Source organism: Corynebacterium callunae DSM 20147 (assembly GCF_000344785.1).
GTDB lineage: Bacteria > Actinomycetota > Actinomycetes > Mycobacteriales > Mycobacteriaceae > Corynebacterium > Corynebacterium callunae.
Map to the genome: position 1 here is coordinate 1,209,753 of NC_020506.1, position 115,343 is coordinate 1,325,095.

The window sequence follows — 115,343 nt, forward strand, 5'->3', positions numbered from 1 at the left end:
CCGCGCTTAAAATGGATAATTACTAAGGCAAACACAAGAAAGCTCAGGGGACAGCAATGGTGATGAAGGGTGTCGGTGGCAGAAAACTAGCCGCAACCGTGATGCTGGTCCGCAACGGGATCATTGACGGACAACCAGACTTAGAGGTTTACGTCCAAGAGCGGGTATCGTCCATGCCCCATTTCCCACGCGCAACAGTATTTCCCGGAGGCGGAGTAGATCCGCGAGACTTTCCTGATTACCATCACATGAGAATCTGGAAAGGCCCCAGCGCCGAAGAATGGGCAAAGCGGCTTAATACCAGCGCTGAAATCGCCCATGCCCTCATTTTCGCCGCCATCCGCGAACTTTTCGAAGAAGCCGGAACCCTGTTGGCGGAACACTGTGAAACGGGAGAATTAGTCAAAAACGCCAGCCAGTATCATGACTACCGACCCCTGTTGGAAAGCCATGAGATGTCACTTACTGAAATGCTCATCAGGGAAAACCTGGTGGTGCGCAGTGACCTTATTGTGCCTTTTGCCAGATGGGCCAGCCCCGAAGGTACCGCCGCGCGCTTTGATACCTTCACCTTTGTTGCTGTAGAGCCAGAAGGCCAAACTCCTGATGGTAAAACCATGGAAGCTTCCTCCACCGGATACTTCCCACCGAGTTTGCTGCTGGACGGCTGGCGCGCCGGGCTCCTGAGATTGGTTATCTCCACCTGGGCTTCGCTATATGAATTAACCCAGTATCATTCCACCGCGGAATTATTACAAGCAATTGTTGATTGTGACATGAGCCCAGTGGTTGATGATGCCGTAGATAATCCGCGGTATAGAGAGTTTTATGAAGCGGATCGAATCGAACGTTTCTAAACCTAGCTGTTAATTTGCGAACCTGATTTTTGATGAGTTTGGAGTGCCCATTTGAGTTTTGATGCCGCCGAGGTGCACTTTCTCGTCGAAAATGCCCAAAAAATAACCGCAGCCACCGCCGACCTGGCCCTGAACAAAAAAACGATGATTGCAGATATCGCTGCTTTGCGCGACACCTTTGGCGAGCAGGGCAGAGCGGTGGCGGAGCTTGCGGGAGCACGTCGCAGTGTGGCTGGCAAACTGCCACAGGAGTGGATGATGTGCCATGATTCTGCACAACAAACCACTCCTCTGGCAGTATCTGCAGAACGCGCTCGACGCCTTAAAGTTGCCTTGGGTAACGACGCCTTAGCTCATGATGTGACCTGTTCAATCGGTACCGAAGGCCATGCAGTTCTAGATGCGGGCCTGGATTACCTTGGTTCCGATATTGATCTGCCACGCCTGCTTATGGCTCACTATAATTTGAGCCTGCATCCTGGCCTTGACGGAGCATCGGAGTTGCCAAAGTTGGTACAGGCAGATGCTTTGATTCCAGCAACTACCGGCGCTGATGTCATTATTGCTGATCCCGCGCGCCGTAAAAATGGTCGTCGAATCAGTGATCCTGGCCAACTTTTGCCTCCATTGCCAAGCCTCTTAGACACCTGGGCTGGGCTCCCCATGGCTGTTAAATGTGCTCCTGGCGTGGATTTTTCTGGATGGCAAGGCCTAGTAAGTTTGGTCAGCGTTGATGGTGGCGTCAAAGAAGCTTGTTTATATAGCCCTCAGCTTGCTGATGGTGAAACCCGCGAGGCGGTGGTGATTCGAGGGGATCATCTAGACCGCCTAAATGACCAACTTGATGATGGCGGCGCGGAATCCTTGGCGCGGGAGCCAGGAGAATTCATTATTGATCCAGATGGCGCGATTGTGCGCGCCGGGTTGGTGCGTCATTACGCCATCCGAGAAGATTTGTGGATGCTTGATGATCGTATTGCTTATCTCACAGGCAATTGGATTCCGGCTGGCACCAGCGGATTTAGGTTCTTGGAAGAAGTGCCTTTAAAGAAGCTCAAATCAGCATTGGCAGCACACAAAGCTGGTTCGGTGGAAATCTTGGTGCGCGGGGTGGATGTAGATCCTGATCAATTGCGTAAGAAGTTGCAATTGAAGGGTTCTTTGCCTTTTGCTGTGGTTATTACGCGTATTGGCAGTAGGGGAGTTGCCTTGCTTTGTGGTCCTCGTGAATTTAGTAGCCCCGACGCATTGTTAAACTCGAACTGAATTAACTAGTCTGTACTAAATAGACCATGCAGTCTGTATTAGGCTGTACTAAATACAGGTACTCCGCGGGCGTATCATGGCTACAAAATTAAAATCTTTGAAAAAAGACTTATTTGGAAGGTGAGTGTGGATGTCCACAATCGTGGTTCTGGTGAAAAACGTTCCAGATACCTGGTCCAAGCGGACCCTCGAAGCTGATTTCACCCTGGATCGTGCAAACGTGGATCGGGTGCTCGATGAGATCAATGAGTTCGCAATGGAACAGGCTCTGCGCCTTAAAGAAGCCTCACCAGAGGCCGGTTACCGCGTGGTAGCTCTTAGCGCTGGCGCTGCCGGTGCTGATGAAGCACTGCGCAAGGCTTTATCCATGGGTGCCGATGAAGCCATTCAGCTTGCTGATGATGCTTTGGCAGGCTCTGACCTTTTGGGTACTGCTTGGGCACTAAACAACGCCATCAATACCATCCCCGATGTTTCCCTCATTGTCACCGGTTCCGCATCTTCTGATGGAGCAATGGGCGCACTTCCTGGAGTTTTGGCAGAATACCGCCAGGTTCCAGCACTAACCAACCTTTCTGCAGTATCCCTTGCAGACGGAACTGTCACTGCTACCCGCATCGACAACCACGGTGTTTATGAGTTGCAGGCAGCACTACCTGCCATTGTGTCTATTTCTGATAAAGCCGATAAGCCACGCTTCCCTAACTTCAAGGGAATTATGGCCGCTAAGAAGGCTGAAATTAAGCAGCTTAGCTTGGCTGAAATTGGCGTAGCGCCTGAGCAGGTTGGCCTGGCACACGCTGCCACCGCAGTTACTGCAGCAGCCGATCGCCCAGAGCGCACCCAAGGCGATGTCATTGGCGCATCCGGCGCTGCTGCCAAGATCGCTGATTACCTCGCCGCTGAAAACCTCATCTAGCACGTCTTCAAAGGAGAACCACTACATGTCTACTTCTTATGTTCTGGTCGAGCAGCTAGATGGCCGCGTCGAACCAGCAACCCTGGAACTTATTACCGCAGCTCGCGTTTTTGGCGAGGTCACCGCAGTTGTTGTGGGCGAGCCAGGCAGCGTTGATGCCCTCGCTCCTGAACTCGCTGCAATGGGTGCCGCAACTGTTGTTGCCGCTACCGTTGCCGGTGCCAAGGATCGCTTGATCCTGCCAGCAGTTGATGCACTGCATATTTTGGCTGCTAATAACCCAGCTCCCATCGTTATTGCCGCAAATGCTCGTGGCAATGAAATCGCAGGCCGTTTGGCTGCACGTTTGGCCTCTGGCGTGCTCTGCGATGTGGTCGGTATTAACGCTGATCGCACCGCTCAGCAGTCCATCTTTGGCGATACCATTCAGGTTTCCGCTGCAGTTGGTGGCGCTGCACCGCTATATACCCTGCGTGCAGGTGCCGTCGATGGCGTAGCTCAGGCAGCAGCTGGCACCGTACAGCAACTGGCACTTCCAGAGGCCAGTGCCAAGGATGTCACCATCACTTCCTTTAAGGTTGCAGCGCAGAGCGCACGTCCTGAACTTCCACAGGCCAAGGTTGTTATTGCCGGCGGCCGTGGCGTGGGCAGTGAAGAAAACTTCCGCACCATCGTGGAACCACTTGCAGATATCCTGGGCGGTGCCGTGGGCGCTACCCGTGACGCCGTTGACCTGGGCTATTACCCTGGCGAATATCAGGTAGGACAAACCGGTGTTACGGTATCTCCAGACCTGTACATCGGTTTGGGTATTTCTGGAGCAATCCAGCACATCTCCGGTATGCAGACCGCTAAGAAGGTCATTGTTATCAATAATGATGAGGATGCACCAATCTTCCAGATCGCCGACCTCGGCGTTGTGGGTGACCTCTTCGAGATTGCGCCACAATTGGTCGAGGAGATCAACAAGCGCAAGTAGGAGCTTTGAACACTTTTTATATGGACCATGCAGCCACCACACCTATGCGTGAGGTGGCTGCTGCCACGTGGATGGAATATGCACAATCGCTCAACCCGGCCAGCCAATATGGCTCAGGTCGGCGAGCGCGCAGCGTGGCAGATTCCGCCCGCGAGGAAATCGCGCAGCTACTTGGCTGCGAGCCAATCGAGGTAATTTTTACTGCCTCCGGCACTGAAGCAGACAATATTGCTGTGCAGGGCCTCTTCCAGTCCTCAAAGCTCAATCGGGTGGTTTCTACCGCGATTGAGCACCCAGCGGTGCTGGAAACGGTTAAATCACTCGGTGCCAATGGTGCGGACGTTGATTTATTGCCGATCGGTGCTGATGGTCGCGTTTCATCCTTTGACCTATTGGAACAGCCGGCCGCTGTAGCTGCGATGATGTGGGCAAATAATGAGACCGGTGCGATTCAGCCGGTGCCAGAGTTTATAGCTGCAGCGCAAGCGTCCGGCACGCCTACCCACATTGATGCGGTGCAGGTTGTTGGTCACTTGCCGGTCAACTTCAGCGAGCTGGGAGTGACTACCTTGGCGGCGTCGGCGCATAAATTTGGCGGGCCCCGCGGAGTGGGCTTGTTATTGGCCAAGCGTTCACCAGCGCCTTCGGCCGTGTTGCACGGTGGCGGACAGGAGCGCGGCATCCGCCCCGGCACCTTAGACGTTGCCGGTGCGGCTGCCACCGCAGCCGCCCTCCGCGAGGCAGTGGGCGAGATGGACGCGGAAGCTCAGCGTTTGCGTGCGCTTAAAGCGGAGCTTCTCGACGGAATCCTGGCGCAGGTCGACAACGTCATGGTTCATACCACCGAACCAAGCCTGCCTGGGCATTTACACTTGTCTTTCCCTGGAGCGGAAGGCGATAGCCTAATCATGTTGCTGGATTCCATGCGTATTGAAGCTTCCACTGGTTCCGCTTGCTCCAATGGTGTTAATCGTGCCAGCCATGTGCTGTTAGCCATGGGCATTGCTGAGGCAGATGCGCGTGGTGCAATTCGATTCACCTTGGGAAGAAACACCACTGAAGAGTCAATTAAGGCTGTGCTTGGAGTAATTGCAGATGTGGTTTCTCGAGCACGCACCGCCGGAATGGCCTTCTAAAGAAAGAATGGAGCACTGAAAATCAGTGCTCCATTTTCTTCTTTGTTGATACGCTCGGGGAGTATGAGCACATTTCATAGAGGTCACCGCAGCTGCATTTGCTGATATCGCGCATTCAGATGGAACAGAACCAGAACTCGTCGACAAGCTCCGCGCGGAGAAGGCGCTGAGCCTGTCGCTCATCGCTGAGGAGCTGGGTGAGGTTGTGCCCGGACTGACTTATCCCGAGGTGCAGGCCGAGTATTTTATGGCTGTGTGGCTTAATGCTCAGATGTTTCCGCAGGGGATTGTGGAGTATCACTCAGCATTTGGAGGTTAGGGACCTCATCGTGGTTTGGATGCGCACCGGAGGCAAATTTCCGCACCCAGTCCTCATCCTTGTACTGAGCCGGAACACCGCCACCTAGGAGTTCGCGCGTAATCGCGGAAGCTTCGGTGCTGGTGGAGCCAAAAAATTCAGTATCAGAGCCCAGCAAAATGATATTGCCGTAGCGACGGCCTTTAAGCATGGGGGGATCGGCAATTACCGCGACATGTTGGAAAACCTCCATCATGCCTGCCAATTCCGCTTTGGCGCCACGTAAATCGGAATGGTCACCGCAGTTGGCAACATAAAGCCCACCTGCTGCAAGGCCACGGTGGCAATGCTCAAAAAACTCCACTGTGGTGAAATTTTGCGGGGTGACAGCGCCAGCAAAAACATCGCGAATAATCAAATCACGGCTTGCAGGTGTAAAAGTTTCAGCAACTTTACGGGCATCATCGACTCGAATTTTCACCCGTGGTGCGCGCGGAATGTCGAACCATTCGCGCGCCAGGCGGGCTAATTCACCGTCCAACTCCACCACAGTATTGCGTGACTGTGGGTAAACATCTGCAAAATAACGCGCCATGGTGCAGGCACCGCCCCCGAGGTGAGTGATGCGCAATTTGGAAGCATCCAGGTGGGCATCAATAAAAGCTCGTGCACCCGTGGCAATCCACCGCATATATTCAAATTCCAAGGCTTGTGGTTGGCCCAGCACAATATGGGAACTTGGCACGCCATTAATGCTGATCAGCCAGCCGTCGGTGGTATAGGAATCGGCTTCTAAATCAATCGTGGAGAACTCGCCTTTATAGGTGCCGGCCACTGGAGTATTGGCAGCTTGGGCATGAGTCTTAGCGTGATCGGGAGTGTTTTTCTTGCGGGCCACGGAGAGCTTTCTTTAATTAGTTTTAGGGGTTTTAGATCATGGGGCGGTGCTGGGGACTATTTAGCAGATGTTCGCGCATATACGGCAGTGTGAAATTTAAGTATCCATATTTGGGAACTTGTATAAGTCCGCGGCTAAGCAGTTGTTTGCGCTGCATTGATAAGGCGTTGGGCTTAACCTTCATGAGGTTTGCGATATCTCCAGTAGACACCATGCCGTCATTTTCTGATAATTGGGCAATGGCATAAAGGATGGTGAGCTCGCCATCTGGAACGTGATGCAAGCTGGGTTCATGAACCTGCATGCCCATGCGTCGAATAACTTCATCGCGTACCGCAGCAACCTGCTGGGTGGAGATTTTCGCGGAATTATCCAAGGTGCTCTGGGCCCACGCTAAAGAACCTGTGAGCTGCATGGAATAGGGATAGCCCTTGCTGATTTCGGCGGCTAGGGTAGCAGCTTCTTCAGGCATCTGCTTGCCACCTTCTGCAGTGGTATCGATAAACATGCCTATGGAATCTGGGGTGCTAACCGGCGAGAGTAAAATGCGCTCAGCCCGGCGAATGAAGGTGGTGCCCTCATGTTGTAGCAGCTGATTAATTCCCTCGGGCAAACCTGCTGCCACCAGTGCAATATCAAAGTCATCGCGGAGGAGATCCTGTACGGCGGTAGCCAGCACATGTAATTGATCCACATTGGCACTTTGCAGCTCATCGAGGGTGATGAGGATTCCCGAGCCGTGCTTTTGTAAGTGGGTGGCAAGCTCGCGAAGGCGCGAAATAAGAGTGGGAGTGGGATCTTTCTTATATGGATCAGCAATCGCGGTAACAGTAGCAATGCCCGGGATGGAAACACTACTAAGCATTCTTTTGGATTGAGGTCCTGCAAGTTGTTGCAGTGCTTCGGGAATGGCTGAATTAACCAGGTTATCCACCATGGAATCATCAGGGTAGGCGCGCAGGGTAATCCAGCCTTGAGAAGCTGCGGCATCTTCAAACTCATTAAGCAAGACAGTTTTGCCCATGCCACGTGAGCCAGAAATTAATAGTGCACGGAAAGGGCTGCCCGGCCCCTCGGCAAGGCCAAGCTTAAAAGATTGGAGGAGGGAGTCACGGCCTGCAAGGATGGTGGGGGAAACGCCGAAGGTGGGCCGAAAAGGATTACGAGCTGACATAGGGGACACCTTGTTTGAGTTGGTTTTAGATCTTTTAGAACTCTCAGTACAGTTTAGATCTTTTAGAACTTTCATGTGGGATTAGATCTTTTAGAACTTTTCCACCACGTTTTTGCGTCGTAAAGCAGCTTTAACCCTGTGCGCACTCAGGTGCGCACAAGTGGGCACGCATATTAGCAAAAAAATATTTAAGAAATTCGGGTTTTTGGGAACACGGGGTTAGGCTACGTTGTTGATACTTAAATAAGGTGCCGGACTGGGCCTAAAATTTTACTTATTTTTTGAGGGGAGATCATGCGGGTTCTTGCAGCAATGAGTGGAGGCGTCGATTCCGCCGTGGCAGCATCGCGTGCGGTGGCAGCTGGTCATGAGGTGATCGGCGTGCATCTCGCGCTATCGCAGGATCCGCAGACAGTTCGCGAATCCTCTAGGGGATGTTGCTCCTTGGAGGATTCCGCGGATGCGCGTCGCGTATGCGATAAGCTCGGCATTCCTTTTTATGTCTGGGATTTCTCGGACCGTTTTAAAGAAGATGTCATTGATAATTTCATCGAGTCTTATGCCATCGGCGAAACCCCTAACCCCTGTTTGCGCTGTAATGAGAAGATCAAGTTTGCCGCCTTGCTTGAGCGAGGAATTGCGCTTGGTTTTGATGCCGTAGTTACCGGCCACTATGCACGTCTTACCCAGCCTGCCGATGGTGGCGATGGTTACCTGCGTCGCGGCGTTGATCCCAACAAGGATCAGTCCTATGTTTTGGGCGTGTTGGGAGCTCATGAAATTGAGCACTGCATGTTCCCAGTTGGCGATACAGTAAAGCCAGAGATCCGTGAAGAGGCGGCAGCTGCAGGATTCTCCGTTGCTAAAAAGCCTGATTCCTATGACATCTGCTTTATTCCAGATGGCAATACCCAGGCATTCTTGGGCAAGCATATCGGTATGCGCCCCGGCATGATTGTGGACCAAGAAGGCACCACGCTACGCGAACACGCTGGCGTCCATGAATTCACCATTGGCCAGCGTAAAGGTCTTGATATCAAGGCTCCGGCTGCAGATGGCCGTCCCCGCTATGTCACTGATATCAATGCTGCCACCGGTACTGTCACCGTTGGTTCCCGCGAGAACCTAAAGGTATCTACCATTCATGCCGATCGCCTAAAGTTCCTACATCCTGCAATGGACGGTGAAATCACCTGTGAGGTGCAAGTTCGTGCGCATGGTGGCGTAGTTGCCTGCGAAGCAAGCATTGACCGCGCTGGTGATTTTATGGTTCTTAAGCTGAAGGAGCCACTATCTGGTGTGGCTCGCGGCCAGGCTGCAGTGCTTTACCTGCCAGATCCTGAAGGCGATATTGTCCTGGGCTCCGGCACCATTTGCGCCACGGAGTCTTAAAAAATGTCTGCCTATGGTCTAGGTGAGCTGCCCGGAACATCTGTTTTTGAAGCTGCCAACATCATTCAGGGGGAAACCGGCCAATTGCTCCACCTGCCACAATTGCCGGCACGTGGACTTGGCGCGGACCACATCGGCCGCAGCATTGGCCTATTGGAAGCGCTCAACGTAGCCCGTGGCCCGCGTTCCTGGATGATGAGCACTAGACCATCTCGGCTAAGTCACCGCACCCTGGACTTTATAAACAGCGATCTAGATAGCTGCGAAGAAGTCTGGGGAACCTCCCTGGAGACCATAAAAATCCAGGTTGTAGGGCCGTGGACACTTGGCGCGCGCATTGAACTAAACAACGGACACCGCGTACTCACCGACCGCGGCGCCATGCGTGACCTCACCGAAGCCCTCATTGAGGGCATCAACCGCCATAAAAGCGAGGTAGCACGCCGCTTCCGCGCCGAAGTCAAGGTACAAATTGATGAACCTGACCTTGCTACGCTTATCGACGGAAAGCTGGAGGGAACCTCCACCTTTGACACCATTGCTCCGGTACGAGTTCCCGACATTAATGAACGTCTGCACCGAGTTTTTAGCGAAATTGAAGGCAGCAACTACCTCAATATCACTGGCCAGCTTCCCAACTGGGAGGTAGCACGTGGTGCAGGTGCAGGTGCAGGTACTGTGCAGGTCTCAATGAACCAGGTGAGCGGAAATGAGCACCTTGATGGTTTTGGAGAAACCCTCACTTCCGGGATTCGCCTTGGACTGGGGATTACTGATTCCCAGGATGTGGTGGATGAGTTCCATGAAAACCCTCGAGCCAAGGCTGTGGCCATTGCCCGATTTTTTGATGAGATTGGCCTTGACCGTTCGCTTTTAGTGGATCAAGTGGATATTCACCCGCGCGGTTCTCTATTGGAGGGCACTACTGCAGATGCAGCGCCGGCATATCGAATGGCCCGCGTGGTGTCTGAAATGTTGGAAAAAGACGCCGGCGATCTTTAATTAAGCCTTAGGTTGTGCTGGCTTTTTTGGCTTTGCTCCGGAATTACTGGAGCTCGCGCTTTCTGCCAAGAGGGAAGCGATAACGCCAATAACCAGCACACCCACAGCTAGCAAAATTGCTTGACCAAAGGCTGCGCCGGTTTCGCCAGCTGCCAACCGGGTTTGCAAAAGCGCACCAATGGCAGCTGCTCCAATCACACAGCCCAGCTGGCGGGTGGTGTTAAAAACACCAGAGCCTGCACCCATCATGCGAGGGGGAAGATCACGCATTGTGGAGGTTGAGTTTGGCGCCCACACAAAGGCATTGCCAACACCTAAGAAGAACAGTGCTACCAGTGCCCAGACGATGTGCAGGTTGAAAATCATGATGAGAGCCAAGCCCAAAATGGAAAGTGCTACGGTGCCAAAACCATAAGCTGCCAAAATATTGGGATTGGAGCGATCAACTAATTTTCCGACAAAGGGCGAGAGGATTGCTGCAGTTGCGGCCTGCGGGATGATCATCATGCCGGCATGCATTGGATCCATTCCGTGGACCTGTTGGAAATACATCATCATTGGCAGGGGTGTGCCAGCGACAGTAAAGCCCATGGCAGCAATGCAGATATTACCCAAACTAAAATTGCGGATCTTAAAAATTTGCAGGGGAATAAGCGGGTCATTTCCGGACTTGTCCGCCTTGCTTTGCTGCCTAATAAACCAGATAAACAGCAGGATCGAGGCGAGCAGCATCATCCAAATCCATGGCGCCCAATTCGCATTTTCGCCCTCTTGGAATGCGAAGACCAGGAGGAACACTGCACCTATGGAGAGCACAATAGATAGCGGATCAAGCGGGCGGGTAAGTGGTGGAAAAGCTGGAACATATTTGAGGACAGCCCAAATGGAGACAACTCCAATGGGCACGTTAATAAAGAAAACCCACTGCCAGCCCCAGTTTTCTGTAATCACTCCGCCCAGCAGTGGTCCGGCTAATGACGCGAGACCGGCGGTAGTGCCCCAAATGCCTAGTGCAGCACCGCGCCTTTCCTTGGCAAAAATGCGATTGATTGTTGCCATGGTTTGAGGGGTAAGCAAAGCTGCGCCGAAGCCTTGGAAACCGCGGGCAATAATGAGCGTGAACATATCTGGGGCGAGCCCACAGGCAAGGGAACTAAGGGTAAAAAGTGCCATGCCTACCGCATAGACATTTTTGGGCCCGTATTTATCACCTAAACGGCCTGTCACCAGCAGCGGAACAGCGAAAGTCAAAAGGTAGATCGAAGTAACCCAAATAACTTGGTTATAAGAGGCACCCATATCTGCTTGGAGCGCTGGGGTAGAGACCGCAACAATGGTTTGATCCAATAGGATCATAAAAAATCCCACGCACAAGGCGATAAGTGCTGGCCAGGCCTGCTTTTCCGGCAAAGGCATGGCGGGGTAGCTTTTGCCGCCTTGGATAATGGGTGGTTCTAGCTGATCTTTAGCCACAATGTGCCAATCTTTCCATTCCGCGTAGGAGAGTCATTAAACCCAATTTTGTACACCCCACAATGTATTACACCAAAGGATAATAATAAAGCTTGGGTGAGGGAGTGGCTTAACCTTGCTGAGTTTGCACTGGCCAGGAGGTGTTAACAGTAGAGTCATCACGGCCCTTACCTTCGAAATACTTGCGTAGACCAATCTGGGACTCGTAATAACCAATAGCCTGGAACTCCATGAGCTCTTCACCGCTCATGGTGGCAAGCTCTGGCCAAATGCGCACCTGCTTCCACGCAATGCGGGCTGCTGCGAGGGCATCTGCAGTAGCCTCATGGGCATTGCCGATTTGCACCTCATAATGGGCGCAAAGATCGGTGAGTGTGCGGCCACCTTTACGGTAGGGGTCTTTGATTTTATCGATGGTGAATGGATCATAAACCAGCCCATCAACGGTAAATCCTGACTCATGGCTGCGCAGGACAGTGAGGTCATAAGGGGCGTTGTAAATGACTACAGCTTGACCTTGCTCCCACCCGCCACGGATGGACTTAATGGTTTCCGCTAGTACCTCATCATGGGGGCGGCCATGTTCGCGCGCATATTCAGTGGTGATGCCGTGGATTGCGGTAGCGCCTGCAGGGATTTCAACGCCGGGATCTGCCAGCATTTCAATGGGCTGCGCACCAGCCTTAGTGATGCTCACCAGTGCGGAGGTAACAATGCGAGCTTCAAAAGGTTGTGCCGAGGTGGTCTCCAAGTCAAAGGAGAGCATATTGGAAGGATCAAAGGAGGGGAGAGTGGATGGGGTTCCTTGTGGTGCGTTCATAGTCTCCAACCCTAATCAACACACCGGACACTGGGTGCCCCCGGGGTTTCTAGCGCTCCACATTCGCCTCAAAAATATTTCACATTAGCCCCGCCATCATCCGCACAGCCCAAGGCACTAGAATCGGGAGCCGTGACTGAAGATAATGCTCAACTGCGCAGAACCTGGAACGATCTTGCTGAAAAGGTGCGCTACCACCGCGACCTTTATTACAACCAACAGCCTGAAATCACCGACGCGGACTTCGATGTCCTTTTTAAGCAACTTCAAAAGTTGGAAGAGGATTATCCAGAACTCGCAGTTCCCGATAGCCCCACCAAAGAGGTGGGAGCGCCCATCGCAGAGCAATCCAGTTTTGACAATGTCACCCACCTGGAAAGAATGCTCAGCCTCGACAATGTCTTTGATGAGCAAGAACTTCGGGAATGGTTGGCCAGAACTCCTGCTAAGCAATATCTCACTGAACTAAAAATTGATGGTCTCTCCATCGATCTGGTCTACCGTAATGGTGTGCTGGAGCGTGCTGCCACCCGCGGTGATGGCCGCATTGGTGAAGACATCACTGCTAATGCCCGGGTAATTGAGGATATTCCGCATGAGCTTAAAGCGACTGTAGATTATCCTTTACCCACTGTCCTGGAGATCCGTGGCGAGGTTTTCATCCCGGTTGAGGATTTCTCAGAGGTAAATGCTCAGCGTATCGCCGAAGGTGGCAAACCTTTTGCTAATCCGCGTAACGCTGCTGCAGGTTCCTTGCGTCAGAAAAATACCGAGGATGTCAAAAAGCGCCGTCTGCGGATGATTAGCCACGGCATCGGTTTTACTGAGGGCTTTAGCCCATCCTCTCAACATGATGCCTACCTGGCACTTTCTGCCTGGGGGCTGCCTACCTCGCCTTATACCGAGGCCGTCACCGATCCTGAAACTGTGGTGGAAAAGGTGAACTATTGGGCTGATCATCGCCATGCTGCCTTGCATGAAATGGATGGTTTGGTGATTAAGGTCGATGACATTGCCTCGCAGCGTGAGCTGGGTGCTACTAGTCGCGCCCCACGCTGGGCAATTGCCTATAAATATCCGCCAGAGGAAGTCACCACCAAGCTGCTTGATATTCAAGTTGGAGTGGGTCGCACGGGGCGCGTAACCCCATTTGCTGTGATGGAGCCAGTTTTTGTGGCCGGCTCCACGGTGTCCATGGCAACCTTGCACAACCAAAGCGAGGTCAAGCGCAAGGGCGTGCTCATTGGCGATACGGTGGTGATTCGCAAAGCTGGTGAGGTTATTCCAGAGGTTTTGGGTCCCGTTGTAGAGCTACGAGATGGCACAGAAAGGGAGTTTGTCTTCCCCAGCCAATGTCCCGAATGTGGCACAACGTTGGCGCCTGCAAAAGCCGATGATGTGGATTGGCGATGCCCCAATAGTCAAAGCTGCCCTGGTCAGCTCAGTGCGCGCCTGACTTACCTGGCTGGACGTGGAGCTTTTGATATTGAAGCTTTGGGGGAGAAGGGTGCACAAGACCTTATTCGCAGTGAAATCTTGGTAGATGAATCCGGCATTTTTGATCTCACCGAAGAAGATCTTCTAAAGTCACAGGTTTACACCACTAAAGCCGGCAAGGTTAATGCCTCGGGCAAGAAACTGCTGCGCAACCTGCAGGAAAGTAAAAAAACTGATTTGTGGCGCGTGCTGGTATCGCTTTCAATTAGGCATGTGGGCCCCACCGCCGCGCGCGCCCTTGCAGGCCGCTACCGCTCATTAAAGGCGCTTGTCGATGCACCCTTGGAGGAGTTGGCAGAAACCGAGGGGGTGGGCAGTATCATCGCACAGTCTTTCAAAGAGTGGTTCGAGGTTGATTGGCATCGCAATATTGTTGAGACCTGGGCTGCCGCGGGAGTGACCATGGAAGAGGAGATTACTGAACAAGCAGAGCAGACCTTGGCTGGACTTACCATCGTGGTCACTGGAGGTTTGGAAGGCTTTACCCGCGATTCTGTCAAAGAAGCCATTATTTCCCGCGGTGGTAAGGCAGCTAGCTCAGTGTCCAAAAAGACTGACTTTGTCGTGGTTGGTGAAAATGCCGGATCCAAGGCAACTAAAGCTGAGGAACTGGGCTTGAAGATCTTGGATGAGGAAGGTTTCGTGGAACTTTTGAAAAAGGGAGCTCCGGAATTACCCTGAGTCTGTATTGGAGGGGGTAGGGAAGCTCCCGATAAATTCCACATGAAGTGACAGTCCTGCCATAAATCCATACGCTTAGTACTTAATCAATGATTTAAGGAGCTTGGCGGCATGAAAAAGGCGAGAAGGTGGCTGCTCGGGCTTGTGGCAGCGGTGATCGTGGCAGGTCTGGGCGTGGTCTGGATCTTTGGTCCCACCTACGGAACGGCCTTGGTGGGAAGGCCGGTATTCCTGCTGAAACCATCACCTCAGCGTTATGCAACCACCGTTTTTGATATTGCCGAAAGGCACGATTTTTATGCAGATTCTGCAGAATTTGCCCGTGCCAGGCAACTTGCGGAAGAGGATTTAGCAGAAGCCGACAGCATTGCAGATACGTATCCTCTTATTGATTCTGTCCTTAAAGCTGCTGGTGGCAAGCATTCCACACTCGTTGTTCCGGGCAGAATCTCCCCGGAACGTGAATCGGCGCCGCTACCTACCGTCGAAACGCAAAAGGGGATAGTTAAGGTGACCTTGCCCCCGACTGACCAACAGTGGGATGGTCAGGAATATGCCGATGCCGCAGCTAAACCTCTGGTAGCTGCGCTGGAGGGCGGTGCTTGTGGAGTTATTGTTGATCTGCGCGGAAATACCGGTGGAGATATGGGGCCGATGCTCGCTGGCGTGTCATCAATTTTGCCTGATGGAGACGTGCTGTGGTTTAGCACCGGAAATTATGATTCCCCGGTCACCATCAAAGGCAGCTCGGTAAGTGGGGGTGGCACACCCACCACCGCCAGCGCGGAGGGCAAGTTTAAGGTGCCCACTGCCTTGCTTATCGACGAAAAAACCGGCAGCTCAGGTGAAGCAACCTTATTGGCCTTCCACGGCTTAGAAAATACTCGCACCTTTGGACTGCCAACTGCAGGCTATGCCACTGCCAATATTTCCTTTGAAATGCCTGATGGCGCCTGGATTCTCTTAACAACCTCGCAAAATAAAACCCGCACCGGCGAGATCTTCGGGGAAGATCCCATCATTCCAGATCAGCTTTCATCTTTTCCAGAACGCACGGCGAGGGAATGGTTACACACCCAAGGGTGTGAGGTGCACAATTAGCTCAAAATGGCGCCAATAATATCGCCGATATTGCCCAGGTGCTTAACTTCGCTAGCCAGGAAATCAGGGCCACCGGGGCGACCCACAATCAATGCCAAACCATGTTTGCCAATTGGTGCGATAGCCAGGGAAGAATCTAGAAGTGTCCAGTTTTCCGGTACCCAAGGCTCATTGGTGTTGGAGAGGAGACGGGCTTCGCTCAGCACGATGTTCTCGGGAACAGTGCCATCATCTTGTGGTGCTGCCTGAGAAGCTGCGATGCGGGTGATTGGACCTTTAAGGTCAATGACAATTGCCCAACCTGAGGTCATGGTACGAGGGATGACATTAACCAAGTCCTCGAGTGCCTTTTTGAAGTCATTGCGATTTGCCGCAACAGAGGCCAGCATTTGAATCTGACCACGGCGATCCACAGTTCCGGAGAAGGGACGAATGGAATCAACTTCCACACCATCTACTTCTTCAGCTGCGGTGATGATGGTATCCGCCATGACATTGCGAGGGATGGTGATAACTAGATCATCCATGACAGTGCCATTGGGGAAGTGCTCCACCACATCCACGGACTGTATGTTTGCCTCAACCACCCCAAGGGCTTCAGCAAGGACTGCCAAGCTGCCTGGAGTATCGGACAACAGTACGCGGATAAGGAAAGACAATGGGATCGCTTCCTTCTAAAATCGGAGGGCTAGCTTTGGTCAGATAAGTGAGAAACTAAAGGGCATTGTTCCTACCTTTAGCATTCGACAGTACCACCGTAATTGTGCACTAGGTTGCAAGTCGAGCCTTTTGTTCAGTCGGCAAGTCTTGCTCATTCGACCCACACCAGTCTGTGTCCACCTTGTGCAGTAAGATAAACCAACAGTTGCGCCCACCTTATTTAGTGAGGGCGTAAGAATAAAGATTTTATCCATTGTGACTAGCGAAGAGGATCAGAAACCAAGTGCCTGAGATTTCGCGCGACCAGGTCGCTCACCTTGCCAAACTGTCCCGTCTGGCGCTCAGTGAAGAAGAACTGCAGCAATTCGCCGGACAGATCGATGACATTGTCGGTTATGTTTCCGCCGTACAAAACGTCGATGCCGCTGGTGTTGAGCCGATGAGCCACCCCCACAGCATCACCACCACCATGCGTGAAGATGTAGTTAAAAAGACTCTTAATGCTGAGCAAGCCCTTGACCAGGCTCCAGCAGTAGAAGATGGACGTTTTATGGTTCCGCAGATTTTGGGCGAGGGTGACTAAAAAATAATGAGCAATAAATACCTAGTTGCAGGCTCTGAAAATGAGCTGACCACCAAGACTGCAGCAGAGCTTGCTGGTTTGATCCATTCCCGCGAAGTGACTTCCCGGGAGGTCACCCAAGCGCACCTCGACCGCATCGCAGCGGTTGATACCGATATTCACGCCTTCCTGCACGTCGGTGCAGAGGCTGCGCTCGCGGCGGCGGACGACGTCGATAAGCGTCTGGATGCTGGTGAGGCACCTGCCTCAGCTCTGGCCGGCGTGCCTTTGGCCCTGAAGGATGTTTTCACTACCACCGATGCACCAACCACGGCTGCATCAAAGATGCTTGAGGGCTACATGAGCCCTTATGATGCCACTGTAACGGGCAAGATCCGTGCAGCTGGTATTCCAATTTTGGGCAAGACCAATATGGATGAGTTTGCAATGGGTTCTTCTACTGAGAACTCTGCGTACGGCCCAACCCACAACCCATGGGATCTGGAGCGCACTGCCGGCGGTTCCGGTGGTGGCTCTTCTGCAGCTTTGGCTGCTGGTGAAGCACCATTGGCAATTGGTACCGATACTGGTGGATCCATCCGTCAGCCTGCTGCTTTGACCAACACAGTTGGTGTGAAGCCAACCTACGGCACTGTTTCTCGCTATGGCTTGATTGCTTGTGCATCCTCCCTGGATCAGGGTGGTCCAACCGCGCGTAACGTGCTTGACACCGCACTATTGCACGAGGTTATTGCTGGTTATGACGCTTTTGATGCAACCAGCGTCAACCGCCCAGTAGCTCCAGTTGTTGCTGCTGCCCGCGAAGGCGCCAACGGTGACCTCAAGGGAGTCAAGGTTGGTGTGGTCAAGCAATTTGACCGCGAAGGTTTCCAGCCTGGTGTGCTTGAGGCTTTCCATGCTTCTGTGGAGCAAATGCGTTCCCAGGGTGCGGAAATCATTGAAGTTGATTGTCCTCACTTTGATGATGCAATGGGTGCTTATTACCTGATTTTGCCTTGTGAGGTTTCTTCCAACCTGGCACGTTTTGATGGCATGCGTTATGGCCTGCGTGTTGGTGATGATGGAACTCACTCCGCCGATGAAGTTATGGCTATGACCCGTGCACAGGGCTTTGGTCCTGAGGTTAAGCGCCGTATCATTCTTGGTACTTATGCATTGTCTGTTGGTTATTACGATGCTTATTACCTGCAGGCGCAGCGTGTGCGTTCTTTGATCGCACAGGACTTTGCCAAGGCATATGAGAAGGTTGATATCCTCGTTTCCCCAGCAACTCCAACCACCGCCTTTAAGCTGGGCGAGAAGGTTACCGATCCGCTGGCGATGTACAACTTCGACCTCTTCACCTTGCCATTGAACCTGGCCGGTTTGGCAGGTATGTCCCTACCTGCAGGTTTGGCTTCCGATTCCGGATTGCCAGTTGGTCTGCAGCTCATGGCTCCAGCCTTCCACGATGATCGTCTTTACCGTGTTGGCGCAGCTTTTGAGGCTGGCCAGAAGTAAGACTTTGGTGGCTTAAAAGCTACCTTAAAAGCTACAAAGCCCAGTTTCCTTCCTTTTTAGGTAGGAGAGCTGGGCTTTTGGTGATTTTTGGAGGAGCGGGAAAATTTTAGGTGCACTGTTTAAGAAGTTTTGTTAGGCTTGCCTTCAATCCAATAAAGATATATCGGAAACAAGGATGATATGAACCAATCAGAAACTCCCACAACTTCAGGTGACTCGGCTGCAGTGGTTAAGCAAGGTGGCCGAAAAGGTATGAAAGCAAAAGCAGCTACTGTCATTGGAAAGCAGCAAATTTCACCAGATCTTATTCGTTTGCGTTTTTCCAGCCCTGAGATGATCGGCACCGAGCTGCCATTTAGCGATCACTACATCAAATTATTTTTTATTCCCGCCGGTGCTGATTACAGCTGGCCTTTTGATTTAGCTCAGATCCGTGAGACCGCACCCCGCGAGTTCCATCCAGTCACCCGCACCTACACACTGCGCACCTTTGATAGCAACACCGGCGAATTTGATGTGGATTTTGTGGCCCACGGCGATACCGGCCTGGCTGGACCATGGGCGCAGCGCGCGGAAATTGGGGATCAATTAGGTTTTGCAGGCCCTGGAGGCGGTTGGAAACCCGAGGCATCCTATGAGCATTTTGTGCTCGCCGGCGATGAAGCCGCAGCTCCTGCAATCTTTGCCGCGCTCGAGCAGCTGCCTGCGGGTACTACCGCCACAGCTTTTGTAGAAATAGCTAATAACCAGGCACTTTTCGACGCCCCCTCGAGCTCAGCAATTAACCTGGTCTGGGTGCCACGCGATGGTGCCACACATGGCACCAAACTTATTGAGGCAGTGCGTGAGGCTGGATATCCCACAAAAAAGACCTCATGGTTTATCCATGGGGTCGCGGAAATGGTGAAAGAAACCCGCCGTTTCCTTTTTGTTGACGGCGGGGTAAATAAGGAAGACGCCTCAATTTCTGGGTATTGGCGCTTGGGTATGACCGAAGATCAATGGCAAGCATCCAAAAGCGAATTTAACGAAGAAAATGAGGCGGCAGAGCGCGCAGCTTTAGAAAAGTAGGGAACTAGTGCGCGTCGGCGACAACGTATGCACTCGCAGCAGCGCCTGCAGTGGCAATGATTACTGCAGGCCAGGCACCGACCTTCTTAGCCAAAGGGTGGGAGAGTCCAAAGGCGCCAACATAAGTGGCTAGGAGTCCAGCGGTAACAGATGGTCCCTTTTTTGCGTTCCAGGTGCGCCCGGCCAAAGCTCCAGCAGCGACGAGTGGGATAGTACCCAAGGGGCGGATGCCAGATTCACGAGCAGTAAGCCAGCCACCAATAAGCCCAGCTGCCACCACGGTTGAAGTACTTACCTTGTGTGCGTCTTTAAGTTTTAGTTCCATGACATGCCAGTTTAGAACTTTCCCACTGTACTGCGCCAAGGAATGCCCGAATAAAAAAGTGTGCTTGAAGCCTCATGTCTGATCGGGCACATTTTTAATGGCCTAAAACCGCAGATTAAAGCCTTAAATCCAGTGCTAAGACCCTAAATATGGATTTTTGCACTGTTCTGGTGACACCTTTTTATTTGATTGTTCCGGCGGGCTTCTTGCGATGGGTTTAATATGGAAAGCATGCGAATTGCCACTCTCACGTCAGGCGGCGACTGCCCCGGACTTAATGCAGTAATCCGAGGAATTGTCCGCACTGCAAGCAATGAATATGGCTCCACCGTAGTGGGCTATCAAGATGGTTGGGAAGGCCTCCTAGCCGATCGCCGCGTCCAGCTTTATGACGATGAAGATATTGACCGTATCCTCCTCCGCGGTGGCACTATTTTGGGAACGGGCCGTCTTCACCCAGATAAGTTCAAAGCCGGAATTGAGCAGGTTAAAGCTAACCTCGCGGATGCAGGCATTGATGCCCTCATTCCGATCGGCGGCGAAGGTACCCTCAAGGGTGCAAAATGGCTTTCTGATAATGGAATCCCGGTAGTGGGCGTTCCAAAAACTATCGATAATGACGTAAACGGCACCGATTTCACCTTCGGCTTTGATACTGCAGTAGCCGTTGCCACCGATGCTGTTGACCGCCTGCACACCACCGCAGAATCCCACAATCGCGTGATGATCGTGGAAGTTATGGGTCGCCACGTTGGCTGGATTGCTCTCCATGCAGGCATGGCAGGCGGTGCACACTACACCGTCATCCCTGAAGTTCCTTTTGATATTGCAGAGATCTGCAAGGCCATGGAACGACGCTTCCAAATGGGTGAAAAATACGGCATTATCGTCGTCGCTGAAGGTGCGCTTCCTAAGGAGGGCACCATGGAGCTGCGCGAAGGCCACGTTGACCAATTTGGTCACAAGACTTTCACCGGAATTGGTCAGCAGATTGCAGATGAGATTCACGGCCGTTTGGGTCACGATGTTCGTACCACGGTGCTGGGCCACATTCAGCGCGGCGGTACCCCAACTGCCTTTGACCGTGTCCTTGCCACTCGTTATGGTGTGCGCGCAGCTCGCGCCTGCCACGAAGGAAACTTTGACAAAGTTGTAGCCCTCAAGGGTGAGAAGATCGAGATGATCTCCTTTGAAGATGCAGTTGGCACCCTAAAGGCAGTTCCAATGGAGCGTTGGGTTACTGCTCAAGCTATGTTCGGCTAATCCTTTAGCTGCAGCTCAAGAAATATTTCCGGCTTTTCCACTTTGGGTGGGAAGGCCGGTTTTTTTTGTGCCTGCAGATAAATCGATGATCAATTGTGACCTGGGTGACTTGACTTGCAATATGTGAAAGGGTTAAGTTCATTAAAACACAGTGCAATCGATTGCATTTAAGAGCTTTTAACCCAAACGGGGTAAATAACAGAAAGGTGGTGAAGAGATGGTTTCTGAAATCCCCACATCGCGTTCTTTACCGGCTGGGAAAAAGCGGGCCACGACGCTCAAAGATATTGCGCAGGTCACCCAGCTTTCAGTAAGCACAGTTTCGCGAGCTCTAGCCAATAACTCAAGCATTCCGGAATCCACCCGACAGCGAGTTGTTGAAGTTGCAGAAAAGCTAAATTATCGCCCTAATGCGCAGGCCCGGGCGCTGCGAAAATCACGGACAGACACTATTGGACTCATCATCCCCAATATTGAAAATCCTTATTTCTCGGCCCTTGCTGCCGCAATTCAATCTGTTGCACGGCAAGCAGGCGTATCGACGATTCTGTCCAACTCTGAGGAGAATCCCGAGATTCTCAGCCAGACCTTGGACATTATGGATGATCAACGCCTTGATGGAATTATCGTGGTTCCTCATATGCAATCCAAGGACAAGGTTGTCGAACTCGCCGCCAGGGGAGTGCCGATTGTCCTAGCAGATCGCTGTTTTGAAGATACGTCGATTCCCTCAGTGACTTCAGACCCAACTCCTGGCATGACTGAAGCCTTTGATCTCTTATGTGCCGCAGATGTGCATTTGGGTTATTTGGCTGGCCCACAAGATACCTCCACCGGACGCCAACGTTTAGAAGCTTTTGAAAAACTCTGCGTAGATCGAGAAATCACCGGTGCCAGCGTCTTCTACGGCGGTTATCGCCAGGTGTCTGGCTATGACGGAATCAAAGTGCTAATCGAACAAGGTGCCAACGCCATCATCGCCGGAGATTCGATGATGACCATCGGTGCGCTACATGCCATACATGAGATGGATTTAAAGATCGGAAAAGATCTGCAGATTATTGGATTCGACAATAATCCAACATTCCGCTTGCAAAATCCACCCTTAACCATCATTGACCAGCATGTCCAAGAAATGGGTAAAGCGGCATTTGGGATCTTGCAAAAACTCATTGATGGAGAAACAGACCAAAAGTCGGTGCTTTTGCCAACAAGCTTGGAAATCCACGGCTCGACGGCAGTTTCACTCAAAGCATTTGAGAAAAGTCGCAAAGCCAACAAGAAAAAGAAAGACAAGGAGGCGAGTAAATAATGGCAAATAACCTACAGCCTTTTGAGGATGGTCGAATTGCAGAGTTTATCCATGCTGTGGATCCAGATCCCATCCTGAGTTTAGATCGAGTTTCTAAGTCTTTTGGTCCGGTCAATGTGATCAATGAAGTCAGCATTGATGTGCGACCTGGCAAAGTTTTGGCTCTACTTGGTGAAAATGGCGCAGGTAAATCCACTCTCATCAAGATGATGTCTGGTGTATATCAACCAGACGGTGGACAAATCTTGGTGGACGGCAAGCCTGTCACTTTGGCGGATACTAGGGCAGCAGAAGCTTTGGGAATTGCCACAATTCACCAAGAACTCAACCTTGTTCCAACTATGACGGTCGCTGAAAACGTCATGTTGGGTCGTACTCCGCGCAAATTTGGCTTGGTCAACTTTAAACATTTGCGTCGTGAAGCCCAAGCAGCTTTGGACCTCATCGGGGTGGATGTAGACCTTAATGCTCAGGTTGGAAGCCTTGGAATTGCTCGCCAGCAGATGGTAGAGATCGCCAAAGCGCTGTCCATGAATGCTCGTATTCTGATTCTTGATGAGCCGACTGCTGCACTCACCGGCCGCGAGATCGATCAACTTTTTAGAGTGGTTGATGATCTCAAAGCCAAGGGCGTTGCAATGGTATTTATCTCCCATCACCTCGATGAGATTGCACGAATTGGAGATACCGTTTCCGTTTTGCGTGATGGTCGCTTTATTGCAGAGCTGCCAGCAACGACAGATGAAGATGAACTTGTCCGTCTGATGGTGGGACGAAGCATCGAAAATCAGTACCCGCGTAAACAACCAGAACTTGGAGAAACTCTCCTAGAGCTGCGAAACCTCAATGCTGCTGGCAGATTTAGCGATATTTCACTCAAGGTTCATGCCGGTGAAGTTGTGGGGCTTGCAGGCCTGGTGGGAGCCGGACGAACAGAAGTTGTGCGCTCCATCGCCGGCGTAGATTCCATCGATTCGGGTGAAGTTTTGGTAGCTGGCAAGAAATTGCGGGCTGGAGATATCTCTGATGCCATCAAACATGGTGTGGGGCATATCCCAGAAGATCGCAAAGCCCAAGGTCTGGTCTTAGGTTCTTCGGTGGCTGAGAACTTAGGACTCGCCACGATGTCCAGTACTTCAAAACTGGGGTTGGTAGATCGTAAAGGCCAGCTGGAACGTGCATCAGAAGTGGCCGAAAAGCTACGGATCCGAATGGCTGATATCAAGCAGCCAATCAGAGATCTATCAGGCGGAAATCAACAGAAGGCAGTGTTCGGCCGCTGGGTACTAGCCGGTTCCAAGGTGTTGTTGCTTGATGAACCAACCAGAGGTGTTGATGTAGGCGCCAAAGTAGAGATTTACAACATCATCAATGAGGTAACTGCCAAGGGCGGTGCAGTGCTGATGGTTTCTTCAGAACTTCCCGAAGTACTTGGTATGGCAGATCGAATTCTGGTGATGTCAGGCGGTCGAATCGCAGGTGAATTACCAGCTGAAGGCACTACTCAAGACGATGTTATGGCCCTTGCAGTTTCCCAAATTGAAGATTCCATCACTGCCGAAGCCGCAGCGAGAATAGACGCACAAAAGGAGGAAAAGTGAGCACCACTGAGACAAATACCCACTCTGCGCAGCCCGCAACAGTTGCATCGGGACGCGCTGTAAAACCTAAAGGCTCTGCCAGCTCAAGTATTGGGCAGTGGATGCTCAATAACGGAGCATTAGTAGGACTTATTGTGTTGTGTGTTGGCCTATTTATTGCCACGCCACACTTTCTTACGATTCCCAACCTGATCAATATCGGTATTCAATCAGCAACCGTGGCCATCTTGGCGTTCGGCATGACTTTCGTTATTGTCACCGCAGGTATTGATCTCTCGGTGGGATCAGTGGCTGCTTTGGGCGCCATGACTTCTGCCTACTTTTTCTCTGAGGTTGGTCTACCTGGTTGGATCACACTGCTTATTGGCCTCTTTATTGGTCTTTTGGCAGGTGCAATCTCAGGCATTTCAATTGCTTATGGCAAGCTCCCGGCATTTATTGCCACCTTGGCCATGATGTCCATTGCCCGCGGTATCACCTTGGTGATTTCTCAAGGTTCACCAATCCCCAGCGCACCCGCCGTTAATGCATTGGGCCGTACCTATCTCGGAATTCCGATGCCAATTTTGATGATGGCCCTTGCCGGAATTGTGTGCTGGTTTATTTTGAGCCGCACGGTACTCGGACGATCCATGTACGCCATCGGCGGAAACATGGAAGCAGCCCGACTTTCTGGACTCCCAGTCAAGCGCATCTTGGTCATGGTTTATGCCTTGGCAGGTGTATATGCAGCCCTCGCTGGTTTGGTGATGACAGGACGTTTGTCCTCTGCGCAGCCACAGGCTGGTGTGGGTTATGAACTTGATGCTATTGCAGCAGTTGTTATCGGTGGCGCTTCTTTGGCAGGCGGCTCTGGTAAAGCAACTGGAACACTAATCGGCGCAATTTTGCTGGCGGTTATCCGCAATGGCTTGAACATTCTTAATGTGTCGTCATTTTGGCAGCAAATTGTCATTGGCTGTGTGATTGCTATCGCCGTCGGTTTCGACGTTATTCGTAATAAGACCTCCAAATAGTATTTTCTACTCGTCTTTGAAAGGACACCTATCTCATGAACGCTCGTAAGATCCTTGCCCTGACCACCTCTGTTGCACTGGCATTCAGCGTTGCTGCCTGCAACCGCGAATCTGCCGATACTTCCGCAGAGGGCGGTGCAACCGAAGGCTCCATCACCTTGGCACTTTCAACTCAAACCAATCCTTTCTTCGTGCAGCTGCGTGATGGCGCGCAGGAGAAAGCTGATGAGCTTGGTGTGACCCTCAACGTCCAAGATGCCTCCGATGATGCAGCAACTCAGGCTAATCAGCTCAACAATGCGGTAACCACTGGTGCCGGAGTTGTCATTGTTAACCCAACTGATTCAGATGCAGTTGTTCCTTCCGTGGAGGCGCTCAATCAGGCTGAGATTCCAGTGGTAGCGGTGGACCGCTCCTCCAACGGAGGTGAAATTTCTTCCTTCGTAGCTTCCGACAACGTGGCCGGCGGCGCTCAGGCAGCTGCTGCCATGGCAGAAGCTATTGGTGGCGAAGGTGAGATCATCATCTTGCAGGGAATCGCCGGTTCATCTGCATCTCGTGACCGTGGCAAGGGCTTTGAAGAGGAGATCGCAAAGCACTCCGGAATCACTGTTGCCGCCAAGCAGACCGCGAACTTCGATCGCGCTGAAGGCCTTGACGTTACGACCAACCTGCTACAAGCTCACCCAAACGTAAAGGCAATCTTCGCGGAGAACGATGAGATGGCTCTGGGTGCAATTGAGGCACTGGGCGATCGTGCGGGCAAGGACGTTATGGTTGTTGGCTTCGACGGAACCTCCGATGGCCTTACCGCAGTAGAGGACGGCCGCATGCTTGCCACCATTGCCCAGCAGCCAGAGGAACTTGGTGCAAAGGCTGTAGAAGAGGCTGCGAAGCTGCTGCGTGGTGAAGAAGCACAGGCTGACGTCCCTGTTGAGGTTGTCACTGTCAAGCTCGACAACGTTGTAGATTTCAAGTAGGTCTCAATGAAAAAGTCCGGGATCCTTAACCCTGATCTCAGCTATGCACTAGCTCGTCTAGGACATACTGATATGTGGGCGATTGCCGATTGTGGCCTCCCAATTCCTGATCATGTTGAGGTCATTGACCTTGCCTTGGTTTTCGGAATTCCTACTTTTGCTCAGGTATCCGCCGCCATCCTTGATGAGGTAGTGGTGGAGGGCGTGATCCTTGCAGAGCAGTCGCCTGCTGAGATTCGTGAGCTTCTACCTTCTGAAGTAGAGGAAATATCTCACGAGGAGCTTAAAAAGCTCATCGATGACTGTGCTTTTGTGGTGCGCACCGGTGATACCACCGCTTATGCCAATGCCATTTTTAAGGCAGGAGTGGCGTTTTAAACGCTTTTCGACGCGCCCCCGCGCCGCGCTACGGACATTGTGTTCGCGGCGCGGCGTTTTTGCGTCGAAAAGCTTTAAAAAGCAGTGAATTTAATAGGTTTGAAATGGTCTTATGATTAGAATAGGACAAATGGTCAAACTATGACTATATTCATCTCATGCAATTCGCTGAAAACCCGCGTCTGGCGAACGACGCGGTGATCCTGGAGCCATTGTCACATCAGTGGACTTCAGATCTCCAAGAAGCTGTCGCCTCACAAGAATTGTGGCGTCATTGGTTCGTCGCTCTACCTACCCCAGAGGGCATGGCAGAGGAAATTGATCGTCGTCTGGCTGAGCATGAAGATGGTTTGTGTGCTCCATGGGCGATCATTTCAACTGCTACCGGCCGTGCTGTTGGTATGACCTCCTTCCATACACTTGACCATGCGAATAGACGCCTGGAAATTGGTCGTACCTGGATGTCTGCGCATGTCCATGGTGCTGGCATTAATCCAGCCGTGAAATTCCTGCAGCTGGAACGTGCTTTTGAAGTTCTGGGCGTTAATGCTGTGGAATTCCGTACTAACTGGCACAATCACCGTTCCCGCGCTGCTATCGAGCGTTTGGGTGCAAAGCAGGACGGTGTGCTGCGTAAGCACAAGATTCATCCAGACGGAACGGTGCGGGATACCGTTATCTATTCCATTACCAATGATGAATGGCCAGCAGTCAAGCTCACCCTTTTGGAACGTATGCATCGCCGTTTGCAAGTGCCAACAATGCCTAATGAGAAAGCATTTTTTGACGCTAGTTAAAGCAGCTTAGAAATTCTCCTGTTGATCTCAACCGGTTTCTCCCCTTTGAATTCCCAGCGTGTATGTGGGATGAAAAGTTAGGGGAGGAGCCGGTTCTTTTGTGTCTGATGGAGCTTCCGCGGTCTGAAAGGGGGCACCCGGGGGCTCAAAGTGTTTGGAAAAACGAGATTCACATCATATTCTAAGTATTAATTGGGACAGTTTTTAAAAAATATCTCAAATAGTGGGAATTTCATCAAATTTTCTAAGCTTTTGCGGGTGCGAATTTACCCGTGGACCAAATCTTGATCGGATAAGAACTTGAGTACAACAACACAAGTAAGCCAGGCAAAATCCGAAGACAGGGCAGCGTATATTGCCGCTTTGGGTTTTCCAGTACTGGTTATCATTGGTGGCATTATTGGATTCAGTGCCTCTGATGCGGTGCTAAATATTTCTTCCTGGGTTAACCCACTTTTGGGCATTGTTATGTTTGCCATGGGATTAACTCTGCAACCGGTTGATTTCGCGCTGGTGGCCAAGCGTCCATTGCCGGTTTTGATCGGTGTTTTTGCGCAGTATGTCATCATGCCGCTGCTAGCCGTTTTTGTGGTGTGGATTTTGCAACTACCGGCAGAAATTGCAGCTGGTGTGATCTTGGTTGGTTGTGCTCCAGGTGGCACGTCCTCCAATGTGGTGTCTTATCTTTCCCGTGGAGACGTGGCGTTGTCTGTAACCATGACCTCTATCTCCACGTTATTGGCTCCTATTCTTACCCCGCTTCTGACTCTGTGGCTGGCTGGACAATATATGCCGCTTAATGCTGGTGCAATGGCAATTTCCATCGTGCAGATGGTGTTAGTTCCTGTAATTGGCGGCATTGTGGTTCGCATGATCTTCCCCAAGGCTGTAACTAAGGTGCTTGGACTTTTGCCTTGGATCTCAGTTATCGCAATTTCCATGATTGTGGCCATTGTGGTTGCGGGATCTCGGGAAAAGATCATTGAGGCAGGCCTATTGGTACTGCTAGCAGTGATGATTCACAACGGCCTGGGATATACCTTGGGATATCTGGCTGGCAAGTTCACCGGCCAACCAGTGGCATCACGCCGCACCATTGCTATCGAAGTTGGTATGCAAAACTCTGGCTTGGCTGCTGGCCTTGCAGCTCAATATATGTCTCCAATGTCGGCTCTGCCCGGCGCGATTTTCTCCGTGTGGCATAACCTTTCTGGAGCTATTTTGGCCGCGTTGTGCCGTACTGCGGATAAACGTGCTGCACAAAAGGCAGCGCTTGCTGAGGCCTAATTAAAGGCCTAATTAAAGGCTAAAGTCGGTGCACTACATTAAATAGTGCCGGCGCAATGGTGGCTTAGAAAATTAGCACTCCACTCTTTTTAAGAGGGGGAGTGCTATTTTTATGCCTTTTCCCAAACGGTTTCTTAAATGCTTTGGGATTCTGTCCACCCCATGTCTACATTGCTGGATAAAGGGGACTAGAATAATGACCCATGACTGCAGCCTTTTATGATCTGATGGACTTCGATGAAGTTCTAGAGAAGTATGACCCCGTAATGGGCCTTGAGGTCCACGTCGAGTTGGGCACCGAGACCAAGATGTTCTCGGCATCTTCTGCCAACTTTGGCGCTGAACCCAATAGCAACGTAGATCCTGTTTCCCTAGGCTTGCCTGGCGCGTTGCCAGTCGTTAATGCCAAGGGTGTGGAATGGGCAATCAAGATTGGTTTGGCGCTGAACTGCAGCATCGCTGAATCTTCTCGCTTTGCGCGTAAGAATTACTTCTATCCTGACCAGCCAAAAAACTACCAGATCTCACAGTACGATGAGCCAATTGCTTATGATGGCTACCTCGATGTGCAGCTGGAAGACGGCACCGAGTGGCGTGTTGAGATTGAGCGCGCACACATGGAAGAAGACACTGGAAAGCTCACCCACCTGGGCGGCACTTCCGGACGTATTCACGGCGCTACTGCTTCTTTGGTGGACTGCAACCGTGCTGGTATTCCGCTAATTGAGATCGTGACCAAGCCAATTGAAGGCGCGGGTGCCCGCGCCCCTGAGATTGCTAAGGCATATGTTTCTGCGCTTCGTGACCTAGTTAAGGCCCTTGGAGTATCTGACGGTCGCTTGGATCAAGGTTCTATGCGTGTCGACGCAAACCTCTCACTGCGTCCAGTTGGCCAGCAGGAGTTTGGTACTCGTACCGAAACCAAGAACATCAACTCTCTGAAGTCTGTTGAGCAGGCAATTACCTTTGAAATGCAGCGCCAGGCTCAGGTGCTGGACAATGGCGGAGTTATTGATCAGGAAACTCGCCACTACCAGGAAACTGATGGTTCTACCTCTAAGGGTCGCCCAAAGGAGACTGCTGAGGATTACCGTTATTTCAACGATCCTGATCTGCCTCCAGTGATTGCTCCTCGCGAGTGGGTGGAAGAAATCCGCGCTACCTTGCCTGAGCTGCCTTGGGTGCGTCGTGCTCGTATCCAGGAAGAGTGGAAGCTTTCCGACGCCGAAATGCGTGACCTTATCAACGCCAATGCGCTTGATTTGATCATCGAGACCGTTGAAGCTGGAACAACTCCTGATGAAGCTCGTGCGTGGTGGGTTTCCTACATTTCCCAAAAGGCTAATGAAGCTGGTGTGGAATTGGATGCTCTTGGCATTAGCCCAAGCCATGTTGCGCGTGTGGTTGCCTTGGTTTCTGAAGGCAAGCTCACCAATAAGCTGGCCCGTCAAGCAATCGACGGTGTTATTGCCGGCGAGGGCGATGTCGACGCAGTGGTAGCTGCTCGTGGTCTTGAAGTTGTGCGCGATGATGGAGCCATTGAAAAGGCCGTTGATGATGCCTTGGCTGCAAACCCTGACATCGTTGAGAAGTACCGTGCTGGTAACACCAAGGTCACTGGTGCCATTGTTGGCGCTGTAATGAAAGCGACTCGCGGTAAGGCTGATCCGGCACAGGTTAATAAGCTCATTGCAGCAAAACTTTCATAAATTTTCACGCACTGAGCTGGGATGATTAAAACGCCCACTGCCCAAAAGCTCCCCCCTGGTTACACTGAGAAATCAGAAACTAACCAGTGGGGAGCTTTTTCCTTTTTTGAGCCGTTTTTAGGTGACAGCAGGGTTTAATCAGGCTTTTTCCTCAGACCGCATTTGATTCGAATTTGACGTCAGTAAATCTGATTGAATCTTACCCAAAGCTTTTAGTTGACATGGAAAGTATTTAGGCTTACACTCATGAGCATGATCAAAGAGCTGCTGAACAAACTGTTCGGGAACAAGCAAGTTTCCCCAGCAATGACCCCATCTGAAACACAAACCCATAAGGAGACCAAAATCATGACCAACTACACCATTTTCGGTAACGGCAACATGGCAACCGCTATTGCAGGCGTTTTGACCAAGGGCGGCGCAACTGTAGAGCACATCGGCTCTGAAGAGTCCGCAACCGCAACCATCAATGGTGACGTTGTTATCTTGGCTGTTCCTTACCCTGCAGTTGAGGGCATTATCGCTAACCACAAGGCTGCCTTCGCAGGCAAGAACATTATCGATATCACCAACCCACTCGACTTCAACACCTTCGATTCCCTCGTTGTACCAGTTGGTTCCTCTGCAACTGCAGAGATCCAGGCTCAGCTTCCTGAGTCCCGCGTACTGAAGGCTTTCAACACCACCTTCGCTGCTACCTTGGCTACCGGCAAGGTCGGCGACCTTAGCACCACCGTTCTTGTTGCAGGTGACGATGAGGCAGCTAAGACCGCCCTAATCACCGACGTTAACGCTGGCGGCCTGGACGCAATCGATGCAGGTTCCCTCAAGCGCGCTCACGAGCTCGAGGCTGTTGGATTCCTGCAGCTCACCCTCGCAGCTTCCGAGAAGATCTCTTGGACCGGCGGCTTCGGCGTTATCAAGTAAGACTGATTGGCTAAATTTTAGCCAACACACAGGTCAAATAATGGCCTGAAAAATCATTAAAGTGCCACCGCAAAATCCCCATCGGGGTGTGCGGTGGCACTTTTCTGGCATTGCCAGCTATTTCTGAGCACAATGGGGCGCATGGCTTATCAACCTGCGGACAACCGCTATGACTCAATGCTTTATCGAAAGGTCGGAGAATCCGGCCTCAAGCTACCCGCCATCTCTCTTGGTCTGTGGCATAACTTCGGTGATGATAAACCCCTGGAAACCCAGCGCGCGATTATTCACCGTGCTTTTGACAGGGGAGTAACCCACTTTGACCTGGCTAATAACTATGGCCCACCAGCAGGTTCTGCAGAAATCAACTTTGGACGCATCCTCCAAGAAGATCTCAAGAACCACCGCGATGAGCTCATCATTTCTTCCAAAGCTGGCTGGGACATGTGGCCCGGCCCCTATGGTTTTGGTGGCTCCCGCAAATACTTGGTCAGCTCCCTAGACCAGTCTTTGCAGCGTTTGGGTGTGGATTATGTAGACATTTTCTACCATCACCGTCCAGACCCTGAGACTCCTTTGCAAGAAACGCTCTACGCACTGCGCGATATTGTCGCTTCAGGCAAGGCACTCTATGTCGGAATTTCTTCCTATGGCCCAGAGCTTACTGCGGAGGCTGCAGAGTTCATGGCAGAAGAGGGCTGTCCACTGCTTATTCATCAGCCCAGCTACTCGCTAGTTAATCGCTGGGTTGAAGAACCGGGCGATGATGGTGAATCCCTGTTGCAAACTGCTGCCTTTAATGGCATGGGCGTTATTGCTTTTTCACCATTGGCGCAGGGCTTGCTCACTGATAAATACCTCAATGGAATTCCCGAAGGCTCACGCGCAGCCCAAGGTAAGTCTTTGTCAGAGGGCATGTTGAGCGTGGAAAACATCGATATGGTGCGTCGTCTTAACGATATTGCACAGGAGCGTGGACAATCGCTGGCACAGATGGCTTTGGCCTGGGTGTTGCGTGAGCAGGGCGAATACGGTGCAAATACGGTAACCAGCGCGCTGATCGGCGCTTCTTCGGTAGCGCAATTGGATAATAGCCTGGATTCCTTAGGCAATCTCACCTTCAGTGATGCCGAGCTTGAGGCTATTGATGAGATCGCGCACGATGCTGGTATTAACCTTTGGGCCCGCGCTACCAAATCTAAAACCCGCGAAAATTAACCCATCAGGATGAGCTTTAGGGCGAGTCCGGACAGCACAATCGCCACGCCCACATTAATCCAGCGCCACACCTTGGGGCTGGATAGTGGGCGTGATAGCGCTGCTGCACCATAACCCACCACGGGGAACCAAATTAGGCTGGCAGCAAAAGCGCCGGCCGCAAAAATCCAGCGCCCCGTCTCACCATATTGCGCGCCCACACCGCCAATAAAAACAAAAGAATCCAAATAAGCATTTGGGTTCAGCCACGTTAAAACGATGGCCATTAGCATGGGTTTCACCCAAACCGGGCGCTTTTCGACGAATCCTTGCCTGGGGTTAGTCTTTAAAACTTGACGGGTATCAGTAGCCAACGCCGAAGTTCCCCCACCTGTGGTGGGCGAATTTTGGGGGAGTGTTGGCTCAGTTTCTTCAATAATCGAAGTGCCTTCTTTGGGTGGCTGCATTGCGTCTTTGGCAGCCATAACAGCAAACCATAAAAGATATGCAATGCCACACCAGCGCAAAATATCCAACACGATTGGCGCGGTGTTGGAAAGCAGTCCAACTCCTAAAGTGCCCGCGCTAAAAAGCACGATGTCAGATAAGAGACACACCACAATGACAGCTGTGATGCCCTCACGTTTAATTCCTTGTTTAATCACCAGTACATTCTGCGGGCCGATTGCCAGCAACAGACTGGCTCCTAAAAGCAGACCTGTCATGAAGATTTCCATGTAGATATACTCACTCAGATTTTGAGTTAAGTAAAATGATTGGTTCTTAACATGGTTTAGAATTGCTTCATGAACCCTTCGCACCTGGAAACCCTGCTCGCCATTGTTGATGAAGGCAGTTTTGAAGGAGCCTCTTTAGCTTTATCAATATCGCCCTCCGCAGTAAGCCAACGTATTAAAGCTCTAGAGCATTCGGTTGGTCGAGTACTGGTTTCTCGCACCCAACCTGCAAAGGCTACCGATGCTGGCGAAGTACTGGTCCAAGCAGCTCGCAAAATGGCGCTTTTGCAGGCTGAAACTCAGGCGCAATTATCGGGCCGTCTGGCTGAAATTCCATTGACTATCGCCATTAATGCCGATTCACTTTCCACCTGGTTTCCGCCAGTTTTTGCGGAGGTTGCAAGTTGGGGTGGGGCGACGCTCTCGCTGCGAATCGAAGATGAATCCCACACGTTATCGCTACTTAGACGAGGAGATGTATTGGGGGCTGTCACTACAGAAGAAAACCCAGTCGCCGGATGTGAATCCGTGCGACTGGGTGTTATGAGGCATCTTCCGGTGGCAACCCCAAAATTCCGCGATACCTACACCACAAGCAAGGGCTTAGATTGGGAATCGATGCCGGTGCTGAGATTCGGACCCAAAGATGTTCTCCAGGATGGAGACTTGATTGGGCGAGTATCTGGCCGCATTGGGCGACGGCGCGTATCGATCGTCCCCTCAGCTGAAGGTTTTGGTGAAGCCGTGCGTTTAGGGCTGGGCTGGGGGCTGTTGCCTGAGACTCAAGCTGCCCCCATGTTGGAATCGGGAGATGTAATTTTATTGGATAACAACTTTGTTGATACACCTATGTTTTGGCAGCGTTGGCGCCTAGAGTCAAGGTCATTGACTAGACTGACGGAAGCAGTCATCAACGCTGCCACGGTGGGTTTAAGGCCTTAGAGCTGGAAAGGCTCAGGGTTTTTTACTTCTTCACCTGCAGGAATTGGTCCCGGCAGGGTAACACCTGGAGCAAATGGAGATCCACCCAGCTTCTCACGGCCGTGAGGAGTGTTGAAGCCACTGAGATCAGGTCCCACTGGAACGATCTGAGTGGGGTTAATTTCTGCGTGGGTGATGTAGTAGTGCTGCTTGATCTCGGTGAAGTCGGTGGTGTCACCAAAGCCTGGGGTCTGGAAGAGGTCGCGCAAGTATCCCCAAAGATTTGGCATCTCGGTGATCTTATTTCGGCCGCACTTAAAGTGGCCGTGATAGACGGCGTCGAAACGCACCAAGGTGGGGTACAAGCGGATATCAGCCTCGGTGATATGGTCGCCCATCAGGTAACGCTGCGTCGACAAGCGTTCTTCTAGCCAATCCAGGGCTACCCACAAACGCTCAAAAGCTTCATTGTGTGCCTCTTGGCTGCCAGCGAAGCCAGTGCGGTAGACGCCATTGTTGACCTCGGTGAAGATGCGCTTCATTACAGGAGCCATTTCTTCGCGCAGCTCTGCAGGGTACAAATCAGGAGCGCCTTCGCGGTGGAACTTCTTCCACTCCAAATTGAAGTCGATGGTGATGGAAGGGTAGTCATTGGTGACAACCTTCTTGGAAGATTCTTCCACCAAGGCAGGCACTGTAATGCCGCGAGGGTAATCGGGGAAGCGATTGAAATAGGCTTCCTGCAAGCGAGGGATCTGCAGTACGGGATCAACTTCGCCGGGATCAAGATCGAAGGTCCAAGAGCGAATGTCGTGGGTTGGTCCAGCCAGGCCGAGGGAAATAACGTCCTCGAGGCCGAGGAGTCGGCGGGTAATTACGGTGCGGTGAGCCCATGGGCAAGCGCGTGCTGCAACTAGACGGTAACGTCCAGCTTCAACGGGCCAGTGGAAGATGCCGTCGGACTGGGCGACTGGTGCCGAGCCCTCGGGGACATCTGCCACGATGCGGTCGGTGATGTAATTGGTGTCGCGGACAAATTCACCATCCGGTGAGGCGTTTTGAGGGGCGCCGGTCCAATCTGAAGATTCCTTGGTCATGAAAATATCCTCCTGCAAGATTTATGTGATGTATCAACAATCTTAGGGGATTGGCGGGGACTTAGCAAGGGAACTAGTTTTCGACTCCCGAATCAAATGCTGTCCCAGGCGATTGCTAAAGTATCCCCTCATCATGGCAAAAGGTATTTCTAGTTTTGAAGATCTAAATAAACCGCGCTCCTCCAATAAATGGAAGCCCATTCTTTCGGGAGTAATCACCCTTCTTGTGGTGTGCGTAGCGCTAGTGGCATATTTCCGCGATGGAGCAGAGGAGCCAGTTTCAGAAACAACTGCTACCTCGAGTTCTGCCACAAAAACCACGGTAACAACAACTGCCACAAAAACCACGACTGTGGCGCCGTCTGTGGTGTCTACGGAGCCAACATCTACTGCCATTCCAGCACCATCAACCTCACCTGCTGGTGATTTTTATGCGCAGTTAGCTTCCCTAGAGGTAAAAGGACGAGCACCCTCAACCGGCTATGATCGTGACAACTTCGGTTCCGCGTGGACTGATGACGTCGACGTGGAATTTGGACACAATGGCTGCGATACCCGCAATGACATTTTGCGTCGAGACTTGATAAATACTCAGATTCGCCCTGGCACGAACGACTGCATTGTGGAATCAGGCACCCTCAATGATCCCTATTCTGGAACCACCATGGATTTTGTGCGCGGACCGCGCTCTGGTGAGGTGCAAATTGATCACGTTGTTGCACTCGCTGATGCCTGGGCTAAAGGCGCACAGCAATGGGATGAACAAACCCGCTGGAACTTTGCCAACGACCCAGATAATTTACGGGCCGTTAATGGCAACCTCAATCAGCAAAAAGGCGCTGGGGACGCAGCAACCTGGTTGCCACCGAACAAAGCTGAGCGTTGTGACTATGCAAAGGCCATCATCACAGTGAAGGCTCGTTATGGATTGTGGGTAACTGCTGCAGAAGAAACTGCATTAGAGACCCAATTAAATACCTGCAGCGCTTAAACCAGAAGTTTTTGCGCGCTGCATTTCGGCACGCCGAGGTAATTTCCACCCCATTACCTTAAATTCGCATATTCTGGGCACCATGACTGACAACTCGCGAAATTCCGACCCTAAGTTTGATTCGGCAGATCTCAGTGACCTAGATGATGATTCGGCGATCCCAACCTATCGTGGGGGATCACCATCGGCGAATTCCACCAACGCCTCAGATAAACTTTATGACCGCACAGGTCGTGCAGCGCCACAAAATATTGCGCCTCCAGGGGCCAAGGATAATACCGAGACCTCAGCTTTTGAACGCCCCGAGGTGCAGTCAACCCCAACGGCGCCTGCCACAACTAACTACCCGGCTGCCGGGGGCGCGTCGACAAGCGCTCAGTTGGCCTCTGATGCACCGACTACGGTGACCCCACAGCAGACGCCTCCGACACAGGTGACTCAGCAGATCTCACGCGAGGAGGCCTATGTGGCTCCGCAGGAATCCTATGCGGATACTGATTTTGCGCCGGTTAGCCCAGCGCCAGTGCAAGAGCAGCCACTCATTGAGCAGCCCACCATTATTGAAGATGCCCGCCGTGGCACCTTGGATTTTGGTCTACTCATTATCCGCGCAGTGGTTGGTCTTTACCTGATTGTGCGAGGTGTGTTTACCTTCTTCACCCTTGGTGGTTCCGGAGGTTTGGCAGGGCTGGAAGCTGAGTTTGCGAGCTACCAGTGGCCAGAAATTCTGGCTATCTTGCTGCCATCCATCGAGCTTGCCTCTGGCGTATTCCTGCTGCTGGGTCTGATGACTCCGGTGGCTGCGGCAATTGCAACGGTGGCTACCTCATTTACCACTTTGCACCAGGTCAATATCCATGAAGGTGGTTGGGGTGAGCTAGGCGAGCCCATTATGCTTGCGCTGATTCTCACCCTGGTTGTTGTTGGTCTGCAATTTACCGGACCAGGCAAAATCTCCCTGGACTCGGGCCGTGGCTGGGCTCGTCGCCCGCTAGTGAGCTCCTGGATCTTTGTCATCATCGGTATCGCGCTGGCTGTTTTGCTGTGGTGGTTCGGAGCGGGAATTAACCCAATTAACTCCGGTTCCTTGATGTAAACTGCTTGCTCACGTCTTATGCAATATGTAGGGGCATAAAAAAATCCGCTGTGATCTTAAACTGATCACAGCGGATTTTTTTATGTTCGAGGTATCGCCTCAGAAATTCTTACTTCATGAAGGTGGGGCACCGATCGATAAAGGTGATCGCTGAGCATCACCGTATTAACGGGGGAGTCGCAAGGTAGCTCGATTTCTGCAAAAAGCTGATGCCCACTCCAACGAGCACGAATGGAATTAACCTCAACCTCTTGGGCGAAGGTGTGAAGTGCGTGCTCAAAGTTCTCAACAACGGAATCTTCTACACCGTCCATCAGACGGCGCAACACAGTCCGCATGGAACCATAAAGCACGCCGGTGATGGCAAAAGCGATAAATAGGCCGATCAGGGGATCAATCCAGGACAGTCCCAGCATTGCTCCAATGACGCCCAAAATAACTGCCAAGGAAGCTAATGCGTCTGCACGCGCGTGGTAGCCCTCAGCAACAAGTGCTGCAGAACCAATGCGGCGACCAGCGCGGATGCGATACATTGCCACTGCCTCATTGCCCAAAGCGCCAACGATGGCAGCGGCAATAACCCAGCCACCGTGGCTAAGATCGCGCGGATTGCTCAGTGCCGCAATAGATTCCCACAGGATAATGGCAACCGATACTGCGATGGCAGCACCAATAATTAGGCCCACCAAATCTTCAGCACGGCCATAACCATAGGTGAATTTGCGGGTGGCAGGGCGCCTACTGATGTGGAAAGCGATGATCAACGGGATAGTGGTGGCGAGGTGTCCCAAAGTATGAATGGTGTCTGCGAGCAGTGCTACGGAACCACTTAAATAAACAATAATCAGCTGCAAAACGGCGGTAATTCCCATGCCGGCAAGACTGATCCATGCTGCTCGGATGCCGATTCGGCTGGCTTCTTCGGAACTGGCAGCAAGATCGGTTTGGTCGAGGTGATCGTGGCTGTGAGGTTTTATAGCGTGCAGTAATTTGGCGCCGAGGGAGCTGCCGTGTTCATGATCGTGGTCGTGTGAATGGCCGTGGGAGTGGTCGTGATTTTCATGATGTGGGTGGTCATGGTGGCCATGAGCGTGATCATCGTTTTCATGGTCATGATGGCCGGACTGATGTAGATCGGCTGCGGAGTTCATTCTTATAACCATACCTGCGCAACTATGCAGATAGAAGAATAGGGCTAAGATTGATCCCATGCATGAGAAACTGGTTAACCCAATTCCAGATGAGGAACACTCACAGATCGCAGCTGAGACGTTTAGAATGCTCGCTGATGCCACCCGAGTTCGAATTCTTTGGGCCCTTTTTCATGATGAACTTAGTGTTAATGCACTTGCTGAACATGTGGGTGCCGTGCCAACAGCGGTGAGCCAGCATCTTGCAAAATTGCGCCTTGCGGGCCTGGTAAGCAGCCGTAGGGAAGGGACCTTTGTCTACTACTCCGCCAGCGATGCCCACGTGAAGGCACTTGTTGCCCAGGCATTGTATTACGCCGAGCATGTCAGCGGAACGGCCTAAGTCATTAAAAAATCGTCTCCCCGCACCATTTAGGTGCGTGGAGACGATTTTTAGCTAAAGGAATCAATCCGCCACTGGGGAATTAATCGGAATTAATCCACCTGGCGCACAGCACCCTTATCTGCAGAGGTAGCCATCTTCGCATAAGCACGCAGTGCCTTAGAAACAACGCGGTTACGGTTAACTGGCTGCCAAGGCTTTTCAGAAGCATTCATAGCATCGCGACGGCGCTGCAATTCTTCCTCGGAAACCTCAACCTCAAGCTGGCGGTTGTGAACGTCGATGGTGACAATATCGCCATTTTCGATAAGTCCAATGACACCGCCATGGGCTGCCTCAGGGGAGATGTGACCAATGGACAGTCCGGAAGAACCGCCGGAGAAACGACCATCGGTGATCAAGGCACACTTCTTGCCCAGGCCAGAGCCCTTAAGGAAGGCGGTTGGGTGCAGCATTTCCTGCATACCTGGTCCACCTGCAGGACCTTCGTAGCGGACCACAAGGACCTCGCCAGCCTGGATGGTCTTATTCAAGATGACAGAGACAGCTTCTTCCTGGCTTTCAACAACGCGTGCAGGGCCAGAGAAGTGCCACAGTTCCTCATCGATACCAGCAGCCTTAATAACTGCGCCATCAGGAGCAACATTGCCGCGCAGGATAACTAGACCACCATCGGCGGTGTAGGCGTGCTCAACGTCGCGGATGCAACCCTTGGCAGCATCGGTATCCAGCTCATCCCAACGGTTTTCGGTGGAGAAAGCCTCGGTGGTACGGATGCCACCTGGAGCAGCGTGGAAGAGTTCAATTGCTTCCTCAGATGCCTTGCCGGAGCGAATATCCCACTCTTCAAGCCAGCTATCCAGATCGTTGGAGTGAACGGAGTGAACATCCTTGTTTAGCAGGCCGCCACGGTTGAGTTCACCAAGCAGAGCGGGGATGCCGCCAGCGCGGTGGACGTCTTCCATATGGTAATCGGAGTTTGGAGCAACCTTGGACAGGCAAGGAACACGCTTGGAAAGAGCGTCGATGTCCTTGAGGTCAAAGTCAACTTCACCTTCCTGAGCGGCAGCCAGGATGTGCAAGATGGTGTTGGTGGAGCCACCCATTGCCATATCCAGAGCCATAGCGTTTTCGAAGGCCTTCTTGGTGGCAATGCCACGTGGCAAGACGGACTCATCTTCTTCGCCGTAGTAACGCTTGCACAGCTCAACAACGGTCTCGCCAGCCTTCTCAAAGAGTGCGCGGCGGGCTGCGTGGGTAGCAAGGGTGGAACCGTTGCCTGGCAGGGAAAGACCAAGAGCCTCGGTCAGGCAGTTCATGGAGTTAGCGGTGAACATGCCGGAGCAAGAACCACAGGTAGGGCAGGCGGACTGCTCAACTGCAGCAAGTCCAGCATCATTCACCGCGTCATTTGCAGAGGCAGAAATAGCAGTGATCAAGTCAGTTGGTGCGTGTGCAACACCATCAACAACAACTGCCTTGCCGGCTTCCATTGGGCCACCGGAAACAAACACAACTGGGATGTTCAAGCGCATTGCGGCATTAAGCATGCCGGGGGTGATCTTGTCACAGTTGGAGATACAGACCATTGCGTCCGCGGTGTGTGCATTGACCATGTATTCCACAGAGTCAGCGATGATTTCGCGGGATGGCAAGGAGTACAGCATGCCGCCGTGGCCCATGGCGATGCCGTCGTCAACAGCGATGGTATTAAATTCCTTTGGAACGCCACCTGCCTTGCGCACGGCGTCAGCGACAATGTCTCCCACGTTTTTAAGGTGTACGTGACCTGGAACAAACTGGGTGTAGGAGTTCACAATGGCAACAATTGGTTTGCCAAATTCATTTTCCTTGGTGCCGGTGGCGCGCCATAGGGCACGAGCTCCAGCAGCATTGCGACCGACAGTGGTGACTTTTGAACGAAGAGGAATCATGATGCGCTTTTCATATCAGCTCGAAAGAGCGGCGGGTGGGGTATATCAGAGCTCAAGGTAGTTTCTGAGAGCTCTGGGGTGGTTGGATTTTGTTCCTGCCCTTTGGTTCGGGCGAGACATTCAACACTAGAGGCTATTAATCTGCAGCTGACGCGGGGGTATTCACGGCGTATTTGCAAGATTGTGTAGCTGGGTTCGGGATCTCCTCAGCTTCCTCAACGGCGGAAGGTTTAAAAGTATTCCCATTATCCCTGTTTAGGTTCATCATCAAAGTTGATTTGCACCTCTTTACCAAGGGCTGCCTGGCGTTCCAGGTACTCCTCCTTGGTCAAAAGGACGGAATAGCCATCTTCATGAACAACCACAACTTTGCCATCTTGAGCTTCCAAACCGGCGGTCAAAGCATCAGGAATGCGTCCATAGGATGCCTTTTGCAGACGAGGTAGGGAATTAAAGGTCACACCAGGCAGGGTGATTTCTTTGTCATCGGTGGTGCGGGCAAAAGTGCGCGCGCCTTTAAATCCAATGCCAGCGAAGTTCTCCCAGGCCACGGACTTGTTTCCCTTAAATGCATACTGTGCTGTGATGCCAGATTCGTCCACGATGGTGGCAGATTTCAGAACCCAAAAAACAAAAATAATTGGAAAGGCCAGGAGCCAAAAGAGGTACTGCGGGGCGGCTCCAATAACCAACAGTGAGATCAGTCCGAGGACGACTGCGCCGAGGATATGGGTGCGTTCGGGGTGGAATTTTTCTGAAAGCTCCACCGCGGTTGCTGGGTTTTTAGCCTCGGTGCTCTTTCCTGCGTCTGAACTCATGTTTTCCAATTCTAGTCAAAAATGGGACGTTCCAATAATCAACGTCCTACTGGGTGGACGTAACTGTTGCCTGTGGCTGTGCCGTTGAGGTCGGCGTGCTCTCCTGTGTAGTCGGCGCAGATGTGGTCTGTTGCTGTTGCTGCTGGCTGGTTGTGGAAGCTGCAGAGCTTTGCTCCGCGGGCGCCGGTTCCTCGTCGAAGGTGCTAAAAGTGCTGGTCTCAGGAATAGAGGTAGAAGAGCGCGTTTCGACGCTGGAACGCTGCGGTGGAGTAGTTGTAGTGGACTCTGATGTGGTGGGAGCAACCATGGAGCTTTGAGTAGTTGTGGTTTCAGTATCTGGAGCTAACCAACCATTTGAGCCCTGCCATTCCGGGCTAGTTTGTACCGTTAAACCTTTGAGTAACAGTAAAAAGCCCAGGATAAGCAACAGGATGGAGGTGGTCATACGGACTCGACCACCAATGGACAACACTTTTTGCCAGCGCTTTGGATAATAATCGGTGCGGAAAAAGCCACCGATAAAATGATCCTTATCGGCTCTTTCTTCCGCCGGTTTCTCGGATTCTAGTTCAGCATGTGGCACCTCCAAGTCAAGGGATTTCTCTGGATTCCCTGGACTTAGTACCTCAGTGGCGGGATCTGGATCATCTTTGGAACTTGCTGCCATCGATACGATGCTGGCGTCTTCTGCAGCTTTTGGTTGGGTGCCAGTTCGCTCCAGTTTTTCGTCGACAAGCGGGGTTTTTACACCCCTATAATAGGGGTCCTCATGCTCGAGGTTAAGTGAATCAATCAGGGTGCCTGACGTGGTGGTGGCAGAGCCGTACTCAGCCCAGAACTCGTCAATAATTTGGGTGCGGATGGCGCGTTCAACCAACCACTGATTACCAGCGGTGACCTGCACCAAGAAACGCATGGTTACCATCCATGGCATACCAACAACGGTGGGGGGAGTGACATCAATTGCCGGGTGTACATCAAGCTCACCAAGTACCTCCGCAGCGATATCTTCTTGGGCCAATGCGCGGCGAGTTGCCTGCTCCGAGCGGGTAATAACCTCAGAAATATTCTCGGAACCCAGCATTGGGATCGGGATGACAACCACCGCGCGCGACCAGTTATTGGAGTTGTTAATGCAGACCTTGGCCGTGGAATTCGGGATTATTACCGTCTCTTGGCTAATGGTTCGAATGCGCGTGGCACGCATCGTGATTTCAATAACGGTGCCTTCCACCACGATGCCATTGCCTTCAAAGCGCACCCAGTCACCCACGCCGAATTGTTTTTCCGTGAGGATAAAAAATCCGGCGAGGAAATCGGCGATGATGGATTGCGCGCCAAGACCAATGGCCGCAGAGGCAACTGTCGCGGGAATCGCCGCGCCGGCTAGTGAAAACCCGAGCTGTTGCAGGGCCGAAACAATAAGAATAAAAAAGGCGATTATTTGCGCGATATAAACTCCAACGCCGGCAAAGGCTAGTTGGTTTTTGGTGGTATCGGCATCTGCATTGTTTTCAATACGGTGCTTAATAACCCGCATAGAAAAACGACCAATGCGGGGAATAAGAAATGCCAATACCAAAATCAGCGCAAGATCTAGTCCGGTTTCAACAACCCAGGACCAAAACTGTGAAAGTAAATAAAGCACGGGAATGGGCATGCGCACCAGGATAGCTACGCAGGGTAGGGGGAAGCTGATGGAACTTTGAGAGCTGCCTGAATTCGCAGTGCGGAGGGGGGGAATGAAGGGGGCGCATAAAATTGTGCGCAAACTGGCACCAACAGGATGGTGTGTGTAGCATTACACGACATGACCATTATTCGACTTGTACTAGTAACCCCACGGCGCCTGCCGTAGCGGCCTACCAAGTCGTCTCGTCAAGCGCCCTCGACAACACTCACCACAGTGTTGGAACGAGGGCTTTCTTGTTGGACATGACCCATATGTTCAACATCGCAACAGACATCTGTCGCACTGCGTGCACACGCATCCGCGTCGGAACAATTTAAGAAGGCTGATTCCTTTCCCTTTGGTGGAAAGGCAGCCCTGAAAATCCTTCTATGAAAAGGAGCCAACTAGTCGTGAACGTGGCAGCTTCTCAACAGCCCACTCCCGCTACGGTTGCAAACCGTGGTCGTTCCGGAGCACCGGAACGGATGACAGGCGCACAGGCAATTGTTCGATCGCTCGAGGAGCTCAATGCCGATATTGTATTCGGCATTCCAGGTGGCGCAGTGCTACCTCTCTATGACCCCCTTTACTCCTCCACAAAGGTGCGCCACGTTTTGGTACGCCATGAGCAGGGTGCAGGTCACGCGGCTACCGGTTATGCCCAAGCAACTGGACGAGTGGGAGTGTGCATTGCCACCTCTGGTCCTGGTGCCACCAACTTGGTTACTCCAATTGCTGACGCGAATCTTGATTCCGTTCCATTGGTTGCTATCACCGGCCAGGTAGGCAGCAAGCTGCTCGGCACTGATGCTTTCCAGGAAGCAGACATCCGTGGCATCACCATGCCAGTAACCAAGCACAACTTTATGGTTACCAACCCCAATGACATCCCACAGGCTTTGGCTGAGGCTTTCCACCTGGCAAGCACCGGCCGCCCGGGACCAGTTTTGGTTGATATTCCTAAGGATGTCCAAAACGCAGAGCTTGACTTTGTTTGGCCTCCAGTAATTGACCTGCCAGGTTACCGACCAGTGACCACCCCTCATGCTCGTCAAATTGAGCAGGCAGTCAAGCTAATCGGTGAATCCAAGCAGCCAGTTCTTTATGTTGGCGGCGGCGTTATCAAGGCTAATGCCCACGCAGAATTGCTGGCTTTTGCGGAATACACCGGTATTCCAGTTGTCACCACTTTGATGGCTTTGGGTTCTTTCCCTGATTCCCATGAGCTGCATATGGGTATGCCAGGTATGCACGGCACCGTTTCTGCAGTTGGAGCTCTTCAGAGCAGTGACCTGCTTATTGCAATTGGCTCCCGCTTTGATGACCGCGTTACCGGCGATGTTGATTCCTTTGCCCCAGATGCAAAGATCATCCACGCTGACATTGATCCTGCTGAAATTGGCAAGATCAAGCAGGTTGAGGTTCCAATCGTGGGCGATGCCCGCGAGGTCCTGGTTAAGTTGCTGGAAACCTACAAGGCAAAGACCACTCCAAATGAGGATATCTCTGAGTGGGTTAACTACCTCAAGGATCTCCGCGAGCGTTTCCCCCGCGGTTATGATGAGCAGCCTGACGGCATGCTGTCCCCGCAGTTTGTTATTGAAACCTTGTCCAAGGAAGCCGGACCGGATGCAATTTATTGCGCCGGTGTGGGCCAGCACCAGATGTGGGCTGCGCAGTTCTTGGACTTTGAAAAGCCACGCACTTGGTTGAACTCCGGCGGCTTGGGCACCATGGGTTATGCAGTTCCTGCAGCTCTGGGTGCTAAGGCTGGTGCTCCTGAAAAGGAAGTTTGGGCCATCGATGGTGATGGTTGTTTCCAGATGACCAACCAGGAATTGACCACCTCTGCGGTGGAAGGATTCCCCATCAAGGTTGCTTTGATTAACAACGGTAACCTGGGCATGGTGCGTCAATGGCAGACCCTATTTTATGAGGGACGCTATTCAAATACTAAGCTACGTAATCAAGGTGAATACATGCCCGATTTTGTGACCCTATCCGAGGGTCTGGGCTGTGTTGCCATCCGCGTCACCAAAGCGGAAGATGTTTTGCCTGCTATTCAAAAAGCCCGAGAGATCAACGACCGACCAGTTGTTATTGATTTCATCGTGGGAGAAGACGCACAAGTATGGCCCATGGTCTCAGCAGGCGCCTCCAACTCTGATATCCAATATGCGCGAGGACTGCGCCCATTCTTTGATGGCGATGAGTCCGCTGCAGAAGATCCTGCAGATATCCACGAAGCCGTCGACGGTATCGACGCAGCAGTTAAGTCGACCGGAGAATAAGGAGAGCTAAAGATGGCTAGTACCGACATCACTCGCCACATCCTGTCCGTTTTGGTTCAGGATGTCGACGGCATTATTTCCCGCGTTTCGGGTATGTTTACCCGCCGCGCATTCAACCTAGTTTCCTTGGTTTCGGCCAAGACTGAAACCGATGGCATCAACCGCATCACCGTGGTTGTTGACGCCGACGAGCTCAACATTGAGCAGATCACCAAGCAGCTCAACAAGCTGATTCCAGTGCTCAAAGTCGTTCGTCTTGATGATGAGACCACCATTGCCCGCGCCATCATGCTGGTAAAGGTCTCCGCGGATAGCACCAACCGTCCGCAAATTGTCGACGCAGCGAGCATTTTCCGTGCCCGCGTCGTAGACGTTGCACCAGATTCCGTAGTTATCGAAGCTACCGGCACCCCCGGCAAGCTCCGCGCTCTGCTGGATGTTATGGAGCCTTTTGGTATCCGCGAATTGATCCAATCCGGACAGATTGCCCTTAACCGTGGTCCAAAGACCATGGCGCCGGCCAAGATCTAACAAGATCATCTAACAAGATCTAAGCCGGAAAGCTTTAAAACCGTAATTTATACCGTTATTACTGCATAAATGTGACTGCCAAAACACATTTCAGTCGCATGTGTGTGGTAGAACAATAATGTAGTTGTCTGAATTTCATACTTAAATCTCTGGCTTAATTGCTTGAGTGAAGTAGAACAGATTACTTTTCACCATTTTTAACGAAAGGCGAGATTTTCTCCCATGGCTATTGAACTGCTTTATGACGCTGACGCTGACCTCTCCTTGATCCAGGGCCGCAAGGTTGCCATCATTGGCTACGGCTCCCAGGGCCACGCACACTCCCAGAACCTGCGCGATTCCGGCGTTGAGGTCGTTATCGGTCTGCGTGAGGGTTCCAAGTCCGCGGAGAAGGCAAAGGAAGCTGGCTTCGAGGTCAAGACCTCCGCTGAGGCTGCTGCTTGGGCAGATGTCATCATGCTGCTGGCTCCGGATACCTCACAGGCAGAAATCTTCACCAACGACATTGAGCCAAACCTCAATGCAGGTGACGCACTCTTCTTCGGCCACGGTCTGAACATCCACTTCGACCTGATCAAGCCTGCTGATGACATCATCGTTGGCATGGTTGCACCAAAGGGCCCAGGCCACTTGGTTCGTCGTCAGTTCGTCGACGGCAAGGGCGTTCCTTGCTTGATCGCTGTTGATCAGGACCCAACCGGCGAGGCACAGGCTTTGGCTCTGTCCTACGCATCCGCAATCGGTGGCGCACGCGCTGGCGTTATCCCAACCACCTTCGAGGCTGAGACTGTTACCGACCTCTTCGGTGAGCAGGCTGTTCTCTGTGGCGGCACCGAGGAACTCGTTAAGACCGGTTTTGAGGTTCTTACCGAAGCTGGCTACGAGCCAGAGATGGCATACTTCGAGGTTCTGCACGAGCTCAAGCTCATCGTTGACCTCATGTTCGAGGGTGGCATTGGCAACATGAACTACTCTGTTTCCGATACCGCTGAGTTCGGTGGCTACCTCTCCGGCCCACGTGTTATCGATGCAGACACCAAGTCCCGCATGAAGGACATCCTCACCGATATCCAGGACGGCACCTTCACCAAGCGTCTTATTGCTAACGTTGAAGGTGGCAACAAGGAGCTCGAGGATCTGCGTGCTTCCTACAACAACCACCCAATCGAGGAGACCGGCGCTAAGCTCCGCGACCTCATGAGCTGGGTCAAGGTTGACGCTCGCGCAGAGACCGCATAATTACTGCTTTAAATAAAGCCTTTAGGGCTTTAATTTAAGGTGCAAACTAGGTGCCAACTGACAATCGTCAGTTGGCACCTTTTTGCTTTGATTAAGGTTTCTTAAATGAAAAAACCCTGCTTAAACCTCAAAAAACATTTTCAATAGGGTTTCAATAAGGCGCCCAGTGTGCTTAGGTAGAGATATGAGCACGCAGCAGCACACCCACGATTACTCGCACGACCACCACAACGAACACGATCACAGCCACAACCACAATGAATTAGGCCATAGCCACGCGCCTAATTCTTTAAAAGCTTTGCTTGGGGTCCTAGTTCTTACCACCGTAATTTTTGTGGCAGAGCTCAGCGCTGGCTTGATCTCTGGTTCTCTCGCATTGCTGGCAGATGCCATGCATATGCTTTCTGATTCCACTGGCCTTATTATTGCTGCCGTAGCCATGCTCATTGGCCGTAAAGCTCCCACTGATCGCGCCACCTATGGTTTTAAAAGGGTAGAAGTGCTCGCTGCCATGACTAATGCTGTGGTGGTCGCAGCGCTATCGGTGTGGATCGTAGTTGAGGCGCTGATGCGTTTGGGTGGCGATGTTGAAATTCACACCAACCTTATGCTCATTGTGGCGGTTATCGGCTTTCTGACCAACGCCATTTCTGCGCTGATTTTGATGCGTCACCAAGACGGCAATATTAATATGCGTGGCGCTTTCCTCCATGTGCTTAGTGACATGTTGGGTTCGGTGGCAGTAATAATTGCTGGCCTAGTTATCCGCTACACCGGCTGGATGCCTGCCGATACGATCGCCTCAATTGTTATCGCAGCAATTATCATTCCGCGTGCCTTCGGATTGCTTAAAGAGGCTATTAATATTCTTCTAGAGCGTGTGCCCACCAATGCCGATCCAGAAAAAGCTACTGCAGCGCTAAAAGATGTTGAAGGTGTTGCAGATGTCCATGATCTTCATATTTGGACCATTGATGGCAAAGAAGTGCTCGCTACCTGCCATTTAGTGGTGGAATCCACTGAGAAAAACGTTTATGGCTGCGGTGTGTTGGATCGGGCAGAAGCGGAATTATCCAAACTTGGGATCAACCATTCCACAATTCAGCTCGAGAGTGCCGAACATAGCGATCACGAGAGTGTGTGCTGATATAGAGTGTGACCTATGGGGTTTTCCACACCAAGCTATGCGCTTAATGATCTTTTCGCCCGCATCGACCGTGGCGATATTCAACTTCCCGATTTCCAGCGGGATTATGCCTGGGATGTTGACCGCATCCGCAGCCTAATTATCACTGTTCTCCGCGGTTTTCCGGTCGGCGTGCTCATGGCGCTCGACACCCGCGGCGAAGAGATGCGTTTCCGGCCCCGCGCCCTTGTAGGCGCGCCTGATACTGGTCTGGATCCAGGTCTTTTGCTTCTCGACGGACAACAGCGCCTTACCACCCTTTACCATTGCTTCAGTGGCGCAGGCTATGTAAATACCGTTGACTTCCGCTCCAAGAAGGTCATTCGTAAATTCTATGTAGATGTTGCCAAGGCAATTGAATCTCCGGTTATGCCCGATGAGGCAGTTTTCTCGGTCGATGAAAACGGTCAAATCATGTCCCACTTTGGACCAACCGTTGAAGGTGGCATCACTGATCTTGACTCAGCACTGCGCAATGGTTGCCTGCCAGTGTCCATGCTACTGGGTGATAAGGGCACCGACATCCTCTTTGATTTAGCTGATCTGGCTGGCGAAGGCGCTCGCGATCATGCCAAGAAGTTCCAATCTCAAATCGTCAAAACATTGGTGAGCTATGACATCCCCATGATCCGTTTGGATCGTGAAACTGCCAAAGGGGGAGTGGGCTCGATTTTCGCCCAGGCCAATACCTCTGGTCTTCAGATGGATGTTTTTGATCTGCTCACTGCGGTGTTCGCCGCCGATGAATCCCGCGAAGAAGAATTCTCCTTGCGTGATGATTGGGCTCGCACCGAAAACCGCTTGCGACAGCACTCAGCACTCGATGGCATTGGGCGTACCGAGTTCCTCATGGCAGTGTCCCTCCTGGTGAATTCTCGCAAGGGCAGTGCATCAGGTTATCGCGAAGATATTTTGAACCTCACCTTGGATGAATACATTCCAGCGGCAGAAGAAATCCGCACTGGGTTTGATGAGGCTGCAGAATTCTTGCGTCAGCGCTGTATCCTCAGCGTGGACCAGGTTCCTTACACCGCTCAGATCGTGCCACTAGCTGTCATTTTGACTCTGTTGAGTTCTGATGAGATGGCCAATGCACGCTCCTGGGATCGTCTTAACCAATGGTTCTGGTGTGGTGTCCTGGGCGAGCTTTATGGTTCACCTGCCGTTATTGCTCGTTCTGGTCGTGATACTGATCAGGTCACTGCTTGGATCCGTCAAGGTGCCGCAGAAGACATTGTTGAGCCAAAGACCATTAGAGATTGCCAATTCCATGAATCTCGATTCCTCAGCGCCACCCCAGATACCGGTGTGTGGAAGGGAATCTTTGCCCTCTTAATGGGACGAGGTGCCCGAGATTGGCGCACTGGCCAGCAATTCGATCGCTGGACCTTCGAGGAGCTGGGTTGTAGCTTCCACCAGATTTTCCCCACCAAATGGTGCATTGAGCGTGGCATCGATCCAGTTCTGGCAGAATCTGTGCTGAACCGTACCCCCATGGGACGCCGCACCGAGGTTGTTATTGGCGATACCCCTCCATCCCGCTACCTTTCCCGCGTGCAGTCCAAGTCCTTGATGGGCGATGAGGAATTTGATCAGATGCTTAATACCCATCTGCTAAAGGCCGAAGACCTGCACAATTCCGATACCACCAGCTTCTTTGCTGATCGACGCAAAAACTTTATTGCCATGGTGGAAGATGCTATTGGAAAGCCTGTAGTCAGGGATGTTGACGACACCGATTTAGCGGGTGGACATGACGGTCCAGACGCATTTGAGGATACGGTGGAAGAGTAGACCTAAGCCATCGGTTACCATAGCCACCATGACGAAGGGCAAGCACTTGGCATTCAATGAGACTCCTGTACGCCACCTAATCTCTATTGCCGCGTCAGCGGCACTGGTTTTAGGCCTGGCTTCTTGTTCCTCCGCCGAACAAGAGCAACCAGAAGAGACCCAGGCGGCGTCGACAAGCACGGAATCAGATAATTCTCCTTATCGCGAGGCGAAAACCGAGAATTTGGCCCGTGTGGTCTCGGAGGATTTTCCGCAGACTCCGACGGTGATTAGTGATCCGGGATATTCAGGAATTGAAAGCAGCAAGATGTTTTTTGATTCCTCCGAAACCGTCGTGGTGGCCGGTGCAGGAATTTCCCAGGAATTGCGTGCCGCCTCAATTGGTGTGGTTGCGCATTCGCCAGTTCTGCATGCGCCCGGAATTAATGATGCCGCCGTAATTGCGGAAATTGAGCGCCTGGGTGCAAGCACCGTTTTGCTGGTTGGAGATGCACTGCCAGGATTTGATGAAAATAGCCTGGAAAAGGTGAACACGGTTATTCATGATCCGGGCACCGAAGAAGCTTTGGCAGAATTGACCTCCCTGCAATTTGAGGACAAGACTGTCGAAGATATTTCAGATGTCACGCGAATGACTGCGCAATTGGTGCCTGAAGAGCAAACTTTATTGGTGCCAAGCTGGGAAAAGATGCCGGAAAAGGCTGGTGCTGAGAAGGTTGAGGCTTTCCCAGTGCAAACCAAGCGTGATGGCGATATGGCTCCAGTTGTAATCGCCAGCCCGGAAAGTGGAATCTCCGCTGTAGCTACTGCACGCGCTTATGGTGCAGAAATTCGCTTTATGGACTATCCAGATCCGCGACTTAATTCGGAAACCATGGAAATGGTGGCCGGATTGGCGGATAAACCACTTCTGGCTTTGGGCGATCAATTTGGCACCGGAGAATTGCTCTCTGCCAAAATTGAACGCGGTGAAACCATTACTACTGAGCTGCCTGGCGGTGGCGGATTAGTATTCCCAGGCCGTCGCATGGTGGCCCTATATGGTCATCCTTCAGGTCCAGCTTTGGGTGCGATGGGGGAGCAGCCACCTGCTGAGGCAGTGGCGCGTGTCAAAGAAATGGCTGCGGAATACCAGCAATTTGAAGAGCAACCTGTTATCCCTGCATTTGAGGTTATTGCCACGGTTGCCTCAGAATTCCCTGGTGATGATGGCAACTTCTCCAATGAGTTTGCACCGGAAGAACTTACAGGTTATATCGATGCGATCACCGAGGCTGGTGGCTATGCCGTTATTGACCTGCAGCCCGGACGCGCCAGCTTCTTGGAACAAGCGAAGCTTTATGAGGATCTGCTGAAGCGACCAAATGTCGGCCTAGCCCTTGATCCGGAGTGGAAAATTGGGCCAGATGAGCAGCCTATGACCCGCGTGGGATCTGCAGAAGCCAGCGAAATTGATGAGGTGGCGCAGTGGTTGGCTCAGCTCATTGATGAAAATAAGCTGCCACAAAAGGCATTTGTATTGCACCAGTTCCAAACTCAAATGCTGCGTGATCGCGAAAGCATCAAAACTGATTACCCGGAGCTAGCTTTTGTTTTGCATGCTGATGGGCACGGTGTGGCGGAGGAAAAAATTGCCACCTGGAACACCATGCGTGAAGGTTTGAGCCCTAACTACTTCATGGCGTGGAAGAACTTCTATGACGAGGATTTCCCCACCTTTAGTCCGCAGCAAACCTATGAAGAGGTCAATCCACGTCCGTGGTTTGTGTCCTATCAGTAAGGTGCTTTGCTAAAGCTCCTGCCGGGTTAAGGCTCATACCGGGCCTAGACTCCCGCCGGGTTAACGGCGGGGACTTGTTAGGGGCGCTCGGAGGAGCAATATTAGGGTCACTCCAAGAGTCATTCAGCGGGGTCTGCAGCGGGGCATTCAAAGGGGTCTTGAAATAAATTCAAGGCCCCTTTTTGCTGTCTAAGGGCGGGTTGAGATGACCTAGAATCTGGCAACTAACAGCAGAAATCTGCCTGGTGGGACACAAATGGGGGTGTATCTCACCCCATGAAAATGGTGGGAAGGTGCCTTAAGTCCAGGGGGAGGGTTTAGAATGTTTCATAGTCGCACGCCAAAAACCGGCGTGGACACGTCTGCAGCCGACGCGGTCGTGCCTGTTGCAGGCGGACATTCCTAGTTCTTCCAGGAGTAACTTGTGAGCCAGAATGGCCGTCCGGTAGTCCTTATCGCCGACAAGCTAGCGCAGTCAACTGTTGACGCGCTTGGAGATGCAGTAGAAGTCCGTTGGGTTGACGGACCTAACCGCCCAGCACTACTTGAAGCAGTTAAGGAAGCTGACGCACTGCTCGTGCGCTCTGCTACCACGGTTGATGCAGATGTCATCGCCGCTGCCCCAAACTTGAAGATTGTCGGCCGTGCAGGCGTGGGCCTGGATAATGTTGACATCCCTGCAGCAACCGCTGCCGGTGTCATGGTTGCAAATGCACCAACCTCCAACATCCACTCCGCATGTGAGCACGCAATCTCTTTGCTGCTTTCCACCGCACGCCAGATTCCAGCTGCTGACGCCACCCTGCGTCAGGGCGAATGGAAGCGCTCCTCCTTCAACGGTGTTGAGATCTTCGGCAAGACCATCGGTATCGTTGGCTTTGGCCACATCGGTCAGCTTTTCGCTCAGCGTCTCGCAGCATTTGAGACCGAGATTATCGCTTATGACCCATACGCAAACCCAGCTCGCGCAGCGCAGCTTGGTGTAGAGCTCGTCGAACTTGAAGAGCTTATGGGCCGCGCTGACTTTGTCACCATTCACCTTCCAAAGACCAAGGAAACTGCTGGCATGTTCAATGCTGAGCTGTTGGCTAAGTCCAAGAAGGGCCAGATCATCATCAACGCCGCACGTGGTGGCCTTGTTGATGAGCAGGCATTGGCTGATGCAATCGAGTCAGGCCACATCCGTGGCGCTGGCTTCGACGTTTACTCCACCGAGCCTTGCACCGACTCCCCATTGTTCAAGCTGCCACAGGTTGTAGTTACCCCTCACTTGGGTGCTTCCACCGAGGAAGCTCAGGACCGTGCCGGCACCGACGTTGCTGACTCCGTACTCAAGGCACTTGCCGGCGAGTTCGTTGCAGATGCAGTTAACGTTTCCGGTGGCCGTGTTGGCGAAGAAGTTGCTGTATGGCTTGACCTGGCTCGCAAGCTTGGTCTGCTGGCTGGCAAGCTCGTTGACACCGCTCCTGTGGCTATCGAGGTTGAAGCTCGTGGTGAGCTTTCCACCGAGCAGGTTGACGCACTTGGACTGTCCGCTGTACGTGGCCTCTTCTCCGGAATCATTGAAGAATCAGTTACCTTCGTTAACGCCCCTCGCATCGCTGAAGAGCGTGGCCTCGAAGTTACCGTTAAGACCAACTCCGAGTCCGTAACCCACCGCTCCGTGCTGCAGGTTAAGGTCATCACCGGCGAAGGCACCTCCGCAACTGTCGTTGGCGCACTCACCGGCCTGGATCGTGTTGAGAAGATCACCCGCATCAACGGCCGTGGACTTGATCTACGCGCTGAGGGCTTGAACCTCTTCCTGCAGTACACCGACGCCCCAGGTGCTTTGGGTACCGTTGGCACCAAGTTGGGTGCAGCTGGCATCAACATCGCTGCTGCAGCTTTGACCCAGGCTGAAAAGGGCGACGGCGCAGTTCTTATCCTGCGTGTTGAGTCCGAGGTTCCAGAAGCTCTCGTTGCTGAAATCGACGCAGAGCTGGGCGCTACCTCCTTCCTCATTAGCCTGGATTAATTTCTAGCACTTTAATCACCGCTTTCCTGGTTGCTTCTTTTATGAACAGCCCGGAAGGCGGTTTTTTATTGCCTAATGCTGTCGGCTGCCCGCAAAAGTGGGTGGATGGGCTGATAATTTCACCTTGTACAGCTCTTATTTCGGCAGCTCAGACATAATTTTTAGGGCGAAGTGTGCGGCATATGGGGGAGTGTGGCGCGGGATTTAGGTGAGACCTTGGGGTAATCAGCTACACTAATTAAGTTCATATAGTGAGAAAGGAATCCCGCAAAATGAAACTTGCTGTTATTGGTGGCGATGGAATCGGCCCCGAGGTTACCGCTGAAGCCCTTAAGGTTCTCAACGTTGTCCGCGACGACATTGAGACCACCGACTACGATCTCGGCGCCCGCCGCTACCTCAAAAACGGTGAGTTGCTTACCGACGAAGACCTCGCATCATTGCGCGAACATGATGCCATTTTGCTGGGCGCCATTGGCGCACCTGATTCCGTCCCACCGGGAGTACTTGAGCGTGGCCTGCTGCTGAAGATGCGCTTTGCCCTCGACCACCACGTTAACCTGCGCCCTTCAAAGCTTTTCGACGGAGTGGAGTCTCCACTGCGCAACCCTGGAAAGATCGACTTTGTGGTTGTTCGTGAAGGAACCGAAGGCGCATACACCGGCAATGGTGGCGCAATCCGCGTTGGCACCCCACACGAAATTGCCAACGAGACCTCTGTAAACACCCGTTATGGTGCAGAGCGCGTTATCCGCTACGCCTTTGAACTGGCTCAGTCCCGTTCCAAGAAGCTCACTTTGGTCCACAAGACCAACGTGCTAGTTCACGGCGGTGGACTGTGGCAGCGCACTGTTAATGAAGTTGCCAAGGAATACCCAGAGGTAGCAGTGGATTATAACCACATCGACGCTGCCACTATTTACCTGGTTACCGACCCTTCCCGCTTTGACGTTATTGTCACCGATAATCTCTTCGGCGATATCCTCACCGATGAGGCAGGCGCAATTTCCGGCGGCATTGGACTTGCAGCCTCTGGCAATATTGACGCCACCGGCACCAACCCATCTATGTTCGAGCCGGTTCACGGCTCTGCACCAGATATTGCTGGTCAGGGCATTGCGGATCCAACCGCAGCTATCCTTTCTGCTGCGATGTTGCTGCGTCACGTCGGCGATGAGGACAATGCAGTCCGCATTGAAAAGGCTGTGGCAGCAGATGTGGCAAACCGCGACAACACTCAGCCAATTTCCACCACTGCAGTTGGCGATCGTATTGCTGCAGCTCTGCAGGCCTAAATTTCTTAGGCCTGTGCCATCCCGTTCCTTTCCTTTAGCAACCAGCGTGGGGGAGGGCGGGATTTTTTTCACTAAAACCCACCCGCGCAGGTGCTTGATCTCTTATGGTTAAGACATGTCGGTTGAACTCGAGGAGATCCGGGACTTTCTAGCTGGTTTTGATCCTTTTGCGCAGCTGCCCAAAGAAGAATTGGAGCAGCTGCCAGCACGAATGACCATGCAATATTTCCGTCGCGGGGAAGAAATTATAGCCTTCAACAAACCCAATGACCGCATGGGAGTTATCCGCTCTGGTGCGGTAGATGTTTTGGAAGAAGAAGGCGTCCTGCTTGATCGCCGCGATGCCGGGCGCTGCTTTGGCTATTCCACCATGGGCCATGATCCTATCGCTCGTTATAGCATGGTGGCCGTTGAAGATAGCCTCATTCTCTTTTTAGATCGTGCGGAATTTAGCGGGCTGGCCGAAAGAAATCCTGAGCTTAAGCGTTATTTTTCCAGTTGGTCCAAAAGAATCCGCGCGGCAGCTGACCAACTGCGTCAAGAATCCAGCACTAAAGTCCTGCGCAATAAATTAGGCGATTTTAAGATCGCCAATCCAGTGAGCTGCCAACCAGATACCAGCATTCGCGATGCCGCCATAAAGATGGATCAATTCGGCGTGTCTTCATTGATTGTGCAAATCGACGGAGAACTCCACGGCATTGTCACCGACCGAGATATGCGCAGTAGAGTAGTGGCCCACAACTTAAATGTGGAACTGCCGGTGCAAGAAATTATGACAGCCAATCCCCGCTGCGCCACTTCAGAGGATTTAGCATTTGAGGCGATGCTTTTGATGGCAGAGCTGCGCATTCATCACCTGCCCGTTGTGGATGCAGGCAAAATCTCCGGGATTGTTACGGCCGCCGACATTATGCGCCTGATGCGGCATGACCCGATTTATCTCACAGCAGATCTATCGCGCAAAAACACTGTGGAAGAACTTGCCGATACCTTCAAAACTGCAGCCGAGGTGGCGTCGCGTTTTGTGGATCGTGGCGCATCTGCTCAAGAAATCAGCAGCCTCATTACCGTTGCAGCTGATTCCTTGACCAGACGTTTACTGCAACTTGGCGAGGAAAAATTTGGTGCCCCACCTATTCCTTATTGTTTTGTGGCGGTTGGGTCCCAAGGTCGCAAAGAAATGGGACTGGCTTCCGATCAAGATAATGCGCTAGTGCTGGATGATTCTTTTGAGGAAGCTCTGCATGGACCTTATTTTGCACAGCTTGCCAAATTTGTATGCAGTGGACTCGACCAAGCGGGACAAGTTTTTTGCCCCGGCGACATGATGGCAAGCAATCCTCAGTGGCGTAAAACACACGCCGAGTGGATTGATACCTTCCATCAGTGGATTACAGCTCCCGAACCAGATGCCCTTTTACATGCCCAAACCTTCTTTGATTTCCGCGGAATCTTTGGAGAAATCTCCATGGCAACAGATGTTCATCAAGCTGCAGTGGATATGGCACAAGGTGCGCGTAGGCTACATGCTCACTTAGCAACCTTGGCAGCTAGACGTGATCCACCGCTGGGATTTTTCCGCGGTTTAGTAGTGGAACGCTCCGGTGAATACGGCGCCACACTAAATGTGAAAAAGGGCGGAACCGCTGGGATTGTGCAGATGGCCAGGCTCTATTCATTGGCTACCGGCAACACAGCTATTGGAACCAGAGATCGTTTAATGGCAGCAGCTGGACACGGTCAGGTATCTACTCAAGGTGCTCAAGACCTACTTGATGCCTTTGATTTCCTCAATTCCATTGCTTTCCAGCATCAGTCACGGCTGATTAAGGCAGGTGAAAGCCCGAACTATCATATTGATCCCAAGACGTTGAGCAAGATGGATCGGGAACATTTGCGCGATGCCTTTAGCATTATAAAGTCCATGCAATCGGCGCTGGCCACCAAATATCCGGTGCGGACAATCTAATGTTCGGCGCTCCCAAATCTAAAAGGAAAATTAGGCGCGCCACCGGCGCCTTGCAGGAGTTTTATCAACAACCCTGCCCGGCGGCGTCGACAAGCTTAAAAGAGTTACCCCTGCTGGCGGTGGATGTGGAGACCACGGGGTTGAAACCCAGTGAACATCAGATTGTGTCGATTGGGTGGGTGCCGATTAATGGTTTTGAAATTGACCTTGGCGGTGCCGGGTATGTGGTGATTCGTGGCAGTGAGGGATTTTCTGTGGGTTCCTCGGCCACGATTCATCAGCTCACCGATGATGAAATCGCTGCTGGAATTGACCTTGAGAAAGCCCTGGAAAAATTTTTGCAAGCTTTGCAAGGGAGGGCGCTTTTGGCGCATTTTGCAGTGATCGAAAAGGATTTCATTTCCCGGGCCTGTGAGCAAATTTTTCAAGCGCCTTTGGAAGTACCCATCGTGGATACCTTTGCCATGGAACGTACCCACATGGAGAAGATGTCCACTTATCCCCGGGGCGAGGATCTGCGATTGGCCCGCGTGCGAACCCGTTATGGATTGCCCAATTATTCCAATCACCATGCCCTTACTGATGCGCTGGCCTGCGCAGAGTTGTATTTGGCGCAAACTAGGCAGGGTAGGGCACAGACACTTAAAGATCTGCGTTCCTAGTGCTTATCAGCTAAATTTTGGGCTGCTTTAAGGTGAGCCGGGGCACCTGAGGTGCGAGCTACTAAGGCTACCGCGTAACATTGCCGTCATGCGTTTTGGAAGAATTGCCACCCCAGATGGAATGTGTTTTTGCACGATTGAGGGCGAAGGAGATGATGTAGCAAATCTCACCGCTCGTGAGATCGAGGGAACTCCCTTCACCGAACCTAAGTACACCGGCAAGGAATGGCCACTAAAGGAGGTGCGCCTGCTTGCGCCAATGTTGCCAAGCAAGGTTGTTGCGATTGGTCGCAACTATGCCGATCACGTGGCTGAGGTCTTTAAGAAGTCCGCTGAATCATTGCCACCAACTTTGTTCCTCAAGCCTCCAACATCTGTGACCGGCCCTGAGTCACCTATCCGTATCCCTTCCTTTGCCACCAAGGTGGAATTTGAGGGCGAACTCGCCGTTGTCATTGGCAAGCCATGCAAGAATGTCAAGGCAGCTGACTGGAAGTCCGTCGTTCTAGGCTTCACCATCATTAACGATGTCTCCTCGCGTGACCTGCAGTTCGCCGATGGACAGTGGGCTCGCGCCAAGGGTATTGATACCTTCGGCCCCATCGGACCATGGATCCAGACTGACCTCAACTCCATCGATCTAGATGATCTTCCTATCAAAGCCCGCCTCACCCACGAGGGCGTTACCGAGCTTAAACAGGACTCCAACTCCTCCCAGATGATCATGAAGATGGGCGAGATTATCGAATTCATCACCGCCTCCATGACCCTTTTGCCAGGCGACGTCATCGCAACCGGCTCCCCAGCCGGCACCGAAGCAATGGTTCATGGCGACTACATCGAGATCGAAATCCCAGGCATCGGCAAGCTGGGTAACCCGATTGTGAACGCATAAATGCATTCCCATCAGGGCAGTCCTTATGATGACGTCTCCCCGGAGATGATGGAGGACCGCTACAACTCCGCCGATCAGGTCTGGAGCGGCAACCCCAACCAGGTCCTACTGCGCCATTTCAGCGACGTTAAAGCAACCGGCACCGCGCTCGATATCGGGTGCGGCGAGGGCGCCGACGTAGTCTGGCTGGCAAAACAGGGCTTTCAGGTAACAGGCATTGATTTTGCCCCCACCGCCGTAGCACGCACCAAAGAGCTTGTCGACGCAAACTCGCTTTCGGCGGAAGTCCTCGACGTTTCTTTTACGGAATTTGCCATTGAGTCCGGCCGCCAATTTGACCTGGTGACCTGCTCTTATGGACAAATCCCAGCCAATGAAACCTCCCTTGCGCAGCTAGAAAGCTTAGTTGCACCAGGCGGCTCACTTTTTGTCACCCATCATGACTTCGAATCCGAGACCATGATGACCACCCGCTGGCTTGGATCGCACCTCAGTAGCGATTTCACCGTCGAGGTTTTAGATGCCTTTGATCGTGATCTTAAAACTGGTGCCGGCGCCCATCATCATGTTGATATTGTTTTGCTCGCTGTGAAGGCTAAATAACGCTTTCAAGCTTTTACCTTAACGACGCTCCCATATCGCCTTAAACGGCCTTCTGGAGCGTCGTTTTTTTGGGCACTGGGGGTGTTTTATTCACCAAGCGTGCCGATTTGCGCAACTTTGACAAAGTGAACGTGTGTTCATCGTAAATCGGCACACTTCAAGCCCCTATATCGTGCCGATTTACGAAGAAAACCCTATTAGAACATGTATTCTGCGTAAATTGGTTCGCTTTATTAGGGTGGTGGGATAAAATGTGGCCGTGGAGGGTTGGGCGAGGGATTTATAGTCCCCCTTTACACTGGTTTTATAGAGGGGATATAACGTACGGTATGACTAAGCCGATGAAGTATCGGGATCTGGTGAGACTACTCAAAAATGCGGGATTTGTATTTGCGCGTGAAGGAAAAGGGGATCATGAAGTTTGGGAACATCCAGAGTTATCCCGCCCTGTGATTCTGACTCAAACTCGTGAAATATCTCCCGCGGTTACTCGCATTGCACTAAAAGCAATTGAGCAGTTAAGTAAAAACGCCTAAGAGGGTGCCCTAATGAACGTTAAAGCTTCCAATCTCATCTCAGTGACTGCTACCAGGTGGTCTGGAGGATGGGATCTACTTATTGACGATGATCATGCAACTAGTGTTGCACATCTAAAAAATGCTGAATCGCAGGTTCGAGATTATCTTGATACTGCTTTTCCAGGTGAAGATCATGCAAATACTTCAATCAAGATTCAGGTCGATCTTGGTGGACTACAAGATGATATTGCGCAGGCTAAGGCGGCTGGTAAAGAGGCCGCACGGCAGCAGGAGCTGGCTGCTGCACGTATTCGACGCGTGGTAAAGGATTTGAAAGATAGGGGGATCAACTCTGAAGACACCGCCTCACTATTGGGTATTAGTCGAGCGCGTATTTACCAACTGTTGGCTTCATCTTGAGTTAAATCCTTAACGACGCTCCCATATCGCCTTAAACGGCCTTCTGGAGCGTCGTTTTTTTGGATGCTGAGGGAGTTTTATTCACCAAGCGTGCCGATTTGCGCAACTTGGACAAAGCGAACCTGTATTCGTCGTAAATCGGCACACTTCAAGCCCCTATATCGTGCCGATTTACGAAGAAAACCCTATTAGAACATGTATTCTGCGTAGATTGGCGCGCCTTGGCGCACCTTCAGGCCCAAAACTAGAGTCCGAGCGACCTCATGATGGTGCGTAGCTTCGCAGTGGTCTCGTCGAACTCTTGTTGAGCATCGGAATCAGCCACAATTCCGCCGCCGGCCCAAGCTCGGGCATGAGTTCCATCGCCAGAAACCTCGGCGCAGCGGATAGCAACCATATATTCGCCGTCGCCAGTGGAATCGCACCAGCCAACGGCTCCGGCATAGAAGTTGCGGGGAGATTCCGCAGTTTTGATGAGGCCTTCGGCGGCATCGGTGGGGGTGCCACAAATTGCCGGTGTGGGGTGCACCAAAAGCGCAAGCTCCAAAGCGCTGGTGGCGGGATCTTTTAGAGTGCCAACCACAGGAGTTGCCAGGTGCCACATCTCATTTGTTTTGGTGAGTTCTGGGGTGTCTAAAATATCCACGCGTTCACACAAGGGCTCTAGAACCGCGCGCAAATGGTTAACCACATAGCTGTGTTCTTCCAAATTCTTGGTACTGGAAAGCAGGCTTTGGCCTTGTTCGAGATCGCGTACTGGATCGCTAAGGCGTGGGGCAGAGCCTGCTAGGGGATAGGCACTCACAGTAGAGCCCTGGCGCTTGATCAAGACCTCGGGGGAGGAGCCCACCAGCATATGGCCTGCAAATTCCGGGCCGGCTGGGGTGAGATCAGCAATAAAGCCATCTTTGTTGTGGGAATTATCAATCAAACGAGCTGCTACCAGCAATGGATCAACCGGGGGATTAAAGCTGATGTCCACCGCGCGCGCCAAAACGACCTTTTGCAAGGGTGTCTTTTTAATGGTTGCAATGGCTGCGTTTACGCGTCGTAAATGCTCAAGCGGTGAGGGATCGACGCCTGCAACCTCGGCACTCAACACTGACCCTGGGCCGAATCGGTAATAGGAGTGGGGCTCCAGCGGGCCCTCTTCGCGGATGACCGTTTTGGGAACGGTCAAGGCCGCGGCCTTATCGCGATCAAAGGGCAGGGCGCCGACAACAAGTGGCACCCGGCCTTCTTTTAGAGCGTTTACCGCAGCCCAAGCATCGGTGAAGGTTTCCACTGAACCCTGGGTGCGAATAGAGCCGTGACCTCGGGAAAGCAAAAAATCTGGTGCTGTTGGCGGGGCGGCGGGATCGCGGTGGACAGACATGTGAACCCATTCTAATCCCACCGCATGAGGGGTAAACGCGCGGGCATAAGGTAGGGGCGATTACCATAGCCTGCATGACTGATGTTCGTGTTCGTTTCTGCCCGTCTCCCACCGGTACCCCACACGTTGGACTTGTGCGCACTGCACTTTTCAACTGGGCATATGCCCGCCACACCGGTGGCAAGCTGATTTTCCGCATTGAAGATACCGATGCTGCGCGCGATTCCGAGGAATCCTACGCTGCCATCATTGATTCCCTGCGTTGGTTGGGAATCAACTGGGATGAAGGTGTTGAAATTGGTGGCCCACATGAGCCCTACCGCCAGTCTCAGCGCAAGGAAATCTACCAGGACGTACTGAAGAAGCTTATCGACGCAGGCGAGGTTTACCCTGCGTACTCCACTGCGGAGGAAGTAGAAGAGCGTCACAAGGCTGCAGGCCGCGATCCTAAGCTTGGCTATGACAACTTCGACCGCGAGCTTACTGAGGAGCAGGTTGCAGCTTTTGAAGCTGAGGGACGCAAGCCAGTGTGGCGTCTGCGCATGCCTGATCAGGACTGGAAGTGGAATGACCTCGTCCGCGGCGAGGTGGAGTTTAAGTCCTTCACCCAGCCTGACTTTGTGGTTGCCCGTTCCAATGGTGAGCCTTTGTACACCCTGGTGAATCCAGTTGATGATGCTCTAATGGAGATTAACTGCGTGCTCCGTGGCGAGGACCTGCTTCCCTCCACCCCACGCCAGCTGGCTCTTTATGAGGCATTGAAGCGCATCGGCGTTGCCAAGGAAACCCCACGGTTTGGCCACCTGCCATTCGTGATGGGCGAGGGCAATAAGAAGCTCTCCAAGCGCGATCCGCAGTCCAGCCTGTTCAATCACCGTGATAACGGCATCATCCCTGAGGGCATGCTGAACTACCTGGCTTTGCTGGGCTGGTCACTGTCTGCTGATCAGGACATCTTTAGCATTGATGAGCTAGTTGCCAACTTCGATGTGGCTGACGTTTTGGGTAACCCTGCACGTTTTGACCAGAAGAAGCTGGAATCCATCAACGCAGACCACATCCGTCTGCTGGAGCCTGCCGATTTTGAACAGCGTCTGCGCGCCTACATGACCGAGTACACCGAATTCCCAGCCGACTACCCAGCTGAGAAGTTCGCGATCGCTGCGGAGCTAGTACAGACCCGCATCAAGGTTTTGAGCGAGGCTTGGGACCTGCTGAAGTTCCTGGTCATTGCTGATGAAGATCTTGTGCTTAACGAGAAGGCCGCCAAGAAGAACCTCAAGGAAACCGCCATCGAGCCACTTGATGCCGGCATCGCTGCTTTGGAAGCAGTGGAGGAGTGGACCACCGCAAACATTGAGGCCGCGCTGCACAAGGCCCTCATTGAGGATCTAGAGCTCAAGCCACGTGTTGCCTTCGGCGCATTGCGCATGGGTATTTCCGGCGAGGCTATCTCCCCACCATTGTTTGAGTCCATGGAGCTTTTGGGTAAGGAATCCACCATGGTTCGCCTGCGCGCCGCCCGCGCTCAGACTCCTTATCAGGCAGCGGAGTAAAACCCGCAACCCCAAAAACGCCGGCCCACCAGTTATTTAAGGTGAGCCGGCGCTTGTATGTTTCAGCGCGCTCGGGTGTGCGCTTTTCGACGAAACCCTTTTGCTTGTGGCGCTTTAATCCTCAGAAAAACGCAGAATATCTCCGGGCTGACACTGAAGCTCCCGACAAATAGCCTCCAAGGTGCTAAAACGAATAGCCTTTGCGCGCCCGTTTTTAAGTACGGACAAATTGGCCGGAGTAATCCCGATGAGGTTGGCCAGCTCACCCACGCCCATTTTCCTTTTGGCCAGCATCACATCAATATCCACGATGATCGCCATTAGATCACCGCTTCCAGTTCAGTGGAGAAGCCAATGGCACGGGCAAATAGCATGCGCATGATGTTGACCAGCAGTGCTGCACCCATCACGAGCATTGCCACCACCAGGCCCACAATCACCATGCCAGGTGCATCATCAAGCTCGGCGCCAATATAAGCCATGGGCAGCACCACAAAGGCAGCAATGGCGATGGAAGCGGTTACTCGATCCACCCACGCAATTGCTTGTTGATCAAAGATCTCATCACGGTGAACCAGGTTGAGCAGTTTGAAGATGCAGAAGATCACAAACTCCACCAGGCCCATCAGGAGAATAAGCAGGCTCACCAAAATGATCAGCGGCAGGGGAGAGAGCTCACCGCCGTTTGAGGAATCAGTAATGAGCTTTATTAGCAGCAGCACTTACACAACGGCGATTCCCACAAAGGAGAATCCAAAGATAAAGCGCAGAATAAATAGGATGCGGGGATTCACGATTCAGCCTTCCACTTGTCGTTTCAAGGCATGAATCTATCGTTATTCGATATGTTTATGCAGGCTTTAAGTGGCTTCACTTTTCGGCGCGGTTTTAGAAATTAGGCCTCTAACAGTGCTTTTAGCTTCTTATTTGAAGTCTCTTTAATGTTTTCAATGCTGGTCAAAAATGGCACACCAGGGGAGAGGAAGCCACTAAAAGCCATCGCCTGCGTTACCTCGGTATGGTTTTCATCTACCGCGCGCAAGGTGGTGGAATCACTAACAGAAAGCACCCATGGCGCAATAATCTTGGCCTTCCAGGTTACCTCCGTATTGGGCTCAAAAACCTCAATCTGCGGGCGCAGCCGCGCGTTAAGATGTGGCGCCTCGGGATGCTTCGCCTTCATGATCAAGCGCGTGCCGGCTGCGATCTTATCCTTGGGGCGCGCATACACAATATGCTCATTCCACTCCGCCACCCGCTGTGGATCACTGACCAGTTCCCATACCTTTTCCACCGGAGCGTTAATAGTGATGGTGTGGCTCGCACGCAGCGGCAGTGCACGGCTCACCGCCCACGATGAAAATGCCGCAATCGCCGTCCAAAAAATAAGTGGAATAAGCAGCGCTGGAAAAGGCATAGGCCAAGATCCCTTCGGGTGTTAGTAACTTCCTCCCAGTCTAGCCCGGAAAAACCAGGAAAAACCGCTTTTCGACGCAACCCCATGCCACTTTGGTATTGCTGCGAGTTTTTAAGATTACCTGCAGATTTGGCCGTATTGCATGGTTGTGGTTATAGTATTCCTCGTTGCTCAGCGAAAAGCTTGCAACGATTGGCCTATGGTGTAATTGGCAACACTACGGTTTCTGGTACCGTCATTCTAGGTTCGAGTCCTGGTAGGCCAGCTGCGATCAGCTGGAAAACAAATGATCGTGTCCTAATGCCCCGTTCGTCTAGCGGCCTAGGACGCTGGCCTCTCACGCCGGTAACACGGGTTCAAATCCCGTACGGGGTACGTTGTAAATTCTCTTCTTCCAACTTTGTTGGGGAAGGGTTTTTATATGAAGTGCAAACTTCCCAAGGTGCTTTAAACCTTGGAAAACATTGGCCTATGGTGTAATTGGCAACACTACGGTTTCTGGTACCGTCATTCTAGGTTCGAGTCCTGGTAGGCCAGCTGCGATCAGCTGGAAAACAAATGATCGTGTCCTAATGCCCCGTTCGTCTAGCGGCCTAGGACGCTGGCCTCTCACGCCGGTAACACGGGTTCAAATCCCGTACGGGGTACAAAAGCAAAGCATCCACCTTCAAATCTGAAGGTGGATGCTTTTGTGTATTTCAAGACATCTGATCTTACCCCTGTGTAGGACGCTTGTACGGTGGCAAATAGCTGCAGAAATTTAAAAAGCGGGGGTAGGTGCAAAAATTCTCTTGCTGTGCAATAGCGCGCTAACCCTTTACCTGCATTTCCCTTGGGGTTAAAGTCAGGTTCATACAGAGAAGCTCATAGCCGATCACCACAAGATGTAGCTGTTGACCAGCACAAATGCATCTTAAAAGGCTTCGGAAAGAGTGCTCTGGAGTTAATGGAAACGATCCAGTAGAAGGAGAGTGTATGGCAGTAAGTGAAGAAAAGATGAAGTTCGGACACAACGAAGCTGTCCTCCTGGAAGCTGGCATCGCCATAACCATGAATTCCAAGCACTAAAGATGTGTGAATCAGGAGCTCGCCTCGAAATGACACTTCGTTGCAGTCATCTGACACCCAACTTCTCCACCTTCAACAACCCACACTCGGCACCTCAAGCCCACTAAGGGTATTAACGGACGCAACAGCGAGAACAATTTACTCGAGTTGACGAAACTTCCGAAACGCAGCCGGAAAGTAGTGGAAGCAGGTTGAAGCTTCTGTGAGAGGTTGAAAGGGTCAGATAAGAACAGACAATGTGACCCTTGTACGCCTGGCACCTTCTTTCGAAAGCAAAATTCGAAGGGAGGTGCCCTTAGTTTTTTGTTCTTAAAAAATAGTCCGAAAAAGTGCTTATGACCTGCCGGTTTGTTTAGTTTTAACTTTATGACATATAGTTTCTCTCGTACCAAACGCGCCCCGTTCGTCTAGCGGCCTAGGACGCTGGCCTCTCACGCCGGTAACACGGGTTCAAATCCCGTACGGGGTACAAACCAAAGAAGCCACTCAGTGAATTTCACTGAGTGGCTTCTTTTTGTCTCCTTATCCTGCTTTGAAAGTAATAGTGACAGAACCTTCACCGAGAGCTTCCGTCAGCCCGCTTTAGTAATCGATGCTCTCGATCGGGATATTAGGCCATGTGTCGTTATCGCCATAAAACAAGACCAAGTGTGAACTGTTCAATTTGCCACCTGCGTTTGCCGGTAAACAGTTTGCTTGTTCCAGAGGGTGGTGTTTGAAGCGGTATATTTTGGGGCTAGAGATATTAGTGGGTAGCTTTCAACTTCGTTTTAGTAAGCAATTTTGATAAATTAGCGAGAAATTTTTGACGAGTGTTAAGAATTTCTTCGTCCCAAGAACTCCCTCCGTGATTGCTTTTGGGAAACCAGTTCTGAAAAGGTTCACACTTCAAATACTTGCATCTAGACCAAGCTGTCTGTTAATGTCGATTTCACGATCAAGAAGATCAGCCGCAAGCCCTTCGGCAGGCTGACTGGCAACCGCGCATCGCGCACGGTGCCCCCGAAGGAAGATCGGCTCCGCACTCAAAAGAATGCAGAGAAGAGCGATTTTTGAAGGAGATTCCCATGCGGAATACCTATGAGAACACCCCGTTGGTTATCAAGCTGTACCCAAAGTGCGGCAAATTTCACGCAGGTCATGATCCTTTTTATATGCGTGTTGGCAAGAGCCTTGAGAATGCTGAGTGGGTTCCCGTAAGCAATATTCGGATGGACGGGGAATGGGTCGATTAGACACTTTTCTACTGTGCCCGGTGTTCAGTGTAATCTTAATTTCTCTGGCCTCATTGGTAGTGGATTGTTCTGTTAGAAAAGGATACCCAAAATATGTCGAATGAAGTTCCGCTAACTGATTATCAAGCGAAGTTCTTTGCGCATGAGTTGGAGCGCAGTTACGCTAATGATCACGTGGGCAAACTAGCAGGACTTCTGTTCGATGCGCAGGTTGAACCAAAACCTCATCAGATTGACGCCGCTCTTTTCGCACTTCAAACCCCGTTTTTGCCCGGCGTGATCTTGGCTGATGAGGTTGGGCTCGGTAAGACGATTGAGGCTGGTATTGTCATCTCTCAGTACTGGGCGGAGCGTAAACGTCGTATCCTTATCGTTGCCCCTTCGAGTCTGCGCCAGCAATGGAAACAAGAGTTGTTTGAAAAATTCTTGATCCCTGCCGAGCTATTAGACTCCACCTCTAAAGTCCGGCTATTGGGTAAGTCTTCTGCCATTCCTTCCGAGGTACTTATCTGTTCTTACGAGTTCCTTCAGCGTAACGAAATTGAGCTGATGCGATCTTGGGACCTGGTAGTTGCGGATGAGGCGCACCGACTTCGTAGCTACTGGAACGGACGAGCCAAAGTTGCGGGTGCTTTCGCGGACGTTGTCCGCAATGCCTCGAAAACAATATTGCTCACGGCCACGCCACTTCAGAATAAGCTTGAAGAGCTTTATGGACTGGTGTCGGTTTTTGATCCTGACTATTTCCATTCGCTCGAAGCTTTCCGCGAGCGCTACATCAAAAATCGAGACCTTCAGGGCGATGATGATCTAGTTGAGCGGGTGGCCACCATTTCCAAGCGTACCTTGCGCCGAGACGCGGAGAAGTACATCCAATTTACCCAGCGCATGCCGATCACAATCGAGTTTGAGCCGTCTGATGAGGAAAAGCGACTCTATGACTTGGTCAATGATTATCTTCAGAGGGATGATCTTTACGCGTTTGCAGCGTCACAGCGGCATCTTTCAGCACTCATTTTGCGTAAGCGACTCGGGTCTTCAACGTTCGCCGTTGCCAGCACCCTCGAAAACATAGCCAGTCGACTGGCTGAAGAACTACAGGTGGGACAGCGACGTGACGGGCGTGGCGTTCTCGTTTTCGATGACGATCTCACCACTGAGGAGCTAGAGGAAGCCGACTCTGCAAGTCAAGATCGGACGGCTAACGAGACTTGGTCTGATAATCAACTTCGGGATGGGATTCAGGCAGAGATCGAAGAACTACGCGGATTTGCACACCTGGCCCGCTCCATTAGGGTCAATCAGAAGGCTGTCCATTTGGGCGATGCGCTGGATCGTGGTTTCGCCAAACTGCGGGAAATTGGCGCCCCCGAGAAAGCGATTATCTTTACTGACTCGACGAAGACTCAGGAATATATCGCTCAGACTTTGCGTGAGGCGGGACGCAGCGATGGGCTTGTTCTGTTCAACGGGCAAAACAATTCGCCAGCTGCCACTGCCATCTACCAGGACTGGCTGATGAAAAACAAGGATAGCGACATCGTCACCGGCATCCCAGCTTCCGATCGTCGCAAAGCTCTGGTGGATTATTTCCGGGACAACGGGTCGATCATGATCGCTACGGAAGCTGCTGCTGAGGGTATCAACCTTCAGTTCTGCTCAATGCTGGTCAACTATGACTTGCCGTGGAACCCTCAGCGCGTGGAACAGCGTATCGGTCGTATCCACCGTTTTGGCCAGAAGCACAACGTCGTGGTGGTCAACTTCTCCAATAAGGGCAACATTGCTGAACAACGCATCCTGGAGTTGCTTGAGGGTAAGTTCAAGCTCTTCGATAGCGTTTTTGGGGCCAGTGACGAGGTTCTCGGTGCGATTGAAGACGGGTTCGACTTCGAACGGCAGATCAGCCGAATCCTTGACCAGTGCACGACTGCTGAACAAATTGATGCTGCTTTCCAAATTCTGGAGGAGCAGTATTCCACAGAAATCACAGAGGAAATGGCGAAAGCGAAGACCAAGGTCTTTGATAACCTTGATCCTCATGTGCAAGACCGCCTGAAATCCTATGACGAGCAATCCGGTGAGGTGCTGAATAAGTTCGAGCGGCTCCTGGTTGCGGTGACCCGCTATAAACTGCGAGATCACGCGACCTTCCATGGCGATGGACGTACCTTCGAACTGAACTCCTCACCGGTGGCTGATGCGCCGCTGGGTCGCTATTTCTTCAAGTCGGCACCGATTGAGGGGGCGCATCAATACCGCTACAGCAGTGCATTAGCTAAGCATGCGGTGACAAGTGCCATCGAAGCACCCACACCTCCAGCAGAACTAATCTTGAGCCTGTCCCAGTCACCCCGTGTTCCGGCTGCTATTAGGGAATTCGAGGGTGCGAGCGGAAACGTCGTGGTCAAGAAGATAACGTTCGACATGAAAGCCAAGAATGATGATGTCTCGGAGTCATACATTCTTGCTGCGGGTTTTGCGGATGATGGGCGACGTCTTGATGCGGAGCATGTCACTGACCTGATGGAGCTGGTCGTCACGGAGCAGAACCAGGTAACGGCAGCAGGTGATGAAGAACTCCTCGAAGCGGCTCTTGATCAGCAGCGCTCCCAGCTGGAAAGGGAAGTTCAGTCGAGAAATACTCGGTATTACAACCAGCAGGAAGAGATCCTTGAGCGAAGCATTCAGGACCGCAAGGCGGAAAAAGACGCCAAGATCCGGGAGTATGAGGCAAAACGCAAGGAGCATCGAAAGCTGTCTCGCCAAGCCGATGACCCAATGGAGGAGCTGCGCCACAAGAAGCAAGCCCGCAAGTGGCGAGAGCGGGTCGAAGAAGAAGAGGAGGCTTACATGCGTGAGCGAGATCGACTCACTGATGAAGTGGACGATATGTTGGTTTTGATCGAACAATCCCTCAACGGCACGCAGAGAATCGATGATCTGTTCAGTATCCGCTGGAAAATCACCGCATAACCCCCGGGCTGACCAGCCACCCAGAAATCCAACTAATAACTCAGGAGAACACTTATGAACGACGACATCAACCACATTCCATCGAATACCCCAGATTTCCAGACAGAACTGGCTGAGAAGCTTGCAGAGTTGGCTCCAGAAGCGATTGCTGACGGCAAGATCGACGTTGAGAAGCTCAGGGAACTATTAGATGGCGATGCTGATGAGTCTAATGAGCGTTTCGGATTGTTCTGGCCGGGAAAGAAGCGGGCACTGCGGGCGGCTCAGCAGCCGACCACTGCAACCCTAAAGCCGGATCTGGAGAACTCCAAAGACTGGGATACCACCAAGAACGTCTTTATTGAAGGCGATAACTTGGAAGTGTTGAAGGTTCTGCAGAAGCATTACCACGGCAAGATCAAGATGATCTACATCGATCCCCCATACAACACCGGCAAGGACTTCGTTTATCCGGACAACTTCAAGGAGGGGCTGGATTCCTATTTGGAGTGGACGAAGCAGCTTAATGAAGCAGGACAGAAAATCTCTACGAACTCTGAGTCTGAAGGCCGGTATCATTCTAACTGGCTGAACATGATGTTTCCGCGCTTAAGGCTCGCGAGAAACCTCTTGGCAGATGATGGAGTGATCTTTGTTTCGATCGATGATAACGAGTCTGGAAACCTGCGAAGGCTCTTAGACGAAATATTCGGCGAAAGCAATTTTGTAGCAGCGATCAATCATAAATCTCGCGGTTCAGTCTCAAACGATAAAATTATTTCTCCAAATCACAATGTAATTTACGTTTACGCACGTCGATTTGACGTGATTTATGCCGGTCGTAAATCGATTGGACTCGATCCTGATTTATCAGGGTTCAACGGATTAGACGAGCGTGGAGCTTACAAGCTTGTTCCGGTGGACGGTCCAGGGGGTGCGCGAAAAGGCAATCCATATTACGAATTTCTCGGAGTAGAGGGTTATTTCCGATACTCCCTGGAGACAATGCAAGGCCTCTACGATGCTGGGGAGATAATCAGACGCGGTAGTACCCTTCAACGAAAGTATTATCTTAATAAGGCGAAACAGAATAGGAAGACAGATACCACCTGGTGGGACGACGCGGGTTACACCTCAAGCGCAACTTCTGCTCTGAAGGCACTCATGGGTGGCCCGTATTTCGACAGTCCAAAGCCAGTAAGTTTAATTGAACGGATGTTAAAACAATTTACTAACAAAGATTCTTTGGTTCTTGATTTCTTTGCGGGCTCAGGCTCTACAGGACATGCAGTAATGCGACAAAATTGTGAAGATGGTGGGAACCGTCGGGTAATTTTAGTCCAATTGCCCGAGCCGACTCCGGAAACGTCAGAAGCGCGTAAAGCTGGCTTTTTGACTATCCCGCAGGTCGCACGGCGGCGACTGGAGTTAGCTGGTGAACAGTTACTCTCCAGCGCTACCGGCGATTGTGCTGTGGGTGATAATCTTCTCGATGTCGGTTTCCGTTCCTATAGGCTCAGTGACACCAACTTCTCGAAGTGGCAGGTCTCCAGTGACACTCCTGCAAATGAACTAGAGCAGCACCTGCTGGAGCTGCGCGAATCAGCCAATGATAACGCCACCCCGGCTGACTTGTTTGTCGAGTTGCTGCTCAAGCAGGGGTACTCCCTGACTGAGGACATTGGGGACGTCTCTATTGAGGGACTGGATCTAAAGACTGTCCTGGATGCTGACGGTGACGTGGCTGTTCTTGCCTACCTAGACGAGCACACTAAGCCAACGATCGATCAACTGCGCGAGATCGCTGACTCTAAACCGGTTAGGTTTGTGATCCTCGAGGACTGTTTCCAAGGGGATGACGAGCTGAAGACAAACTTGGTGCAGATCTGTAAGAATAACGGCATTGAGCTGTGGACGGCGTAGGTAGGAGTTGGTTATGAAATTCAAGTTTGATGCTAAGCAGGAATACCAACTAGACGCTATTGCAGCCACCATTGACCTGTTCGATGGGCAGCCAGCGGACGCTGATCAGTTGCTTACAACGTTGCGCAGCAACCGTGATTTCGATGACCGTGAAAACTTGTCCCTGGATATGGATTTGTCGGTCGAGATCGGAGCGATCGGAAACAACCTGCTGCTTACCGAAGAGACCATCCTAGAAAACCTCAAGGTCGTCCAGAACCGAAACGGACTGCAGGGTTCCGAGACCCTTAAGGACGGCCCCCAGTTCGATATCGAAATGGAGACTGGTACGGGTAAGACTTACGTTTATCTACGCACTATCTTTGAGTTAGCGCAGAAGTATAACTTCACCAAGTTCATCATCCTCGTGCCCAGCGTAGCGATCCGGGAAGGTGTCAAAACTAGCATCGATCTCATGCGGGATCATTTCCGGGCGCTTTACCCAGCACACCCTTTCGATGCCTTTGTCTACAGCGGCAAAACTCCTGAGGAGGTGCAGTCGTTCGCTACGTCAACCAGCGTGCAGATCATGATCATGACGATCGACTCGATTCGAGGTAACGCCAACACCCGCATTATCCACCAAACCAGGGACAAGCTGCAGGGACTTAGGCCAGTGGACTACCTCAGGTCCACCAACCCGGTGGTCATTATGGATGAGCCACAAAATATGGAGTCCAAGCTCTCCCAGAGTGCCATTAAGGATCTGGATCCTGCTTGCACCTTGCGCTATAGCGCTACACACCGCAAGACACGCAACGTCATCTATCGTCTAGATCCAGTCGATGCGCACGAACATGGCTTGGTCAAACAGATTGTGGTGGCCGAGGCGACTCAGCAGGGCGGAGACGCAACACCGTATATCAAACTGGTGGACGTCAAGCGTGATCCTTGGCAGGCCAAACTGGAGCTGGTGTGTCGCAAGGCTGACGGGTCGTTTACCCGTCAAGTCAAGACGGTGAAGCAGCATCAGGACCTAGCTCGTATCACGGACAACCCTGCCTACGAGAACAACTGGCGGATCAACGAGATCAGCCTTGAACCTGCTTTCGTCGAGCTGACCAACCACGGTGTGCTCAACTTGGGGGAGGAGATCGGCGGCAGCACGGAAGTCGTGTACCGCGAGATGATCCGGGAAACGATTCGTGAGCATTTTCGAAAGGAGCGCTTTCTGCGCCCAAAGGGTATCAAGGTGCTCAGTCTGTTCTTTGTTGACAAGGTGGCCAGCTACCTGGGTGATGGCACTAATAATGAGACCGCTGATGGTCAATTCGCGGTCTGGTTTGATGAGTTGTTCCACGAGGAGCGCCAGCGTCATCCTGAGTATGCGGAACTATTGCCCCAAGAGCCTGCAGAGCTACGCCATGCCTATTTCTCGCAGATTAAGAAGGGCGTTTTCGGTGATACCACGGGAGCTACCTCGAAAGATGATGATTCTTACGACCTGATCATGAAGGATAAGGCTCGACTGCTCAGCCATGATGAGCCTGTTCGTTTCATTTTCTCTCACTCTGCTCTTCGCGAAGGCTGGGACAATCCCAATGTTTTCCAGATTTGTACGCTTCGGGAAATGGGTGGTGAGACAGAACGTCGACAGACCATCGGTCGTGGATTGCGGCTGCCGGTCAACCAAGATGGTGAGCGGATCGCTGATCCGTCAGTCGCTCAACTGACGGTGGTCGCTAATGAGTCGTATCAACAATTTGCGAAAAGCCTTCAACAGGAGTACATCAAGGTCGGCGTGGCGATTGGCTATGTCCGGCGTGAGGAGTTCGCCAAGATCCCCCGCCCAGACTCTGATGCTGGTGAGGTGCTGGGCTATGTGGAGTCTTCCCTAATCTGGGATCAGCTTCATACAAAGGGGTTCCTGGACAAAGATGGTCGAGTCACTGAGCGTTTCAGACCTGAAGACGAACACTTCACCTTGGATTTGTCGGAAGAGATTACGTGGCTTGAACCATTCGTGACGAAGATTCTCCAGGACAGCAAGATAGAGACGTTCGTGAAACAGCAGCGGAAGCGCCGTACTCGTAAGCTCAACAAGCAGATCTATGCGTCGCGGGAGTTTGAGGAATTTTGGGAGGCTATTAGTCAGCGCACGACCTACAAGGTCAAGGTTGACCGCGATGATCTGATCACCAAGTCGATCGATACGATCAAGCAGGCACCCGATATCGAGCCTTTGCGTGTTCAGGTGACCCGAGCAAATCTCAAGGTGGTGCGCGGCGGAGCACACGGCGAGGAACTAGGTACCAGGTCAGCCGATCTGCGGGGCGGCTATCAACTGCCCAATATCATTAATGAGCTGCAGGATGCGACTTCGCTGACTCGTCAGACCATCATCGACATTCTCGTCGGTAGTGGCCGTCTGGATGAGTTTCTCTCCAACCCTCACGATTTCTTGAAACTGGTCAAGGATTCGGTGGAGGGTGAATTGGCCGACATCTTGGTCAAGGGAGTCCAGTATGAAGCGATTGGTGGCAGCGTCTATACGCTACGGGAGCTGCAGAAGGATGGTGAGCAGGAGAAGCAGCACTTCATCGATCATCTCTACAAGGTGAAGAACCAGCAGAAGTCGGACTTCGACTACGTCCTCTACGACTCTGACAATGAGCGTAAGTTTGCCGAGCTTTTGGACTCGAGGGAGGACATCAAGCTGTTTATGAAGCTGCCGGCAAGCTTTAAGATTGACACTCCGGTCGGCCCATATAACCCAGACTGGGCCATTGTAAAGTACGAGGATGGCGACGAGCGGATCTATATGATTCGGGAAACCAAGAGCACCGCTGATCCGCGCCTCCTGCGCCCAAATGAGCGAGCCAAGATCATTTCAGCCCAGGGACACTTCGAAGCTATCGGTATTAACTACGCTAAATCGTCTCCCGAGAGGCCGGAAATTTAATGAGGATTAAGACCGTCTACATTCAGAACCCTCCGAAGTCTGGAGTACATAGTGGTCCATGAGCTGTCGCACCTGATCGCTAGAAGCCACAACTCTAGGACTATAGCGGTGATGGATCGACATCGACCGGACTGGACTGCCAGACGTGATGAGCTAAATGGAGCTCCTCCGAGCAGAAGATTGGAGCGATTGCAATGGCGACTGATCCCGACTCCGCTACGGTGATGTGGCTGGAGAGTGCTCGGATTAAGGGGTTCAGGTCTTGTGAGAAAACGGAGGTAGCACTTAGTCCTGATCTCACTCTTTTGGTCGGCGAAAACAACGCGGGCAAATCCAACATTATCGATGCGCTTCGCCTGGCAACGGCTCCACTGAGTGGAAGACGGACGAGGTACTTCGAGATTGACGACCCGTCGATCGGGGCCGCCACTAACCCCGATATTGAGCTTGTTTTCGCGGACGGAGACAATTTCCAGCAGGCGTTATTCATCGGGGCTTTGGACCTGGAAACAAAGAAGATCCACCACCATGTCCGCTATTTTCCGCCGACAGATCAGTACCCGCGCGGTCGGACAGAACGTTTGGCAGGACTGGTTGCCTCTCCGGATCCTGAATCGGAGGTGCGCTCGAAGATCAACCACGTGTACCTCGAGCCACTGCGTGATGCGAAGCGTGAGTTGGACTCTGCCAACGGGCGGCGCTTGGGGGCTGTCTTACGTTACTTGCTTGATGAGAAAGAGCGTGAGGAATTCCTGAAGCAGGCCCATGCTGCCACCGATCAGCTTTCCGTAAGTGACGCTGTCCAAGGTGTAAGCAAGAAGATTCAGGAGCACCTTTCCTCGCTGACCGATGCGGTCCGAGGACAACAGGTGGCGATCGGTTTTGAACGGCCTACATTGGAGCACCTCGCACGGGGACTCCGCCTCAAAATGGCAGAGCAAGGGATAGATATAACTGATCTCGCATCGTCCGGATTGGGTTATGCCAACTTATTATTCATGTCGACGGTTTTGCTTGAGTTGCAGGAGGCAAACAAGTCAGAGCTCACCCTTCTCCTGGTGGAGGAGCCGGAAGCGCATTTACATCCGCAGCTCCAGGGTGTTCTGCTTGATTTCCTCCTCGAGCAAGCCGAAGAGTCCGTTAAGCAGGCCAAAGAGGGACGTCCTGCTGGGCGAATCCAGGTTATCGCGACAACTCATTCTCCTAACCTGGCCAGCTCGGTTGGCATAGAAAGGACTGTCGTTATTCGGTCAGCTAAACGCGATATTCGAAGTAGCTCAGTCGCACTTGCGCTGAAGCAGGTAGAATTCGCAAACGACAACGACCGTCGGAAAATCGACCAATATCTGGACGTAACTCGGTCTGATCTTCTTTTTACTCAGCGGGTCATTCTGGTCGAGGGAATTTCTGAGGCAGTGTTGCTCCCCGCGCTTGCGAGACACTGCGTGTTTGATCGAAGCGATCCCGAACAGGCAAAACGACTCCGCCGCTTCAAGGCCACGCCGATCGTCAATCTTGGATCGGTTGACTTTCGCCCATACCTGACGCTGCTCTTGCATGACTTCGGTGGAGGGATGCGTATCGCAGACAAGGTGATCGCACTTACGGATGAAGACCCACCTCTTGAAGATTCGGAGGCCAAGAGTATTAACAGATCCGAGGATCTCGAGAGCATTGCTACCAAGTTAAAGGCTGAAAACATCCTGAGGGTGGAGACATCAAAATATACGTTGGAAGCAACCCTTTTGACCGGTGCGAGTGAGAACAACCGAATCCTTAGAAAAGCATTCTTAGAACAGCACCCGAAGTCAGGCGGGAAGTGGGATGCGATCGAAGAGGCAAAAGAGCCAGGCAGGGAGATGTACCGCAGACTCCAGGTCAAGAAGGGCGCCGAGAACTTGGATATTAGTAAGGGGCAGTTTGCTCATGACATTGCGCTTGCTATTGCGGAGCCAGGCGTAGTTATCGACTGTCCGGCTCAGCTCAAAGCAGCGATCGAGGCGGCAGCTGAAGAGTAGGGGGAAGCATGAGTCTTGAGTTCACATCGGCGCAGAGGTCGCTAATAGAGTCGGAGTCCGGCGGTTTCTTTGAGGCCTGTCCGGGTGCAGGTAAGACGCAGACCATCGTTGAGCGGTTTGCAAGGCGAGGTGACTCGGAAGACTCGCGGCGCGGTACCGCCTTGGTTACCTTTACCAACGCCGCTGCCGAGGAAGCGCAGAGGAGATGCGCCCACAAACCCGAACTACTTCAAGCACCGAACTTCGTTGGCACTATCGACAGCTTTATCAATAGGTTCTTTGCCGCACCATTCTACAAAGGAAAGCATGGCAAGGTTCCTACTTTCTGGGATTCCTGGAGCAGTCTTGATTCGGCTGTTGTGAGGATTAAAGGTCAACCTCCGGTGTCTTTGGATCACTTTCAATGCCACAATGATTGGGCAACGCTGTTGGATGAGTACAGGTGTAGGTACTCAGAGTCTCAAATTTGTGCGTTGGAGTCTGCGGCGTATAGCAAATGGAACCAGCTGGTTAGGTCGGGGCACCTCGACGCGGACACTTCGAGACTCATAGCGAGAATAGAGATTGAAGAGAACAGGTACGGAATCGTCGAGTTACTCACTTCACGATTCGAGGAAGTCATCGTCGACGAAGTTCAAGACTGCGACTCCGCCGATATTCTGGTTCTAAAGTCGCTGCGAGATGCGGGAATCCGTCTTATATCTGTCGGAGACCTCGACCAGTCCATCTACGAGTTCAGAGGCACTTCGGCTCCAGAAGTCCGCAACTTCTTGCGGTCGGCCAGCCCTCAGCCGCGCATCGATACAAATTTTCGTAGCTCTCCCGCTATTTGCAAGGTTGTGAATAGTTTACGTGAGGGGCCAACCATCGACATTCCTGTAGGAGAGGCCTCGACCTGCGATATCCCCGTTCATCTCATCGGCTACCGAAATCATTCGGAGATCGGGCCATCGGTCGAGACAGTAATTGACCAATACCGGGGATTGGCAAAACCGGTGTTTCTGGCGCACAGCAAAGACAATGCAGCTTTCGCTGCTGGTGGCCACGGAAAAGGTAAGTCGTCAAAAAGCAAGGTTGCAGCACTAGCCAAGTCGGGCAATCTGCTCCTGGACTCCTCGTCGACCTCAGCGAAAAGGACTAAAGCCCTCGCAGAAACCGGAATTTTGCTGCAGCAACTGCATTCCGACGAGCAGCTAGCAAAAGCTGGCGAAGAGATTTATCTTGAGACTCTCGGGCTGACCAAGAGTTCGTATCATGAACTGTGTTTGAGGTTCGTTGTGGCAGTAGGAGATCCCGCAAGGCAGTCCCGCAGTGCGTACAGGGAGAAACTTATCCAGGTTGCGGAAGGATTCGGGATCGCGCTCAACCGTGGCCGGACCAAGACACCATCAGCCGATGCCTGGCCATGGGATGGTATACCGACAGCCGAGCATCAATATGAGCATTCAACAGTTCACGGTTTCAAAGGACTGGAGACAGACTCGATCGTCCTGGTCGTTCCAGGCGACAAGCGGACGGGGGCCACTATTCGTGGCTGGGGAGAAGGAGAAGGCTCTGAAGCGAGAAGAGTCCTTTATGTCGGCGCATCAAGGGCTAAACGTCTGCTCATACTGGCCGTGCACAATAAATACACAGATGCTGTGAAGCTAATCCTGGAGAGAGACGAGGTTCCTCTTGCATTGTCTGGGTAGTTTGTCGCCCATTTCCATGACCGCACGAAAACTGCTGGTCAAAGTGATATAACACCCCATATGATTCTCTTCGAAGTCGGCCAGGACTCGGCCAAGCAGGTTAAGCCCAAGACTATCGTCAATGGCAAGAAGGTTCTGGAGCGAGATATCCAGAAGATTTTCGAGGGTAGCCTTCACGAGATCCTGGGTGTCCACTTCTTGGCCAGCGAGTACTCCACCAGCTTCGGTGGGCGCATGGACACTCTTGGCATCGACGATGACGGCAACCCGTGCATTATCGAGTACAAGAAGGGCCAGAACGAGAACGTCATCAACCAGGGACTCTCATACCTGCGTTGGCTGCTCGACCACAAGGACTCGTTCCACGTCCTTTGCCAGGAGAAGGGTGTCGAGAAAGAAGTCCAGTGGGATGCGCCTCGGGTTATCTGCGTAGCGGAGAGCTACAGCAAGTTCGATACCGATACCGCGGACTTGCTTCCTATCAAGATTGAACTGATGCGCTACCAGCTGTTCGAGAACAACATGCTCACCTTAGATATGGAGAGCTACCAGAAGGTGAAGCTCCAAGGCGTCCCGAAACTTGGCACCAGCGTCGAGAAGAGGGCCGAGCCGCTCCAGGTCACCTACACACTGGAAGACCACCTGGCGAAGTCTGGGCCGGCCAGCCGCAAGCTCTATGACGACCTTAAAGAGCGGGTACTTGGTCTCGATCAAGAGATGGAACTCGAGTTCAAGAAGCTCTATGTAGCATTTAAGATGACTCGCAACGTGACCGACGTGGTCTTCCAAAAGCAAAAGCTCTGGGTCTTTATCAACGTCAAGAGTGGCACGCTCGATGATCCGCGAGGCATTGCCGAGAACTTGGTTGATCCGGTGAAGATCGGTCATTGGGGGAATGGAGACTACCGAGTTGAGGTTACTCCCAATAGCGATATGGATTATCTCATGACGCTCATTGAGCAGAGCTACAGCATCAACCAGTAGCGCTTCAAGGTGAGTGAACCAGCGAGATCTCGCCTGAGTTCCGTCCCGGTGTCCACCTGGCTTAGTAGGCTTGGGGTCAGTAAGCGGATCCGTTACGGGCGGGTGTCAGCGGAGACAGATGAGGAGTTAATCATGGACGACGAGAGTGGCCCGATCGAGACCGAGGAAGTGATCGCCCACGGTGAAGATCCTGGTGACATCACCGAGGCTACGGAGGCTAATCCGGCGGAGGATTCTGTCTCCACGGAGGAGTCTGAGGATTACAGCTTGATTAAGCAGGACGATGACCTTTCCGAAGATAGCCAGGTTGCTCTAGAGATTGAAGTGGTTCGACGTGATGATGAGCTCATGGTTTTCGGTGATGAGCTGGCTGTTCGGGAATTTATAGACTCTCTAGCGATTTCTGCAAAGAAGACAACCAAGATAGATAACATCCTCTTTCGCCATCTCAGTGAGCAGTTTAAAAAGAGCGGCACTGTACTACAGGGGGTGTCTGAGATTGCAGAGAATTCGGGCTACTACATCAAGCTCACGAAGGAGAGTGCGGCGAGCGTCAAAAAGCTAGGACTGTATGAGACCAAAGGTGGTATCACCTATGCGATGATCGAAAAGCTTGGAAAGCCTGGGAAGACCGGTAAATGGCTACAGGTTGACAATGGGTTTGGATCTTTGCTTACTAATCCTGCTGTGTTGTCGGGTGTGGGCGGGATTGTTACGCAGGTGGCTTTGCAGCAGTCTCTGGCTGAGATTACTGCCTACCTCCAGACTATTGACCACAAGCTTGATGCGGTCATTAAGAAAGTAGATGAGGCTAAGAAGTCTGATCTTTCGGGCCTCTTGAAAACGCTTCGGGAAGCCACGATCAGATATGAGATTGAGGGGACCGTCGATTCTCGATTTATGAACGAGATTATCTCTTTCCAAAACACCGTGAGTGCGGTCGAGAGTTATGCGTGGGATCAGACCACTACTATCCGCGAAGACCTTGCCGATATGCACGGACTTAAATCGATGATGGTCGCTACTGGAGAAGCTCAGCGAGAAATTTCTCAGTGGCTGGGTTTTCTTGCCAATGCTTACCTGGCTGAATGTCGTCTGGATGACTTCAAGCTCAAAGAGAAGCTAGAAGAATCCCTTGAGGCGTATAACCAGGAGCTAGATACGCTACGGGTACTTCAAGCGGATCGAGACCGGGAGCGTGCGACGAGGGTTCATGATCTATATGAGACGGCTCATGAAGTGGCGAAGTTTGCGGACAAAAAGCTAGTTACGAATCGGGCGGCAGCAGAGGCTCTGAATCAGCGAGCAAACCAGATGGTAGAGCTGACCTACAACTTTGCCGAAGCAGTGCAGCTTAAGGTCGATCGAGAGAGTATTCCAGTAGGGGAGTTGGGCATGCTTGCAAACTTTGCTTCCCGCTCTATCCAAATGCAGCGTGATGAGCTACCAGAGGCAGCTTTAAAACTGGGCGTCAGGACCGTAGTTACCCATGGCCCTAAGATCGCAAAGTTTCTTAAGGAGTTTGACTGGAGTAAAATCAGGTAGCTCACCCAAGCTCTTACAATTTATCATCGCTTATATTTCAATAGGCTTAAAGATTAATAAATATAATTTAATATAAAAATATAATTAAATATAAAAGGAAGCCATGTATATCGGAAACTACTTTAAAGCGGAAACTCAGCCTAGAAACAATAGACTGCCTGGCTTTACGATAGTTGAGCTGCTCATTGTTATTGTAGTAATTGGGATATTGGCAGCTATTTCGATTGTGGTTTATAACGGTATACAGAAGAGGGCGCAAACAGCGCAGGTAACATCTAGTGTTGATTCGCTTGAGAAATCAGTTGGCATGGCCATAATCGACGGGTCTTTTAGTCATCTTTCGCCTTATGACGTACCTGAACAATATGGATTCTATACTGGCTGCATAGGTTCATTATCCGACTATCCAGCCACGGAGCACTTCGCCGAAGGGGAATACTACCAGTACATACATCCTAGTAATGGAGACGTACTGCTGTCATATAGCGTAAATACCCCCTTAACTGACGCTCTAGCTAGTGGCAGATGTAACACCTTGACACCTATGTTGGAAATTTATCGATCAGCAGAACTTGTTGGGGGATTAGCTATCAGAACGAGAGGAATATTGGTCTCTTTCGACGCGCGGAACGATAAAGATCGCGCAGAACTGTATTGGCTAGCACCAGACGGCTCTGGCTGCGGCAGAGCGGATCTCAATGAAAATCAAGCTGTGATTGAACACCTAAGGGCGCATTCCAATATAAATGAGGTAGAAGAGATTCTGGGGACAGACTGGGAAGCAAGAATCAACTCCAGTCCAAACGCATGCAGTATTAGTATACGGCCTACGCCTTAGGCAGCCTTAAGAGTCCATCTTCTGCTAAATCGTCGCACCGCGTCTGGTGTGCGGATTACGAAGGGGTATACGGATATTAGCGAGATAACCTGGTGCGCCAGATAGCTCAGGGAATCTCTGATGCCGAGATTGGGGAGTGAGCCAGGGTCAGCCCGAACCGTATGGCCGCCACGAGGGAAATCTGGGTTTGCGTTGTGCCCCGTTTGCTCGAATTTGCCGATTAGCGCTGACTAGTCAGGACACATCTCACCCAGCCGCTAGGAGATGTCTCGGGGCTTCTTCTCTTTGTCAGGCTGTGGTGATGGCTGCGTCTTTTTTCGAGTGGATATGTTCCGAGGATTTCTGCCGTTTCGTGGTTTATCGCGGTGATGTCGTTGTTGGGACGCATAAGCAAGACCGGGTGCCGGCGAGTTTAGTGCCGACGTAGAGCTTCTTGAATTCTCCAGTCCGTTGCAGGCTTACTTTTCCGGCCGAATCTATGACATCGCGGCGTATGCGGTTACAGTCACCAAGTGGCAGTCCTGCGGGTTGCGCTTTGGGGAATGCTTGGTATGCAGCGCGATGGGGTCGCTCGGTGTTGTAGTAGTCGATGGTCTCGCTGAGCTGTTTGTAGAGTTTACCGAGGTTTCGTGCTGCTTTTCTGTGTGATAGAGCTTTTTGGGGTGTTAAGTGAAATTGTTCGACTTTCCTTTGGGTTTGTGGGCGATAGGGTGAGCCGTGCTTTGCTTTATCCAGATGTGAAGCAGGAGGTGTTTACATCCGCTGCGAGTTTCTGCTTTTCGGTAGAGCTTTGTCGTGAATACAGAACCGTTATCGGCCAGTGTTGATTTTGGAAATCCGTAGGTGTTGCCTGCGTGTATGAATGTTTCGATGACGTTGGCTGTGGTTTCTTGGTTGAATGCTCGGCCAGCAAGAACGTAACGAGAGTGATCATTGATGATCCTCAAGATGGGGATGTGCAGTGTGCCTGCGAGGGGCCAGTGACTGTAGTCCAGTTACCAGGATTCGATGGATGTTTGATTCTGCTGGAGCTGGAAGTCCTTCCTGCTCGAAGCATCATTTGAGGGTGTGGGTGCCGGCGTCGGTGCCACAGTCGGCGAGTTGTTGGCGCAGGGTGAGGATGAGTAGGTGACGTCATCGGCGATGGTGTGCGGGTTGGTGTGTGGACGGCGTGATTGTGGTTCTAGGGCTTGGTATCCGCCGGAGTCGTATCGGAGAAGGAGATTTCTGATCCATCTAGTGCTGAACCTAAACATGTCGGCTGCTTGAGTGTGTGGCATTCAGGTTGCGGGGATGGTGTCGATGATGACTTTGTTGCAGGTGTGCTTCTTCTCCATGCCTGGCATGGTAAGGGGGTACAATTAACGGAGCGGTCAGTGGAATCCACCACTGACCGTTTACTTTTGCTATCTACCATTTTCCTGGATCAGGTTTGTTGTTCTAATAGGGAAGTTTTCTTCGGGCGATTCAGATGTGGTCATGAACTTCTAACTGGTTAGGTGTTCCAACTTCAGGAACAGCCGACTTCTTGAAGAATTGCTCAATTTACTTCATTTACCGTGTGGATTAGTATCAGTATCAACCTGTTGCTAACTTCCAGGATTTGACTTCTGACGTGCGTAGCAGTTTATGGATATCAATGCTGATAGTCTTGGAAGGTGAAATTATGGCGTCGCGCAAATGCTCTATCTGTGGCGAAGAGGGGCACGATCGGAGAAGTTGTGAAGTGAGTGCAAATGCTGGGCGTTGCAGCGTCTGCGGTTACCAAGGTCACGACAAGCGTAATTGCCCAAATAGTTAAGTTACTGGCAGATAATAAGCGGATCGAAATTTCTGGATGAAGCATGTTTGTAAGAACGTGGGCTGCTGTTTCTGCAACGTGAGTCATCTGCTTTCCATGGCGTAAGCTGGCAAAGACGTCCGTGACTGTCGAAAAGTAGCCCATCCGAGAAGAATTGGATTTGTGTTTCTTTGGAGAATTGGGCTCAAACTTTTTCACCGGCCCCAGGTTGCCACCGAGGCGGCTCGTTGTCGCCTTGTATCCCACGTCCTGTTCCAATAATTCAATAAGTTGCTATAGCTGAAACTCGGTCAGAGAACTTCGCGCTCTCCTAGAAATCCTCCCTTTATGTATGTGTCTGATTTCTAAGTTTATCTATTGGGGAGGATTTCAATGAGGCAAGCTTAATGACTTTCAGTGGTGCGTGACTCTTACGAGGTTCTCCTTACGGGATCTTAGGAGAAAGTAAAATTAGCACCTGGACCATTGATAATTATGTGTAACGTTGGTGTCGTGGCGCTGGTCTTAACATGACATTAATTGCAGTTATAGCGGGAGCAGGCATTTGCAGACCGCGAATTGGCCGGTGAATTTGTGCTAATTCGCCCGGAATTCACGGCCACGCGCATGTTTGATCCTCTAGGACGCACCGACCATGCTGGCCGCATAATTCCACATGACTTTGTCCTTCGGGGGCAGTTCGCGGAAGGCGTCACCACATTGGAGGATGTTCAGGACATTATTTGGCCATTGGTCGAAAAACGATATGAGGCTATCTGGGATCGCTCTGTCTAACGCCGATAAACCTCCACTCCACCAGCAATAAACTTCCGGGATTTCTCAGCCATCCCCTCCCGCGCCCCAACAGAGGCATCTTCCTGCACCCCACCAGAGGCGCCCTCCAAAGGATCGCCAGAAGAAGCCCCAACCGAAGGCATCCCCAATTCCGCGATTTGATCGCCAAACATATCGCGGATGTCTTGGCTAATTCGCATGGAGCAGAACTTCGGGCCACACATTGAACAAAAGTGTGCGGTCTTGGCAGGCTCCGCCGGCAGGGTTTCGTCGTGGTAGGCGATTGCAGTGTCGGGGTCGAGGGAGAGTGCAAATTGATCATTCCAACGGAATTCAAAACGCGCTTTGCTCATGGCGTCGTCCCAGGCACGCGCGCCGGGATGACCCTTGGCCACATCTGCTGCGTGGGCAGCGAGCTTGTAGGTGATTACGCCGGTTTTGACGTCGTCACGGTTGGGCAGGCCAAGGTGTTCTTTTGGGGTGACATAACACAGCATGGCGGTGCCACCCATGGCGATGTGAGCCGCACCAATGGCAGAAGTGATGTGGTCATAACCTGGAGCGATGTCGGTAACTAGGGGTCCAAGGGTGTAGAAAGGCGCGTCCGCTGCCCACTTTTGTTCCAGCTCGTTGTTTTCCTGGATCATGTTTAGTGGCACGTGTCCAGGTCCTTCGACCATTACTTGCACATCGTATTCCCAGGCGCGTTGGGTGAGTTCACCAATGGTTTTCAGCTCGGCGAATTGCGCGGCGTCGTTGGCATCGGCAAGCGATCCGGGGCGTAGGCCATCACCGAGGGAGAAGGCGACGTCATATTGTGCAAAAATTTCGCACAGCTCGTCGAAATGCTCGTAGAGGAATGATTCGCGGTGGTGCGCCAGACACCAACCGGCCATGATGGATCCGCCGCGTGAGACAATGCCGGTGACGCGACGGGTGGTCAGTGGGATATAAGCCAGCAGGACGCCGGCGTGGATGGTCATATAGTCCACGCCTTGTTCGCACTGCTCAATGACTGTATCGCGGAATACTTCCCAGTTAAGGTCTGCGGCCACGCCATCTACTTTTTCCAGCGCTTGGTAGATCGGGACGGTGCCGATAGGAACGGGGGAGTTGCGGATAATCCATTCGCGCGTGGTGTGAATATCATCGCCGGTGGATAGATCCATCACGGTATCGGCACCCCAGCGCGTGGCCCACTGCAGCTTGGACACCTCTTCCTCGATTGAAGAAGTGACCGCAGAATTGCCAATATTGGCGTTGATTTTGGTCAAAAATTTGCGACCAATAATCATCGGTTCAGATTCGGGGTGGTTGACGTTGTTGGGAATAATCGCCCGACCGCGTGCAACCTCCGAGCGCACAAACTCCGCATCAACGTGTTCGCGCAGCGCCACAAACTCCATTTCACGAGTAATCACGCCAGCGCGCGCATAGGCCATTTGGGTGACTCTTTTGCCAGGTAGCGCCTTCAAAGGAGCTGGTTTTTGGCCTTTCCATTCTGCCGAAGCTTGACCTCGACGCATTGCCGAGCGACCGTCGTCGATAAGCAAACGCTCGCGCCCCTGATAGGCGGCAACGTCGCCGCGGGCGGTGATCCATGACTCGCGCAGACGCGGAAGTCCCTGCTTGGGGTCGGTTTCTGGGCCACGGGTGCGGTAGATGCGGAAGGGTTCGTTGGGGCCGCTTGGCGAGTCATCAAGGCGGATTTCAGTCTCCGGGACCTCGAGACCGGCCTTGCGGATGGGGGAGTAGCTGTGTTTCGGGTGGATCTCATTTTGGGTAGGCGGCATTGCACCATTCCTCTCTTCCTTCGCCGGTGCTAACCGGACAGGTTCAAACGGTGCTCGCGCAGCAATCAGCGCGATCTCAGCCCGTGCTCGGGCGCCCGTGGGGACTGCCGTCAAAACTAGCGCGTTGCACGCGTGCGCGTAAAAGTTACCCCCTTGCGGGGGTTAAGAGAGGGCGCTTTTCGACGGGGTGATGGTGAGGTACGCCTACGTAGTGGTTCTAACTCGGCCGTTGCCTGCGAATCTCAGACACCCGTGAGTGGTCTTGAATCCTTTCTCAATCCAAGAGGCGACATTAAAAACTGCTGAATCAAACATATTGAGGTTCCTATTTTCGACGTTTAAATGTGACTTGCTGAGCGGTGATTATTTTCCCAGGAGAATCGTTTGTTTTAGTTCTTCTTTTGGCGGTTGTTAGAGCTTTTTTGAACTGTTGAGCAAATCTAAAATAGCTATCATCTTCAAACCAGAAGGGGCCACGAGCAGATCGTAATTGGGCGTCAACCCTGTTTCTTAAAAGCACTTCTACATGTTGTATATCTTCTAAATATGCTTTAGATAACTGGGTATTCCAGATGTAAAAACTTTCGGGATTTTCAGAATTTCGGTATGTATTCATTCTAGGGATGGAGAACCACTGTTCGAGCTCTGCGATAGATGTAGGGGAGTTGCCAGTCACGTCGCCAAGGTCTTACGCTTAGGATTCCTAAGCCCCGGAGTGATCCCTACCATTTTGGTACATCACCGGGGCTCTTGTTTTTTCTTCAAGCGCTCGTATCTGATGCCCTGAATAGAGTGGCTAGGGTATCGGTGAATCCATCGACACAAAAGGATTGGGACATTATAAATTCGGCTTGCATCTAGACCAAGCTGTCTGTTAATGTCGATTTCACGATCAAGAAGATCAGCCGCAAGCCCTTCGGCAGGCTGACTGGCAACCGCGCATCGCGCACGGTGCCCCCGAAGGAAGATCGGCTCTGTACTCAAAAGAATGCAGAGAAGAGCGATTTTTTGAAGGAGATTCCCATGGGGAATATTTCTGCTAAGCCTCCATTGCCCAATAGCTGCGGACATCATTTACCAGGACACGAACCCTTCTACCTACAAGTAAAGGTTTTGCGCGAAAGGGCGACATGGGAGCCAGTTACTAACCTGCGTATGGATGGCCAGTTCGTCGAGTTTGATGCTGGTGGGGAACATATTCGCGGTTGGAATCATGATCCGGCTCGGATGGAATGGTTTGTAAAAAATGGTGGTCTGGCTGAATGGAGTGGATCTAGTCCAACCAGACGCCTCATGCGTTTTGAGTCCAAAAATGGGCATTACATGGTCAGTATTGGTCCGAAGTACGACCGCAATGGTTGTTATGGCAATATTTCCCTGGGGATAGTGCCAACAAGCCCGGGCCTGGATTTTCACGAAGGATTTAAACAGGCTTTAGAGGCTTTCAAGTATGTTGAGCGGGAATATGGCACTGAACAGGATTAGGTAGAAATGACCGCGCGGTTTGATCAGGCGCTTCCCGCGCGGGAAAACTATTTTTCAGGGGCACGAAGCGCGCTTTTCGACGAAGCCCCTTGCCATTGTGGGAAATAAGAATGCCCACCAACACTCGTCGAAAAGCCCTCTTTTAAACCCCTTAACCCCAAAAAACGGCTAACCCAAAAGGGTTAGCCGTTTGTTAGAAGCAGAGGTTAAAACCTACTTTTTAACAGCAGGAGTTGGCTCGAGCTTCCAGATCTCGGTGGCGTAGTCGCGGATTGTGCGGTCGGAGGAGAAGCGGCCGGATTCGCAAATGTTGATCCAGGCCATGCGCGCCCAACCCAGCGGATCGGAGGCGTAGTCGGCGGCCATGCGGTCGCGGGTTTCGCGGTAGTCTGCGAAATCGCCAAGCACGTAGTAGGTGTCGCTGGCGTCTTTTCCATAACCGTGGATCAAGGAATGCTTGAGGTCATAGAACAAGCCACTGTTGTTGTCGTTGAGGGTGCCGTTATCCAGGGCGTCCAATGCGCGCTTGAGGCCAGGGACGGTCTCATAGAGCTCATATGGCTTGTAGCTTTCGCGCAGGGCTGGCAATTCTTCCACGCGAGCACCGAAGATATAGGCGTTTTCCTCGCCCACAGAATCCACGATCTCCACGTTGGCGCCGTCCATGGTCCCCAGGGTAAGGGCGCCGTTCATCATAAACTTCATGTTGGAGGTACCGCTGGCTTCCTTGCCGGCCGTGGAAATCTGCTCGGAGACATCAGAAGCAGGCAAGATGTGCTCAGCAGGGGAGACGTTGTAGTTCTCTACAAAAACCACCTTGAGCAGCGGGGAAACCTCAGGATCGTTGTTTACCAAGTCAGCAATAGAGTTGATGAGCTTGATAATCGCCTTGGCGCGAACATAACCCGGCGCGGCCTTTGCACCAAAGATGACAGTGCGTGCTGGGATGTCGGTGAGGCCATCTTCCTTAATGCGGAAGTAAAGGTCCAGAACGTAGAGGGCGTTCATGAGCTGGCGCTTGTACTCGTGGAGGCGCTTGATCTGCACGTCAAAGATGGATTCTGGATCAATCTCAATGCCCTGGCGCTCGAGGATCCACTCGGCGAAGTCCTGCTTATTTGCAGCCTTGATGGCGCGGAGTTCCTCAAGCACGGATTTATCGTCGGCATAGGAGCGCAGCTTCTTCAGCTCATCCAGATCGGTTACCCAATCATCGGAACCGGAAAGCCGAGTGAGCAGGTCAGACAGGCCTGGGTTGATCATGCGCAGCCAGCGGCGTGGGGTAACACCGTTGGTCTTGTTGTTGAACTTCTCTGGCCACAGGGCATACCAATCAGCCAAGGTTTCAGCCTTGATGATCTCGGTGTGCAGCGCTGCCACGCCATTGATGGAATATGCCGCGTAACAGGCAATCCATGCCATATGAACAGTGCCGTGCTGGATTGGAGCCATGCGGTTGATGGTCTCTTCATCCAGTCCATCGGCTGCGCGCTCCAAACGGAAGCGACGATCGATCTCTGCGATGATTTCCCACACGCGCCAGAACAGCTGCTGGAAGATCTGCTCATCCCACTGCTCAAGAGCTTCGGTGAGCACGGTGTGGTTGGTGTACGCGAAGGTCTTGGATACGATTGCCCAGGATTCTTCCCAGCCCATGTCATGCTCGTCCATGAGCAGACGCATAAGCTCAGGGATAGCCAACACTGGGTGAGTGTCATTGAGCTGCACGGAGTGGAACTCGGCAAAGTTGCTGAGGTCCTTGTGGTGCGCCAGGTGGTCCTGAATCATGGCCTGCAGGGAAGCAGAGGTGAAGAAGTACTGCTGACGAACGCGCAGCTTCTTTCCCTCGTAGGTGGTGTCATTGGGGTAGAGCACGCGGCAGATATCGGAAACGCGCTCGCGTTCGATGATGGCGTCCGTAAAGCGCTGTGAGTTGAAGGCATCGTAATCGAATTCTTCCCACGGCTCCGCCTTCCACAGGCGCAGAGTTCCCACGTTGTGAGTGCCATAGCCGGTGATCGGCATGTCATAAGGAATAGCGCGGGTCTTCATATCGTCAAAGCACACAACCAACTGGTCGGATGCACGACGAATAGTAAAAGGATATTCCTCTTCGCGCCATGGGTCTGGCTTTTCTACCTGGAAGCCCTCGTTAAAGGACTGACGGAAAAGACCGAAGCGGTAGAGCAGACCATAACCAGTAACGGGGTAGTCCTGGGTAACAGCAGAATCCAGGAAGCAAGCGGCGAGGCGGCCCAAGCCACCATTGCCCAGTGCTGCGTCATTTTCAATTTCCAGGATGTCGGTGAGCTCATGGCCCAGCTCACGGGTAGCAGCTGCAGCCTCATCAACCAGACCTAAGTTGGTCAGGTTGTTCAGCAGTGCACGGCCCATGAGGAATTCAGCGGAGAAATAATGTTGCTGGCGAGCAGCACCATAAGCTTCGCGGGTGCGCTCCCAATCATCGGCAATGCGCTCCTGGACTGCACGGGAAAGACCAGTCCAGAACTTGCGATCAGTAGCGAGGTCGGCAGGGGTGCCAGCAGCGGCACGAACATGGCTGCCGACGAGTGCGGCGGGGAGTGGCTGTTTTTCAGGGCTCATAGCAGATGAGTCTAAAGGCAAATGCCGGAAAATGTAGCCCAATCGGGCATAATTGGGACTATTAAATTCGATAATTGCTTCCGATTGCTAAAAACACTGCGCTTTTCGACGAAAAACTCTTGCCTGCGGCGGTGGGTTTGAGTCGAAAAGCAAAAAACGGCCAACCCCCGGAAGGATTGGCCATATCTGGCATGCTTAGCCGAAAAGCTTGGAAAGGAAGCCCTTGGAAGGCTCTGCCTCGTGGCCCTGGCAACGCTGGGAGCTCGGAACGTTTTTCATAACCTGATCAACGTGCTGGCCGCAGCCTGCCCAGGTGGTCTTTCCGCACTTCTTACAAGTAACTGCACGACACATAATGTGGCCTCTCTTAAAAGGGGTGATTGTTTAGTTGATACAGCGCCGGATCTAAAACTAGACGGCAGTCTGCAAGTTTTTTTTAGGGTTGGCAGCTGATTTTTCCCACGCGGCGTAGCTGCCCTCGAGCTCGATAACGGTGAACCCGGCGCGTCGCAAAGCATTGGCTACCACGGTATTTCGCGCTCCTGATTGGCAGAAGGTTACCAAAGTGCCACCCGCAGGCAGCTCATTTAGGCGCCACATGGCCGAACCTCCAGAAAGCTGCTGCGCGCCGGGAATGCTGCCAGCGGCAAATTCGGACTTTGCACGGAAATCAATCAGTGCGTCATAGTTGGTCTCAGCTAGCTCAGCGGGGGAGATGAGTTCTGGCACAAAGGTAGGCAAACCATCGATACTGTTGGTGAAATAACGCACGGTGTCGATGCCAACACGCAGCAAAGCGTCGCGGAAATCCGCAGCGGCATTGGCGTCCGGAGCCAAAACAATAAGGTCCTGAGCATACTTTTGAGGATCAATAACCCACGCCGCAAAATTGGACGCCTTGGCACCGCGCGGAATATTCAATGCCCCAACAACGGTTCCGAGATGGACTTGGTTTTGCTCGCGGGTGTCCACAAATACTGCTTCAGAACCAAGCTTTTCGACGACTTCCGCGGCTTCTAGCTTCACAAGCGGGGATAATGTACCAAGTACTGCAGGTCCCTGCTTGTTCTGCTTTTTCATGCGAGCAAAGTAAGCGTGGGCATCTGGCTGGTCGTCGAGAAGCTCTTCCACAAAGCCAGCTTCATCATCACTGCGCAGATATGGAGCCCACCATGCATTGGCTTTTTCATATCCCAGGGTGGTGCTAGGGATCGCGCCCAATGCCTTGCCACAAGGGCTGCCAGCACCATGACCTGGATAAACCTGAATGTGGTCGGGGAGTGTAAGGAACTGCTCTTTTAGGCTATGGAAGAGTTGCTGTGCTCCGGCGAAGCGGGTGTCCACGCCGCCAGTTGCCTCATCAAGTAAATCTGGACGTCCCACGTCACCTACGAAGACGAAGTCACCGCTGAGCATAAAACCGGGATCCTTTGAGACCGCGCCATCAGTAATCAAAAATGACAGGTGCTCTGGAGTGTGTCCGGGAGTGTGCTTGGCTGTGATGGTGATATTTCCCAGCTTGATGGTGGAATTGTGCATCAAGGTGGTGCCTGCAAAGCCATATTGCCAATCTGCTCCGCCTTCGCCAGAGAGGAAGATCTCGGCGCCGGTGGCAGCTGCAAGTTCGCGAGTACCGGAGAGGTAATCGGCATGGATATGGGTTTCGGTTACGGCGCTGATGACCATGTTGTTTTTTGCTGCAAGGTCCAGATAGGTCTGGATATCTCGGCGAGCATCAACAACAATCGCTTTGCCTTCGCGTTGGCAGCCAATGAAATAGCTGGCTTGGGCGAGGCCTTCTTCGTAGATGCGTTCAAAAAGCATGTGACACCTTAGATCAAAGTTGAGGATATACCCTTGGGGGTATACGTAGAGCCTAAAACATCGAGCTTTAATCTGTCAAGATACCCTGGGGGTATATTTTGAAGTTTTAAAAAAGATCCGGGAAATTCTGAAATCCCATATAGATCGAAATGAAGATCAAGAAGCCAGCAAAACCTAGTTGCAGTGATGATGCTTTGACCTTTTTGGCTAGTTTTACGCCACTAAAAGCGCCCAATACGGTGGTGATGATAATTGGCGAGATCACTGACCAGTCAATACTTGCCAAATCGGAATATCTAAATCCCATGGCAATAGCGCTGTTAATGGCGATCACCACTAGGGAAGTGGCGCTAGCCTGCCGCATGGAAAAACCGAGCGCAAAAATCAAGGCTGGCACAATGGCAAAACCGCCACCCACACCAAAAAATCCCGTCAAAAATCCCACGCCGGTGGCACTAAGGGCAATGGCAAAGATGCTTGGCCTTCTGGTTGTGTATTCTCGGGTGCTTCTTAATTTAGAAATCATGGTCAACGCCACCACGAGGGTGAGGATGGCAAAGCCGCTCAGGAGTAGGGAATCGGGGATATTGCTAGCAAGGTGACTGCCTACAAATGAGCCGACCAACCCTAGCAGGCTAAAGCTTAGACCCTCTTTAAGGCGGACGTGCCCGGCAGCGTATTGGCTGATCAGTCCAATGAGGGCGCCAAGTCCGACGATGATTAATGAAGCTGCAGTAGCTTGTGTGGCGCTAAAAGAAAATCCATAAATAAGCAGCGGAATGGCAAGGATGGCACCGCCACCACCGAGCATGCCAAGAAGTAGGCCTATTATTAGGCCGCCAAGCAGGGTTAAAATCACCTGACTAACGATACCCTGGGGGGTATTATAAAACCAAGCTCACGTTCCTAGTAAAAATAAACGCTGGCGTTAGTGTTGCTACGGCATGCGCTTACTTTCGCACTCTCATTAGTGCAGCTCATCTGATATTCCTGGCCAGTGACGGGGCTGGTGACATTAATGTCCATCGGTAAAAAGTCGCGGATATCTTCAGTGGTGGCATTTACTCCGGTTATTAATTTTTGATGCACCGCGCCGACAAACTCGCAGCTGGTATCCGACCCTGCGAGCCAGGTAGTGGTGCCGTATCCATCGCCATAAATGCATACTGTGGCTCGCGAAACTTCCAGGTCTACAGAATCGCCCAGCTGTGCATCTGGGGGAACTGGGTTCGGGGCGGATGTAGTGACCGTTGTGGTGAGCATGGTCGTGGCGGTTGTGGTGATTGTTATTGGTGGCTGAATGGGATCGGATTCCTGGCTGCATCCACTTAAAGTTGCAAGCATAGAAACTGTGAGGATTAAGGCTCTAGACTGGAATTTCAACATCTATTCCTCCTGCGTTTTGCATGGGATATATTAAAAATTCTAGCCGAAAGTTTCCTGCGTGAATACACTTTCCCCGCGCCTTCGCAAAGCTATGAATACTGCCGCGTGGGCACACCGCCACCACGTGCGCAAAGGCGGTGGAATTCCCTATGTCAGCCATCTTTATTCAGTGATGTACTTGCTGGCCAGTGTTACTAATGATGAAGATGTGCTCATCGCCGGGCTGCTCCACGACACCCTCGAAGACGTACCCGAGGAATACAATTCTGCCCAACTTGAAGCTGATTTTGGCCCCCGGGTGCGCGGGTTGGTGGAAGAGCTCACCAAACAGCCTTTAAAAAGCTGGAAAGCGCGTGCCGACGCTTACCTCCTGCACCTCAGCGCAGGTGCCAGCTTAGAGGCTGTCTTAATCTCCACCGCAGATAAACTGCATAATCTCATGTCCATCTTGGATGACCTTGAAATACACGGTGAAGATTTATGGCAACGCTTTAACGCTGGCAAAAAGCAGCAAATCTGGTGGTATAGCGAGGTTTATCAGATATCTCTCCAGCGCTTAGGGTTCAATGAGTTGAATGAACAACTGGGGTGGTGCGTCGAAAAGCTCTTAAAGCAAAGCGCCTAGGCGCTCGGCGGCGTCGATAAGCTCGGTGCCCCACATGGCGGCGGGGTGGGGCTTGAGGCGCTCGGCCACGCCGGAGATCGACAGTGCTGCGATCATGGATCCGTTGGAATCAAAAACAGGGGAGGAGAGGCTAGCAAGGCCGAGCTCGCGCTCGCCCACGGACTCCGCTAAGCCGGTGGCGCGCACCTGGTCAAGCTCCTCGCGGGAAAAGACGCTGACAGAGGGGATGGGGAGGTAGGCGGCAAAAACGCGCGCTGCCGACCCTGCATTTAAAGGCATGCGAGTGCCCACGGGAACCACGTTTTTTAGCCCGGAGCTGGGCTCTTGGCTGGCTACGCACGTGCGGGTGGTGCCGGTGAGGCGATAAAGCTGAACGGATTCGCCGGTGCGCTCCATGAGGTCGGCCATAATTGGTACGGCCGTATCGATGAGGGTGTCAGCGCCGCGTGCACCCAATGAGGCAAGCCGTGCGCCGATGGTCCATCTATTATCGCGGGAGCGTGCCAACATGCCGTGTACCTCAAGCGCTGAGGCGAGGCGGTGGGCTGTAGCCCTGGGCAGATCGGTGGCAGCTGCGAGCTCTGCCAAGGATCGAGGCTGTTCTGCGATGACATTGAGGATTAATACAGTGCGGTCTAAAACCTTAATACCGCTCTCGGTGGAGTCCTCGATAATTTCTTGCTGTCCCATACCTTGAATTTAGCATTTCACCCAATGAGACGTGGTGAAGGGATTCACTGTGTGTGGGGGTATAAAAAGATTTTGGGCGGGAGGTGACATTTATGCCTCTTAATAGCTATACTGTCCCATGAAACGATATTTTAATCTCATATAGTGAGATTTACAGATTTTTAAAGGACGGTGAGTTCCATGACCAGCCCCGTGGACAGCAGCACCTCAGCGCAAAAGCTGACCCTGGCAGAAAAGGTTTGGCGCGACCACGTTGTGTCAAAGGGAGAAAACGGTGAACCCGACCTCCTTTATATTGACCTGCAACTGCTGCATGAGGTGACCTCCCCACAGGCCTTTGATGGTCTGCGCATGGCTGGCCGTAAACTGCGCCACCCCGAGCTGCACCTGGCCACCGAGGACCACAATGTTCCTACTGAGGGCATCAAGACCGGTTCCTTGCTGGAAATTAATGATCAAATCTCCCGCCTGCAGGTATCCACCCTGCGCGATAACTGCGAGGAATTTGGCGTGCGTTTGCACCCCATGGGCGATGTTCGCCAGGGCATTGTGCACACCGTTGGACCACAGCTGGGCGCTACCCAGCCAGGTATGACTATCGTTTGTGGTGACTCCCACACCTCTACCCACGGCGCTTTTGGTGCTATGGCCTTTGGTATTGGTACCTCTGAGGTAGAGCACGTCATGGCTACCCAAACCCTGCCACTTAAGCCTTTTAAGACCATGGCCATTGAGGTTTCCGGCGAACTGCAGCCAGGTGTGTCCTCTAAGGATTTGATTTTGGCCACTATTGCCAAGATTGGTACCGGTGGTGGCCAAGGTTATGTGCTGGAATACCGTGGCGAAGCAATCCGCAAGCTGTCTATGGATGCGCGTATGACCATCTGCAATATGTCCATCGAAGCAGGCGCCCGCGCCGGCATGATCGCACCCGATGAGACCACCTTTGAATACGTCAAGGGCCGCGAAATGGCTCCAAGTGGTGCTGATTGGGATGAGGCTGTTGCTTATTGGAAGACTCTGCCTACTGACGAAGGCGCAACCTTTGACAAGGTTGTGGAAATCGACGGCTCTGCACTGACTCCATTTATTACCTGGGGTACCAACCCGGGCCAAGGTCTGCCACTGAGCGAAACCGTGCCAAACCCTGAAGACTTCACCAATGACAATGACAAGGCAGCAGCCGAAAAGGCACTGCAGTACATGGATTTGGTACCAGGCACTCCACTGCGTGATATCAAGATCAACACCGTATTCCTGGGCTCATGCACCAACGCCCGCATTGAGGATCTGCAAATTGCTGCGGATATCCTTAAAGGCCACAAGATTGCCGATAACCTGCGCATGATGGTTGTTCCTTCCTCTACTTGGATCAAGCAGGAGGCAGAAGCACTTGGTTTGGACAAGATCTTCATCGAAGCAGGTGCAGAATGGCGCACCGCAGGCTGCTCCATGTGCCTGGGCATGAACCCAGACCAGCTCAAGCCAGGTGAGCGCTCTGCTTCCACCTCCAACCGCAACTTTGAAGGCCGTCAGGGCCCAGGAGGCCGCACCCACCTGGTATCCCCAGCTGTTGCTGCTGCCACCGCTATTCGCGGCACCCTGTCCTCACCTGCAGATCTTTAAGATAAAAGGAACCAAAACCATGGAGAAATTTCAAAAGCACACCGGCGTTGGCGTTCCGCTGCAGCGCTCCAATGTGGATACTGACCAAATCATCCCTGCGGTTTACCTCAAGCGCGTAACCCGCACCGGCTTTGAAGATGGCCTGTTTTCCAACTGGCGCAAAAATGACCCAAACTTTGTGCTCAACACCGACACCTACAAAAATGGCTCCGTGCTAATTGCCGGACCGGACTTTGGTACCGGATCTTCCCGCGAGCACGCTGTCTGGGCACTAATGGACTATGGCTTCCGCGCTGTATTCTCTTCCCGTTTTGCCGATATCTTCCGCGGTAACTCCGGCAAGGCTGGTTTGCTCACCGGCATCATGGAGCAGTCCGATATTGAGCTTTTGTGGAAGCTGATGGAACAGCAGCCTGGTCTGGAACTTACCGTTGACCTGGAAAACCAGCAGGTCACTGCAGGTGATGTCATTGTCAGCTTCGAAGTTGACCCATACATCCGCTGGCGCCTGATGGAAGGCCTCGACGATGTCGGACTGACCTTGCGCAAGCTTGACGCTATTGAAGAATATGAAGCAAAGCGTCCTGCCTTCAAGCCAAAGACCAATATCTAATTGGCCTAGCTAGTACAAAAGCCCGTGTTTACGTCCCTTCGAAAGGGGAGGTAACCACGGGCTTCTTGCTGTTTTAAGTGTATTTACTTAACTGGCAGTGGGCTTGCCAAATAATCAGCACCGGTGAGCTGACCATCGTGGAAGCTTAAGACCCACACACTGGCCTTCTTCGCCTTAATCTGATCATTGATAGGCAAGGTGCCATTGGAGACAACCCAGGAAATCATCTGCGGGATGATCTCGCCCTGGCCCACAATTACCGGCACTCCACCTTGGGCAACAACATCTTCAAAACGCTTCTTGCAGGCTTCGGGATCTTGGGACCAAGCATCATCACCAAAAAGTCTGTTGACCGAGACATCAAGACCAAGTTCATCGGCCAATGGCAGGGCAGTGGTCTGGCAACGATCTGGAATGGCGGAATAGATTGCAGTTGGCTTATAAGGCAACAGCATAGGAACAAGCGTTTCTGCTTGGCGGCGACCCTTCTTATCCAAAGGACGCTTATTGTCATCGCCACCCCAGGTCTGGCGGGCATGTGCACTTGCATGACGGACGTACAGTACACGAGTGTTGGTAGGAGTACGGAAACGCTTTGCAGCCTTGGCCAATACCTCTGTATCTACCTGGTAGCTCAAAAGCTCGCAGGCTTCATCGATGCCCAGCCAGCGGATTTCATCAACTTCCTCATTGGGAGTGAATTCGCCACCAAGTACTTGAGCAGTCCAATAATAAACAACCTTGGTGCGGTCCAAGACTGGATAGGTGACCTTGCCGATGAGTTTGCCGAGGCGAATATCATAGCCGGTTTCTTCCAGAATTTCGCGCGCAGCAGTGGTGGGAATGGACTCACCCGGATCAACTTTGCCCTTGGCCAAAGACCAATCGTCATAATGCGGGCGGTGGATGACAGCCACCTCAATATTGTCGGGATCTAGAATATCGCCACGCCACAAAACCGCTCCAGCAGCCAAGGTGGGGCGAGTGTATTCCTCGGTGGGGCGGGCAGCAATCATTTGCAGGCGACCATTGATCAGCATGGCGGAAGCCTGATCTTTATCAACCTCATGGGGCTTATTGTTTTTATTAGCCATTGGGTGTTAATTCACCTTTCGCGTTGAGGTGCACAAAACTCGTCGAACTGCCAAGTGGGCTGGGGCGAAAAACGCGCACAGAGTGAATGAGAAACATATGCCCCTATTGTTCACCAGTAGGAGCCCTAATGCATAACAAGACCCCGGCGTGTACAAGCTTTATTGAGTGTTTTAAATGCACCAGCTGAAATAAATGGGCTAACCTAGAGCAGTTCATGTTGGTAGGCGAAAGGTTGTGGTTAGTGGTTTCCGTAAGCGTGATGGGAGCAGGTTCCTGGGGAACCACCTTGGCTAAAGTTTTTGCCGACGCCGGAAATATGGTCACCCTCTGGGCCCGGCGCGAAGAATTAGCCACCGCTATCCGGGAAACCCACGAAAACTCTGATTATTTGCCCGGTATTAAGTTACCGGAGACAATTATGTCTACCTCCAACGCTGCTGAAGCATTAGATGGTGCAGATATTGTGGTGCTTGCTGTGCCTTCGCAATCCCTGCGCGCGAATTTAGCGCAGTGGAAAGATCTTATTTCTCAAGATTCCACCATCGTGTCTTTGGCCAAAGGCATTGAAAAAGGTACTCACCTGCGCATGAGTCAGGTTATTGCAGAAGTTGCCGGCGCTGATCCAGAACGCATTGCCGTACTTTCTGGCCCTAACTTGGCTTTGGAGATTGCCCAGGGGCAGCCTGCTGCCACTGTTATTGCTTGCACGGATGAAAATCGTGCCATGTTGGTACAAGCCGCTGTGGCAGCCCCATATTTCCGCCCTTATACAAACACCGATGTTATTGGTGCTGAGCTGGGTGGAGCCTGCAAAAATGTAATCGCCTTAGCATGCGGCATTGCCCATGGTTTTGGCCTTGGGGAAAACACCAATGCTTCGGTAATTACCCGTGGATTGGCGGAGATTGCACGTTTGGGCAGTGCGCTCGGTGCTGATGCCAAGACTTTCTCTGGGCTTGCGGGCATGGGCGATTTGGTGGCTACGTGTTCTTCGCCACTTTCTAGAAATCGCAGTTTTGGTGAGCGTTTGGGTAGGGGAGAGACCTTGGAGCAAGCCCGCGAAGCGACAAATGGCCAGGTAGCGGAGGGAGTTATTTCTTCTCAGTCCATTTTTGATCTGGCTGCTGGCCTGGGCGTGGATATGCCAATTACTGCCGCTGTTTATGGGGTCTGCCATAAAGAAATGAAAGTAAGTGACATGATTGTGGCACTCATGGGCAGGTCTAAGAAGGCTGAGTAACTTCAGGTTGTAAGCTTCAAAGCTGTGAGCATCTCAAATTCCGGAAAAGTCCGTGTCGCAGTTGTCTATGGTGGCCGCAGCTCTGAGCACTCGGTTTCCTGTGTCTCAGCCGGCGCAGTCATGGGACACCTTGATCCTCTAAAGTATGAGGTCATCCCAGTTGGCATCACAGTTGATGGCGCCTGGGTAGTAGGTGAAAATGATCCGGAAAATCTTAAACTCCGTGATCGTCGCATGCCTGAGGTTGAACACCGCGAGGAAATCCGACCCAGTCTTGACCCTGCACACCGTGGAGAATTCCACTTCCTTGACGGCAGCCTTTATGCCACTGCAGACGTTATCTTCCCAGTGTTGCATGGGCGCTTTGGTGAAGATGGAACTGTTCAGGGCCTTTTTGCCTTGTCTGATATCCCCGTAGTGGGGCCGGGAATCCTGGCATCTGCAGCAGGTATGGATAAGGAATTCACCAAGAAGCTAATGGCAGCTGAAGGTTTGCCAATCGGCAAGGAAGTTATTCTACGCAAACGCAGTGAACTAAGCGAAGCAGAGAAGAACCTGCTGGGCCTACCAGTATTTGTGAAGCCAGCACGCGGTGGCTCCTCCATTGGTATCTCCAAGGTCACCTCATGGGAAGATTTCCCAGCTGCAGTTGAACTAGCTCGAAACCACGATGAAAAAGTAATTGTGGAATCTGAAATCGTTGGCCGTGAAGTAGAGTGCGGTGTGCTTCAGTACCCGGATGGACGCATTATCGCATCCGTTCCAGCAATGTTGATGGGTACTGAAGACGGAGAAGGTGGCTTCTATGACTTTGATACCAAGTACTTGGACAATGTAGTTACTGCAGAGATCCCGGCACCTCTAGATCAAAAGACCACTGAGCTTATTCAGTCGCTAGCAATCGAATCTTTCCAGGCTCTGGCTTGTGAAGGTCTCGCCCGCGTGGACTTCTTTGTCACAGCATCTGGACCTGTTCTCAACGAGATCAACACCATGCCAGGATTCACCCCAATTTCCATGTACCCACAAATCTTCGCAGCCTCAGGAGTTGCTTATGAGGATTTGTTGGATGTGTTGGTGCAGCAGGCATTGCACCGCGTTAGCAATTAATTCTTAAAGAATAAAGATAATGGCCGCGGCTCCCAATCAGGAACCGTGGCCATTGGTTTATTTTGTCTCATTGGGATGATGGGTGTGTACTTGTTCGAGAAACACCGTTTGCTCTACTACATAAAACCAGATCCTGGCAGATCCTTTAAGAGAAGGCTTATGCTGCCATCGATTATGAGGTGTACCTTCGCGCAAAATTGTGCCGAGCTCCCCTTTGAGCCGATAATTGGTTGATGTAGTGGATAGCGGTGTCCTCGTTAAGAAGTCCCAGGTATCCGCCATCGAGTTGCGACTACTTGCGATGAGATCACGCCATCCTCTAGCTGCTTGAATCGTGGCAAAGCGGATCTCATACTCGACTTTCTTAGTTGGTCGGGGAACTAAATCTTTTTTCTTTCCAGCCACGGCTAGGGACGTTCCACCGGAGTCTCAACATCGAGCCACTCGAGGTCAGCGCCTGCTAGCCCGGCGGCGAGTGCAGTAGCTGTTTCTTTCCAGGATGTTAGCTCTGCGATTGCCAGGTGAGGCTGTTCAGTAGAAAAGGATGCGAGTGCTGCATCAAGAACCTCGCGGGCGCATACTTCACGGTCTGATTCTGATAATGCCAGCATCCATGGAAAAACCTTCGTCATTCGTTCAGCTATTGTGCCGCGATCATCGGTGACTACGGAAATCAATTGCGCAGCAACCTCCAGCAGACGAGTACGACCCTCTGCTTCTCGTTGTGACATTAGCACTAGGGCCTCACCATCGCGGCGGGTCACGATTACTGGATGGTCTTCGGCTTCAGCAAAGACTTCAGCGGAGTGTTTGCTGAGATCGGATGAACGCCGTGTACGGGAGTGGAAATCAGCTGTCATGGTCATGTTTCACATACTATTCGGAATGTATTCGGAAGTCCACGCTTGCAAAAATGGCCGCGGCTCCCAAACGGGAACCGCGGCCATTGGTTTATTACAACCAAAAGCTTTAGCTGGCTGGAACAGTTTCTTCAATAATTCCAGAGATGGTGATCAACAAATTAGCGGCAGCCTGTGGCAAAGACACCGCAATATCAGTCTCCCGACCCAAGGCATACCACGTGGAAGCAGTGGTTCCGGAGGCGAGGATCGTATCTTCAAACCACGGAATGGTATTGATCTGCTGCAACATGGCGCCTGCTGCGTAGTTTGCAGAGGGAGCAACCCCACAACGGATCACAATGGCTTCGAGACCAGGGGCTTCCCAAGCAATCGCGTCAGCGCCATATCCCACCTCAGCCATGCGGGTTTCGTCGATAAGCGTATAAGTGGCACCATCCTCGCCCCCGACCTCCAAGGTCTGGGGCAGGGCGTCGGTGAGCGCCTGGCAGGAATCCGACTGGATTCCAGCGGGCAAATCGCGCAGGGGAGCGGGATAAGGAGTGGCCGCGCGCTGCTCAAGCTGGGCCACAGCATCGCTAAAAGGATCAACCGGGTTCTCAGCATTATCGGTGCTGAGGTTATCGGCAGTTACCGCGACCACGGGGAAACGGTCCACCGAATACCAGGTCTGCAGGGTAGAACCCGGGGTCATATCGGCAACTGGCAACCAGGTGGTGCCACCAGCCTCGACGGTATCTGCAAGCTCAGTGAACTGGAAGGGCATATCCACGCCACAACGCACCGTAACCTGCTCAATGTCAGAAGAAGACCACGCTGCCACACCCGCTGGCTGTGGCTCGGCAATAACCGCGCGGGTATGGCCAAACGCCTTGTCCGGCAAAGCCTCGACAAGTGCAGAACATGCCGCAGATTCTGCCTCCGGAGCAGGCAAAGCACTCATAGAAACCTGGCGCTGACCAGCCGGGCCCAATAGCGCGCGGGCTGCCACCAACACACCTAAAACCAAAACAATGGAAAGAACTAAAGCAATAATGATCGGCGTTTTTTTCATCGCCCCGGCAGTTGACCCACCTGCGTTATTCACGGCACTCATATAAGCACACGTTACCCGGCAGACGATAGACTAGAAAAACACTGATCAGACCCTCAAAGATCAACCTGATTTGTGGCCCCCAACCTTCGAGGAGTTAATAAAGCCGTGCCTGCACCAATTTTCCCCGCATCCATGCAGGATGGACCCACCGTCGGCGAGCTTGGCGAATTTGAGGTCATCCGGGTTATTACCGAACAGGCAAGCTCCTCACTTAATGGTGATGACGCCGCAGTTCTCAGGCACGCAACCCCCAACTCCCGCGCCGTGGTAGCAACAGACATGCTGGTGTCTGGCCGCCACTTCCGCCTGGACTGGTCAACCCCTGCAGAAATTGGTGAAAAAGCAATCCTGCAAAACTTCGCCGATATTGAAGCCATGGGTGCACGTCCAGTAGCAGCGCTTTTAGCGATTTCCGCACCCACCCACACCCCCGTGGAATTTATTAGAGGGCTCGCCTCCGGCATCGGAAAACGCCTCGGGGAGTACTCCGCAGAACTTGTGGGCGGAGATGTTGCCTCCGGAGAATCGCTAGTTATCTCCGTTACCGCCATCGGCGCCCTCGGCGGCTCCCTGCCCGAACTCACCCTCGGCCGCGCCCGCCCCGGTCAAACCCTGGTGGCACACGGCCGTATCGGTTATTCCGCCGCAGGTCTGGCGCTGCTTGAACATTTCGGGCGCGCCGGGGTACCCGAGCATTTTAAACCGCTTATCGACGCCCACTGCTCCCCGCGACTCACCCCCGGGCGCGGGATGGTGGCGCGTGCTGCCGGGGCAACGGCCATGACTGATAATTCCGACGGGCTGATTGTGGATCTCTCCCACATGGCTAAAAAGTCCGGAGTCCGCATTGACGTCGATTCCGCCGAAATCGCCCCAGATTCCTTATTAAGTCTGGCAGGCGAAGAATTAGGCTGCGATCCTTGGGAATGGATCCTCAGCGGTGGGGAAGACCACACCCTATTGTCCACCACCTTTGGTGACGCACCATCCGGATTCCGAGTAATCGGCCGGGTAACCAAATCTCGCCCCGATGACCTGGTAACCGTAGACAAAAAGACACCCGCTTACTCCGCCGGATGGAAGAGCTTTTAAAAAACTATGTGGAATAGCATTGATGAATTACCCATTCACCCCAGCTGGAAGCCAGTGTTAGAGCCAGTAGCTGCACAAATTTCCCAAGTGGGGAGCTTCCTTGCTGGTGAAGTAGCCACCGGCCGTGGCTTTTTGCCCGCTGAAGAGGATGTGTTTAAGGCCTTTAGCTATCCCTTTGATGAAGTTAAGGTTCTCATCATGGGCCAAGATCCTTATCCAACTCCGGGACACGCTATGGGTTTAAGCTTTTCCACCCAACCTGCGGTGCGACCACTGCCACGCAGCCTCAACAATATTTTCAAAGAGATGGCCAGTGATCTGGGCTCTGCTGTTTCTACAAGCTCTGCTGGCTCTGCTGAGGTGGAGGCTGCGCAGGGGGCTTTGGACCTGGGAGTACTGGAGGCAGTTGCAAATACGCCTGCTGAGGCGACCCAATTGCCCAGCTCCGGTGACCTCACCCCGTGGTGTGAACAGGGCGTTGCACTATTTAATCGCGTGCTCACCGTTACCCCGGGAGCTGCCGGAAGCCACAAAGGTAAAGGTTGGGAAGAGATAACCCAAGCAGCAATCACCGCATTAGGGCAAAGAAATAAACCCCTGGTAGCAATCCTGTGGGGTAAACAAGCCCAAGAAGTCCAAAAATTCCTCGGCGATACCCCATGCATTTGCTCTGTACATCCCTCACCGCTGTCCGCCTCCCGCGGATTCTTTGGCTCCAAGCCTTTTAGCCGAGCCAATGAGATCCTAAAGAACCTCGGTGCCACCCCAGTGCACTGGCAACTGTAAAGTAAATCACTATGTCCGGCAGTAGCAGCGAAAACCAGAATGACACCCCACACACCGCGGTGGCATCTGACCCTACACTCCAACTCGACGGCCCAGGCGTCCTCGGCTGGGCCCACACTGCCGTAAAAGAACTCAGCGAACGTCGCGCCGAAATCAACGCACTTAACGTATTCCCAGTGCCAGACGCCGACACCGGTTCCAATATGACCCACACGATGACAGCGGCGCTCGATGAGGCACTCAAAGCTACCGACACCTCTGACGTAGCACGTATGACCGCAGCTCTTGCAGTTGGTTCCGTTCGTGGGGCACGTGGAAACTCCGGAGTAGTGCTAAGCCAAGTCCTCCGCGCCATCTCCCAAGCCGCAGCCAATGGCGTGATCAATGGACACACAGTCCAAGAAGCACTCGGCATCGCCCGCTCCCTAGTAGACCGCGCCATTACCGATCCGGTAGAAGGCACCGTTGTTACCGTCCTGCGTTCAGCCGCCATCGAAGCTGAACACAGCGTGGAAAACGGCGAGGACGATCTCCTCAGCGTGGTACGCAATACCGTTAAAGCAGCACGCACTGCGCTAGCTCGCACGCCTTCCCAACTCGCAGTACTGCGCGAAGCTGGAGTAGTAGATGCCGGTGGCCAAGGCCTAGTTATTTTGCTGGAAAGCCTACTTGCCCAAATAGACCCCAGCATGACCAGGGAAGAACACCGTTCCCGTCAAGGTGAATCTGCAGAATCTAATAATGCTGAAGGGGCAGAAGACCAAGACTCACATGGGCGAGTAGGCAACCTTGAAGTGATGTTCTACATCACCTGCGCCACTGAGACTGCACTCAACGCTTTGGAAAGCACGCTGCAGGAATATGGCGACAGCCTGATTATCGCCCGCGAAACAGACAACGCAGCAATGGTGCATATCCACTCCCGTCGCGCTGGGGAACTAATTGAACAAGCCTTCGCCAGCGGGGAAGTAAAAGATCTCCGCCTAGAAATTTTGCCCGAAACCCGGCATAGCAGCATCGGCCAACCGCGCCGGGTTCTCATGGCCGTCGCTCCCTACGGATTAGTAGCAGAGCTTTATAGCAGTGCTGGTGTAAATGTCATCCCGCGTGAGATTGCGCAGCTACATGCCGCAGACCCAAGCGATGACATTGTGGCCAAGATTGTCTCCAGTGCCCGCAAATCCGGTGCTGATGAGGTCATTCTTTTGCCCAATGGTTTATTAAGCAAACGGGAGTTGGTCTCCATTGAGCGCTCCAGCCATGCCTTTGAACAAAATGTGATTATTTTGCCCACCTCAACCTTGGTCTCTGGCATTGCCGCTGTCGCCGTTCATGATCCGGCTCAGCCAATCGCAGTGGATTCCTATGCGATGGCTGAAGCAGCTGGCGCCATGCGTACTGCCGTGGTTCGGGCTGCCACCAGCGCAGCCCTTACTCAAGCCGGAGCATGTTCCAAGGGAGATCTGCTGACCTTTATTGGCCCGGAGATTGTGCAAGTCTCTGAGGAATTAAATGAGGCATTAGCTCGTACCGCTTTGCGATTGCTCGATGGCGGTGGAGAGCAAATCACCTTGCTGATTCTAAAAGAACGCCAGCATGAGTTTGATGAGGATATTTTCCGCCGTGGCCTGGGCACTCATACGGGTGTGGAGATCACCGTCTATCCTGCATCTGGAATGGAGAATCTCGTAGAGATCGGGGTGGAGTAGGCGATGTTGGGTTGGCATGATGAGCGTTTGCTTAAGGATATTCTGCCCGGAAAAGAAGCAAAAGCCATTGAAAAGGCCTTAGGCTACACAACCGCGGAACAACTGCTCGGCCATCATGTGCGCAAATATTCCCACCACGGTTCAGGTGTGGGCATCGGCGATGCCGTAGAAGGCGATCTTGTCACCATTGTCGGTGAAGTTGCGGTGGCCAAACAGTCCTATACCCAATCCGGCAAGCTGCTCTACAAGGTAATGGTGGTAAGCGAAACTGAGCGTATTGGTATCTCATTTTTCGGGGCAAAGCATATTCCACGCCTGTTGCCGCAGGGTACCCGTGCGCTTTTTACCGGCAAGGTGAAATTCTTCCGCAATGAGCCACAGCTTTCCCATCCTGAATTCATCGTCATCCCCACCCCAGGTTCGACCGCCAAACTCACCGCCACCGGTGGCATGAAATCTTTGGCTGCCTATGGCGATATTGAAGAGGTTGCCCGCCGATTGGTGGACCGCGAATACATTCCGATCTACGCAGGCACAGCCACCATGACCACATGGCGGATTATGGCAGCAGTGCAGCGAGTACTAGAAACCATGCCGGTTATTAAAGAACCGCTAAGTGTGGTTCCAGACGGCATGCCTAGTTTTGATGAAGCCATCCGTGGCATCCACGATCCAGGAGATCAACCACCCAGCACCTTTATTAATCGGCTTAAATACAATGAGGCGCTGTCGCTGGCAACCGTGATGGCCATTCGCCGCGCGGATACCAAAAACCGCAAGGCGCCTCCGATGCCGCGCGCGCTTAAAGGGCATCAACATATGCTCATTGAAGCACTTCATTTCCAACTCACCGCAGGTCAAAAGCAGGTGATTCGAGAGATTAGCGCCGATATTGAACAGCGCATTCCAATGTCTCGTCTGCTCCAAGGTGAGGTGGGTTCTGGTAAAACCATCGTCTCCTTAATCGCCATGTGTCAGGCCATTGATTCTGGCCGGCAGTGTGCGATGTTGGCGCCAACTGAAGTTCTGGCTACCCAGCACGCTCGGAGTATTACCGCGACTCTTAAAGCAGCAGGCCTAGACATCAAGGTTGTGCTCTTGACCGGATCGATGTCCACGGCCCGCAAGAAGGAAGCACTACTAGAGATTATTTCCGGCGATGCTGACATTGTGGTGGGCACCCACGCGCTTATTCAAGATAACGTGGAGTTTTTTGATCTGGGCCTGGTGATTGTGGATGAGCAACACCGCTTTGGCGTGGAACAGCGCGATCGTCTGCGCACCAAAGGTCGCGAGGGTCTGACTCCGCATTTGCTGGTGATGACAGCAACGCCGATTCCGCGCACCATCGCCATGACTGTCTTTGGGGATCTTGCGGTGTCTACCCTCCGCGAGCTCCCCGGTGGTCGTCGCCCCATTCAGACTTCGGTAATTCCTGATTACAAGGCCGGCTGGGTTAAACGCGGCTGGGAGCGCATCGGTGAGGAGGTTTTAGCTGGCAGGCAAGCCTATGTGGTGTGCCCGCGCATCGAGGGTGAAGGCGGCGTTTTAGAAATCCACGCGCTGCTGGAGGAAAAGATTTACCCCGGCCTTAATGTTGGCATGCTACATGGGCGGATGGATACCGAGCTTAAAGATGAAGTGATGGGGGAGTTTGCCCGGGGCGAGATTGATATTTTAGTTGCCACCACCGTTATTGAGGTCGGTATTGACGTTGCCAATGCCACTGTCATGCTCATCCGCGAGGCCGAGCGCTTTGGCGTCTCGCAGATTCACCAGCTGCGCGGTCGTGTAGGCCGTGGCTCTTTTGATTCGCTGTGTTTGCTGCACACCACCTTTGATGAGCACTCACCGCAGGGCAAAAGGCTTGCAGCAATTGCGGCTACAACCGATGGTTTTCAACTCTCTGAACTTGACTTGCAGGTTCGTCAAGAGGGGGACGTGCTGGGCACCCGCCAATCGGGCAGCGACACCAAATTGCGCCACCTTTCCTTTATCACTGACCAAAAAATTATCGAACAGGCGCTTATCGACGCCGCCGAGCTGGTCTCGCGCGACCGCCGTCGCGCGCTTGAGCTAGTCAGTGAGATAGCGATGGTTAATCAGGACTACCTGGAAAAGAGCTGACCCTGCCTGCTAAGAAATGGGCAACCTGCGATAGTCTATAAGCCATGAAGATCTGCGCACCTTTTGCCGGAATCGTCCACTACTTCGTCGATGAGGGCGATGCAGTGGAAACCGGAATGCAACTTGGCACTGTTGAAACAATCAAGCTCGAAGCACCTATCCTGGCTCCCGGCCCAGGCATCGTCGCTTCCCTTGCCTTTGATGATTTTTCCGATGTCACCGGCGGCGATGAGTTGCTGGAATTGGAGGCTAAGAAATAATGGGACAAACACGCATTATTTCCGGCGAAGCACGTGGCCGGAAGATCGAGGTGCCACCAGCTGGCACCCGCCCTACCTCTGACCGCGCCCGCGAAGGCCTATTCTCTTCTCTTCAGGTGCGTTTTGGCTTTGAAGGCCAGCGTGTTTTGGACCTTTTTGCAGGCTCCGGAGCCCTTGGTTTAGAGGCAGCCTCCCGCGGTGCGGAAGAAGTGGTGTTGGTGGAATCCAACCCTAAGGCTGCAGAAGTAATCCGCCACAATATTGGCGTGGTTAAACACCCACGCGTGCAGGTAGCAGAGATGAAAGCATCTACCTACCTCGCCTCAGCCCCCAATAAGCACTTCACCATGGTGCTCGCTGATCCTCCCTATGAGCTTGCCGACGAAGCGGTGCGGGAAATGCTGGATGCTTTAACGCCCAAATTGCTAGATGGCGCTGCAATTGTGGTGGAACGCCACGTTGAATCTCCTGAAACTGATTGGCCAGCCTGGATGGTGCCCACCACCCAGAAGCTGAAGAAGCGTACCTATGGCATTGCTCGGATGGATATGGCAGTGTTTGATGAAACCCTGCTTGAGGAGAGCTAATGAAAGCCGTGTGCCCTGGTTCCTTTGATCCCATTACCTTGGGTCACCTAGACATCATTACCCGTGCGGCTGCGCAATTTGATGAGGTTACGGTTCTTGTTACCGCCAACCCCAATAAAAATACCGGCCTTTTTAGCGTTCCAGAGCGTATGGAACTTATCCGGGAATCCACCGCACACTTGAGCAATGTCTCAGTAGATACCTGGGCTTCATTGTTGGTGGATTACACCACGGCCCACGGGGTGACAGCTTTGGTCAAGGGTCTGCGCAGCTCCCTTGACTATGAATATGAGCTGCCCATGGCGCAGATGAACCGCAGGCTTTCTGGCGTTGATACCTTTTTCCTGCTTACCGATGAAAAATACGGTTATGTCAGTTCCACCCTGTGCAAAGAAGTAGCGCGCTTTGGTGGTGATGTTTCAGGACTGTTGCCTGAGGTAGTGGCTCAAGCGATGGCCAAAAAGTACCGCCAAAACTAACTTATGCTTGCATTAATCAGCATAGGGTTGATCGTTTGCTTTGGGGCTTGTTTACAAAGAGTGTCAGGTTTGGGTCTTGGCCTGGTGGCCGGACCTGTCATGGCTATCATCATTGGTCCCATTGAGGGAATTTTGGTGGTCAATGTAATTTCCGTGTTTAATGCTGCCCTGAGTTCTGCAGGTGTGCGGGCACATATTGATTGGCCTCAATTCCGCCTTATTTCGAGCGTCTTGGTACTGGGAGCAATTCCTGCGACTGTGCTATTAAAGTTTGTGCCTGTTGCAGTTGTTTTGACCTGCGTCGCAATCCTCCTCTTGCTCTCTTTGAGCGTGGTTAGTTTTGCACAGCATAAAATTCCGCACTTTTCCGGCAAAACTCCCGCATTGGTGGCGGGCATTGTAGCTGGCTTTAGCAACTCACTGTCTGGAGCTTCGGGGCCAGTATTGACCATTTATGCCCAAGCCACGCGATGGGAGCAACGAGCTTTTGCCGCCACCTTGCAGCCCATTTTCTTGGTGGCAGCAGTAATCTCTATCCTCATTAAGGCCGTTTTTGGAACAGCACAAATGGCACATACCAGCGTGTGGATTTGGCCAATTGCGCTTATCGCCATGGTGCTAGGGAATCTCCTAGGTGCACGCCTTACTCCATATATCGCGAAAAGCACTGCGCGGAAGTTTGCCTTGGCGGTTGCTTTTGGAGGAGCATTTACCGTGCTATTTAAGGGCGTTAGTGGCCTTATCGCTTAGATTCGCCTAAGGTATCGGGCATTCGATCGATAGCGGAGGAGGTGACAGCGATGGGTGTAGATAGATCAATGTGGAAGATGAATCCTGAAAGGCTTCAGGAACATCTGCAATTGAAAAATCGCGCTAGACAAATTCCGGACAAGAAGAAGGAAAGCAAAAAGAGGGCCTGCCGAGTATCTCGGCGGGCCCTCCCGCTTTTTCCATCGCTGTCTGTTTAGAGCAGGGAAGAAAGGAATTCCTGGGTGCGCTTTTCGCGAGGATTATCCAGCACTTGCTCTGGGGTACCAGCTTCTACGACTACACCATCAGCCATAAAAACAACCTGATCTGCAACCTCATGAGCAAAGCCCATTTCGTGGGTAACAACCAGCATGGTCATGCCTTGGTCTGCAAGCTGCTTCATTACGCGCAAAACTTCACCGACTAGCTCTGGGTCCAAAGCCGAGGTTGGTTCGTCGAAAAGCATTAGTTTTGGCTCCATGGCCACAGCTCGCGCAATGGCGACGCGCTGCTGCTGACCGCCAGAAAGCTGGACTGGGTAGGCGTCGGCCTTATGGGCAAGCCCGACCTGCTCTAGCAGTTCCATGGCCCGTGCGCGGGCCTGCTTTTCTGGCACCTTTTTAACGTGAATTGGTGCCTCGATGATATTTTCAATCACCGTGCGGTGTGGGAAGAGGTTGAAGGACTGAAACACCATGCCAATATCGGCGCGCTGGCGGGCTGCGTCCTTTTCGGAGATCTCGTAAAGGACTCCATCGCGCTCGCGGTAGCCAATGAGGTCCCCATCAACGTAAAGGCGACCTGCATTAACTTTTTCGAGGTGGTTAACACATCGCAACATGGTGGACTTGCCCGAGCCGGAAGGGCCGATGAGGCAGGTAACAGTTCCCTTAGGGATCTGTAGGTCAATTCCCTTGAGAACTTCTAGGCGACCGAAATTCTTGCATACCTGTTGGGCATCAATCATCAGTTCAGACATTTACTTATTCTCCTTGGGAAGCTCAGGAATGACGGTGACATTTCCAGGAATGGCACCTTCGGCATCGGCAAGTGCAGCCAACTGGCGGGCGGTCAAAGTACGGGTGCTGCCCTTTTCAAAGTGCTTTTCCAAGTAATACTGAGCAACCATGAGGATGGAAGTGATAATCAAGTACCAGGTAGCAGCAACCAAGAGCATAGGGACTGGCTCGAAGAGTGAGTAGGCAATGTCCATGCTGCGTCCATAAAGCTCCATGGAATAAGGAACTGCAACAACCAAGGAAGTGGTCTTAAGCATGGAGATTAGCTCATTGCCGGTTGGTGGAATGATAATGCGCATAGCCTGCGGCAAGATGGTGCGGCGCATGGTCATAGCCCAGTTCATGCCCAAAGCCTTGGATGCTTCCATTTGTCCTTCTGGAACAGCTTGGATACCAGAGCGCACGATTTCTGCCATATAAGCAGCCTCGTTTAGGCCCAGACCAATAACTGCCAGAATGAACATATTGGAGAGGAAGCTTTGCAGATCAATTTCAGCGAAGCCCAGATTTAAGGTTTGGTAGAGGGAGCCCAGCAAGCCCCAGAACACCAGCTGTACATAAATCGGAGTGCCGCGGAAAATCCACAGGTACAACCAGGCAGAACCCTGCAATACGGGGTTACCGGACATACGCATAACAGCCAAGATGGCACCCAGGACCACACCGATGACCATGGAGAGCACGGTCAAGGCGATGGTGTGCATAGCTGCAGTAGCAATGCGGGTATCAAAAAGATAAGTGCGGTAGGTTTCCCAACCATAAGCTTCATTGTTGAGGGCGCCGATAATAAACCAGGCTAAAAGGCCCAGGATGATTGCGGCGGAGATCCAGCGACCAGGGTGGCGCAAAGGCTTAGCTTCAATGGGTTTGGGCTGGGTGCGCGTTTGCCCAGCTCTGGCATTCAAATCAGACATAAGTTTTTAGTCCTTTGGAAAAAGAAAAATAGATCAGGTCAGGGGGCTATTTAGCTGGCAGAGCTAGCTGTGCTGGCAGCTTTGGCAGCCGCGTAGTTGCTATCAGGAAGTTCACTGAGCGGGACTTCATTGATGAGGGTTTCATCTACCAAACCCTCTTTGATTCCCCATTGAGACAAAATGCGCTCATATTCGCCAGTTTCCACCAGGTGCTGGAAAGCAGCGCCAGCAGCTGGAGTGAGCTCGGAATCCTTGGTAAAAGCAAAACCAAAAGGTGCAGCCAAGAACATATCGCCGACAACTTCAATGCGACCCTCGGAACGAGCAGCAGCCCAGGCAGTAATAGGAGAGTCTGCAGCAAGTGCATCGGCACGACCCAAAACTAGGGCAGTAGCAGCGGTATCTGCAGTTTCATAGGACAAGATGGTGATTGGCTCCTTGCCAGCCGCCACACACGCCTCAGACTTTGGCATCACGTCATCAGTTTCTGCGACGGTCGTGCGCTGAACAGCAACAGTTAGACCACAAGCATTATTGGGATCAACCGGAGTTTCCCGGTCAGTTGCTTGTGCCCATTGCACACCTGCATAAAGGAAATCGATGAAGTCAAAGTTTTGACGGCGTTCTTCATTGTCCGTAAAGCCAGAAGCGCCAATGTCAATGGTGCCGGCTTGAACTGAAGGCAAAATTAAGGAGAAGTCCTGCTCCTGTGCGCTAAAATCCAGGCCCATTACAGAAGCCATTGCGCGCACCAGATCCATTTCCACGCCGATGATCTCACCATCTGAATCCTTAAACTCAAATGGTGGGAAAGGTGGGTTCGCGCCAGCGGTGAGCACACCACGGCTGGCGATAGCATCAGGAACCATTGCTTGGATTTCCGGAACGGGCGCAGGAAGAACTTCTTCCCAGCCTTCAGGAGTTCCTTGTTCCTCATTGGTCACGCAGGAAACAAGGCTGAGTGAGGCTGCCATGATCCCAACAGCCGCTATCACCTTGCGTGGCATCCCGCGTGGGGGCGTTTTATCGCGGCGCAGCGAAGATAGCGGCCGTTTTCGCAATCGGGTCAAACTCTCAATCATGGGCAAAATACTACCTGTTGAGGGTGCATATACCAGAAGTGTGGTTGGCGGAAGTTAAAAAAGACCTGCCAAAATTGGCAGATCTCTTTTTAAAAGCGTGCTTTTCGACGAAAAACCGGGCGGTTCTAGCTCTTAATTGCCTCCGCGATTGGAGTTTCTCCGCCACAAATATCGAGGGTGGTGCCGATAGTGGAATCATCCTCAAGAACAGCTGCAATGGTTGCTGCCACATCAGCGCGTGGCACATAAGTGGTCTCGGCTGGAATAAGTACCCGATCAATCTTTCCGGTGGGCTCATCCAGGGTCAAAATATCTCCGGCCACGATGGTGTAGTCCAGTGAGCTTTCGCGGAGATAATCATCTGCGATGCGCTTGGATTCAATGTAGGGATAAAAGCCCTGATCCTTGGCTACACCATGTCCAGCGCGGGGACGCAGATAAGACATCATTACATAACGCTGAACTCCGGCGTCTTTGGCCGCATCCATGCTGCGCATTGAAGCGTCGCGATCAATGGCGTAGGTATTTTCTGCAGCTCCGCCTCCTGCACCTGCAGACCACACAATGGCGTCAAAGCCTTGCATTAGCTGTGCCATCTCTGCAGTGCTGAGAGCTGCAATATCGTGAATCTCTGGTGTTGCTCCAGTATCTGCTACTTCCGCACGGTGATCGGGATTGCGGAAGATGCTGGTCACTTTGTGGCCATTTGCTACCAGCAGGGGAGCAAGACGCAGAGCTACCTTGCCGTGTCCGCCGATGATCATAATCTTTGACATATCTTTTTCCTTTTCCTTCTAGTTTTTAGGCTGTGGGAATTTCGAAAAGTTGTCCCTCGGTGAATTTGATGCTCTTAAACTGCCAGCTGCCATCTTTGCGCTGCAGGGTGCAGTCATAAATTGCACCAAAGATATTGCGTTCGAGCAGTTCTGGGGTGGCTCCATAAGGAACCAGGCGGTAGACCTGCAATTGCGCACTATCACCATCCACAATAACCTCGGTGGCGCCCATTGCGTGGTGCAGATAAGGCCTACCAGTGCGGAAGAGCAACAAAGTGCTTAAGAACTCGCGTTTGCTGCGAAGTGGTCCAAAAGGTGAGATATCTGTGTAGAGATCTTCCGCGAAGATTTCATCCATCAAGGACAAATCCCATTGATCAACAGCCCAGGTATAGCGGGTAAAAGCATCAATAATTTGTTGCTCGTCGCCGCCTAATTCTGAGTTTTCCGCAATGACATACCAGGGGGCATCTAGCGCACTTAAAGTTTTAGGCAGCTGAGCACCTGGTGCCCATCCCAATTGGTTCCGAGCCGGTGGCCAGGACTGCAAAGTGGGGTGGGAGCCAAAGACCCAGTCCAGCTCAAAACGCAATGAATCTAGCTGCCAGCCTTGATCACAGTGCACCCAAACCAACTGGTTTGTCCATTCTGAATGATGGCAGCTGTGAGGTACACACTGTGCTGGGCCTTCTCAGCTGTAACTGCAATGTACTCATTGGTGAGGTAGTAGCGGCTAAATTCACCCGCTGGTGCTGCTCCTGTTAAAGCCCTAACGACCACTGCACGACCCTGTGCATCGCCCAGATTAGAGGTTTCCATCTTTATTTCAGGCGCAAAATATTCAGCGATGGAACCAGCTTCGCCAGTTTTGAAGGCATCAATAATGGTGTGGAAGGTTTCTTGAATGCTGTTTCGATGCGGTGTGCTAGCCGGCATCAACAACCTCCTTGAGCAATTCATAGGAACGCAAACGAGCCTCATGTTCATAGATATAGGAGGTGAACATGATTTCATCGATTTCTACCTGCTTTAGCAGACCTTCGATTTGTCCCTTAATGGAATCTGGCTTGCCGACGACAGAACCAGCCACCGAATTGTGCACAATATTCATTTCCTGCTGGCTCATTTGGCGAGGGCGCTGAATTGGCAGTGGATGACCTTGGGACAGTGCCAAGAAGTGCTGCTGGGTGGAGGAGAACTGTGAGACAGCTTCCTCATCAGTATCGGCAACGGCCAAGTTGAGGCCAAGCATGACATAAGGTTCATCCAAGACCTCGGAAGGCTGGAAATTGCGTCGATAAGTCTCAATGGCAGGGTAGGCAAAACCAGGGGAGAAGTGGCCTGCAAAGGAGAAGGGCAAACCAAGTTTGGCTGCCAGGGTGGCGCTGAAATCACTTGAACCAAGCAGCCAGACCAGCGGATCTTGGCCCACAGCTGGGATTGCAGTGACATTTAGGTGCTTACCGGTGCGATCTGGGGTGAAGTAGGAACGA

General features: G+C 52.3%; 106 protein-coding genes, 5 tRNA genes and 3 riboswitches (2 of these 114 cut by a window edge). Of the genes, 74 read left to right on the plus strand and 37 right to left on the minus strand.

Annotated elements, in window-relative coordinates; translation table 11 throughout:
* From H924_RS05720 to H924_RS05745, 6 genes are all read left to right on the plus strand, one after another.
* A protein-coding gene (locus H924_RS05720) for an ABC transporter ATP-binding protein (protein ID WP_015651014.1) crosses the window boundary here: on the plus strand, positions 1–10 show its 3' portion. It extends 869 nt beyond the left edge of the window; only the last 10 of its 879 coding nucleotides appear in the window; its start codon lies off the left edge, out of view; its stop codon occupies positions 8–10.
* Between the two features lie 46 nt (positions 11–56).
* Positions 57–857, plus strand: coding sequence for an NUDIX hydrolase (locus tag H924_RS05725; RefSeq protein WP_015651015.1), 801 nt, complete (start codon positions 57–59; stop codon positions 855–857).
* A gap of 51 nt (positions 858–908) precedes the next feature.
* The gene (locus H924_RS05730) at positions 909–2,123 is read left to right on the plus strand and encodes a THUMP-like domain-containing protein (RefSeq protein WP_015651016.1); all 1,215 of its coding nucleotides are present in this window, start codon (positions 909–911) and stop codon (positions 2,121–2,123) included.
* 130 nt (positions 2,124–2,253) lie between these two features.
* Entirely contained in the window at positions 2,254–3,042 is a 789-nt protein-coding gene (locus H924_RS05735; RefSeq protein ID WP_015651017.1) for an electron transfer flavoprotein subunit beta/FixA family protein, read from the plus strand.
* A 25-nt stretch (positions 3,043–3,067) separates the two neighbouring features.
* Positions 3,068–4,021 (plus strand): electron transfer flavoprotein subunit alpha/FixB family protein, encoded by a 954-nt coding sequence (locus tag H924_RS05740; protein ID WP_015651018.1) that lies wholly within the window; start codon positions 3,068–3,070, stop codon positions 4,019–4,021.
* A 5-nt stretch (positions 4,022–4,026) separates the two neighbouring features.
* Positions 4,027–5,157 carry a cysteine desulfurase family protein gene (locus H924_RS05745; RefSeq protein ID WP_015651019.1) on the plus strand — a complete coding sequence of 377 codons (1,131 nt, stop codon included), beginning with the start codon at positions 4,027–4,029 and terminating at the stop codon, positions 5,155–5,157.
* A 260-nt stretch (positions 5,158–5,417) separates the two neighbouring features.
* Here the strand turns inward: H924_RS05745 and H924_RS05750 are convergent, their stop codons facing one another.
* Complete coding sequence (locus H924_RS05750) at positions 5,418–6,353, minus strand: spermidine synthase (protein ID WP_015651021.1); 936 nt, start codon at positions 6,351–6,353, stop codon at positions 5,418–5,420.
* Between the two features lie 31 nt (positions 6,354–6,384).
* On the minus strand, positions 6,385–7,527 hold the full coding sequence (locus tag H924_RS05755; RefSeq protein WP_015651022.1) for an AAA family ATPase: 1,143 nt from the start codon (positions 7,525–7,527) through the stop codon (positions 6,385–6,387).
* A 294-nt stretch (positions 7,528–7,821) separates the two neighbouring features.
* Between H924_RS05755 and mnmA the strand changes: the two genes are divergently transcribed.
* Together mnmA and H924_RS05765 are read left to right on the plus strand one after the other, a co-directional pair.
* Complete coding sequence (gene mnmA, locus H924_RS05760) at positions 7,822–8,919, plus strand: tRNA 2-thiouridine(34) synthase MnmA (RefSeq protein WP_015651023.1); 1,098 nt, start codon at positions 7,822–7,824, stop codon at positions 8,917–8,919.
* 3 nt (positions 8,920–8,922) lie between these two features.
* Positions 8,923–9,921, plus strand: coding sequence for a uroporphyrinogen decarboxylase/cobalamine-independent methonine synthase family protein (locus H924_RS05765; RefSeq protein ID WP_015651024.1), 999 nt, complete (start codon positions 8,923–8,925; stop codon positions 9,919–9,921).
* Here H924_RS05765 and H924_RS05770 read toward each other — a convergent pair whose 3' ends face one another.
* A complete protein-coding gene (locus H924_RS05770) occupies positions 9,922–11,337 on the minus strand; it encodes a DHA2 family efflux MFS transporter permease subunit (protein WP_081602496.1) in 1,416 nt (471 codons plus the stop codon).
* Positions 11,338–11,503: 166 nt separating this feature from the next.
* Positions 11,504–12,214, minus strand: coding sequence for a 3'-5' exonuclease (locus H924_RS05775; protein WP_015651026.1), 711 nt, complete (start codon positions 12,212–12,214; stop codon positions 11,504–11,506).
* Between the two features lie 132 nt (positions 12,215–12,346).
* Between H924_RS05775 and ligA the strand changes: the two genes are divergently transcribed.
* A complete protein-coding gene (ligA, locus tag H924_RS05780; RefSeq protein WP_015651027.1) occupies positions 12,347–14,392 on the plus strand; it encodes an NAD-dependent DNA ligase LigA in 2,046 nt (681 codons plus the stop codon).
* Positions 14,393–14,503: 111 nt separating this feature from the next.
* Entirely contained in the window at positions 14,504–15,493 is a 990-nt protein-coding gene (locus H924_RS13920) for a S41 family peptidase (RefSeq protein WP_015651028.1), read from the plus strand.
* Here H924_RS13920 and H924_RS05790 read toward each other — a convergent pair.
* The gene (locus tag H924_RS05790; RefSeq protein ID WP_015651029.1) at positions 15,490–16,152 is read right to left on the minus strand and encodes an ACT domain-containing protein; all 663 of its coding nucleotides are present in this window, start codon (positions 16,150–16,152) and stop codon (positions 15,490–15,492) included. The two genes, H924_RS13920 and H924_RS05790, sit on opposite strands and share 4 nt — an antisense overlap.
* 284 nt (positions 16,153–16,436) lie before the next feature.
* On the opposite strand from H924_RS05790, the gene gatC reads away from it, so the two are divergent.
* From gatC to H924_RS05805, 3 genes are all read left to right on the plus strand, one after another.
* Positions 16,437–16,736, plus strand: coding sequence for an Asp-tRNA(Asn)/Glu-tRNA(Gln) amidotransferase subunit GatC (gene gatC, locus H924_RS05795; protein WP_015651030.1), 300 nt, complete (start codon positions 16,437–16,439; stop codon positions 16,734–16,736).
* A gap of 6 nt (positions 16,737–16,742) precedes the next feature.
* Positions 16,743–18,236, plus strand: coding sequence for an Asp-tRNA(Asn)/Glu-tRNA(Gln) amidotransferase subunit GatA (gene gatA / locus H924_RS05800; RefSeq protein WP_015651031.1), 1,494 nt, complete (start codon positions 16,743–16,745; stop codon positions 18,234–18,236).
* Positions 18,237–18,488: 252 nt separating this feature from the next.
* Positions 18,489–19,307 carry a siderophore-interacting protein gene (locus H924_RS05805; protein WP_029703116.1) on the plus strand — a complete coding sequence of 273 codons (819 nt, stop codon included), beginning with the start codon at positions 18,489–18,491 and terminating at the stop codon, positions 19,305–19,307.
* Between the two features lie 4 nt (positions 19,308–19,311).
* Here the strand turns inward: H924_RS05805 and H924_RS05810 are convergent, their stop codons facing one another.
* Positions 19,312–19,632, minus strand: coding sequence for a hypothetical protein (locus tag H924_RS05810; protein ID WP_015651033.1), 321 nt, complete (start codon positions 19,630–19,632; stop codon positions 19,312–19,314).
* A 231-nt stretch (positions 19,633–19,863) separates the two neighbouring features.
* Between H924_RS05810 and H924_RS05815 the strand changes: the two genes are divergently transcribed.
* The 11 genes from H924_RS05815 to mgrA all read left to right on the plus strand — a co-directional run bounded on the left by H924_RS05815 (position 19,864) and on the right by mgrA (position 32,120).
* A complete protein-coding gene (locus H924_RS05815; RefSeq protein ID WP_015651034.1) occupies positions 19,864–20,895 on the plus strand; it encodes a 6-phosphofructokinase in 1,032 nt (343 codons plus the stop codon).
* A gap of 217 nt (positions 20,896–21,112) precedes the next feature.
* Entirely contained in the window at positions 21,113–22,207 is a 1,095-nt protein-coding gene (locus tag H924_RS05820; protein WP_015651035.1) for a LacI family DNA-binding transcriptional regulator, read from the plus strand.
* Entirely contained in the window at positions 22,207–23,808 is a 1,602-nt protein-coding gene (locus H924_RS05825; protein ID WP_015651036.1) for a sugar ABC transporter ATP-binding protein, read from the plus strand. Before H924_RS05820 ends, H924_RS05825 begins: the two co-directional genes overlap by 1 nt.
* Before the next feature lie 101 nt (positions 23,809–23,909).
* Entirely contained in the window at positions 23,910–24,824 is a 915-nt protein-coding gene (locus H924_RS05830; RefSeq protein WP_029703111.1) for an ABC transporter permease, read from the plus strand.
* Between the two features lie 35 nt (positions 24,825–24,859).
* A complete protein-coding gene (locus H924_RS05835) occupies positions 24,860–25,804 on the plus strand; it encodes a D-ribose ABC transporter substrate-binding protein (RefSeq protein WP_015651038.1) in 945 nt (314 codons plus the stop codon).
* A gap of 6 nt (positions 25,805–25,810) precedes the next feature.
* Entirely contained in the window at positions 25,811–26,182 is a 372-nt protein-coding gene (rbsD, locus tag H924_RS05840) for a D-ribose pyranase (RefSeq protein WP_015651039.1), read from the plus strand.
* A 158-nt stretch (positions 26,183–26,340) separates the two neighbouring features.
* Positions 26,341–26,979: a GNAT family N-acetyltransferase gene (locus H924_RS05845; protein WP_015651040.1), complete on the plus strand. Its 639-nt coding sequence runs from the start codon at positions 26,341–26,343 to the stop codon at positions 26,977–26,979.
* Positions 26,980–27,279: 300 nt separating this feature from the next.
* Positions 27,280–28,266, plus strand: coding sequence for a bile acid:sodium symporter family protein (locus tag H924_RS05850; RefSeq protein WP_029703109.1), 987 nt, complete (start codon positions 27,280–27,282; stop codon positions 28,264–28,266).
* Between the two features lie 203 nt (positions 28,267–28,469).
* Positions 28,470–29,975, plus strand: coding sequence for an Asp-tRNA(Asn)/Glu-tRNA(Gln) amidotransferase subunit GatB (gene gatB, locus H924_RS05855; protein ID WP_015651042.1), 1,506 nt, complete (start codon positions 28,470–28,472; stop codon positions 29,973–29,975).
* A gap of 348 nt (positions 29,976–30,323) precedes the next feature.
* Positions 30,324–30,902, plus strand: coding sequence for an NADPH-dependent F420 reductase (locus tag H924_RS05860; RefSeq protein ID WP_015651043.1), 579 nt, complete (start codon positions 30,324–30,326; stop codon positions 30,900–30,902).
* A gap of 132 nt (positions 30,903–31,034) precedes the next feature.
* On the plus strand, positions 31,035–32,120 hold the full coding sequence (mgrA, locus tag H924_RS05865; protein ID WP_029703107.1) for an L-glyceraldehyde 3-phosphate reductase: 1,086 nt from the start codon (positions 31,035–31,037) through the stop codon (positions 32,118–32,120).
* On the opposite strand, the gene lysE is transcribed toward mgrA, so the two are convergent.
* Positions 32,117–32,836, minus strand: a complete 720-nt coding sequence (gene lysE, locus H924_RS05870; protein WP_015651045.1) for an L-lysine exporter — start codon at positions 32,834–32,836, stop codon at positions 32,117–32,119. The genes mgrA and lysE overlap by 4 nt on opposite strands.
* A 69-nt stretch (positions 32,837–32,905) precedes the next feature.
* Here lysE and H924_RS05875 point away from each other — a divergent pair, with 69 nt between their 5' ends.
* Positions 32,906–33,778, plus strand: coding sequence for a LysR family transcriptional regulator ArgP (locus H924_RS05875; RefSeq protein ID WP_015651046.1), 873 nt, complete (start codon positions 32,906–32,908; stop codon positions 33,776–33,778).
* On the opposite strand, the gene H924_RS05880 is transcribed toward H924_RS05875, so the two are convergent.
* Positions 33,775–34,854, minus strand: coding sequence for a glutathione S-transferase family protein (locus tag H924_RS05880; RefSeq protein WP_015651047.1), 1,080 nt, complete (start codon positions 34,852–34,854; stop codon positions 33,775–33,777). The genes H924_RS05875 and H924_RS05880 overlap by 4 nt on opposite strands.
* 133 nt (positions 34,855–34,987) lie before the next feature.
* Between H924_RS05880 and H924_RS05885 the strand changes: the two genes are divergently transcribed.
* Positions 34,988–35,845, plus strand: coding sequence for an HNH endonuclease family protein (locus H924_RS05885; RefSeq protein ID WP_015651048.1), 858 nt, complete (start codon positions 34,988–34,990; stop codon positions 35,843–35,845).
* Between the two features lie 82 nt (positions 35,846–35,927).
* Complete coding sequence (locus tag H924_RS05890; protein ID WP_015651049.1) at positions 35,928–36,941, plus strand: DoxX family protein; 1,014 nt, start codon at positions 35,928–35,930, stop codon at positions 36,939–36,941.
* Between the two features lie 80 nt (positions 36,942–37,021).
* Here H924_RS05890 and H924_RS05895 read toward each other — a convergent pair whose 3' ends face one another.
* Positions 37,022–38,092 carry a cation diffusion facilitator family transporter gene (locus H924_RS05895; protein WP_015651050.1) on the minus strand — a complete coding sequence of 357 codons (1,071 nt, stop codon included), beginning with the start codon at positions 38,090–38,092 and terminating at the stop codon, positions 37,022–37,024.
* 58 nt (positions 38,093–38,150) lie between these two features.
* On the opposite strand from H924_RS05895, the gene H924_RS05900 reads away from it, so the two are divergent.
* Positions 38,151–38,474 (plus strand): ArsR/SmtB family transcription factor, encoded by a 324-nt coding sequence (locus tag H924_RS05900; RefSeq protein WP_015651051.1) that lies wholly within the window; start codon positions 38,151–38,153, stop codon positions 38,472–38,474.
* 92 nt (positions 38,475–38,566) lie between these two features.
* Here the strand turns inward: H924_RS05900 and ilvD are convergent, their stop codons facing one another.
* The 3 genes from ilvD to H924_RS05915 form a co-directional block, all read right to left on the minus strand.
* Complete coding sequence (gene ilvD, locus H924_RS05905; RefSeq protein WP_015651052.1) at positions 38,567–40,408, minus strand: dihydroxy-acid dehydratase; 1,842 nt, start codon at positions 40,406–40,408, stop codon at positions 38,567–38,569.
* Between the two features lie 245 nt (positions 40,409–40,653).
* Positions 40,654–41,226 (minus strand): PH domain-containing protein, encoded by a 573-nt coding sequence (locus H924_RS05910; RefSeq protein WP_015651053.1) that lies wholly within the window; start codon positions 41,224–41,226, stop codon positions 40,654–40,656.
* Between the two features lie 46 nt (positions 41,227–41,272).
* Positions 41,273–42,886, minus strand: coding sequence for a mechanosensitive ion channel family protein (locus H924_RS05915; RefSeq protein ID WP_015651054.1), 1,614 nt, complete (start codon positions 42,884–42,886; stop codon positions 41,273–41,275).
* A 401-nt stretch (positions 42,887–43,287) separates the two neighbouring features.
* Between H924_RS05915 and H924_RS05920 the strand changes: the two genes are divergently transcribed.
* The 14 genes from H924_RS05920 (at position 43,288) to H924_RS14435 (ending at position 60,101) form a co-directional block, all read left to right on the plus strand.
* On the plus strand, positions 43,288–45,189 hold the full coding sequence (locus H924_RS05920) for an acetolactate synthase large subunit (protein WP_404825327.1): 1,902 nt from the start codon (positions 43,288–43,290) through the stop codon (positions 45,187–45,189).
* A 12-nt stretch (positions 45,190–45,201) separates the two neighbouring features.
* Positions 45,202–45,720: an acetolactate synthase small subunit gene (ilvN, locus tag H924_RS05925; protein WP_015651056.1), complete on the plus strand. Its 519-nt coding sequence runs from the start codon at positions 45,202–45,204 to the stop codon at positions 45,718–45,720.
* A 222-nt stretch (positions 45,721–45,942) separates the two neighbouring features.
* The gene (ilvC, locus tag H924_RS05930) at positions 45,943–46,959 is read left to right on the plus strand and encodes a ketol-acid reductoisomerase (protein ID WP_015651057.1); all 1,017 of its coding nucleotides are present in this window, start codon (positions 45,943–45,945) and stop codon (positions 46,957–46,959) included.
* A 184-nt stretch (positions 46,960–47,143) separates the two neighbouring features.
* Complete coding sequence (locus H924_RS05935) at positions 47,144–48,106, plus strand: cation diffusion facilitator family transporter (RefSeq protein ID WP_015651058.1); 963 nt, start codon at positions 47,144–47,146, stop codon at positions 48,104–48,106.
* Between the two features lie 15 nt (positions 48,107–48,121).
* Complete coding sequence (locus H924_RS05940) at positions 48,122–49,939, plus strand: GmrSD restriction endonuclease domain-containing protein (RefSeq protein ID WP_015651059.1); 1,818 nt, start codon at positions 48,122–48,124, stop codon at positions 49,937–49,939.
* A 28-nt stretch (positions 49,940–49,967) separates the two neighbouring features.
* Positions 49,968–51,719 (plus strand): hypothetical protein, encoded by a 1,752-nt coding sequence (locus tag H924_RS05945; RefSeq protein ID WP_029703102.1) that lies wholly within the window; start codon positions 49,968–49,970, stop codon positions 51,717–51,719.
* Positions 51,720–52,143: 424 nt separating this feature from the next.
* Positions 52,144–53,736: a phosphoglycerate dehydrogenase gene (gene serA, locus H924_RS05950; protein WP_015651061.1), complete on the plus strand. Its 1,593-nt coding sequence runs from the start codon at positions 52,144–52,146 to the stop codon at positions 53,734–53,736.
* Between the two features lie 272 nt (positions 53,737–54,008).
* Positions 54,009–55,031, plus strand: coding sequence for a 3-isopropylmalate dehydrogenase (locus tag H924_RS05955; RefSeq protein WP_015651062.1), 1,023 nt, complete (start codon positions 54,009–54,011; stop codon positions 55,029–55,031).
* Positions 55,032–55,146: 115 nt separating this feature from the next.
* A complete protein-coding gene (locus H924_RS05960; protein ID WP_015651063.1) occupies positions 55,147–57,003 on the plus strand; it encodes a DUF294 nucleotidyltransferase-like domain-containing protein in 1,857 nt (618 codons plus the stop codon).
* Complete coding sequence (locus tag H924_RS05965) at positions 57,003–57,665, plus strand: exonuclease domain-containing protein (protein ID WP_029703100.1); 663 nt, start codon at positions 57,003–57,005, stop codon at positions 57,663–57,665. Before H924_RS05960 ends, H924_RS05965 begins: the two co-directional genes overlap by 1 nt.
* 88 nt (positions 57,666–57,753) lie before the next feature.
* Positions 57,754–58,560: a fumarylacetoacetate hydrolase family protein gene (locus H924_RS05970; RefSeq protein ID WP_015651065.1), complete on the plus strand. Its 807-nt coding sequence runs from the start codon at positions 57,754–57,756 to the stop codon at positions 58,558–58,560.
* The gene (locus tag H924_RS05975) at positions 58,561–59,163 is read left to right on the plus strand and encodes a class I SAM-dependent methyltransferase (protein WP_015651066.1); all 603 of its coding nucleotides are present in this window, start codon (positions 58,561–58,563) and stop codon (positions 59,161–59,163) included.
* 329 nt (positions 59,164–59,492) lie between these two features.
* Positions 59,493–59,699: a type II toxin-antitoxin system HicA family toxin gene (locus H924_RS05980; RefSeq protein WP_015651067.1), complete on the plus strand. Its 207-nt coding sequence runs from the start codon at positions 59,493–59,495 to the stop codon at positions 59,697–59,699.
* A 12-nt stretch (positions 59,700–59,711) separates the two neighbouring features.
* The gene (locus H924_RS14435; protein WP_015651068.1) at positions 59,712–60,101 is read left to right on the plus strand and encodes a hypothetical protein; all 390 of its coding nucleotides are present in this window, start codon (positions 59,712–59,714) and stop codon (positions 60,099–60,101) included.
* 244 nt (positions 60,102–60,345) lie between these two features.
* Here the strand turns inward: H924_RS14435 and H924_RS05990 are convergent, their stop codons facing one another.
* Positions 60,346–61,476, minus strand: a complete 1,131-nt coding sequence (locus H924_RS05990) for an isochorismate synthase (RefSeq protein WP_015651069.1) — start codon at positions 61,474–61,476, stop codon at positions 60,346–60,348.
* Between the two features lie 74 nt (positions 61,477–61,550).
* Here H924_RS05990 and gltX point away from each other — a divergent pair, with 74 nt between their 5' ends.
* Positions 61,551–63,032, plus strand: a complete 1,482-nt coding sequence (gene gltX, locus H924_RS05995; RefSeq protein ID WP_015651070.1) for a glutamate--tRNA ligase — start codon at positions 61,551–61,553, stop codon at positions 63,030–63,032.
* 114 nt (positions 63,033–63,146) lie between these two features.
* Here the strand turns inward: gltX and H924_RS06000 are convergent, their stop codons facing one another.
* The 3 genes from H924_RS06000 to H924_RS06010 all read right to left on the minus strand — a co-directional run bounded on the left by H924_RS06000 (position 63,147) and on the right by H924_RS06010 (position 64,449).
* A complete protein-coding gene (locus H924_RS06000; RefSeq protein ID WP_015651071.1) occupies positions 63,147–63,353 on the minus strand; it encodes a helix-turn-helix domain-containing protein in 207 nt (68 codons plus the stop codon).
* Positions 63,353–63,754, minus strand: a complete 402-nt coding sequence (locus tag H924_RS06005; RefSeq protein WP_015651072.1) for a DUF2975 domain-containing protein — start codon at positions 63,752–63,754, stop codon at positions 63,353–63,355. Before H924_RS06005 ends, H924_RS06000 begins: the two co-directional genes overlap by 1 nt.
* 173 nt (positions 63,755–63,927) lie before the next feature.
* Positions 63,928–64,449: an SRPBCC family protein gene (locus H924_RS06010; RefSeq protein WP_015651073.1), complete on the minus strand. Its 522-nt coding sequence runs from the start codon at positions 64,447–64,449 to the stop codon at positions 63,928–63,930.
* Positions 64,450–64,642: 193 nt separating this feature from the next.
* Between H924_RS06010 and H924_RS06015 the strand changes: the two genes are divergently transcribed.
* The 15 genes from H924_RS06015 (at position 64,643) to H924_RS13655 (ending at position 81,647) form a co-directional block, all read left to right on the plus strand.
* A tRNA-Gln gene (locus H924_RS06015) sits at positions 64,643–64,714 on the plus strand.
* Between the two features lie 37 nt (positions 64,715–64,751).
* Positions 64,752–64,824, plus strand: a tRNA-Glu gene (locus H924_RS06020).
* Between the two features lie 90 nt (positions 64,825–64,914).
* A tRNA-Gln gene (locus H924_RS06025) sits at positions 64,915–64,986 on the plus strand.
* A 37-nt stretch (positions 64,987–65,023) separates the two neighbouring features.
* Positions 65,024–65,096 (plus strand) — tRNA-Glu (locus H924_RS06030).
* A gap of 817 nt (positions 65,097–65,913) precedes the next feature.
* A tRNA-Glu gene (locus H924_RS06035) sits at positions 65,914–65,986 on the plus strand.
* Positions 65,987–66,452: 466 nt separating this feature from the next.
* A riboswitch (SAM riboswitch) is annotated at positions 66,453–66,569 on the plus strand.
* A 15-nt stretch (positions 66,570–66,584) separates the two neighbouring features.
* Positions 66,585–66,752 carry a hypothetical protein gene (locus tag H924_RS13925; RefSeq protein ID WP_015651074.1) on the plus strand — a complete coding sequence of 56 codons (168 nt, stop codon included), beginning with the start codon at positions 66,585–66,587 and terminating at the stop codon, positions 66,750–66,752.
* A 93-nt stretch (positions 66,753–66,845) separates the two neighbouring features.
* Positions 66,846–69,728: an SNF2-related protein gene (locus tag H924_RS06045; protein ID WP_015651075.1), complete on the plus strand. Its 2,883-nt coding sequence runs from the start codon at positions 66,846–66,848 to the stop codon at positions 69,726–69,728.
* 54 nt (positions 69,729–69,782) lie between these two features.
* Positions 69,783–71,630, plus strand: a complete 1,848-nt coding sequence (locus H924_RS06050) for a site-specific DNA-methyltransferase (protein ID WP_015651076.1) — start codon at positions 69,783–69,785, stop codon at positions 71,628–71,630.
* A 13-nt stretch (positions 71,631–71,643) separates the two neighbouring features.
* On the plus strand, positions 71,644–74,571 hold the full coding sequence (locus H924_RS06055; RefSeq protein WP_015651077.1) for a restriction endonuclease: 2,928 nt from the start codon (positions 71,644–71,646) through the stop codon (positions 74,569–74,571).
* Positions 74,572–74,622: 51 nt separating this feature from the next.
* A complete protein-coding gene (locus H924_RS13930; RefSeq protein ID WP_245533907.1) occupies positions 74,623–74,796 on the plus strand; it encodes a YgjP-like metallopeptidase domain-containing protein in 174 nt (57 codons plus the stop codon).
* The gene (locus H924_RS06060; protein WP_015651078.1) at positions 74,766–76,589 is read left to right on the plus strand and encodes an ATP-dependent nuclease; all 1,824 of its coding nucleotides are present in this window, start codon (positions 74,766–74,768) and stop codon (positions 76,587–76,589) included. The genes H924_RS13930 and H924_RS06060 overlap by 31 nt, the downstream gene beginning before the upstream one ends.
* A gap of 8 nt (positions 76,590–76,597) precedes the next feature.
* A complete protein-coding gene (locus H924_RS06065) occupies positions 76,598–78,280 on the plus strand; it encodes a UvrD-helicase domain-containing protein (RefSeq protein WP_015651079.1) in 1,683 nt (560 codons plus the stop codon).
* A 60-nt stretch (positions 78,281–78,340) separates the two neighbouring features.
* Complete coding sequence (locus tag H924_RS06070; RefSeq protein WP_015651080.1) at positions 78,341–79,264, plus strand: DUF5655 domain-containing protein; 924 nt, start codon at positions 78,341–78,343, stop codon at positions 79,262–79,264.
* A gap of 132 nt (positions 79,265–79,396) precedes the next feature.
* A complete protein-coding gene (locus tag H924_RS06075; RefSeq protein ID WP_015651081.1) occupies positions 79,397–80,809 on the plus strand; it encodes a hypothetical protein in 1,413 nt (470 codons plus the stop codon).
* A gap of 103 nt (positions 80,810–80,912) precedes the next feature.
* Positions 80,913–81,647 carry a prepilin-type N-terminal cleavage/methylation domain-containing protein gene (locus tag H924_RS13655; RefSeq protein WP_015651082.1) on the plus strand — a complete coding sequence of 245 codons (735 nt, stop codon included), beginning with the start codon at positions 80,913–80,915 and terminating at the stop codon, positions 81,645–81,647.
* 357 nt (positions 81,648–82,004) lie between these two features.
* Here the strand turns inward: H924_RS13655 and H924_RS14795 are convergent, their stop codons facing one another.
* Both H924_RS14795 and H924_RS06085 read right to left on the minus strand, forming a co-directional pair.
* The gene (locus tag H924_RS14795; protein ID WP_081602498.1) at positions 82,005–82,382 is read right to left on the minus strand and encodes an integrase core domain-containing protein; all 378 of its coding nucleotides are present in this window, start codon (positions 82,380–82,382) and stop codon (positions 82,005–82,007) included.
* A gap of 901 nt (positions 82,383–83,283) precedes the next feature.
* Positions 83,284–83,694, minus strand: coding sequence for a hypothetical protein (locus H924_RS06085; protein ID WP_029703093.1), 411 nt, complete (start codon positions 83,692–83,694; stop codon positions 83,284–83,286).
* Positions 83,695–84,054: 360 nt separating this feature from the next.
* Between H924_RS06085 and H924_RS06090 the strand changes: the two genes are divergently transcribed.
* On the plus strand, positions 84,055–84,222 hold the full coding sequence (locus H924_RS06090) for a hypothetical protein (RefSeq protein WP_245533908.1): 168 nt from the start codon (positions 84,055–84,057) through the stop codon (positions 84,220–84,222).
* Here H924_RS06090 and thiC read toward each other — a convergent pair.
* Positions 84,219–86,015 (minus strand): phosphomethylpyrimidine synthase ThiC, encoded by a 1,797-nt coding sequence (thiC, locus tag H924_RS06095; protein WP_015651084.1) that lies wholly within the window; start codon positions 86,013–86,015, stop codon positions 84,219–84,221. The two genes, H924_RS06090 and thiC, sit on opposite strands and share 4 nt — an antisense overlap.
* Positions 86,014–86,124, minus strand: a riboswitch (TPP riboswitch). It overlaps the preceding gene by 2 nt.
* A 216-nt stretch (positions 86,125–86,340) precedes the next feature.
* Positions 86,341–86,691 carry an Abi family protein gene (locus tag H924_RS14125; protein WP_211208115.1) on the minus strand — a complete coding sequence of 117 codons (351 nt, stop codon included), beginning with the start codon at positions 86,689–86,691 and terminating at the stop codon, positions 86,341–86,343.
* Between the two features lie 214 nt (positions 86,692–86,905).
* Positions 86,906–87,022, plus strand: a riboswitch (SAM riboswitch).
* A gap of 16 nt (positions 87,023–87,038) precedes the next feature.
* Between H924_RS14125 and H924_RS06105 the strand changes: the two genes are divergently transcribed.
* Positions 87,039–87,500: a hypothetical protein gene (locus tag H924_RS06105; RefSeq protein WP_029703089.1), complete on the plus strand. Its 462-nt coding sequence runs from the start codon at positions 87,039–87,041 to the stop codon at positions 87,498–87,500.
* A 213-nt stretch (positions 87,501–87,713) separates the two neighbouring features.
* Here H924_RS06105 and malP read toward each other — a convergent pair whose 3' ends face one another.
* The 5 genes from malP to H924_RS06125 form a co-directional block, all read right to left on the minus strand.
* The gene (gene malP, locus H924_RS06110; RefSeq protein WP_015651087.1) at positions 87,714–90,104 is read right to left on the minus strand and encodes a maltodextrin phosphorylase MalP; all 2,391 of its coding nucleotides are present in this window, start codon (positions 90,102–90,104) and stop codon (positions 87,714–87,716) included.
* Between the two features lie 195 nt (positions 90,105–90,299).
* Positions 90,300–90,458, minus strand: a complete 159-nt coding sequence (locus H924_RS14130; RefSeq protein ID WP_003861489.1) for a hypothetical protein — start codon at positions 90,456–90,458, stop codon at positions 90,300–90,302.
* Positions 90,459–90,515: 57 nt separating this feature from the next.
* Positions 90,516–91,928: an MBL fold metallo-hydrolase gene (locus H924_RS06115; protein WP_015651088.1), complete on the minus strand. Its 1,413-nt coding sequence runs from the start codon at positions 91,926–91,928 to the stop codon at positions 90,516–90,518.
* A 106-nt stretch (positions 91,929–92,034) separates the two neighbouring features.
* Positions 92,035–92,787, minus strand: coding sequence for a sulfite exporter TauE/SafE family protein (locus H924_RS06120; protein WP_015651089.1), 753 nt, complete (start codon positions 92,785–92,787; stop codon positions 92,035–92,037).
* 47 nt (positions 92,788–92,834) lie between these two features.
* Positions 92,835–93,314, minus strand: a complete 480-nt coding sequence (locus H924_RS06125; RefSeq protein ID WP_015651090.1) for a hypothetical protein — start codon at positions 93,312–93,314, stop codon at positions 92,835–92,837.
* Between the two features lie 58 nt (positions 93,315–93,372).
* On the opposite strand from H924_RS06125, the gene H924_RS06130 reads away from it, so the two are divergent.
* Positions 93,373–93,939: an HD domain-containing protein gene (locus H924_RS06130; protein ID WP_015651091.1), complete on the plus strand. Its 567-nt coding sequence runs from the start codon at positions 93,373–93,375 to the stop codon at positions 93,937–93,939.
* Here the strand turns inward: H924_RS06130 and H924_RS06135 are convergent.
* On the minus strand, positions 93,922–94,629 hold the full coding sequence (locus tag H924_RS06135; protein ID WP_015651092.1) for an IclR family transcriptional regulator: 708 nt from the start codon (positions 94,627–94,629) through the stop codon (positions 93,922–93,924). The two genes, H924_RS06130 and H924_RS06135, sit on opposite strands and share 18 nt — an antisense overlap.
* 180 nt (positions 94,630–94,809) lie before the next feature.
* On the opposite strand from H924_RS06135, the gene leuC reads away from it, so the two are divergent.
* Positions 94,810–96,255, plus strand: a complete 1,446-nt coding sequence (leuC, locus tag H924_RS06140) for a 3-isopropylmalate dehydratase large subunit (protein ID WP_015651093.1) — start codon at positions 94,810–94,812, stop codon at positions 96,253–96,255.
* Positions 96,256–96,274: 19 nt separating this feature from the next.
* Positions 96,275–96,868 (plus strand): 3-isopropylmalate dehydratase small subunit, encoded by a 594-nt coding sequence (gene leuD, locus H924_RS06145; RefSeq protein WP_015651094.1) that lies wholly within the window; start codon positions 96,275–96,277, stop codon positions 96,866–96,868.
* Positions 96,869–96,951: 83 nt separating this feature from the next.
* Here the strand turns inward: leuD and H924_RS06150 are convergent, their stop codons facing one another.
* The gene (locus tag H924_RS06150; protein WP_015651095.1) at positions 96,952–97,962 is read right to left on the minus strand and encodes an NUDIX hydrolase; all 1,011 of its coding nucleotides are present in this window, start codon (positions 97,960–97,962) and stop codon (positions 96,952–96,954) included.
* Positions 97,963–98,204: 242 nt separating this feature from the next.
* On the opposite strand from H924_RS06150, the gene H924_RS06155 reads away from it, so the two are divergent.
* Positions 98,205–99,203 carry an NAD(P)H-dependent glycerol-3-phosphate dehydrogenase gene (locus H924_RS06155; RefSeq protein ID WP_015651096.1) on the plus strand — a complete coding sequence of 333 codons (999 nt, stop codon included), beginning with the start codon at positions 98,205–98,207 and terminating at the stop codon, positions 99,201–99,203.
* 24 nt (positions 99,204–99,227) lie between these two features.
* Complete coding sequence (locus tag H924_RS06160) at positions 99,228–100,313, plus strand: D-alanine--D-alanine ligase family protein (RefSeq protein ID WP_015651097.1); 1,086 nt, start codon at positions 99,228–99,230, stop codon at positions 100,311–100,313.
* 57 nt (positions 100,314–100,370) lie between these two features.
* On the opposite strand, the gene H924_RS13945 is transcribed toward H924_RS06160, so the two are convergent.
* The 3 genes from H924_RS13945 to H924_RS06170 all read right to left on the minus strand — a co-directional run bounded on the left by H924_RS13945 (position 100,371) and on the right by H924_RS06170 (position 102,269).
* Positions 100,371–100,718, minus strand: a complete 348-nt coding sequence (locus tag H924_RS13945; protein ID WP_035107695.1) for a hypothetical protein — start codon at positions 100,716–100,718, stop codon at positions 100,371–100,373.
* A gap of 2 nt (positions 100,719–100,720) precedes the next feature.
* Entirely contained in the window at positions 100,721–101,179 is a 459-nt protein-coding gene (locus H924_RS06165; RefSeq protein WP_015651098.1) for a type II toxin-antitoxin system Phd/YefM family antitoxin, read from the minus strand.
* 103 nt (positions 101,180–101,282) lie between these two features.
* Positions 101,283–102,269, minus strand: coding sequence for a DUF3515 domain-containing protein (locus H924_RS06170; protein ID WP_029703085.1), 987 nt, complete (start codon positions 102,267–102,269; stop codon positions 101,283–101,285).
* 132 nt (positions 102,270–102,401) lie between these two features.
* Between H924_RS06170 and H924_RS06175 the strand changes: the two genes are divergently transcribed.
* Genes H924_RS06175 through H924_RS14555 form a run of 9 tightly spaced genes read left to right on the plus strand, consistent with a single transcriptional unit; the run spans position 102,402 to position 110,277 of the window.
* The gene (locus H924_RS06175; protein ID WP_029703083.1) at positions 102,402–103,361 is read left to right on the plus strand and encodes a thiamine-phosphate kinase; all 960 of its coding nucleotides are present in this window, start codon (positions 102,402–102,404) and stop codon (positions 103,359–103,361) included.
* Positions 103,362–103,367: 6 nt separating this feature from the next.
* The gene (locus H924_RS06180) at positions 103,368–104,147 is read left to right on the plus strand and encodes a uracil-DNA glycosylase (RefSeq protein ID WP_015651101.1); all 780 of its coding nucleotides are present in this window, start codon (positions 103,368–103,370) and stop codon (positions 104,145–104,147) included.
* 11 nt (positions 104,148–104,158) lie between these two features.
* Positions 104,159–105,856, plus strand: a complete 1,698-nt coding sequence (locus H924_RS06185) for a DAK2 domain-containing protein (RefSeq protein ID WP_015651102.1) — start codon at positions 104,159–104,161, stop codon at positions 105,854–105,856.
* Positions 105,857–105,859: 3 nt separating this feature from the next.
* Entirely contained in the window at positions 105,860–107,983 is a 2,124-nt protein-coding gene (locus H924_RS06190; protein WP_015651103.1) for an ATP-dependent DNA helicase RecG, read from the plus strand.
* A 44-nt stretch (positions 107,984–108,027) separates the two neighbouring features.
* The gene (locus H924_RS06195; RefSeq protein ID WP_015651104.1) at positions 108,028–108,243 is read left to right on the plus strand and encodes an acetyl-CoA carboxylase biotin carboxyl carrier protein subunit; all 216 of its coding nucleotides are present in this window, start codon (positions 108,028–108,030) and stop codon (positions 108,241–108,243) included.
* Entirely contained in the window at positions 108,243–108,830 is a 588-nt protein-coding gene (rsmD, locus tag H924_RS06200; RefSeq protein WP_015651105.1) for a 16S rRNA (guanine(966)-N(2))-methyltransferase RsmD, read from the plus strand. The genes H924_RS06195 and rsmD overlap by 1 nt, the downstream gene beginning before the upstream one ends.
* Positions 108,830–109,309, plus strand: a complete 480-nt coding sequence (gene coaD, locus H924_RS06205) for a pantetheine-phosphate adenylyltransferase (RefSeq protein WP_015651106.1) — start codon at positions 108,830–108,832, stop codon at positions 109,307–109,309. The genes rsmD and coaD overlap by 1 nt, the downstream gene beginning before the upstream one ends.
* A 3-nt stretch (positions 109,310–109,312) precedes the next feature.
* A complete protein-coding gene (locus H924_RS06210) occupies positions 109,313–110,059 on the plus strand; it encodes a sulfite exporter TauE/SafE family protein (protein ID WP_029703078.1) in 747 nt (248 codons plus the stop codon).
* A gap of 50 nt (positions 110,060–110,109) precedes the next feature.
* Positions 110,110–110,277: a hypothetical protein gene (locus H924_RS14555; protein ID WP_015651108.1), complete on the plus strand. Its 168-nt coding sequence runs from the start codon at positions 110,110–110,112 to the stop codon at positions 110,275–110,277.
* On the opposite strand, the gene H924_RS06220 is transcribed toward H924_RS14555, so the two are convergent.
* The 7 genes from H924_RS06220 to H924_RS06250 form a co-directional block, all read right to left on the minus strand.
* Entirely contained in the window at positions 110,274–111,038 is a 765-nt protein-coding gene (locus H924_RS06220; RefSeq protein ID WP_015651109.1) for an amino acid ABC transporter ATP-binding protein, read from the minus strand. The two genes, H924_RS14555 and H924_RS06220, sit on opposite strands and share 4 nt — an antisense overlap.
* Complete coding sequence (locus H924_RS06225; RefSeq protein ID WP_015651110.1) at positions 111,039–111,992, minus strand: amino acid ABC transporter permease; 954 nt, start codon at positions 111,990–111,992, stop codon at positions 111,039–111,041. It abuts the gene before it with no gap.
* A 50-nt stretch (positions 111,993–112,042) separates the two neighbouring features.
* On the minus strand, positions 112,043–113,074 hold the full coding sequence (locus H924_RS06230; RefSeq protein WP_081602474.1) for an ABC transporter substrate-binding protein: 1,032 nt from the start codon (positions 113,072–113,074) through the stop codon (positions 112,043–112,045).
* Positions 113,075–113,199: 125 nt separating this feature from the next.
* The gene (locus H924_RS06235; protein WP_015651112.1) at positions 113,200–113,850 is read right to left on the minus strand and encodes an NAD(P)H-binding protein; all 651 of its coding nucleotides are present in this window, start codon (positions 113,848–113,850) and stop codon (positions 113,200–113,202) included.
* Positions 113,851–113,875: 25 nt separating this feature from the next.
* Complete coding sequence (locus H924_RS06240; protein ID WP_015651113.1) at positions 113,876–114,475, minus strand: nuclear transport factor 2 family protein; 600 nt, start codon at positions 114,473–114,475, stop codon at positions 113,876–113,878.
* On the minus strand, positions 114,448–114,786 hold the full coding sequence (locus tag H924_RS06245) for a nuclear transport factor 2 family protein (protein WP_015651114.1): 339 nt from the start codon (positions 114,784–114,786) through the stop codon (positions 114,448–114,450). The genes H924_RS06240 and H924_RS06245 overlap by 28 nt, the downstream gene beginning before the upstream one ends.
* Positions 114,776–115,343, minus strand: partial view of an LLM class flavin-dependent oxidoreductase gene (locus H924_RS06250; protein ID WP_015651115.1) — the 3' portion only. Its footprint extends 425 nt past the window's final position; the window shows 568 of its 993 coding nt (coding positions 426–993); the start codon falls outside the window, past its right edge — the gene reads right to left on this strand; the stop codon is at positions 114,776–114,778. Before H924_RS06250 ends, H924_RS06245 begins: the two co-directional genes overlap by 11 nt.

Bases quoted from the DNA above. Each gene is read 5' to 3' on its own strand.
- H924_RS05895 (WP_015651050.1), bottom strand. From the start codon at position 38,092: ATGAACTCCGCAGCCGATCTACATCAGTCCGGCCATCATGACCATGAA.
- gatB (WP_015651042.1), top strand. From the start codon at position 28,470: ATGACTGCAGCCTTTTATGATCTGATGGACTTCGATGAAGTTCTAGAG.
- H924_RS06010 (WP_015651073.1), bottom strand. From the start codon at position 64,449: ATGCCTTTTCCAGCGCTGCTTATTCCACTTATTTTTTGGACGGCGATT.
- ilvD (WP_015651052.1), bottom strand. From the start codon at position 40,408: ATGATTCCTCTTCGTTCAAAAGTCACCACTGTCGGTCGCAATGCTGCT.
- H924_RS06070 (WP_015651080.1), top strand. From the start codon at position 78,341: ATGATTCTCTTCGAAGTCGGCCAGGACTCGGCCAAGCAGGTTAAGCCC.
- H924_RS05975 (WP_015651066.1), top strand. From the start codon at position 58,561: ATGCATTCCCATCAGGGCAGTCCTTATGATGACGTCTCCCCGGAGATG.
- H924_RS05825 (WP_015651036.1), top strand. From the start codon at position 22,207: ATGGCAAATAACCTACAGCCTTTTGAGGATGGTCGAATTGCAGAGTTT.
- H924_RS05970 (WP_015651065.1), top strand. From the start codon at position 57,754: ATGCGTTTTGGAAGAATTGCCACCCCAGATGGAATGTGTTTTTGCACG.
- H924_RS06055 (WP_015651077.1), top strand. From the start codon at position 71,644: ATGAAATTCAAGTTTGATGCTAAGCAGGAATACCAACTAGACGCTATT.
- H924_RS06220 (WP_015651109.1), bottom strand. From the start codon at position 111,038: ATGTCTGAACTGATGATTGATGCCCAACAGGTATGCAAGAATTTCGGT.
- H924_RS05960 (WP_015651063.1), top strand. From the start codon at position 55,147: ATGTCGGTTGAACTCGAGGAGATCCGGGACTTTCTAGCTGGTTTTGAT.
- malP (WP_015651087.1), bottom strand. From the start codon at position 90,104: ATGAGCCCTGAAAAACAGCCACTCCCCGCCGCACTCGTCGGCAGCCAT.
- H924_RS05915 (WP_015651054.1), bottom strand. From the start codon at position 42,886: ATGCCCATTCCCGTGCTTTATTTACTTTCACAGTTTTGGTCCTGGGTT.
- H924_RS06210 (WP_029703078.1), top strand. From the start codon at position 109,313: ATGCTTGCATTAATCAGCATAGGGTTGATCGTTTGCTTTGGGGCTTGT.
- coaD (WP_015651106.1), top strand. From the start codon at position 108,830: ATGAAAGCCGTGTGCCCTGGTTCCTTTGATCCCATTACCTTGGGTCAC.
- rsmD (WP_015651105.1), top strand. From the start codon at position 108,243: ATGGGACAAACACGCATTATTTCCGGCGAAGCACGTGGCCGGAAGATC.
- leuC (WP_015651093.1), top strand. From the start codon at position 94,810: ATGACCAGCCCCGTGGACAGCAGCACCTCAGCGCAAAAGCTGACCCTG.
- H924_RS06225 (WP_015651110.1), bottom strand. From the start codon at position 111,992: ATGTCTGATTTGAATGCCAGAGCTGGGCAAACGCGCACCCAGCCCAAA.
- H924_RS06185 (WP_015651102.1), top strand. From the start codon at position 104,159: ATGTCCGGCAGTAGCAGCGAAAACCAGAATGACACCCCACACACCGCG.
- H924_RS06230 (WP_081602474.1), bottom strand. From the start codon at position 113,074: ATGATTGAGAGTTTGACCCGATTGCGAAAACGGCCGCTATCTTCGCTG.
- H924_RS05830 (WP_029703111.1), top strand. From the start codon at position 23,910: ATGCTCAATAACGGAGCATTAGTAGGACTTATTGTGTTGTGTGTTGGC.
- H924_RS05755 (WP_015651022.1), bottom strand. From the start codon at position 7,527: ATGTCAGCTCGTAATCCTTTTCGGCCCACCTTCGGCGTTTCCCCCACC.
- H924_RS05835 (WP_015651038.1), top strand. From the start codon at position 24,860: ATGAACGCTCGTAAGATCCTTGCCCTGACCACCTCTGTTGCACTGGCA.
- rbsD (WP_015651039.1), top strand. From the start codon at position 25,811: ATGAAAAAGTCCGGGATCCTTAACCCTGATCTCAGCTATGCACTAGCT.
- H924_RS06125 (WP_015651090.1), bottom strand. From the start codon at position 93,314: ATGTTGAAATTCCAGTCTAGAGCCTTAATCCTCACAGTTTCTATGCTT.
- H924_RS05815 (WP_015651034.1), top strand. From the start codon at position 19,864: ATGCGAATTGCCACTCTCACGTCAGGCGGCGACTGCCCCGGACTTAAT.
- H924_RS05805 (WP_029703116.1), top strand. From the start codon at position 18,489: ATGAAAGCAAAAGCAGCTACTGTCATTGGAAAGCAGCAAATTTCACCA.
- H924_RS05725 (WP_015651015.1), top strand. From the start codon at position 57: ATGGTGATGAAGGGTGTCGGTGGCAGAAAACTAGCCGCAACCGTGATG.
- thiC (WP_015651084.1), bottom strand. From the start codon at position 86,015: ATGCCGCCTACCCAAAATGAGATCCACCCGAAACACAGCTACTCCCCC.
- H924_RS06060 (WP_015651078.1), top strand. From the start codon at position 74,766: ATGGCGACTGATCCCGACTCCGCTACGGTGATGTGGCTGGAGAGTGCT.
- H924_RS06170 (WP_029703085.1), bottom strand. From the start codon at position 102,269: ATGAGTGCCGTGAATAACGCAGGTGGGTCAACTGCCGGGGCGATGAAA.
- mnmA (WP_015651023.1), top strand. From the start codon at position 7,822: ATGCGGGTTCTTGCAGCAATGAGTGGAGGCGTCGATTCCGCCGTGGCA.
- lysE (WP_015651045.1), bottom strand. From the start codon at position 32,836: ATGGAAATCTTCATGACAGGTCTGCTTTTAGGAGCCAGTCTGTTGCTG.
- H924_RS05890 (WP_015651049.1), top strand. From the start codon at position 35,928: ATGACTGACAACTCGCGAAATTCCGACCCTAAGTTTGATTCGGCAGAT.
- H924_RS06150 (WP_015651095.1), bottom strand. From the start codon at position 97,962: ATGGCTAATAAAAACAATAAGCCCCATGAGGTTGATAAAGATCAGGCT.
- gatA (WP_015651031.1), top strand. From the start codon at position 16,743: ATGAGCAATAAATACCTAGTTGCAGGCTCTGAAAATGAGCTGACCACC.
- H924_RS06115 (WP_015651088.1), bottom strand. From the start codon at position 91,928: ATGCTTTTTGAACGCATCTACGAAGAAGGCCTCGCCCAAGCCAGCTAT.
- H924_RS14435 (WP_015651068.1), top strand. From the start codon at position 59,712: ATGAACGTTAAAGCTTCCAATCTCATCTCAGTGACTGCTACCAGGTGG.
- H924_RS13925 (WP_015651074.1), top strand. From the start codon at position 66,585: ATGCGGAATACCTATGAGAACACCCCGTTGGTTATCAAGCTGTACCCA.
- H924_RS05980 (WP_015651067.1), top strand. From the start codon at position 59,493: ATGACTAAGCCGATGAAGTATCGGGATCTGGTGAGACTACTCAAAAAT.
- H924_RS06190 (WP_015651103.1), top strand. From the start codon at position 105,860: ATGTTGGGTTGGCATGATGAGCGTTTGCTTAAGGATATTCTGCCCGGA.
- H924_RS06065 (WP_015651079.1), top strand. From the start codon at position 76,598: ATGAGTCTTGAGTTCACATCGGCGCAGAGGTCGCTAATAGAGTCGGAG.
- H924_RS05765 (WP_015651024.1), top strand. From the start codon at position 8,923: ATGTCTGCCTATGGTCTAGGTGAGCTGCCCGGAACATCTGTTTTTGAA.
- H924_RS06075 (WP_015651081.1), top strand. From the start codon at position 79,397: ATGGACGACGAGAGTGGCCCGATCGAGACCGAGGAAGTGATCGCCCAC.
- H924_RS05900 (WP_015651051.1), top strand. From the start codon at position 38,151: ATGCATGAGAAACTGGTTAACCCAATTCCAGATGAGGAACACTCACAG.
- H924_RS06245 (WP_015651114.1), bottom strand. From the start codon at position 114,786: ATGCCGGCTAGCACACCGCATCGAAACAGCATTCAAGAAACCTTCCAC.
- H924_RS06000 (WP_015651071.1), bottom strand. From the start codon at position 63,353: ATGGCGATCATCGTGGATATTGATGTGATGCTGGCCAAAAGGAAAATG.
- ilvC (WP_015651057.1), top strand. From the start codon at position 45,943: ATGGCTATTGAACTGCTTTATGACGCTGACGCTGACCTCTCCTTGATC.
- H924_RS05845 (WP_015651040.1), top strand. From the start codon at position 26,341: ATGCAATTCGCTGAAAACCCGCGTCTGGCGAACGACGCGGTGATCCTG.
- leuD (WP_015651094.1), top strand. From the start codon at position 96,275: ATGGAGAAATTTCAAAAGCACACCGGCGTTGGCGTTCCGCTGCAGCGC.
- H924_RS05875 (WP_015651046.1), top strand. From the start codon at position 32,906: ATGAACCCTTCGCACCTGGAAACCCTGCTCGCCATTGTTGATGAAGGC.
- H924_RS06165 (WP_015651098.1), bottom strand. From the start codon at position 101,179: ATGACCATGACAGCTGATTTCCACTCCCGTACACGGCGTTCATCCGAT.
- H924_RS14130 (WP_003861489.1), bottom strand. From the start codon at position 90,458: ATGTGTCGTGCAGTTACTTGTAAGAAGTGCGGAAAGACCACCTGGGCA.
- H924_RS05880 (WP_015651047.1), bottom strand. From the start codon at position 34,854: ATGACCAAGGAATCTTCAGATTGGACCGGCGCCCCTCAAAACGCCTCA.
- H924_RS06045 (WP_015651075.1), top strand. From the start codon at position 66,846: ATGTCGAATGAAGTTCCGCTAACTGATTATCAAGCGAAGTTCTTTGCG.
- H924_RS05965 (WP_029703100.1), top strand. From the start codon at position 57,003: ATGTTCGGCGCTCCCAAATCTAAAAGGAAAATTAGGCGCGCCACCGGC.
- H924_RS05775 (WP_015651026.1), bottom strand. From the start codon at position 12,214: ATGAACGCACCACAAGGAACCCCATCCACTCTCCCCTCCTTTGATCCT.
- H924_RS06090 (WP_245533908.1), top strand. From the start codon at position 84,055: ATGTTTGATCCTCTAGGACGCACCGACCATGCTGGCCGCATAATTCCA.
- H924_RS05945 (WP_029703102.1), top strand. From the start codon at position 49,968: ATGACGAAGGGCAAGCACTTGGCATTCAATGAGACTCCTGTACGCCAC.
- H924_RS05770 (WP_081602496.1), bottom strand. From the start codon at position 11,337: ATGCCTTTGCCGGAAAAGCAGGCCTGGCCAGCACTTATCGCCTTGTGC.
- H924_RS13655 (WP_015651082.1), top strand. From the start codon at position 80,913: ATGTATATCGGAAACTACTTTAAAGCGGAAACTCAGCCTAGAAACAAT.
- ilvN (WP_015651056.1), top strand. From the start codon at position 45,202: ATGGCTAGTACCGACATCACTCGCCACATCCTGTCCGTTTTGGTTCAG.
- H924_RS05940 (WP_015651059.1), top strand. From the start codon at position 48,122: ATGGGGTTTTCCACACCAAGCTATGCGCTTAATGATCTTTTCGCCCGC.
- H924_RS05990 (WP_015651069.1), bottom strand. From the start codon at position 61,476: ATGTCTGTCCACCGCGATCCCGCCGCCCCGCCAACAGCACCAGATTTT.
- H924_RS13920 (WP_015651028.1), top strand. From the start codon at position 14,504: ATGAAAAAGGCGAGAAGGTGGCTGCTCGGGCTTGTGGCAGCGGTGATC.
- H924_RS05860 (WP_015651043.1), top strand. From the start codon at position 30,324: ATGACCAACTACACCATTTTCGGTAACGGCAACATGGCAACCGCTATT.
- H924_RS05735 (WP_015651017.1), top strand. From the start codon at position 2,254: ATGTCCACAATCGTGGTTCTGGTGAAAAACGTTCCAGATACCTGGTCC.
- H924_RS05920 (WP_404825327.1), top strand. From the start codon at position 43,288: ATGAAAAGGAGCCAACTAGTCGTGAACGTGGCAGCTTCTCAACAGCCC.
- H924_RS06195 (WP_015651104.1), top strand. From the start codon at position 108,028: ATGAAGATCTGCGCACCTTTTGCCGGAATCGTCCACTACTTCGTCGAT.
- H924_RS06175 (WP_029703083.1), top strand. From the start codon at position 102,402: ATGCAGGATGGACCCACCGTCGGCGAGCTTGGCGAATTTGAGGTCATC.
- H924_RS06180 (WP_015651101.1), top strand. From the start codon at position 103,368: ATGTGGAATAGCATTGATGAATTACCCATTCACCCCAGCTGGAAGCCA.
- H924_RS05885 (WP_015651048.1), top strand. From the start codon at position 34,988: ATGGCAAAAGGTATTTCTAGTTTTGAAGATCTAAATAAACCGCGCTCC.
- H924_RS05910 (WP_015651053.1), bottom strand. From the start codon at position 41,226: ATGAGTTCAGACGCAGGAAAGAGCACCGAGGCTAAAAACCCAGCAACC.
- H924_RS05740 (WP_015651018.1), top strand. From the start codon at position 3,068: ATGTCTACTTCTTATGTTCTGGTCGAGCAGCTAGATGGCCGCGTCGAA.
- mgrA (WP_029703107.1), top strand. From the start codon at position 31,035: ATGGGGCGCATGGCTTATCAACCTGCGGACAACCGCTATGACTCAATG.
- H924_RS06105 (WP_029703089.1), top strand. From the start codon at position 87,039: ATGGGGAATATTTCTGCTAAGCCTCCATTGCCCAATAGCTGCGGACAT.
- H924_RS05955 (WP_015651062.1), top strand. From the start codon at position 54,009: ATGAAACTTGCTGTTATTGGTGGCGATGGAATCGGCCCCGAGGTTACC.
- H924_RS14555 (WP_015651108.1), top strand. From the start codon at position 110,110: ATGGGTGTAGATAGATCAATGTGGAAGATGAATCCTGAAAGGCTTCAG.
- H924_RS05935 (WP_015651058.1), top strand. From the start codon at position 47,144: ATGAGCACGCAGCAGCACACCCACGATTACTCGCACGACCACCACAAC.
- H924_RS05820 (WP_015651035.1), top strand. From the start codon at position 21,113: ATGGTTTCTGAAATCCCCACATCGCGTTCTTTACCGGCTGGGAAAAAG.
- H924_RS06050 (WP_015651076.1), top strand. From the start codon at position 69,783: ATGAACGACGACATCAACCACATTCCATCGAATACCCCAGATTTCCAG.
- H924_RS06135 (WP_015651092.1), bottom strand. From the start codon at position 94,629: ATGGGACAGCAAGAAATTATCGAGGACTCCACCGAGAGCGGTATTAAG.
- H924_RS05810 (WP_015651033.1), bottom strand. From the start codon at position 19,632: ATGGAACTAAAACTTAAAGACGCACACAAGGTAAGTACTTCAACCGTG.
- H924_RS06235 (WP_015651112.1), bottom strand. From the start codon at position 113,850: ATGTCAAAGATTATGATCATCGGCGGACACGGCAAGGTAGCTCTGCGT.
- gltX (WP_015651070.1), top strand. From the start codon at position 61,551: ATGACTGATGTTCGTGTTCGTTTCTGCCCGTCTCCCACCGGTACCCCA.